This is a genomic window from Thermomonas sp. S9 (genome assembly GCF_024704365.1).
GTDB lineage: Bacteria > Pseudomonadota > Gammaproteobacteria > Xanthomonadales > Xanthomonadaceae > Thermomonas.
The window spans coordinates 1061722-1176505 of sequence record NZ_JAJDFY010000001.1; the positions used below are offsets into that span (position 1 = coordinate 1061722).

Below are 114784 nucleotides of genomic sequence, written 5' to 3' on the forward strand. Positions count from 1 at the left end.
GCAGCAGCAGGACGGCGCCGATGGCGACCGGCGCCATGGTCAGGGCGGCGAGGACTCGGGTTCGGGTCAAGAGGTTCTCCCGCTGCTGGGGCGGCGCACCTGGTCGCTGATCAGGCCGAAGCGGCGCTCGCGGCTGGCATAGTCGGCCAGCGCGCGATCCAGCACTGCGGCGTCGATGTCGGGCCACAGGGTATCGGTGAACCACAGTTCGGTGTAGGCCAGCTGCCACAGCAGGAAGTTGCTGATGCGCAGCTCGCCGCCGGTGCGGATGAACAGGTCCGGCGCGGGCAGATCGGCCAGCGCCACGCGCGCGCCCAGCCGGTCTGCGTCGATCTGCTGCGGGCGCAGGCGCCCGGCGGCCACGTCCTCGGCCAGCGTGCGCGCCGCATGGGCGATGTCCTGGCGGCCGCCGTAGCTGGCGGCGATGGTCAGGGCCAGCCGTGCGTTGCCGGCGGTCAGCGTCTCGGCGGCCTGCATCCGTGCCTGCAGGGTCGCCTCGAAGCGTTCGCGCTCGCCGATGAAGCCCAGGCGCACGCCCAGCCGGTGCAGTTCGTCCACCTCGCGCTCCAGCGCGCCGAGGAACAGTTTCATCAGGCCGCCGACCTCCTCGGCCGGCCGCCCCCAGTTCTCGCTGGAGAAGGCAAACAGGGTCAGCGCCGCGATCCCGCGCTGCAGGCAGAACTCCACGCAGCGCTTGACCGCGCGCGCGCCGGCACGGTGCCCGACCAGGCGTGGGCGATGGCGCTGCTGCGCCCAGCGGCCATTGCCATCCATGATGATGGCCAGATGGCGGGGCACCGGGGCGGGCTGGGCGCTCACGTGGCGGGCACGGGCATGTGCGGCGAGGGCATTGGTGGCAAGGGCATCGGCGGGCGGTCCGGCGTGGCCGCTCAGACCGCCATCAGCTCGGCTTCCTTGGCCTTCACCACCTCGTCCACGTCCTTGATCGCCGCGTCGGTGATCTTCTGGATCTCGGCCTCGGTGCGCGCACTCGTCCTCGGTGATCTGCTTGTCTTTCAACAGCTCCTTCACCTGGTGGTTGGCGTCGCGGCGGATGTTGCGGATCGCCACCTTGGCGTCCTCGCCCTCGCCATGCACCACCTTGGTCAGGTCGCGGCGGCGCTCCTCGGTCAGCGCCGGCAGGTTCAGGCGGATGGTGGTGCCGGCGGTGTTCGGAGTCAGGCCGAGGTCGGAGGCGAGGATCGCCTTCTCCACTGCGCCCACCACGGTCTTGTCCCACGGCGTGATCACCAGCGAGCGGGCATCGGCCACCGCCACGCTGGCCACCTGCGACAGCGGCACTTCGCTGCCGTAGGCCACCACCTTGATGGAATCGACCAGCCCGGTGGAGGCGCGCCCGGTGCGCACCTTGACCAGGTTGTGGCGCAGCGCCTCGATGCTCTTGGCCATGCGGGCCTGGGCGTCCTTTTGATCTCGTTCAACATGGCGGCGTGGCTCCGTGAGGGGGGATGTCCTGCGAACCGGCGATTATATGGCGCGGCCCGGCGCGCTTGGGCGCCGCCGGCCGCGCCGGCGCTCAGGCGCGGGCGTGGACCAGGGTGCCCAGCGGCTCGCCGCGCAGGATCCGCAGCAGTACCCCGGGCTGGGCCATGTCGAAGATGCGCAGTGGCAGGCCGGCGTCGCGGCACAGCGCGAATGCGGCGGTATCCATCACCTGCAGGTTGCGGGCGATCACCTCGTCGTAGGTCAGATCGTCCAGCTTGACCGCGTCCGCGTGCCTGTTCGGGTCCTTGTCGTACACCCCGTCCACCTTGGTCGCCTTCAGCAGCAGGTCGGCGCCGATCTCGATCGCGCGCAGGGCGGCGCCGGAATCGGTGGTGAAGAACGGGTTGCCGGTGCCGGCGGCGAAGATGGTGATGCGGCCCTTCTCGAGGTGGCGCACGGCGCGGCGGCGGATGTAGTCCTCGCACACGTCGTTGATCTTGATCGCGCTCATCACCCGGCACTTGGCGCCCAGCTTCTCCAGCGCATCCTGCATCGCCAGCGCGTTGATCACGGTGGCCAGCATGCCCATGTGGTCGCCGGTGACCCGGTCCATGCCGTTGGCGGCCAGTCCCGCGCCGCGGAAGATGTTGCCGCCGCCGATCACCAGCGCGACTTCGGCGCCGGCCTCGCGCGCCTCGATCACCTCGCGCGCGATCCGGGTCAGCACCTTCGGGTCGATGCCGTAGTCCTCGTCCCCATCAGCGCCTCGCCCGAAAGCTTCAGCAGGATGCGGCGATGGGCGAGTTCGGACATGGCGGGCCTCGGGCGTTGGAAAAATCCCGGGGATTCTAGCGGAAAGCGCGCGCCGGGCCGCCGCCAGGCGCCGCGGCGGGTTCATCCGCGATGCAGATGCACGCGGTTGCGGCCGCCGCGCTTGGCCGCGTACAGCGCGCCGTCGGCGGCCTGCAGCATCGCCAGCACGCTGTCGAAGCGGGTATGGCCGCCGTTCTGCACGGCGACCCCGGCGGAGAAGGTGACGTGGATGGGCTGGCCTTCCACCACCGCCATCGGCCGCCGCGCCACCTCGGCCAGCAGGCGCTGCAGCACCACGACGGCGGCATCCTCGTCGGAATAGGGCAGCACCAGCAGGAACTCCTCGCCGCCATAGCGCGCCAGCAGGTCGCTGGCGCGCAGGCTGCCCTGCAGGCTGAGCGCGAACTGGCGCAGCACCTGGTCGCCTACCAGATGGCCGTGGCTGTCATTGATCTGCTTGAAGTCGTCGAGGTCGATCAGTGCCAGCGCCAGCGGCGAGTGGTGGCCGGCGATGGCGAACGCCCGATCCAGCGACTCCTCCATGTGCAGGCGATTGTGCACGCCGGTCAGCGGGTCGCGGCGCGATTGTTCGGTGAGCTGGCGCATGCGCTCCTCGACCGCGTGCGCCTCGTCGCGCGCCTGCGCCATCTCCTGGATCTGGCGCAGGTTGCGCAGGATGAGAAGTTCGCGCGCGTGTTCGCCGATCGAGCGCAGATGCGCCGGGTTGTCGATGTGCACGTCGAACACCGTGGCGATCTCGGGCACGGAGGCGGCGATCTCGGGCAGCAGCGCGTCCAGGCCGAGGCCGCCCTCGCCGGTGCAGGCGGCGACGCGTGCCTGCGCAAACTCGACCAGCGCGTCCGCCGGCCGTTCGCCTGCCAGCCACAGGTCGGCGATCGCGCCGGAGGCCTGCACGCAGCGCTGCAGCAGGTCCTGCGCGGGGCTCTCGTCCTCGCTGTGGGCGATGGCGTCCACCAGGTAGCCCGGCAGGCTCCAGCGCGCCGCCAGCCACGCGCCGATGCTGGCGTGGTCGCTGCCGTAGTGGGCGCGCTCCAGCGCCAGCAGCGCGTCGTTGCCGTTGGCCTTGGCGCTGAGCGCGGCATAGCCTTCGGTCAGCGCCTGCAGCAGCGCCAGCCGGCCCATGTCCTGCAGCAGGCCGGCCAGCATCAGGGTGTCGGTGCGGGTGACGCCCGCATGATGCCCGAGGCTGCGGGCTGCCAGCCCGGCCAGCACGCTGCGCCGCCAGAGGTGCTCTTGCAGCTCCGCGCTGCCATGGCGGCCGCGCAGGCCCTGCATCAGCAAGAATCCCAGCGCCAGGCTGAGGGTGGCGTTCACCCCCAGGGTGGTCATCGCCTGCGCCAGGGTACCGGCGCGGCGCCGGGTGGCGTACAGCGGTGAATTGGCCATCCGCAGCAGGCGCACGCTCAGGGCCGGATCCATACCCACGATGTGGGCCACGTCGGCCAGGGTCGCATTCGGATTCTGGGCAAGCTCGATGATCTGCAGCGCCACCCCGGGCGGTGAAGGCAGGTTGCGGCAGTGCAGCAGGGTGCTTTCGAGTTCGGGTCGCATCCGGCGGGTTGGCTTTAATCCTGAACGGCTAGTATGCGACGGCAACGCGAAAAGCGGGCATTGACGGCACGAAAAACCCGCCTTGCGGCGGGTTTTTCGTGACTGCGGCCAAAGTTTTCCGGCCAGGGAATCAGACCTGCATCGCCTTGGCGACTTCGGCCAGGTAGTCCTCCTGCACCTTCTCGATGCCTTCGCCGACCACCAGGCGCTGGAAGCCGACCACGTCGGCGCCGGCGGCCTTGACCACGGCCTCGACGGTCTTGTCGCCGTCCAGCACGTAGGGCTGGCCATACAGGGTGACCTCGTTGACGATCTTGTTGAGCTTGCCGCTGATGATCTTCTCGAGGATGTCGGCCGGCTTGGCCTTGTCCTTCTCGCTCATCTTGGCCAGCTCGATTTCCTTCTCCTTGGCCACGAACTCGGCCGGCACGTCGGCGGCCTTGTTGTAGGGCGGGTTCATCGCCGCCACGTGCATGGCCAGGCCGCGCGCCAGCTCGGCGTCGCCGCCGGCCAGTTCGACCAGCACGCCGATCTTGCCGCCGTGGACGTAGGCGGCCACGTGGTTGGCGGTGTCCATGCGCACCATGCGGCGCACCTGGATGTTCTCGCCCAGCTTGGCGACGGCGGCGGCGCGGGCGTCCTCGACGGTCTCGCCGGAGGCCAGCTTGGCGGCCTTCAGGGCTTCCACGTCGGCGCTGCCGGAGGTCAGCGCGGCCTGGGCCACGGCCTCGCACAGGGCGACGAAGTTGCTGTCCTTGGCCACGAAATCGGTCTCGGAGTTGACCTCGACCAGCACGGCCTTGCCGCCGTCCTGGGCCGCGGCGATGCGGCCTTCGGCGGCCACGCGGCTGGCCTTCTTGTCGGCCTTGGCCAGGCCAGACTTGCGCAGCCACTCGGCGGCGGCGTCGATGTCGCCGTTGTTTTCGGTGAGCGCCTTCTTGCACTCCATCATGCCGGCGCCGGTGCGCTCGCGCAGTTCCTTCACGAGGGAAGCGGTGATTTCAGCTCATTGGGGGTTACCTCCAGATGTTTGGAAACGCCATCCCCGCGCAAGCGGGGATCCAGCCGTTCGATCCCGTTCGATCCAATGGGCGCTGGCAAAACTGGATTCCCGCTGGCGCGGGAATGACGGACGAATGCAAATGCGGACGGCAGCCGCGCAGCATGGCGCGGCTGCATGACCGGGCGATTACTCGCCCTTCTTGCCGTTGCGGCGGGCCGGCTTGGCGGGTTCTTCATCCTCGACCGCGACGGCGAAATCCTCTTCGCGCACCACGGCCGCGTTCGGCGCGGCGGCCTTGCCTTCCAGCACCGCGTCGGCGGCGGCGCGGGCGTACAGCTGGACGGCGCGGATGGCGTCGTCGTTGCCCGGGATGGCGTAGTCCACCAGCGCCGGGTCGTAGTTGGTGTCCACCACCGCCACCACCGGGATACCCAGCTTCTTGGCTTCCTTGATGGCGATGTCCTCGTGGCCGATGTCGATCACGAACAGCGCGTCGGGCAGGCGGTTCATGTCCTTGATGCCGCCCAGGCTGGCTTCCAGCTTCTCGCGCTCGCGGCGCAGCGCCATCACTTCGTGCTTCACCAGCTTCTGGAAGGTGCCATCGGTCTCGGCGGCTTCCAGCTCCTTCAGGCGGGCGACCGACTTCTTCACGGTGGCGAAGTTGGTCAGGGTGCCGCCCAGCCAGCGCTGGGTCATGTACGGCATGCCGCAGCGCTCGGCTTCTTCCTTGATCGCCTCGCGCGCGCTGCGCTTGGTGCCGACGAACAGGACGATGCCGCGCTTCTGGGCCACGCCGCTGATGAAGTTCATCGCATCGTTGAACAGCGGGACGGTCTTCTCGAGATTGATGATGTGGATCTTGCCGCGGGCGCCGAAGATGTACGGGCCCATCTTGGGGTTCCAGTAGCGGGTCTGGTGGCCGAAGTGGACGCCGGCTTCCAGCATCTGGCGCATGGTGATCTGGGGCATTGCCAAAAACTCCGATGTGGTGGAATCCGCGCCGGGAAAGGGTGGCGCTGCGCCCTGCCGCACACGGCGGGCGCTGGATCCCGGGTTGGGCCTCCCCATCGTCACTGCTGCCGAACCCGCTCGCGCGGGCACCCCGGAGCAGGGGTTGCCGATGGGTGTGGATTCGCCGGTGACGCCCGGCGTGGCGGCTTTGCAGCCGGCGGAGTATAGGCCGCGGCGCGCGCTAGGGGCAAATGCGCGATAATCCCGCCATGAGCATCCATCTGAAGACCCCCGCCGAGATCGAGAAGATGCGCGAGGCCGGCCGCCTGGCCGCCGAAGTGCTGCAGGTGGTCGCCCCGTTCGTGAAGCCGGGCGTCACCACCGAGGAACTCGACCGCATCTGCTTTGATCACATCGTCAACGTGCAGGGCGCGATCCCGGCCAACGTGGGCTACCGCGGTTATCCCAAGACCGTGTGCACCTCGGTCAACAACGTCATCTGCCACGGCATCCCCAGCGAGGCCAAGGTCCTGAAGGACGGCGACATCGTCAACATCGACGTCACCGTCATCAAGGACGGCTGGCATGGCGACACCAGCCGCATGTACTTCGTGGGCACGCCCTCGGTGATGGCCAGGCGTCTGGTGGAGGCCACCCGCGAGGCGATGTTCCGCGGCATCCGCGCGGTGCGTCCGGGCGCGACCCTGGGCGATATCGGCCATGCGATCCAGGAATACGCCGAAGGCCAGCGCTTCAGCGTGGTGCGCGAGTACTGCGGCCACGGCATCGGCAAGGTCTACCACGACGACCCGCAGGTGCTGCATTACGGCCGTCCGGGCGAGGGCCTGGTGCTGCAGGAAGGCATGACCTTCACCATCGAGCCCATGATCAACGAGGGCAGCCGCCACACCCGCCTGCTGCCGGACGGCTGGACGGTGGTGACCAAGGACCGCAAGCTGTCGGCGCAGTGGGAACATACGGTGGCCGTCACCCGCGACGGGGTGGAGATCCTCACCCGGCTTCCGGGCGACGACAACGACCTGTGAATATGGCGGCGGTGGACGACGCCGGCTGGTCTTCCGCGGCCAAGGCCGTGCTGGCCCGCGCGGATGCCCGTCTGGCCCGCCGCTACGACGCCGGATTCCCCGCCGACCGCCTGGTGCTGCTGCGCGCGCGCGCGGTCGATGCGCAGGTACGCGCGACTTGGCGGCGCTGCTTTGCGGATGATGCGCCGCTGGCGCTGCTGGCAGTCGGCGGCTATGGGCGCGGCGAGCTGTTCCCCTATTCCGACATCGACCTGCTGGTGCTGGCCGAGCCCGACGCGCAGCGCGCGCATGAGGCGGATATCGCGCGGTTCTTCGCGCTGCTGTGGGATGCCGGGCTGGAGGCCAGCCATGCGGTGCGTTCACTGGCGCAGTGCACGCAAGCCGCGGCCGACCTGAGCGTGGTGACCGCATTGATGGAGGCGCGGCCGCTGCATGCCAATGCGGATGCCACCGTTGCACTGGCCGAGGCGATCGCGCCGGCGCGGGGTGTGGCCTGCGGATGCCTATTTCCAGGCCAAGCTCGAGGAGCTGAGGCAGCGTCATGCGCGCTTCGGCGATACCTCCGACAACCTCGAGCCGAACCTGAAGGACGGCCCGGGCGGCCTGCGCGACCTGCACATGCTGGGCTGGCTGGCCCGGCGCAGCTTCGGCGTGCATGCGCTGGACCGGCTGGTCGCGCTCGGCCGGCTGGGCTGGGACGAGGCGGCGGCGCTGGAGCGCGAGCGGCGCGCGCTGTGCCGGCTGCGCTACGGTCTGCATCTGGTCGCCGGGCGTCGCGAGGAGCGGCTGCGCTTCGATTACCAGAAGCTGCTGGCCGAGCGGCTGGGCTACGTGGACGACGGCAAGGCGCTGGCGGTCGAGCAGATGATGCAGGGCTTCTACCGCAGCGCCGCGGTGGTGCGCCGGATCGGCGACCGCCTGTTGCAGCGCTTCGAGGAGCATTTCGCCGGGGTCGCGGTGCCGGAGCCGATCGATGCGCACTTCGAGCGTCGTGGCGGCTACCTGGCGACGCGCGTCCCGGGCTGGCTGGGCCAGGACCCGGCGCACGTGTTCGCCCTGTTCGCGGCCTGGGCGGCCGATCCGGCCCTGCGCGGGCTGCATTCGCAGGCGGCGCGCGAGCTGGCGCAGGAGTTGCCGCAGATCCCTGCCTACGAAGGGGCTTCGCCGTCGCTGCGCGCCGCGTTCATGGCCCTGCTGCGCGGCCCGCAGCCGGTGCGCACGCTGGAGCGGATGGCGCGCGCGGGTGTGCTCGGGCGCTGGATCCCGGCGTTCCAGCGGGTGTCCGGGCGCATGCAGTTCGACCTGTTCCACGTGTTCACCGTGGACCAGCACACGCTGGCGGTGCTGCGCAACCTGGAGGGTTTCGCCAGTGGCCGGCCGGATCCGCGCTTTTCCACCGCCCACCAGGTCTGGCCGTCGCTGCGCAAGCCCGAGCTGCTGCTGCTGGCCGGGCTGTTCCACGACATCGGCAAGGGCCGCGGCGGCGATCATTCCGAACTCGGTGCGGTGGATGCGCGCGCCTTCTGTGAAGCACACGGTCTGTCCGAGATCGACACCGCGCTGGTGGAGTGGCTGGTGCGCAGGCATCTGCTGATGTCGGTGACCGCGCAGAAGCAGGACATTACCGACCCGGAGGTGATCCACCGTTTCGCCGTCGAGGTGGCGGATCGCCAGCGCCTGGATGCGCTGTACCTGTTGACCTGCGCCGACATCGCCGGCACCTCGCCCAAGCTCTGGAACAGCTGGAAGGACCGCTTGCTGGCCGACCTGCACGCGGCCACCCGGCTGGCGCTGCGGCGCGGGCTGGGGCAGCCGGTGGCGGTGGCGGAGCGGATCGCCGAGAACCGCGAGGCGGGCGCGCGCTGCTGCTGGCAGAGGGACACGACGAGGCGGTCATCCACGCGATGTTCGCGCGCATGCCGGAGGAAAACTTCCTGCGCAGCCGCGCCGACCAGATCGCCTGGCAGGCGAATGCGCTGCGCAGGGCCGCGCCCGGGCATCCGGTGGTGGCGGCGCGCGCGATGCCGGGCCGCGACGGCTGCGACGGACTGGACGTGCTGGTACACATGCCCGACCGCGATGGCCTGTTCGCCGCGATCGTCATCACCCTCGACCGCCTGGGCATGAGCGTGCTGCAGGCGCGCGCGCTGGACGGCCCGGACGGCACCATCTTCGATACCTTCCACGTGCTGCCGGCGGAGCAGCGGCAGGCACCGGAGCCGGCCTTGCTGGAGCAGGCGCTGACGCGCGCGCTGGCCGGCGACCTCGGCCGTCTGCGTCCGGCGCGGCGTCGCCAGCCGCAGCATCTGCGCCATTTCCGGGTAAAACCTCAGCTGGACTTCACCGACATGGCGCAGGGCACCCGCATCGAATTGATCTGCACCGACCGCCCCGGGCTGCTGGCCGATGTCGCCCATGTCCTGCGCGAACATGGCCTGCGCGTGCACGATGCGCGCATCGCCACCTTCGGCGAGCGCGCCGAGGACCTGCTGCTGGTCAGCGATGCCCACAATCACCCATTGCCGCCGGAGTGGCGTGATGCCCTGCGCGTCGCGCTGCTGGCCACCCTCGACGGAGACAAACGATGAGCCTGCCCGATACCGGCGCCCTGCACGCCATCCTCGACGACGCCTGGGAGCGGCGCGCCGGGCTGAGCGCCGACGAGATCGCCGCGCGTGTGCGCCCGGCGGTGGAGCAGGCCATCGCCGGCCTGGAGCGCGGCCAGCTGCGCGTGGCCGAGCCGGACGGCAGCGGCGGCTGGCGGGTCAACGAGTGGCTGAAGAAAGCGGTGCTGCTGTACTTCCGCACCCAGGACATGGCGGTGATCGACGCCATGCCCGCGCCGTTCTGGGACAAGGTGCCGGCGCGCTTCGCCGGTTTCGATGCGGCCGCGTTCCGCCAGCTGGGCGCGCGCGTGGTGCCGGGCGCGGTGGTGCGCGCGGGCAGCTCATATCGGCCGTGACGTAGTGCTGATGCCGAGTTTCGTCAACATCGGTGCCTACGTGGGCGAGGGGACGATGGTGGACACCTGGGCCACGGTCGGCAGCTGCGCGCAGATCGGCCAGGGCTGCCACCCTGTCCGGCGGGGGTGGGCATCGGCGGTGTGCTGGAACCGCTGCAGGCCAGCCCCACCATCATCGAGGACCACTGCTTCATCGGTGCGCGCTCCGAGGTGGTGGAGGGCGTCGTGGTCGGCCACCACAGCGTGATCGGCATGGGCGTGTTCCTCGGCCAGAGCACGCGCATCTACAACCGCATGACCGGCGAAATCAGCCTACGGCCGCGTGCCGCCCTGCAGCGTGGTGGTCTCCGGCGCGCTGCCGGCGGCGGACGGCAGCCATTCGCTGTACTGCGCGGTGATCGTCAAGCAGGTCGATGAAAAGACCCGCAGCAAGACCAGCGTGAATGAATTGCTGCGCGGGCTGGCGGATTGAGGCCGTGACCGTCGGCAGTGGCCGCCGCAGCCGGGCTGTGGCATACCGGCCGCCAGCATCCGCGGATCGAGGGGAATGGCAATGAAGAAGACGACCTTGCTCACGCTGGCCCTGACCGCTGCGGTCGCGGTGGCCGCGGCCCACGCCGGGCAAGATCTCGCGCGCTATGGCGACGATGGGCTGCGTGCGGAGTTGGCCGACATCGCGGATGCCGACATCGCCGTGCTGGTGCCGATGCGCGACGGCGTCGGGCTGTCCACCAATATCTGGCGGCCGAAGGGCGCCACCGGTCCGCTGCCCACCATCCTGTGGAAGACGCCGTACAACGAGCACGTGCCGCGCGGCAGCACCGCCCGCTTCGCGGTGGAGGCGGTGCGCAACGGTTATGCCTTCATCGTGCAGAACGAGCGCGGCCGCTACTTCAGCTTCAGGGCAAGTACGAGATCCTCGGCTACCCGCAGACCGACGGCTACGACATGCTCAGCTGGATTGCCAGGCAACCCTGGTCGAACGGCAAGGTCGGCACGCTGGGCTGCTCGTCGTCGGCCGAATGGCAGCTGGCGCTGGCGGCGATGAACCACCCGGCGCACGCGGCGATGGTGCCGATGGCGGCGGGCGCGGGCATCGGCAAGGTCGGCCCGTTCTGGGAGCAGGGCAACTTCTACACCGGCGGCGTGCCGCGCACCCTGTTCGCGGTGTGGATGTACGGCGTGGACAACCCGCTGCGCGCGCAGATCCCGGATTCCGTCACCGGCCCGCTGCGCGCGCGTATCGCCCAGGTACAACGACCTCGATGCGAAAAAGCCCGAGGTGGACTGGAAGAGGCACATCTGGCACCTGCCATACGCCAGCCTGCTGGCCTCGCTGGGCGAGCCGCCGGGCACGTTCGAGCAGCAGGTCGCGCGCACCCCGGGCGATCCGGCCTGGAAGCGCGGCGGCCTGTACGACGATTCGATGGGTTGGGGCGTGCCGGCGCTGTGGTTCAACAGCTGGTACGACGTGTCGATCGGCCCGAACATGGCGCTCTTCAACCACGCGCGCAGCGTCAACAGCGATCCTGAGGCCAGCGCCCACCAGTACGTGGTGGTGGGGCCGAACCCGCACTGCCAGTTCGCGCGCCTGGGCAAGGATTACAAGCTGGGCGACCGCGCGATGGGCGACGCCAGCTTCCCGGTGGACCAGCAGATCTGGGCCTTCTTCGACCGCTGGCTGAAGAACCAGCCCAAGGCCTTCCCGGACAGCACGCCACACGTGCGCTACTTCACCATGGGCGCCAACCGCTGGCAGTCCGGTGCGCAGTGGCCGCCGAAGGCGGCGCAGCCGGTGCGCATGTACCTGCGCTCGAACGGGTGCGCCAATTCGCTGGATGGCGACGGCGTGCTGAGCTTCGAGGCCCCGCGCGGCGCGGAGCCGGCCGACCGCTACCGCTACGACCCGGCCAACCCGGTGCCCACCATCGGCGGCGGCGACTGCTGCAACGGCGGGCTGGTGGTGCCCGGCGCGTTCGACCAGCGCCCGGTGGAGGCGCGCAATGACGTACTGGTGTACACCAGCGCGCCGCTGGAGCAGCCTATGGAAGTGACCGGCTTCGTGCAGCCGGTGCTGCACGTGGCCTCCAGCGCCAAGGACACCGATTTCGCGGTGAAGCTGGTGGACGTGGCGCCCGACGGCACCGCCTGGATCATCGGCGACACCATCCTGCGCGCGCGCTACCGCGACGGCTACCTCGAGCCGGAGCCGATGCAGCCCGGCCAGGTGTACGCGCTCAGGCCGACCCCGATCACCACCTCGATCCAGTTCGGCAAGGGCCACCGCATCCGGGTGGAAATCACCAGCTCCAACTTCCCCAAGTTCGCGCGCAACCTCAATACCGGCGGGCCGAACGAGACCGAGAGTACGATGCTGGTGGCGGACAACGCGGTGCATCATTCTGCCGCTGCGCCCAGCCTACCTCGAACTGCCGGTGGTGAGGCACTGACATGGCCGCGACCCTGTACGGACTGAGGACCTGCGACACCTGCAAGAAGGCGCTCAACTGGCTGAAGCGCTTCGACGTGCCGCACGCGTTCGTGGACTACCGCGAGCAGCCGCAGCCGCCGGAGACCCTGCTGGCATGGCGGGATGCGGTGGGCGGCTGGGATGCGCTCGTCAACAAGTCCTCCACCACCTGGCGCCAGCTGCCTGCCCACCGCAAGGCGCCGGGCAGCGACGCCGAATGGAAGCTGCTGCTGCGCGAATACCCGCAGCTGGTCCGGCGGCCGCTGGTGGTGCTGGACGACGGCACCATCGCGCAGGGTTTTTCCGACAACGGCTTCAAGAAGCTGTTCGGGGTCGGCTGATGGAGGCGCTGCGCATGCTCGCGGCGGGGATGTTGGGCGCCTGTGCGGGCCCAGTGGTGGGCTTTTCCCTGGCCCTGACCGGCGGCGAATGGCTGTTCGGCTGGCATGACAACATCGGCCCGGAGCTGCGGGTCGCCTTTTTCGGGGCGTTGATTGGCGCCGTGCTCGCGGCGGGTTGGCAACAGGCCCGCAACGAGAAGCGGCGTGAGCGCCCGGTGGCGGATGGAAGGCACCATGAGTGACGTTCTCGCACTGACCTGCGACCTCATCGCCCGGCCGTCGGTGACGCCGGAGGATGCCGGCTGCCAGGCATTGATCGCGCAGCGCCTGCAGGCCGCAGGCTTCGCCGTCGAACACCTGCGCTTCGGGGCGGTGGACAACCTCTGGGCCAGCCACGGCCGCGGCGGGCCGGTGCTGTTGCTCCTGGGCCACACCGACGTGGTGCCGCCCGGCCCGCGCGCGACCTGGGCCAGCGACCCGTTCGTGCCCGAAGTGCGCGACGGCCTGCTGTACGGGCGCGGCGCCGCCGACATGAAGGGCAGCGTGGCGGCGTTCGTGGTGGCGCTGGAGCGCTTCGTCGCCGCGCATCCGGCGCATCCGGGCACGGTGGCGCTGCTGTTGACCTCGGATGAAGAAGGCGAGGCCATCGACGGCGTTCGCAGGGTCGCGCAGGTGCTGCGCGCGCGCGGCCAGCGCATCGACTGGTGCATCACCGGTGAGCCTTCGTCGAAGGGAACGCTGGGCGACCTGCTGCGCGTCGGCCGGCGCGGCACGCTCTCGGCCACGCTGACCGTGCGCGGCATCCAGGGCCACGTGGCCTATCCGGAGAAGGCGCGCAACCCGATCCACCAGGCGCTGCCGGCGCTGGCGGAACTGGCCGCCCGGCGCTGGGACGACGGCTATGAATCGTTCCCGCCGACCAGCCTGCAGATCAGCAACGTGCATGCCGGCACCGGCGCCAACAACGTGATCCCGGGCGAGCTTTCGGCGCTGTTCAACCTGCGCTACAACCCGCGCTGGCGGGCGGAGCAGCTGGAAGCCGAGTGCGAGGCCGTGCTGCGCGCGCACGGGCTGGACTATGCCCTCCACTGGCACCGTGGCGGTGAGCCGTTCCATACCCCGGAAGGCCGCCTGCGCGAGATCGCGCGCGCGGTGCTCGCCGGGTTCGCCGGCCACCCGCCGGAGGAGAGCACCGGCGGCGGTACTTCGGACGCGCGCTTCATCGCCCCGCTGGGCGCGCAGTGCATCGAAATCGGCCCGGTCAACGCCAGCATTCACAAGGTGGACGAGCACGTGCGGGTTGCCGACCTCGAGCCGCCTGCCCGCGCTGTACGAGGCGCTGATGGAGCGGTTGCTGGGCAGTTGATTCGCCGCATGCGCGCATCGCGGCACCTCCGCTTGCGCCGCCGCGACGCCGCGTGCCATAGTCGGCCCATGCGCTTCACCCCCGCCACCAACGCCAATAATCGCAACCGCAACAATCTCGGCACGAACCATCGTGCGCGGCTGCGGGCCCGCGCATAGGCGAAGCAAGAGCAAGCCGGAATCACCCAAAGCCCGCATCGAGAGATGCGGGCTTTTCGTTGCACGCCTGCCCACCACCCCACGACAAGGACCTCCCCCCATGTGCGCCATCTTCGGGATCTTCGGGCTGCAGCCCGGTGACGACCTCCACGCCCTGCGGCGCGAAGCGCTCGACCGCTCGCGCCGCCAGCGCCACCGCGGGCCAGACTGGAATGGCGTCCATGTCGACGACGCGGCCATCCTCGTGCACGAGCGCCTGGCCATCGTCGATCCGGCCGGAGGCGCCCAGCCGCTGCTGTCGGCCGATGGCGTGCTTGTGCTGGCGGTCAACGGCGAGATCTACAACCACGTCGTGCTGAAGGACGCGCTGCGCGAGCCGTATGCATTCCAGACCGCCTCCGATTGCGAGGTGATCAACGCGCTGTACCGCGAGGACGACCCGGCGGCGTTCCTGAATCGCCTCAACGGCATCTTCGCGTTCGCGCTGTGGGACCGCGCGAACGGGCGCGCCCTCATCGCCCGCGACCCCATCGGAGTCGTACCGCTGTACTGGGGCCACGACGCGGAAGGCCGCCTGCGCGTGGCGTCGGAGATGAAGGCGCTGGTGGACGATTGCGCCGACGTGGCGGCGTTTCCGCCCGGCCACTGGTATGACGGCGCGACCGGCGAACTGGTGAAGTACTACGCGCCGGCATGGCGTCACTACGAGGCGGTGGAAGGCGTGGATGTGCCGCTGGCGGAACTGCGCGCGGCGTTCGAGGCCGCGGTGCGGCGGCAGCTGATGACCGACGTGCCCTACGGAGTGCTGCTGTCCGGCGGGCTGGATTCCTCGCTGGTGGCGGCGGTGGCCGCACGCTACGCACGCCACCGCATCGAGGACGGCGACCGGTCCGAGGCGTGGTGGCCGCGTCTGCACAGCTTCGCGATCGGGCTGAAGGGTTCGCCGGACCTTGCGGCCGCCGAGGTCGCCGCGCGCGCACTGGGCACCGTGCATCACGGCTTCGAATACACCTTCGAGGAGGGCCTGGACGCGGTGCCGGAGGTGATCCGCCACGTCGAGACCTACGACGTCACCACCATCCGCGCGTCCACCCCGATGTTCCTGCTGGCGCGCCGGATCAAGGCAATGGGGGTGAAGATGGTGCTGTCGGGCGAGGGCAGCGACGAGCTGTTCGGCGGCTACCTCTACTTCCACAAGGCGCCGGATGCGCGCGCCTTCCACGATGAGCTGGTGCGCAAGCTGGAGGCCTTACACCAGTTCGACTGCCTGCGTGCGAACAAAGCGATGATGGCCTGGGGCGTGGAAGCGCGGGTGCCGTTCCTGGACGTCGAGTTCATCGAGGTGGCGATGCGCATGGACGCCGCGTTCAAGATGGTGCGCAAGGGCGATCCCGGGCCGCAGCGGATGGAGAAGGGCGTGCTGCGCGCTGCGTTCGCCGGGTATCTGCCGGACGAGATCCTGTGGCGACAGAAGGAGCAGTTCAGCGACGGCGTGGGCTACGGCTGGATCGACGGCCTCAAGGCGCATGCCGAGGCGCAGGTCTCCAACCGCGTGCTGGCGGCCGCGACCGCGCGCTTCCCGGTCAATCCGCCGCAGGGCAAGGAGGCGTACTGGTACCGCCACCTGTTCGAGCAGTTCTTCCCCGGGCAGACGGCGGCGCAGACGGTGCCGGGTGGGAAATCGATCGCCTGTTCCTCGCCGGCGGCGATCGCCTGGGATGCCGCGTTCGCGGCGATGGCCGATCCGTCCGGGCGCGCGGTGGCGGGCGTGCACCACGCTGCGCCGCCCGTCGCCACGCGCTGACTCAGCGCGGCTCCAAGCCGCGCAGCTGGTTGCGTCCGCCGGCCTTGGCCAGGTACAGGTGGCGGTCGGCTTCGCCGAGCAGCTTGTGCAGGTTGGGGCATTGCGCATCGCGCTGGCAGGCGCCGATGCTGATGGTGATGCGCAGCGGGCGGCCGTCGATGTCGAGTTCGATCGCCTGCACCGCCTCGCGCAGGGCCTCCAGGTGGCGCGCCGCAGCCTCGCGGTCGAGGCCATGGATCAGCATGCAGAACTCCTCACCGCCGAAGCGCCCGCTGAAATCGTTGGCGCGGGTGTGCTGCTGCAGCACCTGCGCCATCGCGCGCAGGGCCTGGTCGCCGGCCTCGTGGCCGTAGCTGTCGTTGACGTGCTTGAAATGGTCGATGTCGATCATCGCCACCGTCACCGCGTCCGCCGACGGCTGCGCCAGCAGGCGCTCGCTGTGCTCGAGGAAGCTGCGGCGGTTGGGCAGGCCGGTCAGGAAGTCGCGGGTGGCCAGGTCCTGCAGGGTGCCGATCAGCTCCAGCTGGTCGATGTTCTGCGAGACCCGGCAGAAGAATTCCTCGCGCGAGAAGGGTTTGTGCAGGACGTCGTTGGCGCCGCCCTTCAGGAAGCGCGGGATCAGCGAGGCATCGGTGCTGCCGGATACGCCGATCACCGCCATGCGGTCGCGCGCGCGCAGCTGGCGCAGGCGGCGGGTCAGCTCGATGCCGTCCATCATCGGCATCTCCTGGTCCACGATGCACAGGCGGATGCCGGGGTCGGCCTCGACCGCGCGCAGGGCAGAGCTGCCGTCGGCCACGTGCGCCACCTGGTAGCCCTGCGCCGCCAGCAGCGAGGCGATGAACGAGCGCGACGCCAGCGAGTCGTCCACCACCAGCGCGCCGATCCGGCGGTTGCGTTCCAGCCGGCGCACCAGCTCACACCAGGTAGTCCAGGCTGTCCGGCGTGCTTTTCAGCACATAGTCGATGATCTGCTGCTGCAGGGCGCGCTGGCGCAGTTCCTCGTCGTACACGCCGCTGACCACGATGGTGGGCAGGCCACGGACGGCGAAGAACTCCAGGATCTGGTCGCGGTCGCCGTCGGCCAGCACCATCCCGGTCAGCGCCAGGAACCAGTCGTCCCGGGCGTCCAGCAGGCGGGCGGCATCGGCCAGGGTGGCCGCCACCTCCACCGGCAGCTCCAGCTGCTGCTCGATCGCCGCGCGCAGCATCGAGGTGTAGGCCCGGGAGTTCTCCACCACCAGCACGCGCTGGGGCAGGGGCGGGTGCGCATGCCCGGCAGGCGGCAGGGCGGTGGCGGTCGGCATCAACGGTGGTTCCGGGCTGGGTGGCGGCAGGACGTGTGCATGGGTGGGGGATACGTGTTTTTACCATGAAGGGCGGCCGCGATTGCGCCCGCCTGTGGGCATGAACGAAGTTTCACGCTGTGGTCATTGCGGCGCAGCGCGGGCAGGCGCAGGCTGCCATCGCCCGTCCGGGCGCCACCATTCGGGAGAGTCCGCATGAACACCATTCTGCAGTCCATCGCGCTGGCCACCACCCTGCTGTTCGCCACCAGTGCCTTTGCCATGCCCCAGGCGGGCGCCACCGCCGCCAAACCCGCCAAACAGGCCTGCCGCGACGGCAAGGGCAAGTTCATCAAGTGCGAGGCCGCCAAGCCCGCCAAACAGACCTGTCGCGACGACAAGGGCAAGTTCACCAAGTGCCCGGCGGCGCCGGCGGGCACAGCAGCGAAGAAATAGGAAGCGCTGTGGGCTGGGCGTCGCGGCAGGCCTGCGGCGCTCAGCCCGGCGGCAGGCTGCGGCAGCCCAGCGCGCCCAGCAGGCCGTGCAGGGCCGGGGCCTGCATCAGCTCAGGGCGCGGCCACGGTGAGCAGGCCGGAGGCGATCACCAGCCCGGCGGCGGCATTCCGGAACGGGCCGCGCTGCAGGCGCTGGCCGAAGCGCGCGCCGGCCCAGGTCAGCGGCACCATCACCGGCAGGGTGCCGAGCCCGAAGGCCGCCATCGTCAACGCGCCGTGCACGGCGCTGGCGCTGAGCCAGGCGGCGGCGAGCAGGGTGGTGGAGAGGCCGCACGGCATCCAGCCCCAGAGTGCGCCCAGCAGCAGGCGCTTGCCGGCGGTGTCGGCCGGCAGCAACCGCCGCTGCAGGGGACGCAGCGCCTGCCACAGGCGGCTGCCGGGCCCGCCGGAAAAACGCGGCAGGCGGCCGCGGCGGTCCAGCATGCGCAGTCCGGCCAAGATCAACACCAGGCCGACCAGCGCGCGCATCGCGATGCCCAGCTGCGGCATGCGGGCGACCCCGAGCAGGCCGCCGCCGAGGCCGCCCACCAGCGCACCAGCCAGCACGTAGCCGGCCACCCGTCCCAGGTTCGGCTGCAGCGCCGCGAACCAGCCGCGCGAATGCACCGAGAAGCCGGTGGCGATGCCGCCGCACATCGCCACGCAGTGGGCGCCGCCCAGCAGTCCCGCCAGCAGCGCGGCGCCCAGCACCAGCAGGTCAATCGGCATCGCGTTCTTCCGCGGTCGAAGGCGCGGCGGCCCTGGTGAGCTGCCGGCGGCTTTTCATCGCGCAGGATGTCCAGCGCCGGGGTGTCGAGATCCTCGAACTGCCCGCTGCGCACGGCCCACACGAACACCAGCACGGCGATGCCGAGCAGGATCAGGCTGATCGGGATGAGGAACAGCAGGATGGTCATGGCGCGGGCCTGCGGGTCAGGCGCAGGGCGTTGAGCGTGACGAGCAGCGAGGATAGCGCCATTCCCAGCGCAGCCAGCTCAGGGCGTCACATGGCCGCTGGCGGCCAGCGGCAGGGCCAACAGGTTGTAGATGATCGCCCAGGCGAGATTCTGGCGGATGATGCGGCGGGTGCGGCGCGCCAGGGCGATGGCCTGCGGAACTGCGCACAGCGAGCGCGCCGACAGCACCAGGTCGGCACTGCGCTGGGCCAGCGCGGCGCCCTCGCCGATCGCGAGCGAGACATCCGCGCCCGCCAGCACCGGCGCGTCGTTCAGGCCATCGCCCACCATCGCCACCCCCCGGCCCGCCTGCTGCAACGCGCGGACCCGCGCCAGCTTGGCTTCCGGCGATTGCCTGGCATGGGCGTCGGCGATGCCGAGCGTGGCGGCCAGACGTGCGACCGCGGCGGCTGCATCGCCGCTGGCCAGATGCAGCGTCAGGCCCTGTGCGCGCAGGTGCTCGAGCGCCGGCTGCGCATCCTCGCGCAGGCCTTCGGCCACGAGCAGGCGGGCGCGCTGGCCGTGTTCGCCGCCCAGCCAGATGGCGCCGTCGTCTTCGCCGCCGGTGGCGAACGGAGCGCTTCCGATGCGCCAGTGCGCGCCGGCGATGCGTCCTTCCACGCCCTGGCCGGGAATCACCCGGACCGACTCGGCGACGGGCGCATCCTGCACGTCGGCAAATGCCGCCGCCAGCGGATGCCGGCTGTCGCGCTCCAGCGCGGCGGCGATGCGCAGCGCGGTCGCTGGCTCCAGCCCGGCGCAACGCTCGATGCCGAGCAGGCGCGGCTTGCCATCGCCCAGCGTGCCGGTCTTGTCGAAGACCACGTCGGTGACCCGCGCCAGGCGATCCAGCGCCTCCGGGCGCACCGCCAGCACGCCGATCTTCGCCAGCGCGCCGTGCGCGGCGGCCAGCGCGGCCGGGACCGCCAGCGACAGCGCGCACGGGCAGCTGATCACCAGCAGGGCGAGGGTCACCTCGAAGGCGCGCGCCGGATCGTGCGCGCGCCACCACAGGTAGACCCCGCCGGCGATCAGCGCGAGCGTGGCCACAAAGCCGGTGGCGATGCGTTCGGTGATACGGGTAAGCGCCGGACGATGCGCCTGCGCGGCTTCCACCAGCCGGGTCAGCTCGGCCAGGCGGGTGTCGGCACCGACGCGGGCAAGACGGATGCGCGCGGGCTGCTCGCGGCAGGCGGTACCGGCATAGACCGGATCACCGGCGTGGCGCACGACGGGCGTGGACTCGCCGGTGAGCAGGGATTCCTCGAAGCGGGCTTCGCGGTCCAGCAGCACGCCGTCGGCCGGCACCGGCTCGCCGGCCGCCACGTGCACGACATCGCCTACCGCCAGTGTTTCCAGCGGCACCGATTCGCGCCGCCCGGCGGCGTCTTCGCGGGTGACGAACGCGGGACGTGCCCGCGCCAGCGCATCCACCTGCGCGCTGGCAATTCCGCGCGCGCGCTGCTCCAGCTGGCGCGCCACCAGCAACAGGAAGACGAACATCACGGCCGCATCGAACCAGACGTGGACGCCGCCGCGCACGGTTTCGAAGGTGCTGGCCGCCCATGCCAGCAGGGTCGAGCCGGCGATCAGCACGTCCATGCCCAGCCGGCGCCCGCGCAGCTCGTGCCAGGCGCCGACGATGAACGGCCAGCCGGCCCAGAACACCACCGGCGTGGACACCAGGAAGGTGATCCAGCGGAAGAAGTCGCGGGTCGCCAGCGGCATTTCGCCGCGGGTGTCGAGGTACAGCGCCTCGGCGAACATCATCGCCTGCATCGCGCCCAGGCCGGCCAGCCCGATCCGCAGCAGGTCGCGGTTGCGTTCGCGCCGCCGCGCCGCCTCGCGCGCCTCGCCCGTGGCCAGGTACGGCCGGTAGCCGAGCGATGCCAGCCGCGCCAGCGGCTTCGACAGCGCGGTGCGCGCCGGATCCCAGACGATGCGAATCCGTCCGGTGACGGCATTGGCGCAAGTTTCCAGCACGCCGTCCTCGCGCGCGAGCGCATGGTCGATCAGCCAGGCGCAGGCGGCGCAGCGCATGCCGTCGGTGAGCACGGTGATCTCGCGGCCGCCCTCGACGTCGCGGGCGTGGCCGGCCAGCAGCTCCTCGCGGTCCCACGCGGCCAGCGCGGGTGCGTCGGCATCCACCCGTCCGCCCGGCGCGCTGCGCAGGCGGTAGTAGTCGTCCAGGTGGGCGTCCAGGATCCAGCGCGCGGCGGCCGCAATGGCCATCGCAACAGAACGCCTGCGCCTCGCCGTCGAGCACGGCGCGCACCGGCGGCTGCGGCAGCGGTTCGCCGCAGTGGTGGCAGGCCCCGGCCATGGCGTTCACCGCGCTACGGCTGCCCGTCGTCCAGTGACGGCCGCAGATGGGCTGCAAGCTGACCTTTCGGCATCCGCCCGCGCAGGCGCCAGGCCTCGCCGGCGACGGGTTCCAGCTGGATCAGCCAGTCGTGGTCGCCGGCAGGCGTGGCATCCGCGCGCCAGCCGGTCTCGGTGGCGGCCAGCGTCATCGACAGGTCCTGCTCGGCGCGGGTGGGGTGGTGCAGGCGCAGCTTCAACGCCGCGGTGCGGTCGAAATCGCCGCTCACCGGCAGGACTTCCATGAAGCCGTGCTCGGCATCGATGCGCACGATCGCGCCCAGCTTGCGCTGCGCTGCGGCGGCATCCGGCCCGAGGTCGGTCTGCTGGGCCTGGCCGGTGCGCTGTACCTCGTCCGGCACCGCGTCGATGCTGTCGCCGTTGCCGGCGACCTTGAGCAGCCAGATGCTGCCGGCGATGGCCGCGCCGACCAGTGCCATCATCAGCCAGACGATGGGCTGCCGCCACGGCGACGATTCGCGTTCCATTCGCTATCTCCTGGTGCCTGGCCGCAAGCCGCCACGGGAAATGCGGCGGCTTGCGACGATGAGGGTTACATGGGGCCGAAGAACGTGCTGTCAACGCGCGCCTTGGCGCTGCCGTCGTCGGCCTCGATCACGAAGGTCAATGCGTGGCGACCGCGCAGGGTGGCGGGCGCTGCCACCTCGACCGCCTGCGACACCACTTCGCCGGCCGGTACCCGCACGTCCAGCGGGGCGTCCGTGAGCGACAGCGATGCGGCGTCGGCCGACTCGATCCGCACCCGGTAGCTGCGATCCGCGTCGGTCTTGTTGACCAGTTTCAGGGTGTAGCCGTTGGCGGTGCGGTCGCCCTGCTGCTGGTACAGCGCATTGCGGTCGCGCAGCACGTCGGCGATCAGTGGGCTGCGGTTGAACACGCCCCAGGTCCACACCGCCACCAGCGTGGTGAGCAGGAAGCCATAGACGAAGATGCGCGGGCGCAGCACCCGCCCGGGCTGGCCGTCCAGCGCATGCTGGGTGGTATAGCGGATCAGCCCGTGCGGCATCCCCATCTTGTCCATCACGTCGTCGCAGGCGTCGATGCAGGCTCCGCAGGCGATGCACTCGTACTGCAGGCCGTTGCGGATGTCGATGCCGACCGGGCACACCTGCACGCACATGGTGCAGTCGATGCAGTCGCCCAGCTCCTCGGGCTCGAACTTCGGCAGCGGCGCGGCCTCCACGGCTACGCCCTCCAGCATCACCGTGCCGCCGGCGTGCAGCCGCGAGGCGGCGGCGCTGGGGTGGCGGCTGGCGCGGAACACGTAGTCGTAGGCGGTGCGCGGGTCGAGCAGGCCGCGCGCGCGCTGCAGCACGCTGGCCAAGCCCTTCTTGCGCGGCCCGCGCGGCTCGCCGCGCATCGGATCGTAGGCGATGATCAGGGTGTCGCGGTCGAACATCGCGCTCTGGAAGCGCGCGTACGGACACATGTACTTGCACACCTGCTCGCGCAGGAAGCCGGCGTTGCCCCAAGTGGCCAGCGCATAGAACAGCACCCAGAACGTCTCCCAGCCGCCCCACTGGAACGGCCAGGCGCGCGCGGCGAGATCGCGGATGGGGGTGAAGAAGCCGACGAAGGTGAAGCCGGTCCACAGTGCGAACAGCAGCCAGACCAGATGCTTGGCGCCCTTGCGCAGCAGCTTCTCGCGCGTCCATGGGCCGGCGTCCAGCTTCATGCGCTTGGCGCGGTCGCCTTCGGCCCAGCGCTCCATCCACAAAAACACTTCGGTCCACACCGTCTGTGGGCAGGCGTATCCGCACCACAGGCGACCGGCCAGGGCGGTGGTGAAGAACAGGGTGAACGCCAGGATCATCAGCAGCAGCGCCAGCAGGCTGAAATCCTGCGGCCAGAAGGTCAGCCCGAACACGTGGAACTTGCGCGCCGGCAGGTCGAACAGCACGGCCTGGCGGCCATCCCATTCCGCCACGGGAACAGGTAGTACATGCCCAGCAACCAGAACACCGCCATCTTGCGCAGGCGGTCGAAGCGCCCGGACACGTCGCGCGGATAGACCTTCCGCTCGCTCACATAGACGGAATCGCTGCCGGAATCCAGCAGGTCGATGTCGATGCGTTTGCTCACTGCACTGTTACCTGGTGCTGGGTCCGTTGAAGCGGCTGGAAGGCCGCAGCAGGATCCAGGTGAAAAGGCTGGACGACGCCGTCGCCAGCCAGAAAGTGAAGAAGCCGATGGTGTAGCCCAGTCCGCGGGTGATGGCGATGTGCGGGAAGGTCAGGTCGCGCAGTTCCAGCGGATCGATGAAGGCGAAGAACACCATCGTGGCCACCCCGGCCGCGAAGAAGCTTGGCCACAGAATGGCTCCGATTCGCTGCACCAGCGGGCGCGGCGGGTGGTCGAACGAGGGACTGGTGAAGTCGGCCATGTGCGGTCAATGCGATGGGCGTTGAGCCGCACCGGCCGGATGCGACAGCGACCATACATACGCTGCCACCAGCCGGGAGCGGGTGTCGCCCAGCACTTTACCCCAGGCCGGCATCACCCCGTGGCGGCCGTTGCCGATGGTCTCGCGCAGGGCCTCGCGGCTGTCGCCATACAGCCAGTAGCCGTCGGTGAGGTCGGGCGCGCCCATCGCCGGATTGCCCTTGCCTTCCGGGCCATGGCAGGCCACGCACAGGCCGTCGTAGAGCGCCTTGCCGCGCGCGGCAGCATAGTCGGACGGATTCCCACCCTGCGGGTCGCCCAGCTGGCGCACGTAGGCGATCACGTAGTCCACCGCGTCCGGGCCGCCCATGCCTTCCAGCACCTTGCCCCAGGGCGGCATCATGCCCTCGCGGCCGTTCAGTACCGTTTCCAGGATCTGCTCCGGGCTGCCGCCCCAGTGCCAGATGTCGTCGGTCAGGTTGGGGTAGCCCACCGCGCCCTTGCCGGCCGAACCGTGGCAGGTGGCGCAGTTGTTGCCGAAGATCGATTTGCCGAGCTTGAGTGCCTGCGGGTCGCGCGCCAGCGCGTCGATGGCCTGGCCCTTGTACGGGGCGAAGGTCTTTTCCAGCCGCGCGTTGGCGACCGCGGCCTGGCGGTCGTGTTCGCCCTGCGAGCTCCACTTGCCGAAGCCCTGGTAGGTGCCGAAACCGCCGTACCAGAACAGGTAGCCGAAGCTAAACACGATAGCGATGTAGAAGCCGTTGATCCACCAGCGCGGCATCGGCTTGTTGTACTCGGTGATGTCGCCGTCCCAGTAGTGGCTGGTGTCCTCCGGCTTGGGATCGCCGGGGCGGCGCTTGGCGGTCCACCACAGCAGCCAGGTCACCCCCAAGAGGTTGAACAGCACCAGGATGATGACGTACCAGTTCCATGCGGTGGTCATGCATTCGTCCTCCCGTTGTCGCCGGCCAGGGCTTCGCCCGCCGGCACGTCGTCATCCACCGCAAGCCGGGCGGCGGCGTCGAAGCCGCTGCGCAGGCGCGGCTGCCAGGCCCATGCCCACAGGCCGACGAACAGCAGCAACAGCAGCGTTGTCACGATTCCGGAAATCATCTGCTCAGTTCCCCCGCGGCGCGTGCTTGCCGAGGCCCTGCAAGTAGGCCACCAGCGCATCCAGTTCGGTCTTGCCGTCGACGGCCGCGGGCGCGGCCGCGATCTCGGCGTCGGTGTAGGGATCGCCCAGCCGCTTGAGCGCGCGCATGTGCGACTGCACGGTGGCGCCGTCCAGGGTGTTCTTCTGCAACCACGGGAACGATGGCATGTTCGATTCCGGCACCACGTCGCGCGGATTGATCAGGTGCACGCGGTGCCAGTCGTCGGAATAGCGGCCGCCGACGCGGGCCAGGTCTGGCCCGGTGCGCTTGCTGCCCCACTGGAACGGGCGGTCGTAGACCGATTCGCCGGCCAGCGAGTAGTGGCCGTAGCGCTCGGTCTCGAAGCGCAGCGTGCGCACCATCTGCGAGTGGCAGTTGTAGCAGCCCTCGCGGATGTAGACGTCGCGGCCGGCGAGTTCCAGCGCCGGGTAGGGCTTGACCCCGGGCAGTGGCTTGATCGCCTCGGCCTGGAACATCAGCGGGACGATCTCGGCCAGGCCGCCGATGGAGACGGCGACGGCCACCAGCACGGCCAGCAGGCCGACGTTCTTCTCGAGTTTCTCGTGTGCGATTCCCATGTCTCGTCCTCAGGCCTTCGCTTCGGCGAAGTCGGGGGCCAGGACCGGATGCTCGGCCACGCCGCGCGCCATCTTCCAGGTCTTCCACATGTGCCAGCCCATCAGGCACATGCCGGACAGGACCAGCAGGCCGCCCAGCAGGCGCCCCAGGTAGTAGGGGTAGGTGGCGACCAGCGACTCCACGAAGCTGTAGGTCAGCGTGCCGTCGGCGTTGGTGGCGCGCCACATCAGGCCCTGGGTGATGCCGGCGATCCACATCGAGACGATGTAGAACACGACGCCTATCGTGTGCATCCAGAAGTGGGTGTCGATCAGCCTGGTCGAGTACATCCCCGGCAGGCCCAGCAGGCGCGGATAGAGCGCGTACAGCGAGCCGATCGAGATCATCGCCACCCAGCCCAGGGTGCCGGCGTGCACGTGGCCCACGGTCCAGTCGGTGTAGTGCGACAGCGAGTTGACCGTCTTGATCGACAGCATCGGGCCTTCGAAGGTGGCGATCATGTAGAAGCTGATCGCCACGATCAGGAACTTCAGGATCGGGTCGGTGCGCAGCTTGTGCCACACGCCGGACAGCGTGAGGATGCCGTTCATCGCGCCGCCCCAGCTGGGCGCCAGCAGGATCACCGAGAACACCATGCCCACCGACTGCGCCCAGTCCGGCAGTGCGGTGTAGTGCAGATGGTGCGGGCCGGCCCACATGTAGATCGAGATCAGCGCCCAGAAGTGCACGATCGACAGCCGGTAGGAGTAGATCGGGCGCTGCGCCTGCTTGGGCACGAAGTAGTACATCATCGCCAGGTAGCCGACGGTGAGCAGGAACGCCACGCCGTTGTGGCCGTACCACCACTGCGCCATCGCGTCGACCGCGCCGCTGTAGACCGAGTACGACTTCCACAACCCGGCCGGCATCACGATGTTGTTGACGATGTGCAGCAGCGCCACCGCGATCACGTAGGCGCCGTAGAACCAGTTGGCCACGTAGATGTGCTTGACCCGGCGCTTGACGATGGTGCCGAAGAACAGCTCAGCCGTAGGCCACCCAGACCACCGCGATCAGCAGGTCCAGCGGCCATTCCAGCTCGGCGTATTCCTTGCTCTGGGTGATGCCCAGCGGGAGGGTGATGGCTGCGCCGAGCATCGCCACCTGCCAGCCCCAGAACACGAAACTGGCCAGCCTGTCGGAGATCAGCCGCACGTGGCAGGTGCGCTGCACCACGTACAGCGACGTGGCGAACAGCACCGAGCCGCCGAATGCGAAGATCATGCCGTTGGTGTGCAGCGGCCTGATCCGGCTGTAGGTCAGCCAGGGGATGTCGAAGTTGAGGGCCGGCCAGTACAGCTGGGCGGCGCAGAGGACGCCGACGGCCATGCCGACGATGCCCCAGAACACGGTCGCGACCGCGAACTGGTGCACCACCTTGTCGTTGTAGGTGGCAGGAATGGCGTGCATGTGGGTCTCCAGGTAATGCGCGGAAATGCTAAGGGGATGGTTGCACCTGAAACTTGATCTAGATCAAACAGCCCCGTTGGCGCGCAACTTACGGGATAATCGACACGTCGATCGATCACCCAAGGCGCCGCATATGAATCAACCGGTCCCGCTCGATCTGGCCAGGCTGCGCCGCAGCTGTTCCGAATGTTCGCTGCGCGTACTTTGCCTGCCGGCCGGCGTGGATGCGGATGACATGCGCCGCCTGGAAGCGGTCGTACAGCGGCGCAAGCCGCTGGCACGAGGGAGCGTGCTGTTCCGGGTCGGGGATCCGCTGGGCGCGGTGTATGTGGCCAGCGAGGGCAGCTTCAAGACGGTGGTGGTGAATCCGGCCGGCGAGGAGCATGTGCTGGGCTTCCACCTGCCGGGCGAGCTGTTCGGGCTGGACGCGGTGGGCAGCGGCCAGCACCGCTGCGAGGCGGTGGCGCTGGGCGACGCGCGCGTGTGCGAGCTGCCGTTCAACCAGCTGGCCGCGGTCGCGGCGCGGCTGCCCAGCCTGCAGCGGCAGCTGCTGCGGATCATGGGGCAGAGCGCGGATCTCGACCACGACCACGTAGAAGTGCTGGCCCGGCGCCAGGCCAGCGAGCGGATCGCGCTGTTTCTGCACGGGCTGGGTGAACGCCTGCGCCGGATCGGCCGCCCGGCCGACGAGTTCCTGCTGCCGATGAGCCGCGACGAGATCGCCCGCTATCTCGGGCTGGCGCTGGAAACCGTGAGCCGCGGTTTCACCCGGCTGCAGGAGGATGGGGTGATCGAGGTGCGCGGGCGCCGCGTGCGCATCCTCGATGCACGCGGCTTGCAGGCCGCGGCCTCCGGCTGCGAGGGCGGTGACCTGCCGCCGCAGAGCCGGCGCAGCCAGGCTTGAGTCGCGACGCTGAATCGCCGGCTCTGAATCACCGGGTCTAGATGGCGCCGATCAGCCGCCGGTGGCCTTGCGCACCGCGGCCACGAACTCGGGATCGGGCGGGCCGCCGATCTTTTCGGTGCGTGCGACGATGCGTCCCTCGGGGTCCACCAGGATCAGCGCACTGCTGTGGTTGAAGCCGCCGTCGGCCAGCTGTCGGTAGCGGATGCCCAGCACCCCGGCCACTGCGCGGACGTCGTCCGCCCGCGGCGTGGCCAGCGTCCAGCGTGCCGCGTCCAGCCTGCGTTGCGCGATGACCTTGCGCAGTGCGGCCGGATCGTCGCGCGCGGGGTCCATGCTGATCGGTACCACGCCCAGACGCTTTTGTTGGGCGCGTGTGAGCTCGCGCTCCACCGCCTTGCCCGATTCCACGATCAGCGGGCAGATGTACTGGCACGAGGTGTAGAACATCGCCAGCAGCCGCGGCTTGCCGCGCAGGCTGCGCCAGTCGCGGGTCTGGCCGTTGCTGTCGGTCAGCGGCAGCGGCAGCTGGTAGATCGAATCGCCCGGCAGAGCGGATGCTGCCGGTTGGGCGGCGCCCGCGGCGGTGGCCAGGCCGAGCAGGACCAGGGCGGCCAGGCCGCGCAGCAGGCGTCGGATCGATGGTGTGTTCATGGCGCGCTCCTCGCACAGCGGAATCCCAGATTGGCAGTGGTATCGCGGCCTTCCAGCGAGGACAGCATGGCCACCCGCATCAGCACTGCGTAGTTTTCGCGATCGTCCATCGACAGCGCGCCGGCGCCGCAGAACTTGCCCTTGTCGGGGTCGCCCTGGGTGCGGTTGTCGCTGTCCACCATCAGTGAGGACGCGTCCTCGACCCATTCCCACACCAGCCCGTGCAGGTCCTGCACGCCATAGACGTTCGGCGCCTGCAGGCTGACGCGCGGCAGCGGCGCGTGCGAAGGGCGCGCATACCAGCGCAGGATGCGCTCGCGCCAGGCCGGGTCGCGGCGGGCGTCAACGCGGGTTTCGTCGGCGGCCGCGGCGTATTCCCATTCGTTCCAGGTCGGCAACCGTGCGCCCAGCGACTTGCAGTAGGCCTCGGCCGCGAACCAGCTCACCCACACCACCGGGCGGTCGGGCAGGGCGTCCGGGCCGAGCGTGGTCGGCCCGGACCAGTGCGAGAGGTAGCGATCCTCGGCGAACACCCGGCTTACGCGGTCGCGCCGCCATTCGGGGTGGCGCGCGACGAAGGCCAGGAACTCGCCGTTGGTGACCGGCTTGCGCATCAGCGCGAAGGTGCGGATGTCGACGCCGTTCTTCGCGTCCTCGTAGCCGAGCACCGACTTGAACCGGCCGCCCGGGATCCCGGCGTAGCGCCCCGCCACTGCGGCGGCCGCAAGGCCGGCGAGTGGCAGGGCGGCGAGGCCGAGCGCCAAGAGCGTGGCGGCCAGAGGCTTGCGCATGGCGTCAGTGTCCAGCCGAGGCGTTGCCGGGCTTGGCGGTGCGGGCGGCGGCGGCCTGTTCCTTGCTGATCTGCCCGCCCGGGTTGCCCCAGCTGTTGAGCACGTAAGTGGCGATGTTGGCGACTTCATCGTCGGTGAGCTGGCTCATCGGCGGCATTACCGAGTTGTACTCCTTGCCGTTCACCGTGATCTTGCCGGTCAGACCATGCAGGATGATCCCGGGCACGCGGCCGGGGTTGGCCTTGATGAAATCGGAACCGGCCAGCGGCGGGAATACGCCCTCCAGACCCTTGCCGTCGGGCTGATGGCAGGTGGAGCAGGTGCCGGCGAACAGCACCTTGCCGGCCGCGATCTGCTCCTCGCGGGTCAGCCTGCCGGCCTTGGCCGAGGCAGCGGCCACCGCCACCGGCGCGCGGCTGGTGCCGGCGGCCTGGTCGCCGAGATACACCGCATCCACTTCCTTGCCGGAATAGATGTCCTTGCGCTCGGGCCCGTCCGCCTTGAGGATCGCCAGCGCGCCCTTGTTGAAGGCGCGGAAGATGCTGTGATCGACCAGCACATAGCTGCCCGGCACTTCCATGTGGAACTCCATCATCGCCGCACCGCCGGCCGGGATCAGCGTGGTCTGCACGTTCTCCTGGAAGCGGGTGCCGCCTTCGAACCAGACCTTGTCGAAGATCTCGCCGATCACGTGGAAGCTGGACACCAGGTTCGGGCCGCCGTTGCCGACGTACAGGCGCACTTTCTCGCCGGTCTTGGCGGTCAGCGCCTTGTCGCCGGTCAGCGCGCCTTCCATGCCGTTGAACAGCACATAGGTCGGATGCTCGTCGATGGCCTTCTCCATGTCGAAACCCTGGTGGCCCTTCTCGCGGTACTTGCCGGTGGTGTAGAAGTCGCCCTGCATCACGTAGTACTCGCGGTCCACCTTGGGCAGCCCTTCCGGTGGCTCGACCAGGATCAAGCCGTACATGCCGTTGGCGATGTGCATGCCCACCGGCGCGGTGGCGCAGTGGTAGACGTACAGGCCGGCGTTCAGCGCCTTGAAGGTGAACCGGCTTTCATGCCCGGGTGCGGTGAAGCTGGAGGCCGCGCCGCCGCCCGGGCCGGTGACGCCGTGCAGGTCGATGTTGTGGGGCATCTTGCTGTCCGGCATGTTGCGCAGGTGGAACTCGACGGTGTCGCCCTGGCGCACGCGGATGAAGCTGCCCGGCACGGTGCCGCCGAAGGTCCAGAAGGTGTAGGTGACGCCTTCCGAGATCGGCATCTCCTTCTCGACCACGTCCAAGGTGACGATCACTTTGGCCGGATGGCTGCGCCCGGTCGGCGGCGGCACGTTCGGCGGGGAGGTCAGCACCGCCTCGACCGGTGCACCCTGCGGCGGCCCGAAATCGCCTTTGGCCGAGCCGCCGGTGTCGTCCTGATGGACGGCGCCGCTCGGCGCCGGACTGGGTTGTTCGATGCGGCAGGCGGGCAGGCTCAGGCTGGTGGCGACGGCCAGCGCCAGGGCGGCATGCCGGAACACGGGGTTCATATGGGCTTCCCTCGATGGATGGTGGACATGTTCGGTTCGGGACCAGCATCCCGCCCGCCGCTGGGAGCGGCGTTGACTTGAATCAAACGCCGCGCCCGGTGGCCGCCCCGAAATGCGGGCGTTTGATTCAAGTCAACGAGCCTCCGTCCCGGTTCGCCCACCCTTGCCGGCACCAACATCCGTCAGAAGCACGCACCATGCCCACCAGCATTCGATGGGGTTCCCTGCTCGTACTCGCCGGTCTTGCCGCCGCGCCGCTGCGAGCCGCGGATACACCGCGTTCCGCGCTCGAGTGGGATCTGCGGGTCCGCCACGAGCAGGTGGACGATGCGGGTTTCACGCACGACGCCCATGCCACCACCGCGCGGTTGCGCGCGGGGGTGCGGCTGCGCCAGCCACCGGCTGGATGCTGCTGCTGGAGGGCGAGGGTGTGGCCGGAGCCGGGAATTACAACAGTGGCGCCAACGGCAAGGTGACGTACCCGACCGTGCTCGATCCCGCCAGCGCCGAGCTCAACCAGGCCTGGATCGGCTGGAACAACGATCGGGGCGGAGTGACGCTGGGCCGCCAGCGCATCGCGCTGGACAACCAGCGCTGGGTTGGCAACGTCGGCTGGCGCCAGAACGAACAGACCTTCGATGCCATCGGGCTGCTGTGGCGTCCCACGCCTGCGCTGACCCTGCGCTACGACTGGCTGGGCAAGGTGTATCGCGTGGCCAGCGATCGGGCGTTGAATCCATTGGCGCGCGCGCGCGATCTCGACACCCATCTGCTGAATGTCGCCTGGAAGCGGGGCGGCCAGCAGTGGGTCGGATATGCCTATCTGCACGACGATCGCGACGTCGCCAGTGCGTCCACCGCCACCTACGGCCTGCGCTGGACCGGCAGCGCCGCGCGCGAGGGCCGCGGCTTCGGCTGGAGCGCGGAGTTTGCGCGCCAGCGCAACCATGCGCACAACCCGCTGCATTACGGCCATGACTACTGGCTGCTGGAGCCCAGCTGGACCCAGGCCGGCGTCACCCTGCGCGCGGGCTGGGAGCATCTCGGCGGAGACGGGGTGACGGCCGTACAGACGCCGCTGGCGACCCTGCATGCCTTCAACGGCTGGGATGACCAGTTCCTGGTGACGCCGGCGAAGGGGCTGGATGACCGCTACCTCGGCGCCGGCGGCAAGTTCGGCCGCGGCCGTCTCGACGGCAAGCTGGCCTGGGCGCTGGCCTGGCACGATTACCGCGCCGATGTCGGCGGCGTGCGCTACGGCCGCGAGTGGAATGCCTCGCTTGGCTTTCCGCTGCCCGGTGGCCTGGTCGGCCTGGTGAAATTGGCCGACTACCGCGCCGATGGATTCTCGCGCGACAACCGCAAGCTGTGGCTGCAGGTGGAGTGGCGCGGCACACGGGCACTGGCGCCATGAACCGCCTGGATCTACGTGCGCTGCCGGCGCCGGAGCCGCTGCTGCTGGCACTGGCCGCCGCCGATGCGCTGCAGCCGGGGCAGGCGGTGGAAGTGTTGACGCCGCAGTTGCCGGTACCGTTGCTGGAGGCACTGGAAGCACGCGGTCTGCACTGGCGCAGCGAACCGTGTGCGGATCACGGCACCTGGGTGGGGATCCTGCGGCCCGTCGATTGAGGGGGATGCGATGACCAGGCTGGCCATGCAGCAGGCGCCGGCACCGGCGACGCCGCGGCGGTTCCTGCGGTGGGCGTCGCTGTGGGGGATGGCGGCCGGCTTGCTGCTGGCCGTCGATGGCGACATCGCGCTGGCCTCGCGTTGGGGGGGCGCCACGCTGGCGCTGGTGCATGCGCTGGCGCTGGGGGTGCTGGGCAACGCGATGTTCGGCAGCCTGCTGCAGTTTCTGCCGGTGGCCGCCGCTGTGCGGGTGCGCGGCGGCCGCGGCGCGGCGCTGCTGCTGCACGCACTGCTGAACCTCGGCGCGTTGCTGTTGGTACTGGCGCTGCGCCGGACCGCTCCGCTGTCGCCGTACTGGGGTGGCCTGCTGCTGCTGGCTGCGTTCGCGCTGCTGGCGGTGCTGCTGCTGCCGGGGCTGATCCGCGCTGGCGGGCAGACGCTGCTGCGCTGGGGGGTGGGCTGCGCGGTGGCCGGCGGACTGGTGGCGGCACTGCTCGGGTTGGTGCTGGCACTGACCGTGGCGGGCATATGGCGATTGCCGCTGCAGCCGCTGACCGATGCACATGCCGGCTGGGGCGTGCTGGGATGGGTGCTGGCCCTGCTGGTGGCGGTGGCGCGGGTGGTGATGCCGATGTTCCAGGGCGTGGCCGCGGTGCCTGCGCGCTTGCAGGCGGGTTGGCAGTTGGCGCTGTACGCACTGCTGTTGATCGCGCTGGTGCTGGCGCTGCGTGGCGCCTCGGCCCCGGCGCTGCGGGTGGGCGCCGGGCTGCTGGTGCTGGCCGCCGCATTGGGTGGCCTGCTGCTGCAATCGCGTGCACCGCGGCTGCGGCGCACGCCGCTGACGTATTCCTGGATGGTGGGCTTTGCCGCGCTGGCCGCGGCGGCCTGCGCGCTGCTGGCCGGGGGCGCTGCCAACCTGCTGCTGGCGGGCATGCTCTCGCTGGCGATCGGGCTGCCGCTGCTGGTCGGCGGGATGCAGCTGGAGATCTTTGCCTTTCTCGGCTGGATCGACCTGCAGCGACGCTGCGGGCGTGGGGTGCACCTGCCCGGCGTGCAGCTGCTGCTGCCGGCGCGCGACAAATTCATCGTGCTGGCGCTGCACGGGCTGTCCGCGGCGGCGCTGCTTGCCGCCACGGCGCAGCCTGCGCTGGCGCGGCTGGCCGGCGGTGCGCTGCTGCTGGCGCATGCGGCGGGATTTGCTGCGCAGTGCGGCGTCAGCTGGCGCTGCAACCGTTTTCTTGGCGCCGTGGAGGATCGACGATGAGCAGGGTACTGCCGCTGGTGTATGCGTGTTCTGGCTGTTCGAGTGCCGCACAGATGGCCAATCATCTGGCGCTGCGGCTGGATCGTGCCGGCGCGGCCGAAATGTCCTGTATCGCCGGGGTCGGCGGTGGCGTTGCCGGGCTGGTGCGCACGGCGCGCAGCGGGCGGCCGATCCTGGCGCTGGACGGCTGCGTGTTGCATTGCGTAAAGGCGTGTCTGGATCGTGCCGGCGTGGCGGCGGATGTCCACCTCGTGCTTTCCAGATATGGCGTCAAGAAGCGGAAGCACGCGGATTTCGACCCGGCGGAGGCCGACGCTTTATACGGGAAGCATGTGCTTCCGGCAGCGTGCGCATTGCATGGGGGTGTGAATCCGTGAGTGGCCATCCATCCCTGCTGGCTCCGCTGCGCCTGGCCATCGACGGTCTGGACGATGGGCTGCTGCTCTTGCTGGCGACGCGCACGCATCTGGCGCGCGCAGCCGGTGCATTGAAATCGCGTTCTGGAGTGCAGGGTCGGGATGCCAGGCGGGAGGTGGAAGTACTGAGGCGTGGGCAGGGGCTGGCGCGCCGACTCGGGATGGCGCCGCAGACGGCGCATGGCGTTCTCCGGTTGGCCATCGGGGAGGCCTGTCGTGCCCAGGGGCTGGGCTCTGATCTGGATCAAAGCACGGCAGCCGGCGCCGCCGGCATCATGCCAGCCCACGTGTCGAACGATGGTTTCAGCGCCATGCATGGACTTCCCGTTTCCCTGCTGAGGCTGGTGCCGCCCCCAGCGGCTGGCGCCATTGGCGCGCCTGATTCCCGAAGGGAGCAGGGCGCGCGTGCTTGAGAAGATGATGGCCAGGGTGCTGGCTGCACCGGTCGAGAATGGCGACCTCGATTTCATGGCCGGTCGCCGTATCGGAATCGAGGTCGGCGACCTCGATTTGCGCTGGGTCGTGACCCTGCAGGGAAAACACTTGACCGTGGTGCGCCAGCCTGCAGAAGCGACGGTGCGCGGCACCGCCACCGACCTGCTGCTGCTGGCCGGCCGGCTGGAAGATGCCGACACCCTGTTCTTCCAGCGCCGGCTGGTGCTGACCGGCGATGTCGAGCTGGGCCTGACCGCGCGCAACCTGCTGGACCGGTTGCCATGGGAAAAGGTCCCGCTGGGCCTGCGCATCGTCCTCAACCGCGGTGCCCGCTTCGCTCGCGCCGCACGTAGCGCCTATCGCGCGAAAGCCTGAGCGTCACTTCCACGCCATGCCTGCGCGGTGGCCGCGCGGGCTTGCCTGTCCCGATCCGAAGAGCCCATGAACGCATCCGCCGCGCCGTCCTGGCATCCCGCACTCGAAGCGCGCTACGCGCCGCTGGTCGAAAAGCTCGAACGCCTGATCCCGTGCATGGAGGTGCCGCTGCATCTGCCGTGGATCGACGCGATCCTCGAACTCAAGCGTCGCCGCGGCGCGTTGATCATGGCGCACAGCTACCAGGCGCCGGAGATCTTCCACGGCGTGGCCGACGTCACCGGCGATTCGCTGGCGCTGGCGCAGGCAGCGGCCGACTGCGACAGCAACCTGATCGTGCTGTGCGGCGTCCACTTCATGGCCGAGAGCGCCAAGCTCCTGGCCCCGGACAAGACCGTGCTGATCCCGGACCTGGACGCCGGCTGTTCGCTGGCGTCCTCGATCACCGCCGCCGACGTGCGCGCGCTGCGCGCGCAGCATCCGGGTGCGCCGGTGGTCAGCTACGTCAACACCAGCGCGGCGGTGAAAGCCGAGTCCGACGCCTGCTGCACCTCTGCCAACGCGGTGCAGGTGGTGGATGCCATCGCCGCCGAGTTCGGCGTGGACAAGGTGATCTTCCTGCCTGACCGCTACCTCGGTGCATGGGTGGCGCAGCAGACCGGCATCGAACTGGTGCTGTGGAACGGCGTGTGCGAGGTGCACGAAACCTTCACCGCGCAGCAGGCCAGGCATGCGCGTGAGCGCTTCGACGCCAGGATCGTGGCGCACCCGGAGTGCGCCCCGGAGGTGCTGGCCGAGGCCGATTTCGTGGGCTCCACCAGCGCCATGGGGCAGTGGCTGGCGAAGGAAAAGCCGACGCGGGTGGCGATGATCACCGAGTGCTCGATGGCCGACAACCTGCGCAACCAGTTCCCGCAGGTGGAGTTCATCAAGCCGTGCAACCTGTGCCCGCACATGAAGCGGATCACCCTGCCCAACATCCACGCCTGCCTGCGCGATTTGAAGCACGAAGTGACCGTGCCCGGGGACGAGGCGGCAGCCGCGCGGCGTGCGCTGGCACGGATGCTGGCGGTGGGGCGTCGCGACCGGGTGTGAGCACGTCCCTGCCCGTCATCATCGTTGGCGGCGGCATTGCCGGGCTGTCGGCGGCGCTGGCCGCCGCGCCGGCGCCGGTGCTGTTGCTGGCGCGCGCCTCCGGCACCCGCGGCGCCGCCAGCGCGCTTGCGCAGGGCGGTATCGCTGCGGCCATCGGTCCCGGCGACAGCCCGCAGGCGCACGCGCATGACACCTGTGCCGCGGGGAGCTTCCACAACGAGACAGCGATCGTCGATCTGCTGACGCGCGAAGCTGCGCCTGCGATCCAGTGGCTGCAGGATTTTGGCGTGGCGTTCGACCGCGATGACGGTGGCCAACTGCAGCTCGCGCGCGAAGGAGGTCATGGCTGCCATCGCATCGTCCATGCCGGCGGCGATGCCACCGGCGCGAGGGTGATGGAGACGCTGGTGTCGGCGGCGCGGCGGTCGGTCCATATCACGCGCTGGAGCGGGGTGGATGTGGATGGATTGGTGCTGCGCGGAGATCACGTCCACGGTGTATGCATTACGCGTGAGGACGGCAGACGCGAGGCGCTGCACGGGCGCGCGGTGGTGCTGGCGACCGGCGGCATCGGCGGGCTGTTCGCGCACACCAGCAACCCGGCCGATGCCGATGGCAGTGGGCTGGCGCTGGCAATGGCCGCGGGTGCGCGGGCGCGCGACCTCGAGTTCGTGCAGTTCCATCCCACCGCGCTGGCGCTGCCGGGCCTGCACAGCCTGCCGCTGGTCACCGAGGCACTGCGCGGCGCCGGCGCGCGCCTGCACGACATGCGTGGCGCAGCGCTGATGGATGGCGTGCACCCGCTGGCCGACCTGGCGCCGCGCGACGTCGTGGCGCGCCGGGTCTGGCAGGCCTGTCGCGATGGCGGCGCACTGCTGGATGCACGCACGGTCGGCGCCGCGTTCCCGCAGCGCTTTCCCACCGTGTTCAAGGTCTGCATGGACCACGGCATCGACCCGCGCGTGCAGCCGATCCCGGTGGCCGTGGCGGCGCATTTCCACATGGGCGGGATTGCGGTCGACGCCGACGGCCGCAGCTCGCTGCCGGGTCTTTTCGCAGTGGGCGAGGTGGCCTGCAATGGCGTGCACGGCGCGAACCGGCTGGCCAGCAACTCGCTGCTGGAGGGCGTGGTGTTCGGCCGCCGGCTGGGCGCACTGCTGCGCACGCTGCCCGATGGTGGACAGCCGCCGGGATGTTTCCGGATCGTACGGCGCAGGCCATCGCTGGATGCGGCGCAGCTCGACTGGCTGCGCGCGCTGATGATGCAGGCGATGGGGCCGCTGCGCACGGGCGCGGCCCTGCAGGCGGCGCTGCGGCACTGTGCGGTGTTGGCCGCGTCCGGCTGGCAGGGCGCGCTGGCGCAGGGGATGCTGGAGGCCGCGCTGCGGCGAACCGCGAGCCTGGGGGCGCATTACCGCAGCGATGCGCTACCGCCAGGCTGATACCGCCGGGAAAACGGGCACGTCCCTGTGCCCCGAAACCCGCCGCCGCTCAGACTGCCGGCATCCGCATTCCCGGTTCGCCGTGCCAGTAGCCGTTGCGTTCGCCGAGCTGCACCGGCGCCTCGCTGGCGGTGCGGGCGGCGTCGAAATGCCGCACCACCGCCTCCATGCCTTCGGCCTGCGGGTACAGGCGCAGGATGTCCACGCCCAGCGCGCGCAGCTCCGGCAGCTCCGGGCCCAGGTCGGTGATCTCCTCGCCCTGCACCGAGATGCCGTTGATGCGCAGGAACGGGCGGCCTTCGCGGGTGGCCAGTGGCAGACCGTCGGGATAGTCGATGCAGCGGAAGCCGCACTGGTCCTTGGGCACGTCGAGCGCGCGCGCGGTGAAGCAGCGCGCCGAGAACGACAGCGGCAGCCGGCCCCAGGCGATCACCTCCAGCTCCGGCATCGCGGCGCCGTCGGCAATGAAGGCCTCCTTCAGCTCGCCGATCAGGGTGCGGCCCTGCTCGACGCCCGGCACCCAGCGGCGCAGGCCGTCTTCCACCAGCATTTCCAGTGCGCGGTGGTTGTACACGTTGAGCGTCGGCCCGGCCACGAACGGGCGGCCCTTTTCCCTGCACAGCTGCACCGCGGACAGGTCGTTGGCCTCGATCCAGAAGCCGCCGTGGGAAATCTGCCGGTCCAGCACGCTGAGTTCGGATTCGGCCTCGATCAGCGCCAGCGTGGACAGCACGATCTGCTTGCCGGAGGCGGCGAGTTCTTCCGCCAGCGCCAGCCAGTCGGCGGTGCGCAGTTCGCGGCGCTTGCTGCACACGGTTTCGCCGAGATAGACGATGTCGACCGGCCAGTGGATGGCCTCGCGGTAGAACGCCAGCGTGCGCTCGCGCGGCCAGAAATACTGCAGCGGGCCCAGGCTCAGTTTCATCGGTATTCCTTCAGTGCCAGGCGCGGTGGTACGGGCCCAGGGTGGTCTGGTGGCCTTCGGCATGGCGCGCCAGCCCGGCCTGCCATTCGGGCCGGGCCTGCCAATGCGCCGCGTCGGCGATGACCTGATCGATTGCATTGCGCCAGATGCGGGTGACCGAGCTGACGTAGGCCACGCCGCGCTGGCGGCCTTCGATTTTCAGCGCAGCCACGCCGATCTGCTTCAGTCGCGGCAGCAGTTCCAGCGTGTTGAGGCTGGTCGGCTCTTCCAGCGCGTGGAAGACCTCGTTGCCGACTTCAAAGCGGCCTTTGCAGACGGTGGGATAGCCGGCCGGCTCTTCTGGCCTGAATTCGTCGATCAGCACGCCGTTCAGACGCACGCTGCGGCTGCCGTCGCCCTGCTCGCCCCAGCGCACGAATTTGGCCGGCGAGCACACGCCGTGGCGGTTGGGCGAGGCGCCGGTGACGTAGCTGGACAGCTGACAGCGCCCTTCCACCATGATGCACAGACTGCCGAAGGCGAATACTTCCAGCGCGACCGGCGATTTCTCGCACAGCCGTTCCACCTGCTGCAACGAAAGCACCCGCGGCAGCACCGCGCGGCTGATGCCGAAGCGCTCGAAGGCATAGCGCAACGCGGGAGCGGTAGTGGCACTGCCTTGCACGGAAAGATGGCGCGGCAGGTTGGGGTGGGTGCGCGCGGCATAGTCCAGCACTGCCACCTCGGCCGCAATGATGGCATTGGCACCGAGCGCGGCAGCCTTGTCCACGGCAGCGTACCAATCCTGCAGGCGCGCGCTGTCGGGATAGGTGTTGAGCGCCAGATAGACTTTGGCGTTGCGGGCATGTGCATAGCGGATGCCGGCGCGCAGTTCCTCGTCGCTGAAGTTCAGGCCAGGAAAGGCGCGCGCATTGGTCTGGTCGCGGAAGCCGGCATAGACTGCATCGGCGCCTGCGTCTATGGCGGCTTGCAAAGCCGGCAGGTTGCCGGCAGGACAGACCAGTTGCATGGGGGGCTCCTCGATGGCGCGCGTGCATGGTCTGGTTCAGGTGCTTCGGCGTCATTGACGTGGGTCAATCGCGTCTGGCGATACCGGTGATGCCGGGATTGATGCGGGTCATGGCGCCCCACGCGTGCGGGTGCGAAGGTGGTGCCGGACGCGGGCATGGGCCCGTGCACTGGAGAACACCATGCTGCCCAGGACGATCCTGCCACTGTCCGCGCTGGCGCTGGCCGGCGCGCTGTCAATAACTCCCGCGGCGGCGCAGTCGGCCGCCCATCACGACCATGCCGCGCACACCGGGCATGCCGTCAGGCCGCAGATCCCGGCGCAGCGCTGGGCCACGGACGCGCCGCTGCGCGCCGGCATGCGCGATCTGCGCGAGGCGACCGCGGCGCTCCATCATTACGCGATGGGCCATCTCGACGATGTCCAGCGCGACCATGCGGTGGAACAGATCGACGCTGCGATCAACAACATGATCGCCCACTGCAAAGCTCGAGCCGGAAGCCGACGCCGCCCTGCACGGGCTGCTGGCAACGTTCATCGCCGGCGCCAACGCCGCGCGCGCAGGAACGTTCGGCAAGACCGAACTGGCGCCGATGCAGGATGCGCTTGCGCAGTACCCGCGGATGTTCGACGACCCCGGCTGGAGCGATGCGAACCGCTGAGCAGGCCGCCTTCCGGGCTCCGCCAGTGTCGCTGGCTGGCGCGGCTAGCGCTGCCGTCGATGCGCTTCCTGCGCGTCCAGCACGCCGCGCCAGAGCGCATCCACCCGCTTCTCCACCGCGGCGTCCAGCTGGATCGGCCTGCTCCAGGCACGCGTGGTTTCTCCCGGCCATTTGTTGGTGGCGTCCAGCCCCAGCTTCGATCCGAGGTTTGGGGTGGGGCTGGAGAAGTCGAGGTAGTCGATCGGGGTCCTGTCGATCAGCACGCTGTCGCGCGCCGGATCGACGCGGGTGGAGATCGCCCAGATCACCTGCGACCAGTCGCGCACGTCGATGTCCTCGTCGGTGACGATCACGAACTTGGTGTAGGTGAACTGGCGCAGGTAGGACCAGATGCCCATCATGATCCGGCGCGCGTGGCCAGGGTACTGCTTGCGGATGGATACCACCGCGATGCGGTAGGAGCAGGCTTCCGGCGGCAGGTAGAAATCCACGATCTCCGGAAAGACCTTGCGCAGCAGCGGCACGAACACGTCGTTCAGCGCCATCGCCATTACCGAGGGTTCGTCGAACGGCGCCCGCCCCATGTAGCTGCCCTGGTAGATCGCGCCCTTGCGCAGATGCATGCGCTGGATGGTCATCACCGGGAAATGGTCCTGCGCGTTGTAGTAGCCGGTGTGGTCGCCGAACGGGCCTTCCAGCGCGGTTTCCTCCGGATCGATGAAGCCTTCCAGCAGGATCTCGCAGCCCGCCGGCGCATCCAGTCCGGTCAATGTGCTGGGCCAGACGCGGGTGCGCTGGCCGCGCAGCAGGCCGGCGAATTCGTACTCGGACAGGGTGTCGGGAATCGGCGCCACCGCCGCCAGCAGGGTGCCGGGATCGGCGCCGATCGCCACCAGCACCGGGAATGGCTTGCCGGGATGGGTCGCCTTCCAGTCGGCGAAGTCCAGCGCGCCGCCGCGGTGTGGCAGCCAGCGCATGATGACTTTGTTGCGCGCGATGACTTGCTGGCGGTAGATCGCGACGTTCTGGCGGGGTTTGCGGGTGCCGCGGGTGACCACCAGGCCAAGGGTGATGAGCCTGGCCGCATCCTGCGGCCAGCAGCGCTGGATCGGCAGGCGCGACAGGTCCACCTCTCCGCCGTCCAGCGTCTCGTACTGGAACGCGGCTTCGCGCACTTTTTGCGGTGCCACGTGCGCCAGCTGCGCCAGCTCCGGCCAGCAGTCGAGCGCCGCGCGCAGGCTGGAGGGCCAGCGCGGCTCGCGGATCGCCGCCAGCAGCTCGCCGAGCTCGCGTAGGGACGCCAGCGGGCGTCCGGCCAGCGCCGCCTCGATGCGGTCGCGATGGCCGTAGAGATTGCCGAGGTAGGCGTGGTCGCTGCCGACCGGATGCTCCATCAGCAGCGCGGGCCCGCCTTCGCGCAGTGCGCGCAGGCTGAGCGAGGTGGTTTCGAGTTCGGGATCGACCGGCGCGCCGACGCGCAGCAGCTGTCCGCGGCGTTCGAGGGCATCGATGAAGGTGCGCAGATCGTGGAAGCTCATGCGGATGCGTGGGGTGGCGTGAGTCTTCCTGCAGCGAGCGTGGCGCCGAGGGCTTGCTGCCAGGGCGCGGCGTCGATGCCGTGTGCGGCGCGCCAACCAGGATCGAACAGGGTCTGCTGGTAGCGGCTGCCGCGATCACACAAGAGCATCACGATGCTGCCGGTTTCGCCGCGCTCGCGCATGGCGACGGCCAACTGCAGGCAGGCGACGAAGTGGGTGCCGGAGGAGCCGCCGTAGCGGGCGCCGAGCAGGTCTTCCAGCAGCAGGGCGGCAGCGATCGAGGCGGCATCCTCGACGTCGATCACCGCATCCACCACCTCGAACAGGACGCCTGGCTCCACGCGCGGGCGGCCGATCCCTTCGATCAGGGTCGGCTGGCTGGCGACGGCATCGCGGTTGCGCGTGCGCCAACCGTGCACATAGGCGCTACCGGCGGGTTCGGCCACGCACAGGCGGGTCTCCAGGCGGCGATAACGCAGATAGCGGCCGATGGTGGCGGACGTGCCGCCGGTGCCCACGCCGCAGACGATCCAGGCCGGCACCGGCTGCGGTTCGCGGCGCAGCTGGCCGAGGATGGATTCGGCGATGTTGTTGTTGCCGCGCCAATCGGTGGCGCGCTCGGCCAGGCCGAACTGGTCGAGATGGCAGGCGCCGTTGGCGGCGTGTTCGGCGGCGCGCGCATGCACGGCCAGCGGGTCTTCGACCAGGTCGCAGACGCCGCCGAGGGCCTGCACGGCGGCGATCTTCTGCGGCGCGGTGCAGGCCGGCATCACGGCGATGAACGGCAGGCCCAGCAGCCGCGCGAACCAGGCTTCGGAAATCGCGGTGCTGCCGGAGGAGGCATCCACCACGGTCTGGCCCCGGCCCAGGCGGCCATTGCACAGCGCATACAGGAACAGCGAGCGCGCCAGCCGGTGTTTCAGGCTGCCGGTCGGATGGCTGGCCTCGTCCTTGAGATAGAACGGGATCCCGGGAAATCCCGGGAAGTCCAGGCGCAGCAGGTGGGTGTCGGCGGAGCGGGTGGCCTCCTGCTCCAGCAGGGCGATGGCATCGTGCACCCAGGCGCGCGCATGCGTAAGCGGCGCGCCGTCCATCCGCCCATCATGTTGCGGACACGGCACGGGCTCGATCGGTGGCGGCGCCGCGTTCATGGGGTGAGCATCGCGCGGATTCTGGAGCCCAGGTGGTCGAAGTACCTGTCGATGTAGCTGATCCCGTTTTCATGATCGATGAGATAGGGGTTCATCAGGGTGTGGCGCAGGATCAGCAGGCGGTCGCTGCCGTCCCCTCCGAGGCTGGCGATATCCAGCCCGAGCGCCTCGAGGATGCGCCGGGTTTCGTTGGTGCCGAGCGCGTCGGGGCGCAGGGTGGTGACCGAGCCGAAGAACTGCTTGTCCTGCAGCGGGCGGCTGACGTCGCAGCGCAGTTCTTCGTAAAGGCGGCGCAGGAAGGCATTGGCGCGGGCGACATCGCGGTTCCCGGCCGGATTCAGCGCAAGGCAGACCAGATTGCTGTCCGGCTGGAAGGGGATGACGGCGCGCACGCTGGCCTGCATGTCCTCGGCAAAGCGCAGGGCGCGGTCGTGGAAGGCCTCCGCGGCATGCACGGTTTGCGCGGGCAGGCGGCCGAAGTGCGCGTGATCCAGCGGCAATACCCGCTGGGCGACATACACCCCGGCCGCGGCCGCGCCGGATTTGGAGCCTTCCAGGATGAACTGACCGAGGCCGCGGTAGCGGGCCATGTAGTCCTGCGCAGGGCTGCCGTGGAAGACATAGTCGGCCTCTTCGGACAGCAGTGCCGTCGCGCGGTGGTCGCGGCAGATGAACGCGCCGCTTCCGTAGGGAAGATAGCCCAGCTTGTGGGGATCGACCGTGGCCGAGTCGGTCTGCGCCAGCGCTGCGGTTGCGGCATACACCTCTGGCGTAGGAAAGCGTTTGAATTCGGCGGCGACGTCCTCGCGCGGGCGCAGGCTGCCGTCGGCATTGCGCAGCAGCGTGGCCAGATAGCCGCCCCAGGCGGCATCCACATGCACGCAGAAACCCAGGCCTTGCGCCGCGAAGTGTTCACGCGCCGCCACCACGGCGTCGATCGGGTCGATGGTGCCGTATTCGGTTGTTCCCATGACGGCCACCGTCATCAACACCGGCTGCTTCTCGCGCAGGCATCGATTCAGAGTTTCCTGCAGCGCGGCCGCGTCGATCCGCATGCCGCGCTGGGGCAGCAGTTCGAGCTGGGCGCGGCCGAGGCCGAGCAGCTTGCAGCCCTTGCTCCATGAATAGTGGGCGGTGATCGGCGCCAGCACTTTCGGTGGGCGCAGGCTCGGGTGCAGGGCGAAGAAGGCGGCAAGGCCCAGGTGTTCGATGCGCGAGCGCTCGACCTTTTCCCGCCAGCGCCTGCGCATCCCCGCGTCGGCTTCGGCCAGCCAGCGTTGCCAGGCATCGACCAGGGCGATGGATTGGCGGGGATGCAGGTTGAAGGCGTGCCAGGCATCCTCCGGCAGCGGCAGATCGCCGATCCCGGACGCCCACAGCGCGACCGGAAAGGCTTTCAGCGCCAGCGCCAGCCGCAGCGCCTGGTAGTTGGCCAGGGTGCCGCCGGAGGTGAGGTGCCCGAATGCACAATCCGGGCGGCTGGGGTCGTTGGGGTAGCCGAGCATCCCGGCGAGCTGGAGCCCGGCCTTGACCTCGAGATCCACCGTGACCGGCGCGGCATCCTCGGAGACGTTGTTGGGGTTATAGGGTAGGGTCAGGATGTGCGCAACCAGGCCCGGCAGCAGGAGATCGGAGGCCATGTGACCGATATAGCGCGGGCTGTGGAACGGCACCGACTTCTTCAGCGCCGCCGACAGCTGGTGCAGCTCGCGGCGCATGCGCGCTTCGAAGGCCTGGTAGTCGGGGCGTTGTGCCGCCGCCGTGGAGATCGCCGGCGGATCCTCCGGATGGAAGTTGCGGCGCCAGTACACGTGGTCGCGCAGGAACTCGACCAGCAGTTTTTCCAGCAGGGTGTCGTTCTCGCCATAGGGGCCGAGAAAGCAGGCGTCCGGTGCGCGCGCAGGAGCGGGATGGTCTTGCATCGGTCGGGAGCTCTTTGCTAGGGAAGGTCTGAACAACGCCATCCAGGCGTTGTCAGCCCATGCCGAGCCCGGTACAGGCCCGGACTCGGCTCACACGCATCGATCACTTGCATGATGGATGCGTGGCCGGCCCTCCATGGCCGGCGGGAACCTCTGAGTTGATCAGAGGTTCCCTAGTGCATCAGCAGGCGCAGCCATCCGGCCGGATCATGCGCACGCGCGATGCCGTAGATGGTCAGGAACGTGGCCAACGCCGCCAGGTAGAACGCGATGCGCCATCGGCGGGCAAGGCGCTCGCGCATCGCCAGGATGCCCAGCGCGATGTACACCACCACCAGCGCCAGCTTGACGCTGAGCCAGCCATTGGCGAACACCGCCCCTGGCAGCATGGAAAACAGCATCGTGGCCGAGGTCAGCAGGATGGTGTCGATGGTGTAGCTGGCGTATTTCGGCAGCCAGTGCCGCGGCCAGCGCGCGCCCAGCAGCGCGCTGCCGCCGCGCAGCGAGAACAGGGCGCCGCTGCACAGCACCGCATGCACGTGGAGCCATTTCACCTGCGGATAGAACGCCAGCAGGGGCGAGGGGGCGTCCATCGTCATCCGGGGCGGCCGTCGGCGCGCGGGCGCAGGTAGATCGCCAGCGAGCGCAGCACCCAGGGCAGGAATGCCAGCAGCCAGCCGGCGGCGGCAATGGCCTGCCAGGCGTAGGTGTCGGGCGCGATCTCCGCGGCGATCCGGACCAGCGCCACCAGCTGCAGCAGGGCGAAGGCGAACCAGCCGGCGGCCGGCATCGCCAGCGGCCGCCCGGAATGGCCCTGGGTCACCCGCGTCACCATGGCCACCAGCAGGCTGCCGAAGAAGCCGATGAACAGCGCATGCGCCGGGCCGCGTCCGAGGATGTAGACGCCATCGGCGGCGAGCAGCGCGCTCTGCAGCGCATACAGCGCGAACGCCAGCGGCAAGCCAGGCGAAGCCGATGAACAGCACCCACAGCAGGCCCGGCGCCTTGCCGTGCGGCCACCAGCGCCACAGCACGCACGCGCTGCCGAGGGCCAGCAGCGCATCCACCGGCCACAGCCAGGCCTCCGCCTGCAGCAATACGAACGTCAGGTGCGCCAGCAGCAGGCCCCACAGCGCGGCCAGCAGCCACAGCGGCCGCCACGCGCGGTAGCCCGGCACCACGTTGCCGGCGAAGAACGGGAACATCCGGTGCGCCACCGTGGCGTATACCGGCAGCAGCAGGCCGAACGTGCCCAGCTTGATCGATGCCAGCACCGTCCACCCGGGCGCGCCGTGCAGGAACGCGGCCATCAGCAGCACGCCGGAAAATCCCAGCGACAGCGCCGCGAAGCAGGACCAGGCATGCCAGGTCGGCCCGCGCCCGGCGCGGCGCTCGGCCAGCAGCACCCGCAGCAGCTGCACCAGGCCGTAGCCCCAACCCGCCAGGGTCATCAGCACGCCCACGTGCAGCATCGCCGGCTGTCCCAGCAGCAGGCCGCCGACCACCGCCAGCTGCCCGCCCAGCAACCCCAGCCCGACCGGCACGTAGTGCCAGCGCGCCAGCTCCGGCAGTCCCATCCAGCGCGGGAAGGTGGTCATCAGGAAGCCGAACATGAACGGCGGCAGCAGCTGGTACTGCATCACGAAGGCATGCATCCAGCCGCCGAACGGCGTGTTGCCGGGCAAGCCGATCACGTGCCAGCGCGCATCCAGCAGCCATAGCAGCTCACCAGCCCATCGCCAGCAGCACGTTGCTGGCGCCGACGAAGAACAACAGCCGGTGCGGGGCGGCCGCCAGCAGGGCCGGCGAGAGCCGACCGGAAGATGGGGAAACGATCGAATGCATGCGGGGAGTGTTGCGGTAGTGCCGACCGGCTGCCTTGATCCAGGTCAGAAAGCGGCGCCCTGGCCGGAGATGGCGGTGCGGGACGGTATGATCGGCGCGGTTTCCCCCACGAAAATCATCGCGTGAAGTTCCTGCAAACCCGCCTTCCTGGCTGCGTGGCCATCGAGTCAGACGTGCATGGCGATGCGCGTGGATTCTTCTTCGAGGCGTGGAATGCCGCGCGCTTCGCGGCGCACGGGTTGCCGGCGCAGTTCGTGCAGCACAACGTCAGCCGCTCGCAGCGCGGGGTGCTGCGCGGGCTGCACTACCAGTGGCCGGGCCATCCGCAGGGCAAGCTGGTCACGGTGCTGGAAGGCGAGGTGTACGACGTGGCGGTGGACCTGCGCCGGGATTCGCCGACCTTCGGCCAGCACACGGCGGCCATCCTCAGCGCGGAGAACCGGCGCCAGTTCTGGATTCCGGAGGGCTTCGCCCACGGGTTCCTGGTGCTAAGCGAGACCGCGCTGGTCACCTATCTGTGCACCGCGCCCTATGACCGCCCCAGCGAGAACGCGCTGCGTTGGGACGATCCCGTGCTTGCGATCGACTGGCCGCTGGCGGAGGTGCAGCTGTCGGACAAGGATGCGGCCGCGCCGTTCCTCGACGCGATCCCGCCCGGGCGCCTGCCGCGCGGCCTGCCATGAGAGTCCTGCTGCTGGGCGGCAACGGCCAGGTCGGCCGCGAACTGCGGCGAACCCTGCCGGCGCTGGGCGAGGTGACCGTGGCCACCCGCGACGGTGCCGGGGCCGATATGGCGGCCGATTTCGACGCGCCCCCGGCGCTGCAGGCCCTGGTCCAGCGCCTCGCGCCCGACGTGGTGGTGAACGCTGCCGCATACACCGCCGTGGATCGTGCCGAGAGCGAGCCGGAGGCCGCATTCCGCGTGAACGCCGAGGCGCCGGCGGCGCTGGCGCGCGCCTGCGCCGTGACCGGCGCGCTGCTGCTGCATTACTCGACCGACTACGTGTTCGATGGCGGCAATGCGCGGCCGTACCGCGAGGACGACCCCGCCGCGCCGCTGGGCGTGTATGGCGCCAGCAAGTGGGCCGGCGAGGAGGCGATCCGCGCGGGCGGCGCGCGCCACGCGATCCTGCGCACGGCCTGGGTGTACGCCGCGCACGGCCGGAACTTCCTGCGCACCATGCTGCAGCTGGCGGCCGAACGCGAGGAACTGCGGGTGGTGGCCGACCAGATCGGCGCGCCGACCCCGGCGGCGTGGATCGCGGAGGCGACCGCGCACATCCTGCGGCGCGGGGTGCCGGCATCCGGGACCTGGCACCTGACGGCGGCCGGGGGAGACCAGCTGGCACGGGTTCGCCGAGGCGATCATGGCCGAGGCGCTGGCAGCGGGTCTGCTGGCGCGCTGCCCGCGCGTGCTGCCGATTACCAGCGCCGACTACCCAACCCCGGCGCGGCGGCCGGCGTATTCGGTGCTGGACATCGCGAGGCTGCGCGCCGATTTCGGCCTCGCGCCCCCGGACTGGCGCGACGGGCTGCGCGCCACCGTGCGCGAACTGGCCCAGGCGCGCTGAAAGCGCTCAGGCGGGCGTGAAGCGCCAGTGCCAGGGCTCGTACACGATCCCGTGCGGGTTGCCGCGCGGATAGCTCATCGCGAAACCGTGCGCGGGCGCGTGCGCCTGCAGCCAGGCGAACGCCGGCGTGCGTTCGAACGCTTCCTCGGCCGGCGGCGCGTCGGGCGTGCCGATGTCCAGCGCCAGCCCGGAGTGGTGCTCGGAGAATCCCGGCGCGGCGTTGACCGCGAGGATCTCGTCCACGCTCAGCCCGCGCGCCCGCTTGCGTTCGAAGATGCCCAGCTGGTAATCGTGGCTGCGGTAGCCGGAGATCGCTTCCAGCGCGATGCCATCGGCCCAGGCCGCGGCCTGCATCCGGCGCCAGGCATGGGCCGCCTGCGGGTGCAGCCACAGCGGCCGGCGCCAGCGGTCGACGCCGGCCAGCAGCAGCCAGCGGGGCTCCGGCACCAGCACCAGCCCGCTGCGCGCGGCATAGGCGTCCGCATCCAGGCCCAGTGCGTGCAGGCGTTCGTGCAGGCGGTGCAGCGGCAGCGCGCCGGGGTGCTCGAGGCCGTTGCGGGCGTGCAACGGCGGTGCGCGCAGGGCGCACCGGGCGGCCTCCAGCCCCGGTTCGCGCGCCAGCGCGGGCGTCAGCGGATGCAGGCCGCCTTCGAGTTCGGCGGCCAGGTAGCGGCCGTCGCGCTTGCGCCGCAGCACGTGCCGCGCCCGCGCCAGCAGCCGCGCGTGGGCATTGCCGCGCGGGTGCAGCAGCGCGGCCGGCCACAGTTCGATCTCGGCGGTATTGCGCAGGACCGTCTTCAGCGGGATGGCGGGCAGGCGTGGCATGCGTGCAGGGTAGCGCAGCCGCCGCGGTACCGGCATCACGCCGCGCGCAGGGCGTCCAGCAGGGCCTGCGGTTTTTCCGGGCTCACCAGGATCAGGCCGCCGTTGCGTTGCGGCAACAGCAAGGCCTGGGGCTGCGACGTCAGCAAGCAGAACGCCCGGCTGCGGTTCCGCAGCAGGCAGGTGCCCACGGTGAGTCCGGGGAAGTTGAAGCCGAATAGCCGTAGCATCGGCTTGTACTCGGTGTGTTCGTCGAGGTTCAGGATCCGCGCCTTGTCGAGAGCGAGGTCGCTGATCGCAACTTTGCGCGCGAACAGCAAGGCACCTGCGACCAGCAGTCTGTTGTCTTCGATGCTGATCTGCCGATGCGCGAGCATCGACAGCAGCCCGGCCGGCACCAGCGCCGTACCGAACGGCACCACGACCCACCACGGCACGGGATTCGTGGGCGATTGCACGTGCGTTCCGCCGAGGAAAGCGAAAAGCAGCAGCAAGGCCCACAGTCCGAGCAGCGCCGGCCATGTCCACGGCGCCATTGGCGCAAGCGGGAACTCCTGTTTGGAAGCGGCCTGCTTCATCGTCAGTGCGCCTTGACCCAGGCGGCGACGTCATCGACCAGCGTCGGATCGACGTGTCCCGGCTGCTGGTACTCGGCCAGCGTGCCTTCGCCCTCGCCGGGGATGCCGAGGTGGTTGAGCGCGGGATACAGCTTGAAGGCGACCTTGGGATCGCCGTCGAACGCCGCGCGCCAGGCCTGCCAGTCGGCATCCACCACCTGGATGTCGCGCGCGCCCTGCAGCACCAGCATCGGCAGCGCCACCCGCTGCGCTTCGGCCACCGGGTCCACCGCGTCGATGCTGCGCCAGTAGCCGGCCGGCTGGCCCATCACGGTGCGGGTCGCGGCGGGCGTGGCGGGGTCGCGGGTCTGCCGCACCTGCGCGATCAGTGCGTTGATCGCCGCGCGCTCGGCGTCGCTGATCTTGCCGTCGTCGAGCACCGCCATCCGCCGGTTCTGCTCCACCACGATGTCCAGCAGCGGCCGCGCCGGCGCCGCCAGCAGCACCAGCCCCTTGACGTGGCCGGACAGCGCGGCGATCCGCGGCGCCATCATCCCGCCCTGGCTGTGGCCCAGCACGAAGATCCGCTTCGGATCGATGCCTGCGGTCTTGCGCAGTGCGTCCACCGCCAGTACCGCATCGAAGGTGGTTTCGTCGTCCACGCCGAAGTCGCCGCCCGCGAATTCCTCGGGGTGCGCCTTGGTGCGCTTCTCGTAGCGCAGCACCGCGATGCCCTGCGCGGCCAGGCCGCGGGCGAGATCGAGGAAGGGCTTGTTCGGGCCGATGGTCTCGTCGCGGTCGTGCGGGCCGGAGCCGTGCACCAGCACGATGGCGGGGAAGGGGCCGCCGCCCTTGGGCATCGCCAGCGTGGCCGGCAGGGCGCGCGCGCCGTCGCCGATCGCCATCTCGCGCTCGGTGTAGGGCGCATCCGCCGCGACGGCGGGCGCTGGCGCGGGGGCCGCCTGCGCGGGTTGCACCAGGAAGCCGGCGATCCTGCCGTCGGCGTCGATGGCGAACCTGGCGACCAGCTCGGCCTGCTCGAAATGCAGCGGCACCTGCACCACGGCGGCCTCGCCCTGCGCGGCGACCGTGGCGTCGCCGCGCCCGGTGGCCTTGCCCATCTGCGCCGGCAGCGATTCCCACACCGCCTTCAGCCTGCCTGCGGGGACCGCCGCGGCCATGCGCGGCGTGAACAGCGCCTCGACCTGGGCGTAATCGCCGGCATCCATCAGGTCCAGCGCCTGCCGGGCGATGGCGGCCGGATCGGTGCTCTGCGCGTGGGCCGCGCCGGCCAGGGCAAGCGCGCCGGCCAGCAGTGCGCGGCGCAGGCAGCGGCGGGGAAGTGCGGGAATGGTCATTTACGTTCCTCCTCGGAGGGAGCGCGTGGCGGCGGCAGCCGCCCGGCCTTGCGCAGGGCGTCGCGCAGCACGTATTCGATCTGCGCGTTGAGGCTGCGGAGTTCGTCGTCGGCCCAACGCTGCGTTGCCGCCAGAATCTGGGCGTTGATGCGCAGCGGATAGGCTTTCTTCTCGCTCACGGCCTGCTGGCGCCGGATTCAGTACAGCGTGCCGGCATTGACGATCGGCTGGGTGGCGCGTTCGCCGCACAGCACGACCAGCAGGTTGCTGACCATCTGCGCCTTGCGCTCCTCGTCCAGCTCGACCACGCCGTTCTTCTGCAGTTCGGCCAGCGCCATCTCGACCATGCCCACCGCGCCGGCGACGATGCGGGTGCGGGCGGCGATGATCGCGTTTGCCTGCTGGCGCTGCAGCATCGCCTGCGCGATCTCCGGGGCGTAGGCCAGGTGGCTGATGCGCGCGTCCAGCACCTGCACGCCGGCGTCGGCCAGGCGCTCGGAGAGCTCGTCGCGCAGGTGCTGCGAGACTTCCGCAGCGTGGCTGCGCAGGGCGATCTGGCCGTCCTCGTGCTGGTCGTACGGGTAGCTGGTGGCCATCGTGCGCAGCGCGGATTCGGACTGGATGTGCACGAAGCTCTCGTAGTCGTCCACGTTGTAGACCGCCTCCGAGGCGTCCACCACCTGCCACACGATCACCGCGGCGATCTCGATCGGGCTGCCATCCAGCTCGTTCACCTTGAGCTTGCCGGACTCGAAGTTGCGCACCCGCAGCGAGACCTTCTTTTGGCGTAGAAGGGGTTGTTCCAGCGCAGGCCGTTGTCCTTGGCGGTGCCGACGTAACGGCCGAACAGGCTGAGCACCGCCGCCTGGTTGGGTTCGACCATGTATAGCCCGCCCAGGCACAGCAGGGCGCCGCCGGCCAGCAGCGCGCCGGCGATGAATTGCGGCCAGAGCTGGAACTGCAGGGCGGTCACCAGCAGCTCAGGCGCCGCTGCCAGCGGCCAGCAGCAGGAGCAGCAGCACCGGAATGCCGGGCAGGGAACGCAGCGGGATCTCTTTCATGGGCGTGCTCGGTTGGGTGTTCTGAATAATTGATATCAATTTGATATCAAAATCGCAAATGCCGGCCGACGAACGGTTGCCGGAGTTCTGTCAAGGGGCGTGCTCAGGGCTGCTGCGGGGCTAGGTAGTAGATCGGGGCCGGGCGGGATTCGCCGCTGGCGTACAGGCCGGCGCCGCCCGCGCTCCAGCCCAGCGCCTCGGCCTGCGGGATCAGCGGCACGTCGTGGGTTTCCGGCGCGCGGGCCACCGCCGCGGCCCAGTCTTCGCCTTCGTCGCGCCGGTAGAACAGCACGCTGCCGTAGGTCAGCACCGCCAGCGTGCGGCGGTCCGGGGAAATGTCGGCGGCGGTCACCTGCGAGAACAGCGCGGCCAGCGTCGGATCCTCCTTTCGCAGCTGCGGCCCGACCTGCGGCACCCCGGCCAGGCGTCCGATCCGGCGCGCCTCCTGCACCCGCCCGTGCGGGTCGGCCAGCGGCAGGCTGAACAGCTCGGGCGGCGTGCGTTTCTTGGAAATCAGCAGCACCTGGCCCAGCACCGGATCCACCGCCGCCGCCTCGCAGTCGCGCGAGCCGTCCGGCCAGCGCGCGGGGATCGACCAGGCCGGGGCCAGCGTGCCGCTGGTCAGCGTCGCCGGCTCCTCGAACACGTACAGCGTGATGTTGCGGCGGTGTCCGCCGTTGTCGCCGGTATCCGCCAGCAGCAGGTAGTGACGGCCGCGCAGCGTGAAGCTGGCGATGTCCTCCCAATCGATGTTGCGCGCGCCGGCCATGTCGAACCGCGCCAGCAGCTGGCCGCGGGTGCTGATGGCGTACAGGCGCGCCGGGTTGCCGCTGTCGTTGTGCACCCACAGCACGCCCGCGTGCGCGTGCGAGGCGGCCAGCCCGCTGATCTCGTCCAGTTCGGGATCGGTCACCAGCCCGGCCAGGCGCGCGAACGGCAGCGATGGCGGCGTGCAGGCGGCCAGGGCCAGCGACAGCAGGGCCGGCAGCAGCCGGTGGGGGAAAAGGCGCGGCATGGCTACAGGATCGCACGACTCGCCAATCCGGGCGGCGGTGTGCCAGCATGTCGGCATGAACGAATCGAGTGGTTACGCGGTATTCCTGTTTCCGCAAGCGCTGGAGGTGCTGGGCGCGGCGATCAAACCTTACCTGCAGGACGGTCCGGCCGGCCCGTTCGTGCCCTGCCGCGAGGTGGACACCGGCGGCGCGTTCGTGGAGCTGATGCTGGAGGCGCGCGCGCCGGACGGGGGCGCGATCGTGCTTGAACTGATGGTGCCGGGGAGCATGGTGCGGATGATCGTGTCCGCACGCAGCGAGGTGGCGTTCGGTTTCCGCGACCGCACGCCCCGCACGGAACCCGAGGCGGGCGGTGCAGCGGCCGCGCCGCCCGCATCCGCCTGATTCCGCCACTTGTCGTTCATGGCGATCGGGCCACGCCCCGTCCGTGGCCAGCGCACGAGTTCCCGTGCGTGGTGAGCCTGTCCAGCCATGAACGGGAGCCAGCCCGGAGCCGAGCCCGCTACCGCCCTTCGACAGTCTCAGGCTGAACGGCTGCGCGCTCCGCCCCCGGGCATCGTTCGGGGCGGCCTGCAGCGGCTGCCAGCGGCGGCCGTCGAAGGCCTCCAGCGGGTGGAAGCGGCGCTTGTAGTCCATCTTCGGATGGCCGGCGATCCAGTAGCCCAGGTACAGGTAATCGCGCCCACTGCGGTGCGCCCAGTCCAGCTGCTGCAGGATGCCCAGGGTGCCCAGCCCGCGCGCCGTTTCGTCGGGATCGTAGAAGGTGTAAACCGCCGACAGCGCATCCTCGGCCAGGTCGGTGACCGCCACCGCCAGCAGCCGGTGGCGTCGCGCTGGCGCAGCTCCAGGAACCGGCTCTCGTTCCAGCTGCCGATCAGGAACTGCTCGAACTCGTGCGCGCCGTGCCCGTCCATGCCGCCGCCGGGATGGCGGAGCGCGAGGTAGCGCTGGTACAGGCGCAGGTATTCGTCACTGCAGGCCGGGTGCACGATGTGGGCGTCGATGTCGGCATTGCGCGCCAGGGCAGCGGCGCTGGCTGCGGTCCGGCTGGAACGCGGCCACCGGGATCCGCACCGGCACGCAGGCCTGGCAGCTGCCGCAGCTGGGGCGGTACACGATGTCGCCGGAACGGCGGAAGCCCCACTGCAGCGCCATCGGATACAGCGCGGGCAGGCGCGGGTCGCGCGGGTCCAGCACCAGGTCGCGGGCCTGGCGTCCCGGCCAGTAGCCGCAGGGGATGCGGGGTGCTGTGGAACAGCCGCAGGTTGTCGTCGTTGCCGCCCATGCGCGCAGCATAGCGCCGACGTTCAGCCGCGCGCAGGGATGTGCGGTCAACCGCGGCGCGCGCGGGGCGTTTCCACCAGCACCCCGGAACTGGTGCCGGGTGGAGGAGACACGATGAAAAGGTTGCAGCTGCTGGTCCTGGCCCTGGCCACGACCGCCGTATCCGGCCTGGCCCTGGCGCAGAGCGCGCCGCCGCCGCCCGCCTCGCCGATGATGAAGGCCGACGCCAATGGCGACGGCGTGATCACCCGCGAGGAAGCGGCCAAGTACCCGCGCCTGGCGGCCAGGTTCGATGCGCTCGACAAGAACAAGGACGGCAAGCTGAGTGCGGACGAGTTGCCGGCCTGGCGCGGCCGCGGCGCGGAGGGTTCGAAGGGCCCGGGTGACGGCCGCGCGATGGACCCGCAATGGAAGGAAAAGATGGAGAAGATGCGCGCCGAGTGCTTCGACAAGGCCGACGCCAACAAGGATGGCCAGTTGAGCCGCGAGGAGTTCGCGAAGATGGGCGAGGTCTGCCGGCCGATGCACGGCGGCATGCACCGCCCGCCGATGCCGCCGGCCGCGCCGCAGCCGCCGGCACCGCCGGTGAAGAAGTGACGGGGCGATAGCGCCATCGCCCGGTGCGGGCGCGCGCTGGCGGGCCCGGCTAGCGCGCGCCCTGCGCCTTCCCGAGGATGTTCCAGCGGGTGCCGGTGCGTTCCACCGCGAGCACCTGCGCCGGTTGCCCGGCCACGTCGAGGCTGACCTCGCCGCTGCCGCTGCCGTCGGTCATGTAGTCGTGCACCGCGATCGCAAGCCCGTCCTTGCCGGTGCAGGCCGAGGCGGCCAGCACGCGGGTGCGCGGCGGCACGGCCATCGCCTCCAGCACCGCCGGTTTCGGATCGCTCCCGTCCACCGTCAGGCAGGCCAGCGCCGGTTTGTGCTGCTGCAGCACCCGTTCGGTGAGGTGCGCGGCGAGCGCGGTGGGCACGTCGATGCGGAACACCTGCACGTCCGTGATCGCTTCCAGCGGCGGCGGGGCCGGGCGGGTGGCGGCCGTGGCGGCTGCCGCCGGGGCCGCCGTTTGCGGCGGCCTGTGCGTATGCAGCGCCGCCAGCCCGATCACCACCGCGATCAGCGCCAGCAGGCCCAGTTTCAGGCGCTTGCCGAACGCCGGGCGGGCCTTGCCGGGTTCGTCGCCACGGCTAGCCGCGGGCAGGTAGCTCGGCAGCTCCTCGCGCGCGCTTTCCAGCAGGCCGAGTTCGCGCAGGAGCTGGCGCCCGCGCGGCTGGTCCTCGGCGCGCACGATCCAGACCGCGGGGATGTCCTTCGGCGCCTTGCGGGCGTCATAGCTGAAATTGCCGCGCCGGTAGCCGCGGTAGCTGCGGCCGTGCTCGATCTTGACCTCGATCCCGGCCTCGCGCAGCAGCTGCGCCACCGCCTCCACGTTCTCGAGGCGCTGGCTTGAAAACACCTTCCTCACGGCGCGGCCTTGTCCGGCAGTACCCGGATCATGCCTTCCTGCGCCGTGCTCGCCACCAGCCGCCCGCTGCGGTCGAAGATCTGGCCGCGCGCCAGCCCGCGCGCGCCCTGCGCGCTGGGGCTGTCGATCGAGTACAGCAGCCATTCGTCGGCGCGGAAGGGGCGGTGGAACCACAGCGCGTGGTCCAGCGAGGCCATCTGCACGTTCGGCTGGTAGTAGCTGATGCCGTGCGGAAAGGTGGCGGTGCCCAGCAGATGGAAGTCGCTGGCGTAGGCCAGCAGCGCGCGGTGCAGCTCCGGCGCGTCGCCCACCGTTTCGGTCAGGCGGAACCAGACCTGCTGGAACGGCGGGCGCTTGGGCGGGTTCAGCTCGTCGCGCGGATACACGTGGCGGAATTCGAACGGGCCGGCGCGGTCCAGCCAGCGCTGCACCTTGATCGGAAGCAGGGCAAGCTTCTCGGGCGGGATCGCGGGCGCCGGCTCCAGATCCTCTGGCTTGGGTACCTCCGGCATCGACAGCTGGTGCTCCACGCCCGGCTCGGCGTCCTGGAACGAGGCGGCGCAGAAGAAGATCACCTTGCCGTGCTGGATGGCGGTGACCCGGCGCACCGAGAAGCTGCCGCCGTCGCGGGTGCGATCGACGTGATAGACGATCGGCGCCTCGATGTCGCCGGCGCGCAGGAAATAGGCGTGCAGCGAATGCGCCGCGCGCGGCTGGGTGAGGGTGGCCTGCGCGGCCGACAGCGCCTGCCCCAGCACCTGGCCACCGAACACGTATTTGGTGCCGATGTCGCGGCTCTGGCCGCGGAACAGGTCATCCTCCAGGCGTTCCAGCGAAAGGAGCTCGATCAGTTCGGAGACGGGGGAAGTCATGGCGCGAATTATACGGGCGGACCTTGCGCCGCCTCGGCGCATAGGCGGGTCAGGGGAACGGCGGCCAGCACCCGCGGCCAGGGGAATAGCGGGCCGGGATCGCGCTTGCGGCGCACGCGCAGGGCCGGATCGTCGCTGGCGGGGACGGTTTCGTGGTCGAGATCCTCGTGCCCGGCGATCTGCGCCAGTTGCGGCAGCTGCCCGCGCAGCCAGTGCAGCAGGGCGATCAGCGCCTCGACCTGGGCGGTGGTGTAGGGCTCGTCCATCGCCTGCCGGCGCGAGTCCGCCAGTCGGGAAAGCGCCCGGTGTTGACCAGCTCGATGCCCACGCTACGCGCATTCCAGCCGCGGGTGTGGTGGGCGATGCGCGCGGGCGGGACGTATTCCTCGAGGCGGCCGTCGCGGTCGATGTAGTAGTGGCCGCTGTTGCCGGTGCCGGAGGCGTACAGCACGCGCTCGCCGTAGGCGCGCGCGGTCGCGAGGTCGGGCAGCTCGGTGCAGTGGATGACCACGGTGTCCACCGCCTCCAGCGCGCGCTGTTCCAGCAGGCCGACATAGGGCAGGGGATGCGGATGGATCGCGGGGGCGGGCATGCGCCGATGCTAGCATTCGCGCATGAAAGGACATTGCATCCTGTCGCACGGCTTCGAAAGCGGTCCCGATGCGACCAAGGTGACCGCGCTGGCCGAGGTCGCCGAGCGCCTGGGCTGGACCCACGAGCGCCCCGATTACACCGACCTCGACGCCCGCCGCGAGGTGACCCCGCTGGGCGACGTGCCCGCGCGCATCGCCCGCCTGCTCGGGCTGGCGCGGGCGGCCGCCGCGCGCGGCCCGCTGGTGCTGGCCGGCTCCAGCCTGGGGGCCTACATCAGCGGCCACGTGTCGCTCGAGGTGCCGGTGGCCGGGCTGTTCCTGATGGCGCCGCCGGTGGTGATGGAGGGGGCGCCGCCGATGCCGGCGGCGGAGGTGCCGGTCTCCATCCTGCACGGCTGGTGCGACGAGCTGATTCCGGCGCTGCAGGTGGTGGACTGGGCCGCGGCGCGGCGCGCGCGCCTGCTGCTGGTCGATGATGCGCACCGCCTGTCCGGCCACGTGCAGGCCAGCGCCGAGGCGTTCGCCGCGCTGCTGGCGTCGCTGTGACGCCATGAGGTTCTTCGCTTCCTGCGGCAAGGGCCTGGAATACCTGCTGGCCGACGAGCTGGTCGCCCTCGGCTGCGCGCGCGCCACCGCCACGCTGGCCGGCGCCAACGTGGAAGGCACGCTGCTGGATGCCCAGCGCGCGGTGCTGTGGTCGCGCCTGGCCAGCCGCATCCTGTGGCCGATCGCCGAGTTCGAGTGCGCCGACGAGCACGCGCTCTACGCTGGCGCGGCCGCGGTGGACTGGACCGCCCATCTCTCGCCCAGTCACACGTTCGCCATCGACGCGCACGTCTCCGGCAGTGCCCTCACCCATGCGCGCTACGCCGCGCAGCGGGTGAAGGACGCGATTGTCGATACCCTGCGTGCCAATACTGGGCAGCGTCCGAATGTCGATGTCGAAACGCCGGATGTGCGCATCCATTTGGTCGTGCGCAAGGGCCGCGCCACGCTGTCCATCGACCTCTCCGGCGGGCCCATGCACCGGCGCGGCTGGCGGCGCGTGCAGGGCGCGGCGCCGCTGAAGGAAACCGTGGCGGCCGCGGTGCTGCTGCGCGGCGGCTGGCCGCAGGCCTATGCCGGGGGCGGCGACCTGCTCGACCCGATGTGCGGCAGCGGCACGTTGCTGATCGAGGGCGCGCTGATGGCGGCCGACGTGGCGCCGGGGTTGGGCCGTCATGGCGATGCGCCGCCGACCCGCTGGATCGGGTTCGACGATGGCGCATGGGCAAGCCTGCGGGCGGAAGCCATCGCCCGCGCGGCGCGCGGGCGCGCGGCGCTGCGGCCCTGCATCCACGGCAGCGACGTGGATCCGCATGCCATCCACGCCGCCCGCGAGAACGCGCAGGCGGCGGGCGTCGCGGACGCCATCGGCTGGTCCGTGCGCGACATCACCGATCTCCCGCCAATGCAGAACCCGCGCGGTGTGGTGGTCTGCAATCCGCCCTACGACGCGCGCCTGGCGGCCGACCCCGCGCTGTACCGCGCATTGGGCGATGCGCTCAGGCGCGTGGCCCCGCAGTGGCGCGCGGCGCTGTTGTGCGGCGACGGCGAACTGGCCCACGCCACCGGGCTGCGCGCGAAAAAGCGCTACCAGCTGTTCAACGGCGCCATCGAATGCAGCCTGATCGCGGTCGATCCCATCGCCCCGCCGCCGCGCGAGGGCGGGGAGAAGCGCGCGCTGCCGGAAGGCGCCCGGATGGTGGCCAACCGCCTGCGCAAGAACCTCGACCGGCTGGCGCACTGGCGCCAGCAGGAGCAGGTTTCCTGTTTCCGCGCCTACGACGCGGACATCCCCGAATACGCCTGCGCAGTGGACGTGTACACCACGGTGGACGGCGCGACCTGGCTGCACGTGCAGGAGTACGCCGCGCCACCGGAGATTCCCGAGGCCACCACCCGCAGGCGCCTGAGCGATCTGCTGCTGGCGGTGTGCGAGGTGTTCGGCGTGCCGCGCGAGCGGGTGGCGGTGAAGGCCCGCCGCACCGGTAAGGGCGGCAGCAAGTACGGTCGCTTCGATCACCGCGGGCAGTTCCTCACGGTGGAGGAAGGCGCGGCCAGGCTGCAGGTCAACCTGTTCGATTACCTCGACACCGGCCTGTTCCTCGACCATCGCCCGCTGCGGGCGCGGATGGCGCAGGAGGCGCGCGGCAAGCGTTTCCTCAACCTGTTCTGCTATACCGGCGCGGCCACCGTGCAGGCCGCGGTGCAGGGCGCCTTGCTGACCACCAGCGTGGATCTGTCGGCCACCTATCTGGAATGGCTGGCCGACAACCTGCGCGGCAACGGCATTGGCGGCACCCGCCACCGCATCGCGCAGGCCGACGCGCTGAAGTGGCTGCAGGCCGATACCGGCGAGTACGACGTGATCTTCTGCGACCCGCCGACCTTCTCCAATTCCAAGCGCGCCGACGATTTCGACGTGCAGCGCGACCATGTGCGCCTGCTGCGCGCCGCGGTGGCGCGGCTGGCGCCGGGTGGCGTGCTGTACTTCAGCAACAATTTCCGCCGCTTCCGGCTGGACGAGGCGGCGCTGGCCGGCTTCGCGCAGGTGGAGGACATCAGCGCCGCCACCATCCCCCCGGACTTCGCGCGCAATCCGCGCATCCACCGCGCCTGGCGCCTGCAGCGCGCGGGCTGACGCCCGGCGCGGGTTCCGGAAACGAAGCGGGGCGGCTGTCCGCCGCCCCGCTTCGGCGCCATCCGGTGCCGGTCAATCCCGTGCCGGCTGCGGCTTCCGCCACAGGCGCGCGATGAACAGGCCCAGCAGCAGCGCGCCGCTGGCGAAGACCAGATCGCCCGGCATGCGCATCCACACCAGCATGTGGATGATGGGCCGGGTCATGAACTCGGCCGAACGCGCGAACCAGTAGCCGTGTTCGAGTGCGGCATTGAGCTGCAGGACCCCCATCGGCAGCAGGGTCAGCAGCGCCATCAGGCCAAGCCCGATGTTGAAGCACCAGAACGCCGCGCGCAGCAGGCCTTCTGGCCACTGCACCTGCGGGCGCAGCCCACGCACGCAGAACAGCATCAGCCCGATCCCCAGCATCCCGTACACGCCGAACAGCGCGGTATGCCCGTGCAGCGGAGTCAGGTTCAGGCCCTGCATGTAGTACAGCGCGATCGGGGTGTTGATCAGGAACCCGAACAGCCCGGCGCCGACCAGGTTCCAGAAGCTCACTGCCAGGAAGAACATGATCGGCCACTTGTAGCGGGCCATCCACGGGGTCGCGCGGCTGTGGCTCCAGGTCTCGTAGGCCTCCAGCCCGATCAGCGCCAGCGGGACCACTTCCAGCGCCGAGAAGCTGGCGCCCAGCGCGACCGCGGCGGTGGTGGTGCCGGCGAAATACAGGTGGTGGAACATGCCCAGCACGCCGCCGGCCATGTACACGATGGTCGCGAACAGCACGTTGACGGTAGCCGAGCTGCCGCGGATCAGGCCCAGCTTCACGAACAGGAAGCTGATCACCGCCACCGCGAACACCTCGAAGAAGCCTTCCACCCACAGGTGCACCACCCACCAGCGCCAGTATTCGACCACCGAGATGTGGCTGTGTTCGCCCCACATCAGGCCGGCGCCGTAGAACAGGGCGATGGCGACGGTGGACAGGAACAGCAGGCCGACGATCGAGCCCATCTCGTCCTTGCGTTTCAGCGCCGGCCACAGTGCGCGCCCCACCAGCACCAGCCACAGCAGCAGGCCGATGAACAGGAAGGCCTGCCAGAAACGGCCGATATCCACGTATTCCCAGCCCTGGTGGCCGAACCAGAAGTTGTACTTCAGGCCCAGCTTCTGCATCACCGCGAACCACTGCCCGGCGAACGCCCCGACCACGATGATCAGCAGGCAGACGAACAGGAAGTTCACGCCAAGGCGCTGGTACTTCGGCTCATGCCCCGACACCGCGGGGGCTATGTACAGGCCGGTGGCCAGCCAGGCGGTGGCGATCCACAGCACCGCCAGCTGGGTATGCCAGCTGCGGGTCAGGGCGTAAGGCAGGACGTTGGCGATCTGGAACCCATAGGCCTGCTGGCCTTCCACCTGGTAGTGCGCGGTGGTCGCGCCCAGCAGGATCTGCACCAGAAACAGCGCGACGACGACCCAGAAATATTTCGCCGTGGCGCGCATCGAGGGCGTGATGGTCAGTCCTTTCAACGGGTCCTGCGGCGGCGGGACTGGCGCCTGTTCCTTGCTGTGCCAGCCGGCGTAGTGCCAGGCCAGCAGGCCGATGCCGCCGATCAAAAACAGCAGCGAGAATACCGACCAGATGAAGGTGTCCGAGGTCGGCGTGTTGCCGGTCAGCGGCTCGTACGGCCAGTTGTTGGTGTAGGTGCGGTGGGTTTCGCCGGGGCGGTTGGTGCCGGCGGCCCACGCGCTCCAGAAGAAGAATGCGGTCAGCGCGCGGCGGTCCGCCGCATCCGGGATCGTGTTCTCGCGCATGGCGTAATCCACGCGCAGGGAATGGGTGGCCGGATCATTCGAGAACAGGCTTTCATAGTGCGCGGCGACCGCGCTGATCGCGCGTGCGCGCTGGTCGCTGACCACGATGTCGTTCTTGCCGGGGTCGTAGGTGTTGGCGCGCATCAGCGGTTTGACCGTGGCCTGCGCCCTGGCCTGCTCGCCCGGATCCAGGCTGGCGTATGACTGCCCGGTGTCGGCGCGCGCCTGCAGTTCCAGCATGGCCTCGGTTTCGCGGTGCGCCAGTCGGCCGACCAGTCGGGCGCGACCAGCGCGCCGTGGCCCCAGATCGAGCCGAGCTGCTGGCCGCCGATGCTCTGCCAGACCTGGCGGCCGCGCTCGATGTCGGCCCGGGTGTACAGCGTCTGGCCGCTGGTGGTGATCACACGGTCGGGAATGGGCGGGGCGGTGTGGAACAGGTCCACGCCCAGCCACAGCATGACGGCGAAGCTGGTGGCCAGCAGCGCGCCAAGCCCCAGCTCACAGCCTTTTGGTGACGGACATTGCGACTCTCCTGCGGTGGGATGATCGCGGCCATGCTCGAACGGCCGCGGCCGCCGCTCCATGACATGGGTCAACCGCAGGTCATCTGCGCGCCGCGGCGCGCACTCAGTCGCGCAGGATCGGCGCCGCCAGCGCTTCCAGCCGATGCGGGTCCAGCAGTTCCACCTCGCGCCGGTCCACCGCCAGCAGGCCCTCGTCCTGCATCCGGCGCAGCACCCGGCTCACCGTCTCCGGGGCCAGCCGCAGGTAGTTGGCGATGTCGGTGCGCGCCATCGTCAGCTGGAAGCGGGTCGCGGAGAAGCCGCGCGCGGCGAGCCGGCGTGCCATCCCCACCAGGAACGCGGCCATCCGCTGGTCGGCGCTCCAGTCGCCGGCGAGCAGGGCGGCGCGGCCGATGTCGCGGCTGAGCAGCCGGAACAGTTCGCGCTGCAGACCGGGCACCCTGGCCGCCAGCAGGGACATCTTCGGGAACGAGAACCGGCACAGCATCACCGTGTCCAGCGCGATCGCGTCGCACGGATAGCGGTGGCCATCGATCGCGTTCAGGCCGATCACCTCGCCCGGGAAATGGAAGCCCAGCACGTGCTCGCGGCCGTCGCGGTCGGTGACGCAGGTCTTGACGCAGCCGGCGCGCACCGCGGCGATCGCGTCGAACGGATCGCCCTCGCGGAACAGCACCTCGCCGGCATGGAACGGGCCGACATGCTCGACCAGCACGTGCAGTTCCTTGAGCGCGCTCTTGTCCATGCCCTGAGACAGGCAGGCGTGCGAGAACGCGCAGGTCGAGCAGAATTGCAGTTCGTCGCCGTCGTCGGACAGCACCTGCGGAGTCAGGCGCGGAAACGGCAGGCTGCTCATCGCGGCCTCTGATGGGTGTGCAGCATGGCCAGGGCGCGCGTCAGATCGCCCGCGAGTAGCGCGGCCGGGCGTCGGGGTTGGGCTGGGTGAGATAGCGGTCGAAGCACATGGCAATATTACGCAGCAACAGGCGCCCGTGCGCGGTGGCCTGGATGCGGTCGGGCAGCACCCGCGCCAGGCCGTCGTGGATCAGCGGCCGCAGGCGCTCGATGTCCGCGTCGAAATAGCGGCGGAAATCGATTCCGTAGCGGCGTTCCAGGGCGGCGATCGGGATTTCGCCCTGGCACATCAGCGACTGGATCAGGTCGGCGCGCAGTTCGTCGTCCTCGCTCAGGCGCATGCCGCGGAACACCGGCAGGCGGCCATCGTCGATCGCCGCCTCCCAGCCGGGCAGGTCGCGCGGATTCTGGCTGAAGCTGCTGCCGATATGGCTGATGGCCGACACCCCCAGACCCACCAGGTCGCTGTCGGCATGGGTGGTATAGCCCATGAAGTTGCGGTGCAACCCGCCGCGCTGCTGCGCGCGCGCCAGTTCGTCGTCGGGCAGCGCGAAGTGGTCCATGCCGATGTACACATAGCCGGCGGCGGTGAGCTTTTCCACCGCCAGCTGCAGCAGCGCCAGCTTGGCCTCGCCATCCAGCAGCAGGGTCTCGTCGATCTGCTTCTGCGGCTTGAACAGATGCGGCAGATGCGCATAGCTGTACACCGCGAGCCGGTCCGGCTGCAGCGCGATCACCGTGTCCAGGGTGCGCGCGAAGCCGTCCAGGGTCTGCGCCGGCAGGCCGTAGATCAGGTCGATGTTGACCGACCGCATCCCGGCCCGGCGCGCGGACTCGATCACCGCGCGGGTCTCGGCCACGCCCTGCACCCGGTTCACCGCCTGCTGCACGGCCGGGTCGAAGTCCTGCACGCCCAGGCTGGCGCGGTTGAAGCCGATCTTCGCCAACTCCGGCAGCCAGCCGGGCTCGCAGAAGCGCGGGTCGATCTCGATCGAGATGTCGCGGTCGCCGGCCTCGGCGAAATGGAACTGGCGGCGCAGGGCATCCACCACGTCACCCAGCTGCCGCGGGTTCAGGAAGTTGGGCGTGCCGCCGCCGAAGTGCAGCTGGATCACCTCGCGGTCGCGGTCGAACAGCGGCGCGATGAGCGCGATCTCGCGGTGCAGCCGCGCCAGATACGCCTCGCCGCGCGCGGCGTCGCGGGTGATCACGCGGTTGCAGCCGCAGTAGAAGCAGGGGCTGAAGCAGAACGGCACGTGCACATACAGCGACAGCCGGCGCGGGATCGGTTCCTCGTTGCTGGCCTGGATCACCGCGCGCAGCTGCGCTTCGCCGAAGTCGGTATTGAACTGCGGCGCGGTCGGGTACGAGGTATAGCGCGGGCCGGGCCGGTCGTAGCGGCGCAGCAGATCGGCATCGAAGGTGACGTGCTGGGAATGCATGCCCGCAGCTTAGGCAGCCGCGGGCGGGGGCGACTTGATCCTGGTCAACGATTCCGGCCGATCCCGGCGGGTGCGGTCCAGCGGCGATCCAGCCGGTACACGTGGGTGTCCAGGCGCGAGACGCCGGCGATGAAGCCGGGGCTGCCGGGCGGGATCGGCCGCTGCTCCAGCGGCTGCAGCTGCCAGCCATCGGCATACAGCGCCTCGACTTCCGGCAGCTCCACGCTGAACGGCGGGCCGTCGCGTTCGGCCTGCGGATATTCCAGGGTGATCAGCAGGCCGCGGCAGCCCTGCGGCAGGCGCGCATACAGCTCGCCCGCGTAGCGCCGGCGCATCGGCGGTGGCAGTGCGATCAGCGCGGCGCGGTCGAATACCGCCGCGCACGGCGCCAGCAATCCGGCGTCCAGCGCGAACGCATCGCCACAGATGATTTCGATGCCGCCGGCGCGGTGGTGCAGGCCGTAGCGGGTCCGTTCCACCTCGGGTACCAGCCCATGCTCGGCGAAGAACGCGTCCACCGCGATCTGCGACAGCTCCACGCCCAGCACGCGGTGGCCCAGGCCGGCCAGCCAGGCCAGGTCCAGCGACTTTCCACACAGCGGTACGAACACCTGCGCCCCTGCCGGCACCGCCAGCGCCGGCCAGTGCTTGAGCAGCAGCGGCGTCGGCGTGGCCTGGTGGAAGCCGATCTGCTGTTCGGCCCAGCGCTGGTGCCAGAACTGCGGGTTCATGCCTCCACCACCAGCGCGTCCACCTTCTGCCAGCCGCGCGGGAGCAGGCCGCCGCGGCTGCCGCGCGCGCCGAGGTAGGCCTCCAGGTCCTTGAACGCCAGGGTCATGGTGCGCGCACCGGAGGCAACCAGCAGCTTGCCGCCGGCGGGCACCACCGCCACCGCCACCACCTGTTCGGTGCCGCGCTTGGCCTTGGGGATCTCGATCAGCTTGTTGCCCTTGCCCTTGTCGAGTTCCGGCAGTTCCGCCACCGGGAACGCCAGCACATGGCCGGCGCTGGTGACCACGACGATGCGGTCGGCCGCGGGGTCCGCCACCGGCGCCGGCTGTAGCACCTGCCCGCCCTCGGGCAGCGCCAGCAGCGCCTTGCCCGCCTTCTGCCGGCTGATCAGGCTCTCGAAGCGGGTGACGAAGCCATAGCCGTGGCTGGAGGCGAGCACCAGACGGTCCTCGCTGCCGGCGCTGGCCAGCGCCTGGAAGCTGGCGCCCGGCGGTGGGCTGAAGCGGCCGGTCAGTGGTTCGCCATTGCCGCGCGCCGAGGGCAGGGTGTGCACGGCGGTGGAGTAGCTGCGCCCGGTGGAGTCCAGGAACGCGACCTGCTGGTTGCTGCGCGTGCGCACCGCCGCCAGCAAGCCGTCGCCTTCGCGATAGGACAGACCGGCGGCGTCGATGTCGTGGCCCTTGGCCGCGCGCACCCAGCCCTTCTCGCTCAGCACCACGGTCACCGGCTCGCTGGCGACCAGCTCGGTCTCGTCCAGCGCCTGCGCGGCCTGGCGCGCCACCAGCGGGCTGCGGCGGGCGTCGCCGAACGTCTTGGCGTCGGCCAGCAGCTCGTCCTTGATCAGCTTCTTCAGCCTGGCCTTGCTTTCCAGCGTGGCGATGAGGGTTTTGCGTTCGGCGGCGAGCGCGTCCTGTTCGCCGCGGATCTTCATTTCCTCCAGCCGCGCCAGCTGCCTCAGCTTGGTGTCGAGGATGTAGTCGGCCTGCTCTTCGGACAGCGCGAAGCGCGCCATCAGCACGGGCTTGGGCGCGTCCTCGCTGCGGATGATGCGGATCACCTCGTCGAGGTTGAGGAAGGCCACCAGCAGGCCGTCCAGCAGGTGCAGGCGGCGCTCGACCTTGTCCAGCCGGTGCCTGAGGCGGCGGGTGACGGTGTCCTGGCGGAACGCGAGCCACTCGGTCAGCAGCAGCTTCAGGCTCTTCACCTGCGGGCGCCCGTCCAGGCCGATCACATTGAGATTGACCCGATAGCTCTTCTCCAGATCGGTGGTGGCGAACAGGTGGCCCATCAGCTGCTCGGCGTCCACCCGGTTGCTGCGCGGTACCAGCACGATGCGGGTGGGATTGGCGTGGTCGGACTCGTCGCGGATGTCCTCCAGCCACGGCAGTTTCTTGGCGCGCATCTGCTGGGCGATCTGCTCGATCACCTTGCCCGGGCTGACCTGGTAGGGCAGCTCGGTGATGACGATATTGGCCTGCTCGCGCACGTACACGCCGCGCGCGCGGATCGAGCCGCTGCCGGTTTCGTACATCGCCTGCAGGTCCGCGGCGGGGGTGATGATCTCGGCGGCGGTGGGGTAGTCAGGGCCGCGCACGTGCTCGCACAGGTCCCGCACCGTGGCGTCGGGATCGTCCAGCAGCCGCACGCAGGCGCTGACGATCTCGCCCAGGTTGTGCGGCGGCACGTCGGTGGCCATGCCCACGGCAATGCCGGTGGTGCCGTTGAGCAGCAGGTGCGGCAGCCGCGCCGGCAGCCAGGTGGGTTCTTCCAGCGTGCCGTCGAAGTTCGGCGTCCAGTCCACCGTGCCTTGGCCCAGCTCGCCCAGCAGGACCTCGGCGATCGGCGACAGCTTGGATTCGGTGTAGCGCATCGCCGCGAACGACTTCGGGTCGTCGCTGGAGCCGAAGTTGCCCTGGCCGTCGATCAGTGGGTAGCGGTACGAGAACGGCTGCGCCATCAGCACCAGCGCCTCGTAGCAGGCCGAATCGCCGTGCGGGTGGTACTTGCCGATCACGTCGCCCACGGTGCGCGCGGATTTCTTGGGCTTGGCGGCAGCATTCAGGCCCAGCTCGCTCATCGCGTACACGATGCGGCGCTGGACCGGCTTGAGGCCGTCGCCGATGAACGGCAGGGCGCGGTCGAGCACCACGTACATCGAGTAATCGAGGTAGGCGCGCTCGGCGTACTCGCGCAGCGGGATCTGTTCGAAGCCGTGGAAGCTGGGGCGGGGGAGTTGGTCGCTCATCCCCGCATTTTACGGGGACGGCCGCGCCGCGTGCCGGGCCAGCGCCCAGGCCACGTGCTCGCGCACCAGCGGCGAGGGGTGGTCGCGACGGCTGGCCAGCGCGGCCAGCACGGCCGGCGTGGTCGGCGCGTTGCCCAGCGCGATCGCGAGGTTGCGCAGCCAGCGTTCGTAGCCGCTGCGGCGGATCGCACTGCCTTCGGTGCGGCGCAGGAACTCGTCCTCCTCCCACGCGAACAGCTCGGCCAGGGTGGCGCGGTCCAGCCCGTTGCGGGCGCGGAAGTCGGGCTCGTCGGTGCGGCGCGCGAACTTGTTCCACGGGCATACCAGCTGGCAGTCGTCGCAGCCGAAGATGCGGTTGCCGATCAGCGGACGCAGTTCCTCGTCGATCGGGCCGTCGTGCTCGATGGTCAGGTAAGAAATGCAGCGGCGGGCGTCCAGCCGGTAGGGCGCGGTGATCGCGCGGGTCGGGCAAATCTCGATGCAGCGCACGCAGGTGCCGCAGTGCGCGCTGGCCGGCGGGTCCACCGGCAGCGGCAGGTCCACGAACAGCTCGCCGAGGAAGAACCAGCTGCCGCCGTCTTTGTCGATCAGGCAGGTGTGCTTGCCGATCCAGCCCAGCCCGGCGTTGCGCGCCAGCGCGCGTTCCAGCACCGGCGCGGAATCGGTGAAGGCGCGGTAGCCGAACGGGCCGATTTCCGCCTGCACCTGCTCGGCGAGCTTTTGCAGGCGGTTGCGCAGCAGCTTGTGGTAGTCGCGGCCCAGCGCGTAGCGGGCCACATACGCACGCTCGCCGTCCCGAAGCGTCTGCCAGGCCACGTCGGGGTCCTGGCCGTAGTCCAGCCCGACCGAAACCACCCGCAGCGTGCCCGGCAGCAATTCCGCCGGACGCGCGCGCAGGGCACCGTGGCGGGCCATCCAGTCCATCGAGCCGTACAGGCCCTGCGCCAGCCAGTCGCGCAGGTGGGCTTCGTCCTCGCGCAGGTCGATGCCGGAAATGCCCACGCGCTGGAAGCCCGCCGCGTGCGCCAGCGCGCGGATGCAGTCGGCCAGCGCGGCGGGATCGGGCGTCGTCATCCGCACAAGTATAGAAGCGGCCGCATCCGGGCCGGTCTAGAATGGCGCATGCCCGCGCCGCTGCCCCTGTTCGACACTGCCGCGCTGCGCGCACTGGAAGCGCGCGGGATCGCGATGTGTGGCGGCGATGCGTTTGCGCTGATGGCGCGCGCCGGGCAGGCCGCCTGGCGCTGCGTGCTCCGGCACTGGCCCGCGGTGCGGCGAATCGTGGTGGTATGCGGGCCGGGCAACAACGGCGGCGACGGCTACGTGCTGGCGCGTTGCGCCCACGAGGCCGGGCGCGCGGTGCGCGTGCTGCGGCTGGCCGAACCGGCGAGCGCACTCGCGCGGCGCGCCTGCGCGGACTATCTGGCGGCCGGTGGCGAAATCGACGACGCCCTCGGCGAGTGCGACCTGATCGTCGATGCGCTGTTCGGGATCGGCCTGTCGCGCGCGCCGGACGGGCCGGCGGCGGCGCTGATCGCCGCCATCAACGCGCATCCGGCGCCGGTGCTGGCGCTGGATGTGCCCAGCGGGCTGGAGGCCGATCGCGGCAGCGCACCGGGCCCGGCGGTGATCGCCACGCGCACGCTGCAGTTCCTCGCCCGCCATCGCGGGCTGCGCACCGGCGCGGCGCTGGATCACTGTGGCGAGCTGGAGCTGGCCACGCTGGCGCTTCCAGTAACCGTGTTCGACGGCATCGCGCCCGCGGCCATGGCCTGCCGCGCCGATGCACTGGCGGGCTTTTTCCGCTGCGCCCGCGCGATGCCCACAAGGGCCGCAACGGCCACGTGCTGTGCGTTGGCGGCGAGGCCGGCAGCGGCGGCGCGGTGCTGCTGGCGGCGCAGGCTGCGTTGCGCTGCGGGGCGGGGCTGGTCAGCGTGGCGACCCGCGCCGCGCACGTGCCGGCGCTGCTGGCGCGCTGCCCGGAAGCGATGGCGCACGCGGTCGAGGACGTCGCGCAGCTGGATGCCTTGCTGGCGCGCGCGGATGTCGTGGCCATCGGCCCCGGGCTGGGGCAGAGCGCGTGGGGGGCGGGCGCTGTTCGAGCGCGTGCTGGCCTGCGACAAACCGCGCGTGTTCGACGCCGAGGCGCTGTCGCTGCTGGCGGCATCCGGCGCAATGCTGCGTCCCGACGACGTGATCACCCCGCACCCGGGCGAGGCGGCGCGCCTGCTCGGCGCCACCACCGCCGAAGTCCAGCGCGACCGTTTCGCCGCCGCCGCCGCGCTGCAGGCCCGCTGCGGTGCGGTGGTGGTGCTGAAGGGGGCGGGCACGCTGGTACAGACCGAAGGCATCGCCCCGCGCCTGATCTGCGCCGGCAACCCGGGCATGGCCACCGGCGGCATGGGGGATCTGCTCACCGGGGTGATCGCCGCGCTGCGCGGGCAGGGCTTCACCGCGCCCGATGCGGCGGTGGCCGGTGCGCTGCTGCATGCCGCCGCCGGCGATGCCGCCGCGCGCGAGGACGGCGAGCGCGGCCTGCTGCCCTCCGACCTGCTGCCGTGGCTGCGCCGGCTGGCCAATCCGATGCGACGATAGGCGGATGTCCGGGCTTTTCCTTCCCGATGCCGCCGCCACCGAGGCCCTTGGCCTGCGCCTGGCGCAGGCGCTGCCCGCGCGCGCCGTGGCCTACCTGCGCGGCGATCTCGGCGCCGGCAAATCCAGCCTCGCGCGCGCGCTGCTGCGCGGGCTGGGCGTGACCGGCACCATCCGCAGCCCGACCTACACCCTGGTCGAGCAATATCCACTGACGCAGGGCGCGCTGGCCCTGCATCTGGACCTGTACCGGATCGGCGATCCGGGCGAGCTGGAGTTCCTCGGGCTGGACCCCGATGCGGCCCGGCTGTGGCTGGTGGAATGGCCGCAGCGCGGGCGCGGCGCGCTGCCGCCGCCAGACCTGGACATCCACCTGGCGCTGCAGGGTGCGGGGCGCGCCTGCACGCTGGAAGCGCAGACCCCGACCGGGCGCGCGTGGCTGGATCTGGCGGGGCTCGGATGAGTCAGCCTGCAAGTTGCATCGATATTTGCGTGCCCTGATTGAGGAAAATCTCGCAGGTACTGGATTATTCAGGGAAAAGTGCTTGCGCTTCTGACCGGAAAGTGGTTCACTCCGGGCCATGCGCCTGAAGGGGAGCCAGCGCCAGCCAGCCGTCGCGGCCGCCATCGGTCTGGTCGCGCTCGCGCTGCTTCCGGTAAAAGCGTCTGAAATCAGGCAGTTGCGAATCGAGTCGGGGCCGACCGGCACGCGCGCCGAGCTGCACCTGGACAAGATGGGCGAGTATCGCCTGATCCCGTTGTCGAATCCCGAGCGGCTGGCGGTGGACTTCCCCGACAGCCATCTGGCGCGCGGGCTGACCCTGCCGGGCGCGGCCGGGATGGTGAAGGCCGTGCGCACCGGGCAGCCGGCGCCGGGCACGCTGCGGGTGGTGTTCGATCTGGCCGGCAAGGTGAAGGCGATCCCGACCACCCTGGACGGCGCCGCCAGCGGTGCCGTGCTGGTGCTGGAATGGCCGGGCGATGGCCCCGCCCCGGCGCAGGCCGTCGCCTCGGCGCCCGCGCCGGCTGCGCCGTCGGGCAGCGCGCCGAGCGCCGCACCGGGCGCCGCCCCGAGCGATCCGATCGCGGCCTTCGCGCAGCATCCGCTGCCGGCGTCCGTCAATCCCGGCCCGGCTTCGGCGGCTCCCGCCCTCGCCGCGCCGGCGCCCGCCGTGGTCGAAAGTGTTCCGACGCCGGCCGACCCGCCATTGCCGCCGCCCCCGCGTCCGGCGCTGCAGGCGGGAATGCGCCCGCTGGTGGTGGCCATCGATGCCGGCCACGGCGGGCAGGACCCCGGCGCCCGCGGCCCCGGCGGCACCCGCGAGAAGGACGTCACCCTGGCGATCGCGCGCGAGCTGGCGCGCCAGGTGAATGCCACCCCGGGACTGAAGGCCTACCTCACCCGCGACAGCGACGTGTTCATCCCGCTGGAATATCGCGCCCGCCGCGCCAGCGCCAACAAGGCCGACATCTTCATCTCGATCCACGCCGATGCCGCCGAGAACCGCGGTGCGCGCGGATCGTCGGTGTACATCCTGTCCACCCGCGGCGCGTCCTCGCAGCGCGCGCGCTGGCTGGCCGACAAGGAAAACGCGGCCGACGTGATCGGCGGCGCGCGCGTGCGGGTGGCCGACAGTACCCTGACCTCGGTGCTGCTGGACCTCACCCAGAGCGGCAACATGAAGGCCTCGGAGGACGCGGCCCAGCATGTGTTGGGCGGGCTGAAGCGGGTCGGCAACAACCACAAGCCGGACATCGAGCGCGCCAACTTCGCGGTGCTGCGCACCTCCGACAAGATGCCGGCGATGCTGGTGGAAACCGCCTTCATCTCCAATCCGGAGGAAGAAAAGCGGCTTACCGACCCGGCGTTCCAGCGCACCCTGGCGCGCGCCATCCTGGACGGCGTGGATACCTATTTCTCGCGCCAGCCGCCGCCGGGCACGCTGTACGCCGCCCGCGCGCAGGCCGCGCAGTCGGCGCAGGCGATGGATGTCCCGCGCAGCGGCATCGGCAGCCGCTGAGCGCCAGCGGCTACACTGGGCGGGTGAGTACCCGCCAATGACGATCCGCCAGCTTCCCGACACCCTCATCAACCAGATCGCCGCCGGCGAGGTCGTCGAGCGCCCGGCCTCGGTGGTGAAAGAGCTGGTGGAAAACGCGCTCGATGCCGGCGCGCGCCGCATCGACATCGACCTGGAAGACGGCGGCATCCGCCTGATCCGCATCCGCGACGACGGCGGCGGGATCGCACCGGAGGAGCTGCCGCTGGCGGTCAGCCGCCACGCCACCAGCAAGATCGCCTCGATCGACGATCTGGAAGCGGTGGCCACGCTGGGCTTCCGCGGCGAGGCGCTGCCGTCGGTCGCCTCGGTCAGCCGCTTCCGGCTGGTCTCGCGCCGGCCGGATGCCGGCCACGGCGCCGAGCTGCGCATCGACGGCGGACGTGTGGGCGAGGTGGTGCCGCAGGCGCATCCGCCCGGCACCACGGTGGAAGTGCGCGACCTGTTCTTCAACGTCCCCGCGCGACGCAAGTTTCTGCGCGCCGAGCGCACCGAGCTGTCGCACATCGAGGACTGGCTGCGCACGCTGGCGCTGGCGCGGCCCGACGTGGAGATCCGGGTCAGCCACAACGGCAAACCGTCGCGGCGCTGGAAGGGTGAAGGCCACCTGCTCAGCGACGTACGCCTGCACGAAGCGCTGGGCGAGGAGTTCGCCCGCAACGCATTACGCGTGGACCATGCGGGTGCCGGCATGCGCCTGCACGGCTGGATCGCGCAGCCGGCCTACAACCGTGCCAGCGCCGACCAGCAGTACCTCTACGTCAACGGCCGTAGCGTGCGCGACCGCAACGTTGCCCACGCGGTGCGGCAGGCCTATCAGGACGTGCTGTTCCACGGCCGCCACCCGGCCTACGTGCTGTTCCTCGAACTCGATCCGCGCGGGGTGGATGTCAACGTGCACCCGGCCAAGCACGAGGTGCGCTTCCGCGAATCCCGCCTGGTGCACGATTTCGTCTATCGCACGCTGCACGCCGCGCTGGCCGAAACCCGCGCCGGTGCCGCGCCTGCGTCGCTCTCCGCGGGCACGCCCGGAGCGGTTCCGGGAGCGCTGCCTGCGCATGCGTCGGTGGCGGGCGGCGGCGGGCATGTCTCATACGCGGCGCCGGCATTCGCGCCACAGCAGCAGGCGATCGGCCTGCGCGTGGCCGATGCGCCCGCGGCCTACGCGGCCCTGTATGCGTCGCGTGACCAGGCTGCGCAGACGGCATTCGCACCTGCGGCCGCGATGCCGGAGACCGCGCCGGACGGCATGCCGCCGCTCGGCTTCGCCATCGCCCAGCTGCACGGCATCTACATCCTGGCCGAGAATGCCGACGGCCTGATCGTGGTCGACATGCACGCCGCACACGAGCGCATCGTCTATGAGCGCCTCAAGGCCGCGCACGATGGCGAAGGCCTGCGCACGCAGCCGCTGCTGGTGCCCGCCAGCCTGGCGGTGTCCGAGCGCGAGGCGGACATCGCCGAACGCGAGGCCGGGATGCTGGCGCAGCTTGGCTTCGAGGTGCAGCGCAGCGGCCCGCAGTCGCTCGCTGCTGCGCAGCGTGCCGGCGCTGCTGGCGCAGGGCGACGTGGAGGCGCTGCTGCGCGACGTGCTGGCCGACCTGCGCGAGCACGGCAGCACCCGCCGCGTGGCCGAGACCCGCGACGAACTGCTGGCGACGATGGCCTGCCACGGTGCGGTGCGCGCCCATCGCAAGCTCACGATTCCCGAGATGAACGCCCTGCTGCGCGAGATGGAAGCCACCGAGCGCTCCGGGCAGTGCAATCACGGGCGGCCCACCTGGACCCGCTTCTCGCTGGCGGAGATCGACAAATGGTTCCTGCGCGGACGTTGAGCCTGCTGCTGGTGGCGCTGCTGGCCGCCTGCAATCGCGATACCGGCCCGAGCGCGGCGGCGCTGGCCGCCAGGGCGAAAGCCCAGGCCGCCTTCGAGGCCTCCGAGCAGGCCTGGCGACGAGCAGCGGCAGGCCGGGCTGACCAAGCCCGACGGCTGGACCAGCCTGGTCGGGCTGCACTGGCTGGATCCGGGCGCGCATCGGGTCGGCAGCGGCACCGACAACGGCATCCGCCTGGCGCTGGGGCCGGCGCATCTGGGCGTGTTCACGGTGCGCGCCGGCAAGGTGCGTTTCGTGGCGGACACCGACGTGACCATCGACGGCACGCCCGCCCGCGGCGGCGAGCTGCGCAGCGATGCCGATCCCGGAGGCGCCAGCCTCATCGGCTTCGACGACGGCAAGGGCCAGGCGCTGGTGATCGCGCGCGGCGGCCGGCTGGCGCTGCGGGTGAAGCATGCCGACGCCCCCAGCCGTGTGCACTTCAGCGGTCTGGACTATTGGCCCGGCGGCCCGCAGTGGCGGCTGCCGGCGCGCTTCATCCCGCATCCGCCGGGCAAGACGCTGCCGGTGGTGAATATCATCGGCATCACCGAGAACATTCCCAACCCCGGCGCGCTGGAGTTCACCCGCAACGGCACCCGCTACCGGCTGGAGGCGCTGGCCGAAGGCGAGGGCACCCTGCTGGTGGTGTTCGCCGACCGCACCAGCGGCCACGGCAGCTATGGCGCCGGCCGCTTCCTGGACGCGCCGCTGCCGGATGCGCAGGGCCGCGTGCTGCTGGACTTCAACCGCGCCTACAACCCGCCGTGCGCGTTCACCCTGTTCGCCACCTGCCCGCTGCCGCCGCCGCAAAACCGCCTGAACCTGCGGGTGGAAGCCGGCGAGAAGGCCTATCGCAAGCCGGTTGAACGGCCCGTTTCCGGGAGCCCTGCCGCATGAGCCTGCACCGCCTGTTCCTGCTGCTGTGCCTGGTCCTGCTGGTTCCGTTCGCACAGGCCGACGCCCCCGCCTATCGCCCGCTGCTGTGGAAGGTGTCGGACGCCGACAGCGCGGTGTACCTGCTGGGCGCATTCCACCTGCTCGAGGCCGATGACTATCCGCTGCCGGCGGAGGTGGAGCGCGCGTTCGACGACAGCGCCATGCTGCTGTTCGAAGTCGATCCCGCCGCGATGACCGCGCCCGGGACCGTGGCGGCGATGCGTCAATACATGGCCTACGAGGATGGCAAGACGCTCAGCGCCGTGCTGCCCAAGGCGACGCTGGACAGACTGGGCGTGCTGGTGGCGGCCAGCGGCGGCAGTCTGCAGGCGCTGGAACACAGCGAGCCGTGGGCGGTCAATCTCAGTCTGACCTTGGGCATCACCCAGGCGCTGGGCCTGCGCGCGGACCTCGGCCTGGACCGTGTTCTCATGCAGCGCGCCGCGCAGGCCGGCAAGCCCGTAGCCGGGCTGGAGACCGTCGAGGCCCAGCTGCAGGCGATGGACAGCGTGCCGTATGCCGAGCAGGTGCAGGGGCTGGATGAATTCCTGGCCGACCCGCAGAAAGCCGCGCGCCAGTTGCAGCAGCTTCATGACGGGTGGCGCGCAGGCGATGCGGACAGACTCGATGTGGAAATGCGCGCCGAGATGGCGCGCAAGACCCCGCAGAGCTACCGCCTGCTGGACGTGGACCGCAACCAGGCGTGGCTGCCGCAGATCGAAAAGCGGCTGGCCGATTCGCACCGGGACAATACCCTGGTAGTGGTGGGCGCGCTGCACCTGCTGGGGCCGGACGGGCTGGTGGAGCAGCTGCGCGCCAGGGGCTATACGGTGGAGCGCATTTGCGATACCTGCGCGCCGCAGGCGCAGGCAGCGCATTGAGGCGCGGCGACCGACGGTGGCGCCGCGGTCTGATCCGCTTCAGGCGGGCGCGACGGTGATGATGCAGTCCACCGGGCAGGCGGGAATGCACAGGTCGCAGCCGGTGCACAGTGGCTCCAGCACGCTGTGCATGTGCTTGGGGCCGCCGACGATGGCATCCACCGGGCAGGCCTGGATGCACTTGGTGCAGCCGATGCAGTCGGCCTCGACGATCCGCACCGCGTGCGCCGGCGCCTGCACGCCGCGGGCGCGGTCGTAGCGCACCGCGGCCACGTCGGGCCGGCCAAGCACGTGCGCCAGCGCGCGCGCGCCGGCATCACCGCCCGGCGGGCAGCGCCCGGCCCGGCCTCGCCGCGCGCCATCGCCTCCGCATACGGCCGGCAGCCGGCGAAGCCGCACTGCCCGCACTGGGTCTGCGGCAGCAGGCGGTCGAGGCGCTCGATGAGCTCGGAGAGCCGGCTATCGGTCATGGCCGGGATTCGCAGCCGGGGACGCCGCGTTCGCTTCCGCGCATGCCCCGATGCCGGCCGCCGGCCGGCATCTCTTCCTGAGTTCGCTGCAGCGAACGCGGCATCCTCGTGTGGTCGCATCGCGCGCGCACCGGGGCGCCCTCAGCGCACCGGCATCCCGGGCTGCGCGCCGGCATCGGCATCCAGCAGGAACAGGCCGCCGCCGTCGAACCCGGCCGAAAGGATCATCCCCTCGCTCACGCCGAAGCGCATCTTGCGCGGGGCGAGGTTGGCGATGAACACCACGCTGCGGCCGACGAGCTTCTCCGGTTCCCCGTAACTGGCGCGGATGCCGGAGAAGATCTGGCGCTGGCCAAGCTCACCGGCATCCAGCAAAAAGCGCAGCAGCTTGTCGCTGCCCTCGACGAAGCCGCACTCGGACACCTTGCCGATGCGCAGGTCGAGCCTGGCGAAGTCGTCGATGCCGATAGTCGCAGCGGCGGCAGATGCGGCGGGCTTGTCCCCGCCGGGCGCGGTGGTGGCCGCGGGCGCGGCGAGGGTGTCCCTGGAAGCCTCGATCATGGCGTCGATCTGCTTGGGGTCGATGCGGGTGAACAGTGGGGTGTAGGGCTGGATGGCGCGCGCCAGCAGCGGCGCCTCGAGATCGCTCCAGGCCAGCACCGGGGCGCCGAGGAAGGCGGCGGCCTGCGCGCTGGTGCGCGGCAGGATCGGCGCCAGCGCGGCGGCCAGCACGCGGAACAGGTTCAGGCCCTGGGTGCAGACCGCCTGCAGTTCGGCCTCGCGCGCGGCGTCCTTGGCGATCACCCACGGCTTGACGTCGTCGATGTACTTGTTGGCCTCGTCCGCCAGCGCCATCACCTGGCGGATGGCGCTGGCCGGGTCGTTGCGGCGCGTAGGCCTCGCGCACCGGCTCCAGCGCGGCGAGGAAATGGGCGTACTGGCCGGCATCCGGCAGCGCCGCGGCCAGCTGGCCGGCGAAGCGTTTTTCGATGAAGCCGGCGCAGCGGCTGGCCAGGTTCACGAACTTGCCGACCAGGTCGCTGTTCACGCGCGCTGAAGTCGGCCAGGTTGAGATCGAGGTCATCCACCCCGCCCGAGGACTTGGCCGCGAAGTAGTAGCGCAGCGCCTCCGGGTCCAGCCCGGCGTCGAGATAGGTGCGCGCCAGGATGAAGGTGCCGCGCGACTTGCTCATCTTCGCGCCGTCCACCGTCAAATAGCCGTTGACGTGCAGGCGGGTCGGCGCGCGCAGGCCGGCGCCGTGCAGCACCGCCGGCCAGAACAGGCCGTGGAAGTTGACGATGTCCTTGCCCAGGAAGTGGTGCAGCTCGGTGCCGGCCTCCGCCCCGGCGCGCACGAAAGCGTCGAAGTCGATTCCGGCGCGCTGGCACAGGGTCTGGAAGCTGGACAGGTAGCCGATCGGCGCGTCCAGCCAGACATAGAAGAACTTGCCGGGCTGGCCGGGGATGGCGAAGCCGAAGTAGGGCGCGTCGCGCGAGATGTCCCAGGCGCGCAGGCCGCCTTCGGCGTCCGCTCATTCCATCAGCTTGGCCTTGACCCCGGGCGCCGCGACATCGCCCGCCAGCTCACTGGCGCAGGAACGCGGCGAAGTCCGCCAGCTCGAAGAAGAAGTGCTCGGACTCGCGCAGCTCCGGGGTGGCACCGGAGACCGCGGATTTCGGGTCCTTGAGGTCGGTCGGCGCGTAGGTGGCGCCGCAGACCTCGCAGTTGTCGCCGTATTGGTCGGACGCGCCGCAATTCGGACAGGTGCCCTTGACGTAGCGGTCGGGCAGGAACATCCCTTTGACCGGGTCATACAGCTGCGCCACGTGGCGCCGGCGGATGTGGCCGCCGGCCTCCAGCGCGGCATAGATCGCCTCGGTCAGCGCGCGGTTGGCGGGGGAATGGGTGGAGTCGTAATGGTCGAACGCCACCCCGAACGCGGCGAAGTCGCGCTCGTGCCCGGCCTGGATCGCGGCGATGAAGGCCTCCGGCGTGGTGCCGGCCTTTTCCGCCGCCAGCATGATCGGCGTGCCGTGGGTGTCGTCGGCGCAGACGTAGTGCACCGTGTCGCCGCGCATGCGCCGCGCCCGCACCCAGATGTCGGCCTGGATGTAGCCGACCAGATGGCCCAGGTGCAGCGGGCCGTTGGCATAGGGCAGAGCGTTGGTGACGAGCGCAGCGCGGGGCATGGGCGTGACGGTACGGAAGGGGGCGCGATTATCGCATGCGCGCGCCTTGCGCCCAGAACGCGAAAACCCCGGCATGACCGGGGTTTTCTGGCAAGGCGAGACGGTGGCGGATGCTCACTCTACCCGGACCCAGGTCGCCGTGCGGCAGATGAAGGCCACGCAGCCTTTGACATCCAGCTTCTTGCCGCCGTCGATCAGCTTGACGGACTTGGCCTTGAAGCTGCGATCCTCGGAGGGCTTGTAGCCGTTGCCATCGCCCCAGCTGCCGTCGTTCTGCGGCTTGAGGTTCCACAGGGTGACGATGCCGACGAACGGCTTGCCCTTGTACTGGCCGCTGCATTCCTCGCAGGTGGCCGGCAGCCCGAGGTTCTCCACGATCTTCGCGGCCAGCGTACCGTTCTTGGCTTCGTAGATTTCGGTGATGGTCATCGGCTTGCCGGTCTTGTCATCCAGCGTCTTCCACTTGCCAACCGGCGACGCCGGGTTGTGCTGGGCGGCCGCCGACAGCGACAGCGAAGCCAGCAGGCTCAGCAGGATCATCTTGCTCTTGCGCATCTGGTAGTCCCTCCCGAGGATCAGCGGAACGCGGCGCGTCCCGGCAGCGTTTTATACCCCATCCGCGGGGGTATGGGGTGGAAGTCGAGGCGTGAAGGTTTGCTGCATTGCTGCCGGTGGCGATGACATTGGGGCGGGATTGCGGGAGTGGAGGTTTTGCCGGATCAGCCGGCTTTTCCACTGTCTAGTAAGGAACGGCGCATGCCCCGTCCTCTCAGGTGACGGACTTTACTCAGCTTCTCGTGGTACGGCTCAGTGGGGGCAGGTCAGCATGCCGCCGCATCGTGGCTCCGCAAGAGATGACGAGCGCTGGGTGAGCAAAAAAGAGCGCCCGAATCCGGAGCGCTCTGCGTGGCCCGGTGCAACCAGACTGTCCCACACGGTCTGATTGCGCCCGGTCATTGCCCAGGATTGTTCAGAACTTGAAGCTCACCTGGGTATAGAACGTCCTGCCGAGCAGGTCGTACTGGGTGGCGAACGCCGGGACATTGCCATAGCGGGTCGCAACCCCGCTGGAAACGGTCGGCGGGGCCTTGTCGGTGACGTTCTGGATGCCGAAGAGCGCCGACCACTTGGGCTGGTCGTACCGCACCGAGAGAGTGTGGTAGAGACGCGATTCGGCGACGATGTCCCGCACCGCGTTGGTCCAGCCGAAGTAGGTGAATGTGGGCTGTAGGGTCAGCGACTTGGTCCGGCCGACGTAATTCATATACCAGGTCCAGCTCCAATCGCCACGCTTGAGCGTAGTGCGGAGATTGCCGACCACCTTGGGGCGCCCGATCGCGCCGTTGCGGTTGGAGGTTGAGAATCCGCTGGCTGCCGAGGTGCTGAAGAACTCTTCGAAGTCCTCCATCATGTAGGTCGCCTGACCTTCCACTTCGAGCTTGCCGAAGCTGAAGTCGCCGTCGTAGCGGCCCAGCAAGTCATACCCGCGGACTTTCTGCCGGTTCACGTTGACGTACTTCTGGTACACGGTTTCGATCTTGTTTGGCGCAGTCGGGTGATTGGGCGGATTGCGTACGAACAGCGAGCAGAACTGGTTCGGATACACCTGGGCGCCATAGCAGCCTCCGAGAATGGTGGCGGCGGTGAGCTGGGCGATCTGGTTGCGCACGGTGTACTCGAAGTAATCCACCGCCATGCTGAACGGGAACGACGTGGGGGTGAATACGATACCCGCCGTCTTCGCGCTGGAGGTTTCCGGTTTGAGCACACCGGCACCGCCCTGCGAGATTACCGTGGCGGAAGAGGTGCCACCCGGGAAATTGTCCGGGACCCCCGCCGCAGCGCAATTGGCTCGAATGAAGTCGTTGGTGCTTTGTCCCCAATTGATGCACGGATCGATCGAAGTCTGCGATACGAAGCTGGACAGGTTGCCGAGGTAGAGTTCGTACAGGCCCGGCGCGCGATAGGAAGTGCCCTTGGTGGCGCGCAGACGCACAGCCGGGATGATCTGCCAACCCAGGCCCAGCTTCCAGACCGAATCGGACTTGTTGACCGAAGCGTAATCGAAGGCGCGCGCCGACATGTTCAGGGTCAGCGACTCGAACGCCGGCAGCCCCTTCAACAATGGCACTTCGACCTCAGTGAAAATTTCCTTCACGTGATCGCGCCCCTTGGTGACCACTGCCGAGCTCTGGCCCCACAGGTCGCCGCTGCGCTCCTGCTGGCTGGGCTGGTCATTGATGCCGAAATTGCGGTATTCGGCGCCGATCGCCATGTTCACCGCGCCTGCCGGCAGGTTGAACACTTCACCAGTCGCTACGGCATTGATCAGGTACTGGTCGTACACGGTATTGCCGGTATGCCAGGCCCCGACTGCTGCCACCAGCTGTTCCATGCACTGGCCGCTGAGATAGCAGGGATCGAAGTAGTTGACGCTGGGCGAGCGCCCGCCCGTCCACGGGCGCAGGTTAGGATCGACGTCCCCAGACTTGGACTTGAGGATCGACAGCACCGAGTAGTCACCGTCCGAACGCGTGTAGGACAGGTTGGTCGTCCAGCTCCAGGTATCGGTGCCGCCGATCAGCCCGTCCAGGCCGGTGCGGAGGTAGTAATAGTTGATCCGGATCTTCTGGTCTGAGGGGAAAGGCATCACCGGCTGGGCGATGCCGCTCGGCACCGGGCTGGCGAAACTGGAGCCGTCGGTATACCTGTAAGCCGGAATTATCGCTGTCGTGCCGCCAGTGAGCGGGAAGAACTGGCGCCAGCGGTGGGTGTCGGTGCCGCGACGATTGAACAGGAAGTCGGTCGTCCAGTTGACCGCCCCCAGGTTGAAGTCGGAGGTGGCGAAGACGCTGAAACGTTCCTGGCGATCGATCAGCTGCTGCTCGCCGAAGCGATCGAAGTTGAGAACATCCTCGAAATAGGCCTGGCCGGTATTGCCGGGGCCGTAGTTGGCATTCGTACGGGGGCGGTAGCCAGGAATCAGGCCAATGGTCACGCCATCTGGCGACGGGATGTAGCGCCTACCGTAGACCGCATCGATGACGGTGTTGATGTAGAGATTGCCGCCGGAGCAGCCGCCGAGCGGGGTGCCGGCGAGGATCGAGCGATCCTGGCGGTCGATGCGATTGCCGTTCTGGTCCCACACCAGATCCTGTGCGCAGCGCAGGAAGTCGCGGTCGCCGAAGCGCAGCGGCTCCTGCAGGTAATACTCGGCTGCGGCCGCGATGCTGCCCTTGCCGAAGTTCCAGCCATTGGCGACGGAGAAGCTGACCGTTTCCGCCCCCCCTTCTGCGGAGACCGGGCGGTGAAGGTGACTTCGGGTCCGTTGAAGTTCTTGCGGGTGATCAGGTTGACCACGCCCGCCAGTGCGTCCGAGCCGTAGATCGAGGATGAGCCATCCTTCACGATTTCCGCGCGTTGCAGGATCGACTGCGGGATCACGTTCAGATCGAACGCCAGCACCTGGCCGCGGGTGCCGGCCGGGCCGGGGCGCTGACCGTTGAGCAGCACGGCGGTGCGCTGGGCGCCCAGGCCGCGAAGGTTGATGGTCTGTACGCCGGTACCGCCTTCCACGACGAAGCCGGCGAACTGGTTGCTGATCTGGGTGGAGCCGGCAGCGACGCTGGACTTCTGCAGGAATTCGGCGGTGTTGATCTGGCCGACGTCAACGCTCACGTCGGCGGAGATCACCTGCACGGGGGAGATCGTGTCGTACTCGAGGCGCTTGATCAGTGAGCCGGTGACGGTGACTTTCTCCAGCTCCTTCGGCTCATCCTTTTTCTTGGCATCTTCCTGCTTGGCAGCAGAGTCCTGCTTCTGATCTCCCGCTTCCTGCGCCAGTACCGGCGCACCGTACAGGCAGCCGAGGACGGCGAGGAACAGCGGCAGCTTGCGCAGCTGCGCCACTTGAGCGTGCTTCTTCATCTGTTTCCCCCATGAATGAGCGCCGGAGGCCCATCCTCCTGGCGTAGCTCATGAACGAAAATTAATGTTTTTTTCATGTAATGGCAACCCAATGCGGGCATGCCAATTGGCATGAAAAGCGCGATCCAAGTCACATTTCATGGCTTGCTGCAGCCTGACTGCAGGCGGATGGCGTGCGGATGCGCCGCGTGGTGCGCGGCATGTGGCGATGGGAAGCCGCTTGCGTGACGGCCTGGCTTTAGCCTTTGCGGTTGCAGTCGTGCTCCAGGAATGCCTCGATCAACCCCAGAGTCTGCAGCTGCTGGCGCGGATACCACGGCATGCTGTGCGGCATATCGGGGACCAGCGCGAATTTTGCCGGAACCTTGTCCTTCACCGCTTTATAGAAGCCTTCGGCGTGGAAGGCGGGGGTACGCACGTCGCGGTCGCCCACGAACAGCAGCACCGGGATGCTGGCCTTTTCGGTGTTCTGCATGGGGTCCATGCCCTTCACAGTGCGGCCCTGAAGGATTCGCTGCAGGCGATTCTCGCTCCAGGACCAGCCGAGCTTGGCGAGATCCGTCACCGGCGCGCCCGCGATGGCGCACTGGAAGGGGCCGTTCGGGCGCACGACCGCCGCGGCGGCGGCGAAGCCGCCATAGGAGTAGCCGAAGATGGCTTCGCGCCTGGTATCTGCGATGCCCTGCTGGACCAGCCAGGTGGCGCCGTCATCGAGATCGTCCTGCATCTTCTGGCCCCATTCCGCATCCCCCCGCCAGCCACAGCGCACGGCCCAGTCCGGTGGAGCCGCGGTATTGCGGGCGCAGCACGGCATAGCCACGCGAGGTCAGGAACGGCACCCAGCCGGAAACGTCCCAGCCCATGTAGTCACGCGACCAGGGGCCGCCATGCGGATGCACGATGGCGGGCAGTGGCCCCTGCGCTGGGGTCCAGCCGGCAGGCAGGTCAAGGATCGCAGGGATGGTCATCCCGTCGCGGGCGCGGTACTCCACCCAGCGCTGTTCACCCACCCATTCCGGCTTGAAAGAGGGGAGCCTGCTGCCGAGGCTGACGATCCGCTTGCGGTCCAGCAACAGATGATAGGCGGGCGGGTCGCGATGGCTGGAGGTGGTGAACAGCACCTTGCCGAGCCCGTCGTCATAGCCGGTGATCATGACCGACTGGGCCGGGAAATTTTTCTCCAGCAGGGCCTGGATGGCCTGCATCCTTGGGTCGATATAGGTGACTTCGACCTGCGGGCCATCCACTGCGAAACCGAGAATCCGGCCGAAATCGCTCGGCTGGCGCCCGAAGATCAGGCGCGAGATCGAGTATTTCGGATGCGCCAGCAGCGGCTCGTCCTCGAACGTGCGGGTGGCGGGGTCGTACAGCCATGCCTGCACCTTGTCGGAGAACAGGTCGGTGAGGACGTAGAACTTGCCGCTGCGCTCGTCGCGGCCGACGATGTCCACGGTGTAGCGTTCACTGAGCTTGCGGGTCAGGTTGGGGTGAACCACGAACTGATTGCTCTCGGGGTCGCGGATCAGCACCTGCTGTTCGTATTCGCCGCCGCCGACCGGTTCCAGCTGGGTACGCGTCAGCAACTCGCCAGTGCGCGGATCGAACAGGCCGGGCTCGGAGCGGCCGCCACCCTTGAACAGCAGCCTGCTCTCACCGCTGCGCAGGTTGTAAAGCAGGTAGTTGCTTACCATCGAGCCGGGATCGAGCTGGCGGATGATCACGTTGTCCGGATCCAGCGGAAGCGGATTGACCAGCGATGCCGTGCCCGCAAGCTCCAGGCAGCGGCGCATGTCCTCGGGCATGTCGATCTTGCTCGACTTCGCCGCGAAGGCCTCGTCGAATTTCTTGTGGCTGCCGTCGGTCAGGTAGGTCTTGAAGACGAAGGTCTTGGTTGCCCCGGTTCGCTTGCCCTCGCCGCAGCTCACCGAGTTGGCCGGTCCATTCCTGGCGGGCGATCACGAGGATGCGGTCCGCCTTCAGCGCGCTTGCGGCCACGAACTTCATGCGGTCGCCGGAGGGCGTGATGCGGCTGCCGGCATCGATATGGTCGAGGTCCCAGCTCGCGAGCGCGGTATCCCCGTCTTTGCTGCCGGGGGCGACCACCAGCGTGACCAGGTTCTTGCCATCGGTGCTCATCGAGACCGACTGGATCGCCGGCGTCCGGGCCAGCACCTCGGCCGGGATGGGTTGCCCGGCGGTCGCGGCCAGGCTCGAGAAGGCAAAGCATGCCGCCAGCAACCGAATGTGGACACGTGAGTGCATCATGTCGTTCCCCTGAAGAGTCGTTCCCCGGGGGAATCCTAGCAGCCCGCGCTACCATTCGCGGATGGAAACCCCTCCGCAAATCTATGCGCGAGCAGTGGACGCGCTCAACCGCGGCGACTGGGCCCGGGCATCTGCGCTGGCAGAATCGCTGTTGCCGAAGATCCCGCCGCACGCCGGTGTTTACTTCGTTGCGGGCGTGGCGGCACTGCAGATGCAGCGCCTGCGGGAAGGCATCCGCCACCTGCAGCGCGCGGTCCACCACAATCCCGGTCGGCCTGACTATGCCGCGCAGTTCGCGCGCGGTTTGGCGATGGCCCGTCTGACCCGCGAATCGGTGGTGGCCGCGGATGCTGCGCTGGCGATGGGTCCGCAGGATGCGGCGACGCTGGACACGCTCGCCGTGGTCTACACCCAGGCCAATGAACATGCCAAGGCCGCGCGGCTGTTCGAGCTCGCGGTGCAGCGGGTGCCGGGCAGGGCGGTCAGTCATTTCAACCTGGCCACGTCGCTGATGTTCATCGGCCAGATGGAGCGGGCCGGGCACGAGTACGAGGCATGCATTGCAGCCGACCCGACGTTCTGGAAGGCGCACCTGGCCCTGGCCCAACTGTGCAAGGCCACCCCGGAGCACAACCACTTGGACCGCCTGCGCGGATTGCTGGAGCGGGCGGATGGTGGCGAGGCGCGGATGTATCTGAATCTGGCCCTGGCCAAGGAGCTGGAGGATCTCGGCGACTATCCGTGCGCGTTTTCCCATCTGGCGGCCGGCAAGGCCGCAGGCGGCGAGGCGCGAGGCTATTCCAGTGCACGTGATGCTGCTTTGTTCGATACGCTCCGTGGCCTTTTCCCGGCACCGGGCGATAGTGGCGGTGGTGATCCCGATCCGTCGCCGATTTTCGTGGTCGGCATGCCGCGTAGCGGCACCACGCTGGTGGACCGCATCCTGTCCAGCCATCCGCAGGTGCACTCGGCGGGCGAACTGCAGAATTTCGGCGTGGTGCTGAAGCGGCTGTCGGGCAGCCCTACGCCCGAGCTGCTGGATGCCGAAACCCTGCGCCGCGGGGCCGCGGTCGAGCCGCGCAGACTGGGCGAGACCTACGTGGCGAGCACCCGGCCGGGGACCGCCGTGCGGCCGCGCTTCGTGGACAAGCTGCCGCATAACTTCCTTTATCTCGGCCACATCGCGCGTGCTCTGCCCAATGCCAGGATCGTCTGCCTGCGACGCAATCCGATGGACACCTGCCTGGGCAACTTCCGCCAGCTGTTCGCGCAGACCAGCCCCTATTACGACTATTCCTTCGATCTGCTGGACACGGGCCGCTATTACCTCCAGTTCGATGCGCTGATGCGGCATTGGCAGCAGGTGCTTCCCGGGCGCGTGCTGGAGATGCACTACGAGGCGCTGGTGGACGACCAGGAAGGCCAGACCCGGCACCTGCTGGCGCACTGCGGGCTGGAGTGGGACCCGGCCTGCCTGCGTTTTGCAGACAATGCCGCGCCGGTGGCGACCGCCAGCGCGGTGCAGGTGCGCGAACCATTGCACAGGCAGGCGTTGGCGCGCTGGAAACGCTACGGATCGGCGCTGGATGACTTGCGTGCCCTGCTTGAGGACGGGGGCGTGCATATCGAATGATCGTCGCGATGCGTGCCTTCACAGGCAGGCATCGTGGCGTTGGCACCAGGGCGCGCGCAAAGAAACCCCGCCATGTGGCGGGGTTTCTCGTTCATCGCACCGGCGATTACTTGGACTTGCCGAAGCTCCATTTGGCTTCCAGGTAGTACGCACGGCCCAGCACATCGAAGTTGCTGCTGTTGTACGGCGCGCCACTGCTGCCCGGATAGGAATGCACGTCCATGTTCGGCATCCGGTTGGCCAGGTTGTTGACCAGCAGCGACAGCTTCAGGTCTTCGGTGACGTCGAAGTTGACGCTGGCGTTGAGGGTCGTGTACGAACCGAGGCGACCGGCGCCGGCATACCCGTAGCCAGCCGGGGTCAGGGTGGCGCGGTAGTTCGGGGTCGGGCCGAGGTAGTTGGCGTACACCGTGGTGGTCCAGCGGCCCAGGTTCCAGCCCGCCGAGGCGCTGGCCTTGTACTTCGGATCGGTGCTCCAGTACGGGTCGCTCAGCAGGTCGATGGTGGGATCGCCCGGATACTGCTGGAACTCGTGCTTGAGGTTGCGGGTCCAGTTGCCGGACAGGTTCAGCTCGCCCCAGGCACCCAGGTCCTGGCGGTAGTTGACGCCGAGGGCCACCGCGTTCAGCGACTCGCTGGCGATGTTGACCTTCTTGACATCAATCGACTGCACGGTGCCGGCGGCACCGCGATGAACCTGGCTCAGCGCAGCCTGGCAGGTGCCGGAGTTGATGTCCAGCGTGCCCAGGCGGCAGTTCGCCTCGTCGCGCATCAGCTGGTCGACATTCTGCAGCGCCACTTCATCCTTGATGTTCCAGTGGTAGTAGTCGGCGCTGACCGAGAACCTGGCGGTCGGTGCCCACACCACGCCATAGCTCCACACCTTGGCATTGATCGGCTTCAGATCCGGGTTGCCGGACTGCTGGCCGAAGTACTGGAGATTGGAGTAACGGGCCGGGCACTGGTCCACGTTGCCGGCATCGAAGCCGAGCAGGGCGCAGTTGTAGTAGTCGACGGTGGAACTATAGAAGCCACTGACGCCCTGGAACTGGTCGGCCAGGGTCGGCGCCTTGAACGCGGTGCCGTACTTGCCGCGCACCAGCAGCGACTCGAACGGGCGGTATTCCAGGCCGAGGCTGTAGGTGGGCTTGTCGATGGTGCGGCCGGCGGCGCGGAAGGCGTCGTAGCGGGCCGAGGCAGCGAGCGTCAGTTTGTCCCACACCGGCAGGCGCATCTCGCCGGTGACGGCATAGCGCGAGCGGCTGCCATTACCGCTGACCGCGGTGGTGCCCCAGATCTTGCCGTCCAGCAGCAGCGGGTCGGGGTTGTAGGACCAGCCTTCGGTGCCGGCTTCCACCGCGATCGCTACGCCGGCATCACCGCCGGGCAGCGAGAACAGTGCGCCGTTGGTGAACTGGGCGCGCAGCAGATTGTCGTAGGTGCTGCTGCGCGAGACGGTCTTGCCCATGAAGCTGTAGAAATCCGCCGGCGACATCAGGGTGTAGAACGCCGCGTAGTTCGGGGTGAACACCGGGTATGCGTCGTAGTACGGGTCCAGGCCCAGCTGCGGGCCCAGCACGTGCTGCTGGAAGTAATCGTTGATCGGATCCGCCAGGCGGGCCAGGCTGATCTCGTCGAGCTTGTAGTGGGTGCGGCTGATGCTGACGTCGTAATCCCAGTTGGAATTGCCGCCGACGGTGCCGTTCACGCCGACCGTCACCGCGTAGGACGTGCTCTTGTTCTCGTCCATGGTGTTCTTCCAGCCGCCCATGTCCTCGGGCGTGAACGCACGCTGCAGGTTCAGGAAGTCATCCAGGTTCGGGTCGTAGTAGTAGCCCCACTTCACGCTGGTGCCCCACCAGACGTAGTTCGAACCGATGTGGTACTTCACCTTTTCCTGGTTCAGCAGCACGTCGGCATACAGCTGCGCATCGCTGGTCAGGTCGAAGGTGGAGTGCACGTACAGCTGCGCGCTTTCCTTCTGGTTCTTCAGGGTGCGGTAGCCAGGGGTGTAGAACGAACCGCAGTAGTGGGTGTCGCCGAAGCCTGGGCGGGTCTGCAGGTCCACCGTGCCGCCGAAGCCGGCCTTCACGTTCGCGCAGTTGTTCGGATCCATGAAGTTGTAGCTGGTGAACGGGCTGTACACCAGCCAGTCGCGGCTGGCCAGCGGCGCCGCGCCGTTGTAGGCGTTCAGGTTGAACTGCTTGGTCAGGTCGCGCTGGTAGGCCCACACCGGATCCACCTTCTCGACCTGTACGCCCAGCAGGGTGTTCCAGCGGCCATCCTTGCTGGCGAAGCTGTCGGCGTAGCTCAGACGCCCGCTGCGGCCGCCACCCTCGTCATAACCACCGACGCGGCCGCTGAGCACGGCGCTATCGATGTTCTTCTTCAGGATGATGTTGACCACACCGGCGATGGCATCGGAACCGTACAGGGAGGACTGCCCACCGGGCAGGATCTCGATGCGGTCCACCAGGTCCACCGGGATGCCGCTGATGTTGTTGAACACGTCGGTGCCGTTGTACAGCGCCGGGTAGTTGGCCATCGGGCGGCCGTCGATCAGGTACTTGACGTAGCTCGGCGACAGGCCGAACAGGCTGAGGGTTTCGGCGCCCTGGGTGAACGAGGCCGAGCTCTGGTTGTTCTGCACGCCGCCGGTGGCGAACGAGCTCTTCTGCAGCACCTCTGCCACGTTGTTGAAGCCGCGGGCCTGGATGTCCTCGGCGGAAATGATGGTGACCGGGACGAAAGTCTCGACCTGGGTCTGCGGGATCAGCGAGCCGGTGACCACGACCTTGTCCAGGTCCTTGGCCTTGCCTTCGGTCTTGGCAGCAGGCTTCTGGTCCTGGGTGGACTGTGCGTTCTGGTCCTGGGCCATGGCGGCGGCGGGCAGCAGCAGGGCGGCCAGCGCGAGTGCCAGCGGGCGACGAGGGAGGGTGGAGCGGCGATGAACTGCCATGGTGGGAGTCCTTATTTTTAGGGGAAAGAAAATGCGCCCAGAGTCAAGCGGTTGAGCACGCCCCGATTGTTCCGGGATCGTGAACCCTACATCAATTTAACGAATTTCCCCCATGACAAAAGGCATGGGCGACTGTTCAGGAATGTCAAGGGCGCACGATATCGGGGCTCTGGGTGCCAACCCGCGCGTAAAATCCGCTGGTGTCCCGCAGAGCGCTTCGCCCATGCCCCGCCTCCCCGCCCATGCCGTCCAGGGCGAGCTCAAGCCGCTCGCCAATGTCCGCAACATCATCGCCGTCGGCTCCGGCAAGGGCGGGGTGGGCAAGTCCACGGTGGCGGTCAATCTGGCGCTGGCGCTGGCGGGCGAGGGGCTGCGGGTGGGGGTGCTGGATGCCGACATCTACGGGCCCAGCGTGCCGCTGATGCTGGGGCTGTCGGGCCGGCCCGAGAGCCCCGACGGCAAGACCATCCTCCCGCCACGCGCGCACGGGGTGCAGGCGGTTTCGATCGGGCTCTTGGTGGATCAGGACGCGCCGATGATCTGGCGCGGGCCGATGGTGACCCAGGCGCTGACGCAGCTGCTGCAGCAGACGGCCTGGGACGATCTGGACGTGCTGGTGGTGGACCTGCCGCCCGGCACCGGCGACATCCAGCTCACCCTGGCGCAGAAGATCCCGGTGGCCGGCGCGGTGATCGTCACCACCCCGCAGGAGGTGGCCACGCTGGATGCCCGGCGCGCGCTGATGATGTTCCGCAAGGTCGGCATCGCGGTCCTCGGGCTGGTGGAGAACATGGCCATCCACGTGTGCTCGCAGTGCGGGCATGCCGAGCACGTGTTCGGCGCGGGCGGCGGCGAGCGCATGGCGGCGCAGTACGAGGTGCCGCTGCTGGGCGCGCTGCCGCTGGCGGCGGCGATCCGCGAGCAGGGCGATGCCGGGGTGCCGATCGTCGCCGCGCAGCCGCAGTCGCAGCCCGCGCAGGCCTACCGCGCGGCGGCGCGGGCGCTGCTGGAGCAGCTGGCGCAGCGGCCGGTGGTGCGCAGCGGGATCCTGGCTTCGCTGCTGGGCTGAGCGGCCGGGCCGAGGGTCGCGTCTGCCGGCCGGTGCCCCGATTGGCTTACACTCGCCGGCCACTCCCGGCATCCGCATTCCCTGCATGAGCATCAAGAGCGACCGCTGGATCCGCCGCATGGCCGAGCAGCACGGCATGATCGAGCCGTTCGCGCCCGATCAGGTCAAGACCGCCGCCGACGGCCACCGCATCGTCAGCTACGGCACATCGAGCTACGGCTACGACGTGCGCTGCGCGCGCGAGTTCAAGGTGTTCACCAACATCAACTCGACCATCGTCGATCCCAAGCACTTCGACCCCAAGAGCTTCGTGGACGTGGTGGACGATGTGTGCATCATTCCGCCCAATTCCTTCGCGCTGGCGCGCACGGTGGAGTATTTCCGCATCCCGCGCGACGTGCTGGTGGTGTGCCTGGGCAAGAGCACCTATGCCCGCTGCGGGATCATCGTCAACGTCACCCCGCTGGAGCCGGAGTGGGAAGGGCACGTCACCCTGGAGTTTTCCAACACCACCCCGCTGCCGGCGCGGATCTACGCGGGGGAGGGGGTGGCGCAGATGCTGTTCTTCCAGGCGGATGCCGACGACGTGTGCCAGACCAGCTACAGGGACCGCGGCGGCAAGTACCAGGGCCAGACCGGCGTCACCCTGCCGCGCACCTGAGCGCGCTTGGGTCAGCCCTGGCCGGCGCCCAGCGCGGCGCGCAGCGCGGTCACCCGCTGCACCAGCTCTTCCGGCGCGTACGGGCGCGCATTCGCCGCCCCCCAGACCGGGCGCGGCCAGGCGATGTCGTCGCGGAAGCGGGCGATCACGTGCACGTGCAGCTGCGGCACCTGGTTGCCGAGCGCAGCAACATTGAGCTTGTCGGGCTTGAACAGCGCCTTGAGCGCGCGCGCGGCGAGGTCGATCTCCGCGCTCAGGCGCGTGCGCTGGGCCGGGTCGAGGTCGATGATCTCCACCGCCTCCGGCACCCGTGGCACCAGGATCGCTTCACGGATGGTTGGCATCGTCCATCAGGCGCACCTCGCACAGCGGCAGGTCGATGACCGGCGCAGTATCGTCGGCCAGGCGCGGGTCCAGGTGCCAGGTGTTCATCGCAGGTGCTCCGTGAAAAACGCCAGGGTGCGCTGCCACGCCAGCGCGGCGGCCTCGGGCTGGTAGGGCGGGTCGGGCGCGCGCGCGAAGGCGTGGTCGGCCTGCGGATACACGAACACCTGCGCCTGCGGCTGCTTGCGCCGGTGCGCCTCCACCGCCTCGGGCGGGATGTGCGGGTCCAGCGCGCCGAAATGGAACATCAGCGGCGCCCGTGCCGGCGCGTCCAGATACGGTACGTTGCGCGCGCCGTAGTAGCTCACCGCCGGCAGGCCGAGGCGGGTATTGCCCAGCAGCGCCACCGTGCCGCCCCAGCAGAAGCCCACGATGCCCACGGCCAACCCCTGCGCACGCAGCGCCCCGGCGGCGGCCGCGGCGATCGCCACCGCGTCCTCCAGCCCCAGCCGCGCCACCAGCTCGCGGCCGCGGGCGGTGCCTTCGGCGTCATACGGCAGCACGGTGCCGGGTGCGAGGCGGTCGAAGAACGCCGGGGCCAGCGCCACGAACCCGGCCGCCGCCAGCTGCGCGCACACCGCGCGGATATGGTCGGTGACCCCGAAGATTTCCTGCACCACCACCACCGCCCCGCGCGACGGGCCCGCGGGCTCTTCGCGCCAGGCCTCGATCGGGCCGGAGGGAGTGGGAAGCGGCTGCCAGTGACCCATCGCGGGTTCCTCGATGTGTATGGATACGGAGAGTGACGCGGTGCGCCGGCGCGCACGGCCAGGCCGGCGTTGCCGGGTGCGTATAATTTCGCACCTTTTCACGTGGCCGCGGCATGTCCCTGCAGAACGCATCAACCAAAGGCAGCAAAGTCGGCTTCGTCAGCCTCGGCTGCCCCAAGGCGCTGGTCGATTCCGAGCGCATCCTCACCCAGCTGCGGGTGGAAGGCTATGACCTGGTGCAGACCTATGAGGAGGCCGACGTGGTGGTGGTCAACACCTGCGGCTTCATCGATGCGGCAGTGGCCGAGTCGCTGGATGCCATCGGCGAGGCCATGGCCGAGAACGGCAAGGTCATCGTCACCGGCTGCCTGGGCAAGCGCAGCGAGATCATTCGCGAGGCCTACCCCGACGTGCTGGCGATCAGCGGCCCGCAGGACTACGCCAGCGTGATGGAGGCGGTGCACGCGGCGCTGCCGCCGATGCATGATCCCTTCACCGACCTGCTGCCGGCCCCCCGTCGCCTTGGCGAGGGGGAAATCGAGGGCGTCGGCATCAAGCTCACCCCGAAACACTACGCCTACCTGAAGATTTCCGAAGGCTGCAACCACCGCTGCAGCTTCTGCATCATCCCGTCCATGCGCGGGGACCTGGTGTCGCGCCCGGTGGACGAGGTGCTGCGCGAGGCCGAGAAGCTGGCGCGCGGCGGCGTCAAGGAACTGCTGGTGGTCTCGCAGGACACCAGCGCCTACGGCGTGGACCTGAAATACGCGCCGCGCCCGTGGCGCGATGGCCTGTATGAAACCCGCATGAAGGCGCTGTGCGAAGGTCTGTCGCAGCTCGGCGTGTGGACGCGCCTGCATTACGTGTACCCGTACCCGCACGTGGACGACGTGATCCCGCTGATGGCCGAGGGCAAGCTGCTGCCATACCTCGACATCCCGTTCCAACATGCCAGCCCGCGCATCCTTAGGCTGATGAAACGCCCGGGCGCGGTGGACAAGACCCTGGAGCGCATCCAGCGCTGGCGCGCGATCTGCCCGCAGCTGACGATCCGCAGCACGTTCATCGTCGGCTTCCCCGGCGAGACCGAGGCCGAGTTCGAGGAGCTGCTGGACTTCCTCGACGCAGCGCAGCTGGACCGCGTGGGCGCGTTCGCCTATTCGCCGGTGGATGGCGCCGCGGCCAACGCGCTGCCGGACCCGGTGCCGGAGGACGTGAAGCAGGAGCGCCTGGCCCGCTTCATGGAGCGCCAGGCGGCGATTTCCGAAGCGCGCCTGGCCGCCAAGGTGGGCACGGTGCAGCAGGTGCTGGTGGACGCCATCGACGGCGAGCTGGCCATCGCCCGTTCGATGGCGGACGCGCCGGAGATCGACGGCCTGGTGCAGGTGCAGGACGGTCGCGAGGCCGGCCTGAAGCCCGGCGAGTTCGCGCGGGTGCGGATCATGGGCAGCGACGCGCACGATCTGTACGGCGAAGTCGAGTACGACGCCTGACGCCCTGCGGGCGGCCCACCTGCCGCCCGTCCCCGCCAGGATTCCGCCCGTCGGCTACGGGCTGGATTCCCCACTGCGGCATCATTACGGTCTTCCTGCCGCACTCCGAGGGGATCCCGTGCCACGCCATCCACGCCCGCTTGCCCCCGCCGCCGCCCGCGGCTTCACTTTGGTGGAGCTGATGGTGACGGTGTCTGTCATTGCCATCCTGGCCGTCGTCGCCGTCCCCGGGATGACCGCCCTGATCAACAGCAGCCGCCTCAACGGCCAGTCCGAGGAAATGCTGTCCTCGCTGCAGCTGGCGCGGGCCGAGGCCGTTCGCCGCAACGCGCGGGTGACGGTCTGCCCCAGCACGGATGGCTCGACCTGCACCTCCAGCACGTCCTGGACCCAATGGATCGTGCGCGGGCGCGACAATGTCACGGCGACCGACGATGTGATCCGCAGCAACCGTGCATCCGGCGGCGTGCAGATCAGCGGCCCGGCCGCGGGCATCGTGTTCAAGCCCTCGGGGCTGATCGATGCCCAGCAGGTGGTGACGGTGTGCATGCCCACCAGCAATCCGAGTCAGAACCAGCGTGTGCTGACGGTGATGATCAGCGGCGTGGTGTCGTCTTCCAAGGTCAACGGTGGCGGAGCATGTCCGTGAACGTGAAGCACATTGCAGCAGTCCGCAGTCGCAGGCAGGCCGCGCCCCGGCTGGGGCGGTCGCGCATGCAGGGCATGGGCATGATCGAGGTGCTGGTCTCCGTGCTGGTGCTGGCGGTGGGCCTGCTCGGCATCGCCGCCATGCAGTCGCTGGCCCTGCGCGGGGGGCAAAGCTCGCTGGAAAGCAGCCAGGCGGTGATGGCAGCTCAACTCCATCATCGAGGCCATGCGCGCCAATCCCACCGCCGACTACAACATCGGCAAGACCTGCAGCGCCGCCGCCATCACCGGCGCCGATGTCCGCGCCAACGATCTCACCGCCTGGATCAATGCGATGAAGACCACCATCGGCTCCGGCGCAACCGATACCACCACCTGCGGCGAGATCGTCGGCTGCCCGGCCAACTGCCAGGTGCGGGTGTACTGGGATGACTCGCGTACCGGTACCGACCAGGGCGGCGCGGCGCGCATGGTGGAAACGAGGGCGCGCATATGAAGTTCCGGGAGAATCCAGCCATGCGCAAGACCCAGTCGGGCTTTGGCCTGATCGAGCTGATGATCGCCATGGTGCTGGGGCTGCTGGTGATGGGCGCGGCGTTCGCCGTGTTCCAGTCCAACCAGCGCAGCTTCCAGGCCAACGAAGGGCTGAACCGCATCCAGGAAAGCGCGCGGGTGGCCTACGAGCTGATCTCGCGCGACCTCCGCGCCGCCGGCGGCACTGCCTGCTCCAACCTGGCGCGGCCGGATGCCGAGCACACGCTCAATGCCGAGGAGACGCAGCTGCTCACCAGCCCGGTCGGCGACAACGGTGCGCCGGCCGGCACCGAGCTGGTGGCCGCTTCCGGCGATGACACCGCCTACCGCATCACCGCGGCGACCACCAGCAGCATCACCCTGGACTCCAGCCAGATCGCGGACGCCAACGATGCGTTCAAGACCGGCGACAGGCTCATCCTCTGCAATGCCAACCAGTTCTACGTGGTGACGGCCACCGGCGTCACCACCAATACGGTCAGCTTCACGCCTGCCACCCCGATCGCGATGAACGTGGATCCCATGGCGCCGCCGTCCACGGTGATGATCGCGCGCTTCCGCAACGTGCGCTGGTACCGCAGCGGCAACGGGCTGTATGTCTCGCGCAATGGCGCGGCGGGGCAGCAGGTGGCCGACGGCGTCACCGCGCTCAGCTTCACCTACCGCCAGAACGGCTCCAACACCTATACCGCCACGCCCACCAGCTGGCCGGACGTGGTGGCGGTGCGGGTCAACATGACCCTGACCGGCACCAACCAGGTCGACAACAAGACGGTCACCCGCAACGTGTCCAACGTCATCAGCCTGAGGAGCCGCGCCCTGTGAACAGGCCTGTCGTGAATCGGGTTTCCCGCGCCCATGGTCCCGGCTCGGCGCACCGCCAGCAGGGCATTTCGCTGGTGATCGTGCTGATCCTGCTGATCGTGATGTCGGTGCTGGGCGTGGCCGTGCTGCGCAGCTCGGCCATGCAGGAGCGCATGACCGCCAACCTGCGCGACCGCAACCTGGCTTTCCAGGCGGCCGAGACCGCCCTGCGGGTGGCGCAGGAGGACGTGCTCGGCAATCCGGCCATTTCCGATCTGCAGTACGGCAAGACCCTGGCCGAGATGCGCGCAGACGGCAAGCCGGTGTTCTGCGCCGCCAACGGCATCTGCGATGTCACCACCGGCGAGACGCCGGTCGTCAGGACCGCCCCGGACGGGCGCTCCACCTACACCATCGAATACCTCGGCACCGGCAAGGGCTCGACGCTGCAAGGCGTGTGCGAGACCACCGCCGCCATTTCCAACTACCAGTGCCAGCGCCCGATGTTCCGCATCACCGCCCGCGGCCGCACCGCGGGTTCGGCGGAAGTGGTGCTGCAAGCCAATGTCGTCAGCCGCTGACGCCCGCGATCAGCAAAGAGAGCCTGCCATGAAGCGCAATGCCTCCCCCGCCCGCCGCCACCTGGCCCGCGCCCTTGCCTCCGCGCGCCCGTGGTGGACGCTGCCGGCCGCCTGCCTGGCCACCCTGCTGGCGCTGCCGGTCAATGCCGCCATCGTGTTCCCGGACCAGCCGCTGACCACCGGCAACCGGGTGGCGCCGAACATCCTGTTCATCCTCGACGATTCGGGGTCGATGGCCTGGGCCAACATCAATAACCAGTCGGTGTCGGCGATCACCGGGCCCGGCGGCTTCAGTAGCGAGCCGGATGCGGGAGGCGTGTATTCCGGGACCAGTATCACCACGGAGAGCACCGGCAACGACAAGATGTATATGCAGAGCTATGCCACCAATAGCCTGTACTACAACCCGCTCACGAATTACCAGACGTGGTTGCAGCCGAACGGCAACCGCATGACCGGCGGCACCGGCTTCACCTCCGTTTACAGCGACAACAACTACGTCAACTATTCTCCGGCTGGCATCAGTAGTGGCACCAAGGATCTGTCCGCGAAGACGCAGACCTTCTATGTGCCCAAGGATCCGGCAAACACTTCCGCCAGCTATCTGTCGAATGTCAGCAATTACTATCGCTACCAGATTCCCGCTGGCGGCACCGATGTGGTGCGCTCGGAATATGGCGGGGTGGTGCTGAGCGGGCCGTTCACGCTTTCCGGCTATCCCGTGACCGGACAAAGCCAGAGCAAGAATAACTGGCGCTATTACACGATCACCTTGCCTGCCAATACGGCTTCGTTCAAGGTCGCCAGCAGTGGTGGCAGCGGAAATGCCGATCTATACGTGCGCAAAGGGGGCAACCCTACGACCAGTACTTATACCTGCAGGTCCACGAACAGCGGTAATGCCGAGACGTGCACGATCAATTCGCCGGCCACATCCTCTTTCTATGGTGTCGGCCTGTATGCCAGGAACGCGTTTTCCAATGTCACGCTGACGGTGACCTATACCACCACCAACAGCTGCAGCGGCAGTACCAGCGGCAACGACTGGATCAACTGCACCCCGGCCACGCCGACCGGACGCTCCGTGTCCGCGGAGCTGGCCAACTTCGCCACCTGGTATTCCTACCACCGTACCCGCATCAAGTCCGCGAAAGCCGGCGCGAGCGAGGCGTTCAGCGGGCTGGGCAACAAGGTGCGCGTGGGGTTCCGCACCATCTGGAACCGCAACAATTTCGATATTCCGGTGGGTGACGGCAACGACGGCCGTTTCATCGACAGCGTCAGCCCGGCAACGTCCAGCCGCAGCACCTGGTTCAACCGCCTGTTCATGTCGTACGCCTACAACGGCACCCCGCTGCAGAAGGCGCTCGACAATGCCGGCAAGTATTTCTCCAGCAGCGCGGCCTCGGGGCCGTACGGGCCGGAGTCTGGCTCCGACCAGCTGTCCTGCCGGCAGAATTTCACCATCCTCACCACCGACGGCTACTGGAACAGCGGTACGGCGGGCAGCGGCAACGTCGATGGCGGCAGCGGCAGCCTGATCAAGGGGCCGCAGAGCAAGAGCTATACCTACAGCCCGGCGGTGCCATTCGAGGATGCCTACAGCAACACGCTGGCCGATGTCGCCATGAAGTACTGGATGACGGACCTGCGGACCGAAAGCTACATGGGCAATGCGTCCAATCCGAACAACAACAACGTGCCGACCAGCGATGCCGACCCGGCGTTCTGGCAGCACATGGTGACCTTCACCCTGGCCCTTGGCCTGAAGACCACCAAGGGCTGGGGCAGCGTCGCCGAGGCCACGGCCGCGCTGCAGGGCGGGGATTCCTGGCCGGATCCGGAGACCGCCAGTTTCTCGGATAACCCCAAACGTCTCGACGACCTGCTGCACGCGGCGGTCAACGGCCACGGCGAGTTCACCCCGGCCACCAGCCCTGCGCTGTTCGCGCAGGGCCTGAACAAGGCGCTGGCCACCATCACCCAGCGCACCAGCTCGTTCTCCAACGTCACCGCGAACTCCACCTCGCTCAATACCGGGGCGCAGATCTTCTCGGCCAGCTATGTCTCCGGCGTGTGGACGGGCGCGCTCAAGGCGCAGGCCGTCAGCCGCACCGGCGTGGGCGCGCAGAGCTGGACCGCCACCATTCCCGCCGTCGGCCTGCGCAAGGTGTTCACGGCCAGCGGCACGCCCGGGCAGGCCGGCACGACCGGCGCCGCTTTCCCGACCTCGGCGCAGACCTCCGCGCTGGACAACAGCGGTGTGGGCCCGGCCAACTATGAGGCCACCGGCGCGCAGAATGCCGCCTACATCAAGGGCGACGCCAGCCGCGAGGACCGCAACGGCGTCAGCAACCTGCGCAACCGGCCGACCACGGTGCTGGGCGATATCGTCAACTCGTCCCCGGCCTATGTGCCGGGTGGCGCGCAGGGTGATGGCACCAGCGCCGGCACGGTGTACATCGGCGCCAACGACGGCATGCTGCATGCGTTCGACGCTGCCGACGGGAAGGAATTGTTCGCCTACGTGCCGAACATCCTGAACTTCGCCAACCTCAAGCAGCTCAGCCGCGGCGACTACGACCACAAGTTCTTCGTGGACGGCCCCATCATGGTCAGCCCGCGAACCCTCACCCCGGGCCAGAACATCCTGGTCGGCACGCTGGGGCGCGGCGGCAAGGGCCTGTATGCGCTGGACGTGAGCGCCCCTGCTTCGTTCAATGCCAGCAACTTCAAGTGGGAGCGCAAGGACACGCCCGGCAGCAACATGGGCAACGTGGTCGGCGCGCCGGTCCTGGCCCAGGTGCGCAACGGGTCGCCGACGCCGGCCGTGGTGTTCGGCAATGGCCCCAACAGCACCAATGACAAGGCGGTGTTGGTGGTGATGGATCTGGCCACCGGCAACGTGATCCGCGAGGTTCCCACCGACAACACCACCAACAACGGCCTGATGGCGCCGCTGGGCGTGTATGCGGCCGACGGCAAGACCCTCGTCTATGCCTATGCCGGTGACATGCAGGGCAATATCTGGAAGTTCGACCTGCGCTCCAGCACGCCCTCGGCCTGGAGTGCGACCAGGATCTTCCATGCCGAAAAGACGTCGGGCACACCGCAGCCGATCACCGGCGGGCTGGCCTCGGCCATCGACCTGAAGACCAACAAGCGCTGGATCTTCTTCGGCACCGGTCGCTTCATGACCAGCACCGATGCCGATGACAAGACCACCTATGCCCAGAGCATGTACGGCGTCATGGACGACGGCGGCTCCTATACCCGCGCCAATCTGACCGCGCGCAGCATCACGGTCGCCGGCGACTACCGCTACTTCGAGGACAAGGCCGCGCTGCCGTCCGCGTCCAAGGGCTGGTACGTGGACCTGCCGGGCAAGGGCGAGCGCGTCGTGCAGGACGTGCAGATCGACAACGACTTCATGGTCGCGGCGAGCATGATCCCCGAAGGCGATGCCTGCGATGCCTCCGGCAGCGGCTTCCTCAATGCCATCGATGCCTTCACCGGCACCAGCGGGGGGCAAGTCCTACTTCGATCTGGACATGAGCGGCAGCACCGACGACACCGGCGCCGGCGGCCACCCGATCGGCTCGGTGAATCTGGGGGTCGGCATGCCCACCCGCCCGGTCCTGCTGCCTGGCGTCGGCGTGGTGGACGGCAGCGCCGGCGTCGGCGCGAGCAGCTTCGGCAAGCAGATGATGACCTGGCAGCGCGTGTCCTGGCGCGAGATCCGCAACGACTGATGACCATCTTCGAGGAGCGTTCCATGCGCGTCACGCAAGCATCCCGCGCCAGCGGCTTCAGCCTGATCGAGCTGATGGTGGTGGTGGCCATCGTGGGCATCCTGGCCTCGATCGCGCTGCCGTCCTACAACGAGCACCAGCGCAAGACCCGCCGCGCCGCCGGCGAGGCCTGCCTGGTGGCGGTGTCGCAGCGGCTGGAGCGGGTGTACACCACCGATCTCAGCTACGCCGGTGCGCCCGCGATTGGCACCCTGACCGCCGCCTGCGAGCCCGACACGCTGAGCTTCTACAACTTCTCGCTCGCCACCGGCGCCAAGACCCTACACCATCTCCGCCGCGCCGACCGGCAAGCAGGCCGGTGACTCCTGCGGCACCTTGAGCCTGGACCAGGCCGGGGTGAAGTCGCCCTCGACTTCCGGCTGCTGGTAAGCCGGCAAGTCGCCCGGAGCACGGACGAAACCCGCCGCAAGGCGGGTTTCTTGTTGCGGTATTTCCGCGCGCAGGCCTGCAAGCAGACGCGCCGGTGCGTTATGGTACGAGCGTGTGCACCTTCCCGGGGAAGGGGGCGGGCGCGCGAGGGGTTTCGAGGGGGGTCAAGACACTTCACGGCGGTGGCCGGCGGGGATGCCGGCGGCCGTTTCCATGTACATGATCATCGGGAGGGGTCGGTCATGCAGTGCATGCGTTTGCAGCCCAAGGGGTTGGCCGTCGCGGTGGTGGCGGCATTGATGGTGGCCGGCGTGGTGCCGGCGGCGGCGCAGGACGCCGCGACGAAGTCCAACGTGAAGTCCGATACGAAGCCCGGCGAGAAGCTGGAAGCCAAGACGCTGGACACCCTGGTGGTGACCGCGCAGAAGCGCGAGGAACTCCTGCAGGACGTGCCGGTCACGGTGACCGCGCTGTCGCAGCAGGCGTTGCAGGATGCCGGCGTGCGCGACATCAAGGACCTGCAGGTGCTGGTGCCCGGGCTGACCGTCACCAGCACCCAGAGCGAGGCGATCACCACCGCGCGCCTGCGCGGCATCGGCACGGTGGGCGACAACATCGGGCTGGAATCCTCGGTCGGCGTGGTCATCGATGGCGTGTACCGCCCGCGCAATTCGGTCGGTTTCGGCGATCTCGGCGAACTCGAGCGGATCGAGGTGCTGAAAGGCCCGCAGGGCACGCTGTTCGGCAAGAACACCTCGGCGGGCGTGATCAACGTCATCACCCGCAGGCCGGATTTCGTGCTGGCCGGCGGCGGCGAGCTGACCCTTGGCGACTACAGTGCGCGCGGCGGTTCGGCCTGGCTGAACGCGCCGCTGGGCGAGACCGCCGCGCTGCGCCTGTATGCCGCACGCCGCGAACGCGATGGCTGGATGACGGTGGTGACCGGCGCGGGCCCGCGCAGCGAACGCCGCGATTACGACCAGAACTTCGACACCTTCCGCGCCAAGCTGCTCTGGCAGGCCAGCGACCGCCTGGAGGTGCTGCTGTCCGCGGATGCCACCCATCGCAACGAGAACTGCTGCACCGCCGTGCAGCTGGTCAGCGGCAGCAGCGCGCCGCTGATCAACGCGCTGGGCGGCGGCAATGCCATCGCGATCCCGGCCAACCCGTGGGCGCGGGTGGCCTACAGCAACCGCGATACCACCCAGAAGATCAACGACCAGGGCGTACAGGCCGAGTTGACCTACAGCATGGACGCGCTGGGCGGCGCCACCCCTGACCTCGATCACCGCCAGCCGCGACTGGGATGCGGTGAACGGCCGCGATTTCGACTTCAGCGCCGCCGACCTGATCTACATGAACCCGCAGAAGGACGAGTCCTACAGCCAGTTCAAGACCTTCAGCCAGGAGCTGCGGTTGGCCGGCAGCAGCGAGCGGTTCGACTGGCTGGTGGGCGCGTTCTACAGCGACGAGACCATCCGCCGCACCGAGAGCTACCGGATCGGCGCGGCCTACGAGCCGTACCTGTCGATCGGCCTGCTCTCGCTCATCAACCCGCCCTCGGCCGGCCTGCCGAATGCCGCCACCTTCCTGGCCGATGCCACCGGGCGCCCCTTCGGCACGGTGTTCGCGGGCCTGGGCGCGCTCGACCACTACCGCCAGAAGTCGCGCAGCAGCGCGCTGTTCAGCAACAACACCTGGCATGCCGCGGAGGGGCTGGAGATCACCCTGGGCCTGCGCTACACCCGCGAGACCAAGCGTCTGCAGTCGCTGTACGGCAATCCCAACGGAAGCCCGGGCTGTGCGTCCTACTTCGATGCCAACGGCAATGTCAGCGCCGCGGCGATCGGGCGCATCGCCACCGCGTTGACCGCGCGCGGCGTGCCGTTCGCGCTGCTGCCGGCGGCCACCCAGCAGGCGATCATCGGCAACGTGGTGGCCTTTAGCTGCCTGCCCTGGGCGAACGTGCGGCACAACGGCCGCGTCACCGACCAGTCGCTGGCGGAAAACGAGTGGTCGGGCACGCTCAAGGCCGCCTACCGCTGGAACCCGCACGTGATGACCTACCTGTCGTATGCGCGCGGCTACAAGGCGGGCGGCTTCAATCTGGATCGCGTGCAGTCCAGCAACGGCCTGTCCAGCGGCGGGCCGGGCATCGTCCCGGTCAACGACACCTCGTTCCCGGGCGAGTTCGTCAACAGCTGGGAGCTGGGCGCCAAGACCACCTGGGCCGGCGGCAACCTGCTGCTCAACGGCGCCCTGTTTCATCAGTCCTACCGCGATTTCCAGCTCAACAGCTTCCTCGGCACCAGCTTCGTGGTGCGCTCGATCCCGCGGGTGATATCGAAGGGGCTGGATGCCGAACTGCTGTGGCAGCCGGCGTCCGTGCGCGGGCTGATGCTGCAGGCCGGGGCGATGTGGGCGGACACCCGCTACGGCAAGGTGATCCCGGGCGCGGATTTCGTGTATCCCGGCGCCCTGTACAAATTGCCGGGCGCGCGCATGAGCTTCGCGCCGCGCTTCTCCGGCTCGCTGGCGGTGACCTACGAATGGGACATCGGCGCCAGCCTGCGCGGGCGCTTCAACATCGGCGGCAAGTACATGTCGAGCTACAACACCGGCTCCGACCTCGATGCCGAGAAGCTGCAGAAGGGGTACGGGCTGGTGAACGCGCGCATCGGCCTGGGACGGCGCGATGAGCGCTGGCAGGTGGAGCTGTGGGCCACCAACCTGTTCAACCAGAAATATGTGCAGGTGGGGTTCGACGGGCCGCTGCAGGCGCTGGGCACGCCCGAGCCGGGCAACCCGAAGAACACCTACGACGCCTTCCTGGGCGCGCCGCGCATGGTGGGGGCCACCCTGCGCCTGCGCTTCTGATGCCCCAGCCGTCCCGGAATCGGCAGCCGGCCCGCAGCTGCGGGCCGGTTCCGTTTTGCGCCCGCATGCGCTACAACGCCCGCATTCTTCCCGCAGGCTGCGCGCATGATCGCCCCCGACGACCACGACCTCGACGCGCTGGCGCGCGCCACCGGGCAACGCCTGCTGGCGCAGCGCCAGGTGCTGGTCACCGCCGAAAGCTGCACCGGTGGCTGGATTGCCAAGTGCATGACCGACATCCCCGGCTCCTCGGCCTGGTTCGACTGCGGCATGGTGGCCTACAGCTACGAGGCCAAGCAGGCGCTGCTGGGCGTGCGTCCGCAGACCCTGGAGCAGTTCGGCGCGGTCAGCCGCGAAACCGTGGTGGAGATGGTGTCCGGCGCGCTGGTGCACTCCGGCGCCACGCTCGCGGTGGCCGTCACCGGCATCGCCGGCCCCGGCGGCGGCAGCGAGGACAAGCCGGTCGGCTCGGTCTGGATCGGCTGGAAGCGCCGCGGCGGCTATGCCCGCGCCGAGCTGTTCCATTTCGAGGGCGACCGCGACGCGGTGCGCCGGCAGACCGTGGCGGCCGCGCTGCGCGGCGTCGGCGGTCTTCTGGGCTGACCCGGTGGGCATGCGCATGCGCCGATCGGTGCCCGCCACCGGCCTGCTCCTGGCCATCGTCGCCGCCGGCGCGATCGCCGGCGACCTGCTGTCTGCGGAGGAGCGCTGGCGCTTCCTGCAGGGCGGGGAGCCTGCGGATCGCTACGTCCGCTTCTTGCTGGACCATCCCGACAGCGCCCATGTGGCAGAGGCGCGTGCCTGGCTGGAAGCCCGTGACAACGAGCCGCTCGGGCGCCTGGTGAACCCCGACGCCACCTGCCGGAGCGTGGTGCAGGAGCGCGCGCAGCGTCTCCTCGCGATCGCGCCGCCGCATGAACTGCGCCAGCAGTACGCGCTGTCGCTGCCACCGGACCATTTTCTGGCCGCCTCGCGCTACACCGAGGTCCCGCGCGGTGCGGACCCGGCGAGCACGCCGGTGGAGCGGCGGATCACGATCAGCCTGGTCGCGACCCGCGATGGCGGCTGCACCGTGTTCCAGCGGTGGGGAATCGGCAGCGGGCTGGGCGATGCCTGCCGCTGCGAACCCGTGGAAGCCGGATACCGGTTCCGCTCCCGGCTGGCGGACAGCGTGTTGACGGATGTGGCCCGCATGCGCGCCGGCGATGCGGTCTGCGGGGCTGGCCAGCAGGAGGCGATCGCCGCCTTCCTGTCCGAGGCGGTGGCGTCCAGGAAGGACCGGGCGCAACGCCTTCGCGGGCATCGCGATGCCGGCAAGGTCCTGTATCCCGCCGAGGCGCAGGAACTGGACGACATCGACCAGGCATTGCCATTCCTGGAAGCGGGCGAGTCGCCGCCCCTGGTGGAAGCGGCGGAGCGTGCACGCCTCGACGCATTGCTGCCGGCACAGCGGGCTGCCTACTGCGGGCGGGGCCTGGCGGAGGGCATCGCGCGGGCGCGGGCGCGGATCGTCCAGCTGCAACCCACCCAGCCCTGATGGGCCGGGCCGTCGGCGGAAGCCCGGGAGTAGGGCTTGATCCGGAAGATAGTTAGTAGTATTACTACTAACCATGAGCCTGACCGACACCCAACGCGCCATCCACGCCTTCCTCGCCGACCGCATCGAAGCCGATGGCTTCGCCCCCTCGCAGGCGGAAATCGCCCGCGCCTTCGGTTTCAAGGGCGTGCGCGCGGCGCAGTACCACCTCGAGGCGCTGGAAGCCGCCGGGGTCATCGAGCGCAGCCCCGGCCGCGCGCGCAGCCTGCGCCTGCTGCGGCTGCCCGAGGGCACGCGCCAGCGGGAGCTGGCCGCCAACGACGAGGCGTTGCAGCTGCCGGTACTGGGGCAGGTTGCGGCCGGCGTGCCGATCGGCGCCGACATCGGCAGCGACCAGATGCTCCTGCTCGACCGCGCGCTGTTCTCGCCGCGGCCGGACTACCTGCTCAAGGTCAAGGGCGACTCCATGCGCGATGAAGGCATTTTCGACGGCGATTTGATCGGCGTGCACCGCACCTCCGAAGCGCGCACCGGGCAGGTGGTGATCGCCCGCATCGACGACGAAATCACGGTCAAGCTGCTCAGGATCGCGCAGGGGAAAATCCGCCTGCTGCCGCGTAATCCGGACTACGCCCCGATCGAGGTCCAGCCGGGGCAGGACTTCGCCATCGAGGGCCTGTACTGCGGCCTGGTGCGCCCCCATGCGTGATCCGGCTGTCATTCCGGCGCGTACGTGCGGGAAATCCCGAGCCGCCACCCGGTGTTTGCCGATGCCGCGCGCAGGCTCCGCCATGCGACCTTTCCCATCGCGTTCCCGTGTCGCAATCCGTGCGACGCGCCCCGCTTAAGCTGACCCCATTCCAAAGATCACCCACTGAAGGAGCACCACGATGGACGAGAACAAGAAGCGCGCGCTTGCGGCGGCCCTGGGCCAGATCGAGCGCCAGTTCGGCAAGGGCTCGGTGATGCGCATGGGCGACCGCACGGTGGAGGCGGTGGAGACCATCGGCACCGGCTCGCTGATGCTGGACATCGCCCTCGGTATCGGCGGCCTGCCCAAGGGCCGGGTGGTGGAAATCTACGGGCCGGAGTCCTCGGGCAAGACCACCTTGACCCTGCAGGCCATCGCCCAGTGCCAGAAGGCCGGCGGCACCTGCGCCTTCATCGACGCCGAGCACGCGCTGGACCCGGTGTACGCACAGAAGCTGGGCGTCAACCTGGATGACCTGCTGCTGTCGCAGCCGGACACCGGCGAGCAGGCGCTGGAAATCGCCGACATGCTGGTGCGCTCCAACGCCATCGACATGGTGGTGGTGGATTCGGTGGCCGCGCTCACCCCCAAGGCCGAGATCGAGGGCGAAATGGGCGACCAGCTGCCCGGCCTGCAGGCCCGTCTGATGAGCCAGGCCCTGCGCAAGCTGACCGGCAACATCAAGCGCAGCAACTGCCTGGTGATCTTCATCAACCAGCTGCGCATGAAGATCGGCGTGATGATGCCGGGCCAGAGCCCGGAAACCACCACCGGCGGCAACGCGCTCAAGTTCTACGCCTCGGTACGCCTGGACATCCGCCGCATCGGTAGCATCAAGAAGGGCGAGGAGATCATCGGCAACCAGACCCGCATCAAGGTCGTGAAGAACAAGCTGGCCCCCCGTTCAAGCAGGTCGTCACCGAGATCCTGTACGGCGAGGGCATCTCGCGCGAGGGCGAGCTGATCGACATGGGCGTGGACGCCAAGCTGGTCGAGAAGGCCGGCGCCTGGTACAGCTACGACGGCGAGCGTATCGGCCAGGGCAAGGAGAATGCCCGCCAGTACCTCAAGGAAAACCCGGCCGCGGCGCAGAAGCTGGAAGCGGCGCTGCGTGAAAAGTTCGTGCCCGAGGACGCCGCGCGCGAGGAAGGCGACGCCGGCGACGAAGAGTGAGCCATTCCGGCGGCGGCGACGAGGCGGCGTCCTCGTCAGCGTCGGGGCGTCGCCGCCGCCCGGAACCCACGCCCGTGCAGCGGGCGCTCGGCCTGCTGACCCGGCGCGAACATTCCCGCCACGAGCTGGTCCGCAAGCTCAAGCAGCGCGGGGTGGACGCCGATGCCGCCGCCGCTGCGATCGACCGCCTGGCCGAAGCCGGCTGGCAGGACGATGCCCGCTTCGCAGAGGCGCTGGTGCGCAATCGCGCCGGCAGCGGCTACGGGCCGGCCTACATCCGCGCCGAGCTGGGCACCCACGGCCTGCCGGCCGACCTCGTCGAGGCCGCGCTGGAGGCGTACGACGGCGACTGGATCGACAACGCCCGCCAGCTGCTCCGGCGGCGCCACCCGCAGGCGCTGGACGGCGACCGCGAGGCCCGCCGCAAGGCCGCGGACTTCCTGCTGCGGCGCGGGTTCGGGATGGACGCGGCGCGTGCGGCGCTGGCGGGCCGGGACTGACGGCGGCAGGGGCGCGGGGCTGCGCTCGATCAGGGCGGGCGATCGGCACGATCGAATGATCCGATCGCGCGGGCGCCGGCCAAGCCCCGGCGCGGCCTGTAAACTGGCGGCATTGGGTTGCCAACTCGAGTCCGCGGCCGCATCGTGATCGGCCTGCGGGTGCGTGGCTGCCCGCCACCCTCCGATGCCCGCATGAATACGCCCGTCAAGACCACCTCCGACATCCGCCGCGACTTCCTGGAGTTCTTCGCCTCCAAGGGCCATACCATCGTGCCGTCCGCGCCCCTGGTGCCCGGCAACGACCCGACCCTGCTGTTCACCAACTCCGGCATGGTCCAGTTCAAGGACGTGTTCCTGGGCGCGGAGAAGCGCAGCTACGTGCGCGCGGCCGACGTGCAGCGCTGCCTGCGCGCCGGCGGCAAGCACAACGACCTCGATTCGGTCGGTTATACCGCGCGCCACCACACCTTCTTCGAGATGCTGGGCAACTGGTCGTTCGGTGACTACTTCAAAAAAGAAGCCATCGCCTGGGCCTGGGAGCTGCTGACCGAGGTCTGGAAGCTGCCGAAGGAGCGCCTGCTGGCCACCGTCTACCACACCGACGACGAGGCCTACGCCATCTGGCGCGACGACATCGGCCTGCCGGAAGACCGCATCATCCGCATTGGCGACAACAAGGGCGCGCCGTACGCCTCCGACAACTTCTGGCAGATGGCCGACACCGGCCCCTGCGGCCCCTGCACCGAGATCTTCTACGACCACGGGCCGGGCCACTTCGGTGGCCCCCCGGGCTCGCCGGACGAGGACGGCGACCGCTACATCGAGATCTGGAACAACGTCTTCATGCAGTTCGACCGCGCCGCGGACGGCACCCTGATGCCGCTGCCCGCGCCCTGCGTCGATACCGGCATGGGGCTGGAGCGCATCACCGCGATCCTGCAGGGCGTGCATTCCAACTACGAGATCGACCTGTTCCAGACGCTGATCAAGCGCGCGGCCGAGCTGACCGGAACGGCCGACCTGGAGAACAAGTCGCTGCGGGTGATCGCCGACCATATCCGCGCCTGCGCCTTCCTGATCGTCGATGGCGTGTTGCCGTCCAACGAAGGGCGCGGCTACGTGCTGCGCCGGATCATCCGCCGCGCCCTCCGCCACGGCTGGATGCTGGGCGTGCGCCAGCCGTTCTTCCACAAGCTGGTCGCCACGCTCGATAGCCTCATGGGCGAGGCGTATCCGATCCTGCGCGAAGGCCGCGGTACCGCCGAGCGCGCGCTGCTGGCCGAGGAGGAGCGCTTCGCCGAAACGCTCGATGCCGGCATGCGCATCTTCGACGACGTGGCGGCCAGGGTGGCCGATGGGGTGATTCCCGGCAGCGACGCCTTCCGCCTGTACGACACCTACGGCTTCCCGCTCGACCTCACCCAGGACATGGCGCGCGAGCGTGGGATGACGGTGGACGTGGCCGGCTTCGACGCCGCGATGGCGCAGCAGAAGGAAACCGCGCGCGCGGCCGGCAAGTTCGGCGGTGGCGTGCAGCTGCCGGCCGAGCTGGCGGCGCGGCTGGCGCCCACCCGTTTCCTCGGCTACGACACGCTCCAGGCCGGTGGCCTGGCGGTGCTGGCGCTGCTGAAGGACGGCAAGCCGGTGGAGGTGGTGGAGGCGGGCGAGGACGCCATCGCGATCCTCGACGCCACCCCGTTCTATGCCGAGTCCGGCGGCCAGGTGGGTGACACCGGCGAGCTGGACGGGGTCGAGAGCCGCTTCACGGTGCATGACACCCTCAAACTCGCCGGCCAGTTCCACGGCCACGTCGGGCGCGTGCAGTTCGGCCGCCTGCGGGTGGGCGATCACGTTCACGCCGCGGTCGATGCGGCCCGCCGCGGCGCGACCGTGCTCAACCACAGCGCCACCCACCTGCTGCACGCCGCATTGCGCGAGGTGCTGGGCACCCACGTGCAGCAGAAAGGCTCGCTGGTCGCGCCGGACCGGCTGCGCTTCGATTTCTCGCACTTCCAGCCGCTGACCACGGCCGAGCTGGCCGAGATCGAGCGTCGGGTCAACGCGCAGATCCGCGCCAACCACGCCGGCGAGATCCGTCACATGGGGATGCAGGAGGCGCTGGACTTCGGCGCCATCGCGCTGTTCGGCGAGAAGTACGGCGAGCGCGTGCGCGTGCTGCGCTTCGGCGAGGCGTCCACCGAGCTGTGCGGCGGCACCCACGTCGGCCGCACCGGCGACATCGGTCTGTTCAAGATCGTCAGCGAGGGCGGCGTGTCCGCCGGCGTGCGCCGGATCGAGGCCGTCACCGGGCAGGGCGCGCTGGATTACGTGGCGTCCGAGGAGCACCGCCTGCACGAGGCCCGCGCAGCTGCTGGGCGGCAATGCGGGCGATGTGGCCGACAGGCTGCGCGCGCTGCTGGAACGCCAGAAGAAGCTCGAGCCGTGAACTGGAGCGGCTCAAGGCCAAGGCGGCCGCGGGCGCGACCAGCGACCTGGCCGGCCAGGCGCGTGAGGTGGCGGGCATCAAGGTGCTGGCCGCGCGGCTGGAAGGGGTCGACGCCAAGGCCCTGCGCGAGGCCATGGATCGCCTCAAGCAGCAGCTGGGCGATGCGGTGGTGGTGCTGGCCGGGGCCGAGGGCGGCAAGGCCGCGCTGGTAGCCGGCGTCTCCGGTACTGCCTTGGGCAAGATCAAGGCCGGCGAAGTGCTGGGTGAGGTCGCGCGTCAGGCCAACGGCAAGGGCGGCGGACGCCCGGACATGGCCCAGGGCGGTGGCGAGGATGGCCCGGCGCTGGTCGCCGCGCTGGCCGGCGTGCCGGACTGGGTGCGGCAGCGGGTGTGAGCCGCGCATCCACGGAACAGGCGGTGCTCGGCTTGTCGAAGCGGAAGCCGGGCCAGTATGATCGGATGGACTGGATGTCTGCGCGGCCGTATCCCCGGGCGCGCAAGAGCGCCAGCGACAGGGGAGTTGCGCGATGTTGATCTTGACCAGACGGGTAGGCGAGACCTTGATGATCGGCGATGCGATCACCGTCACCGTGCTCGGCGTAAAGGGCAACCAGGTGCGGATCGGTATCACCGCGCCCAAGGACGTGGCCGTGCACCGGGAAGAGATCTACCAGCGCATCCAGAGCGGCGAAGACGGCAAGGGCGAACAGAAGTCGTCCTGAGGTTTGCCGGAACGCGCTCGAGCCTGTATTCTTGCCGGCTCGCGGATCGCCTCAACGGAGACTTGCCCGAGAGGCCGAAGGGGCTCCCCTGCTAAGGGAGTATAGGGTCAAAAGCTCTATCGAGGGTTCGAATCCCTCAGTCTCCGCCACTTGCGGCGAAACGCGACGATCGGCACGGAAGCGAATTTTTTCGTTGACGTGCAGGCAGGGTTTCCCCATAATCCCGCTTCTTCTTTGCGCCCGTAGCTCAGTTGGATAGAGCACCAGGCTACGAACTTGGGGGTCGGAGGTTCGAATCCTTCCGGGCGCGCCATCCAAGCAATCAAGCCGCTGATTTCAGCGGCTTTTTTTGTGGCTCTTTGCCCATCTGAGAGGCCCGTAGCCAGGGCGTCGGTTTGGCGGCTACGTCGAACCGAACCGACGAGCGGGTTGCTGGTTGACCTTGTCCAGCGGACACGGCGTCGTCTTGTCGCTGACCGTGGTCTTGACCGCCCGGCCGCGGATCACCCCTGCAGGCCGAGCCGCCGCATCAGCCGCTCCACCGTGCAGCGGGCGACATCCAGGCCCTCGCGCCGCAGCTGCTTCCAGACCTTGCGCACGCCGTAGACCTGCCTGTTCTCGTCCCAGGCCCGACGGATCTCGACGCACAGCGCGTCATCTTTCCGGGCCCGGATCCGCCGTGCGGCCCACAAAAGACGAAGGCCGCGACAGTGCGCGGCCTAAGTACATGATGCGTATGGCGCCCGAAGTTGGACTCGAACCAACGACCCCCTGATTAACAGTCAAGTGCTCTAACCGGCTGAGCTATTCGGGCGAGGCCGCGCATTGTATGTGGCCTTTTCGGGAAGGGCAAGCCTCGGGGTGGTGGGTGCGCCGGCCATGGCACGCGGGGTGCGGCGTGGCGGTCACGCCGGGCAGGCGGCGCCCGGGACTGCGCGTTCGCTGCGCGGGCGGCCGACGTTGTTCACGATCACGCGTGCCAGCAGCTGGCCGCGCGGGTTGCAGATCGAGAGGGTGAGATTGCTGCCGGCGCTGCTGCCGTCGGGCAGATAGCGCAGCTGCTGGCGACCGCCACTGCTGGCGATGCGCAGGTGACGGCTGGTGGGCGTCTGCTCGACCCGCAGGATGTCCTCGCCCGCGTCCGGGCGGCGGTTGCCGTCGTCGTCCACGAACAGCATCCAGCCGCCGCTCCAGTCGCTGCCAGACAGGCAGCTGCTGCCGTCCGCGCTCGGGCACAGCACGGTGCGGTGATTGCGACTGACCGCGGCAGCGCGCGCCAGCTGCATTTGGCTGGTCAGCGCAGAAACCGCCGCGTTGGCACGGTGGTGTTCGACCAGGCCGGACAGCGAGGGCAGGGCGGCGCCAGTGGCGATCGCCAGGATCGCGCAGGTGATGATGAGTTCGACCAGGGTGAAGCCGGCAGGGCGGTGCGGCATGGCGGTATTCCGGTTCCGGGGTGCGTACAGGCTGCGCTCCGGCACATCGGGGCGGGATCGGACGGCGCAGGCCGCGGGGGTCGGAAAATGCCCGTGCGTAGCGCCGGGGTTTTCCGCGCAGGCCGCGCGCATGGCGCGGGCGTACACTCAGCGGTTGCCTCCCGACGTGCCTGCCGATGAGCCAGCCTGTTCCCTCCGATCTCGACCTGAGCACCACGTCCGCCGGCTTCCAGCTGGTCGCGCCGTACCAGCCCGCGGGCGACCAGCCGCAGGCGATCGAAAAGCTGGTCGCCGGGTTCGAGAACGGCCTGGCCAAACAGGTGCTGTTGGGCGTCACCGGCTCGGGCAAGACCTACACCATCGCCAACCTGATCCAGCGGGTGCAGAAGCCGACCCTGGTGATGGCGCCCAACAAGACCCTGGCGGCGCAGCTGTACGGCGAGTTCAAGGCGTTCTTCCCGCACAACGCGGTGGAGTATTTCGTCAGCTACTACGACTACTACCAGCCGGAAGCCTACGTGCCGTCCAGCGACACCTACATCGAAAAGGACAGCGCGATCAATGACCACATCGAGCAGATGCGGCTGGCGGCGACCAAGGCGCTGCTGTCGCGCCGCGACACCATCGTGGTGGCGTCGGTGTCGGCGATCTACGGTCTCGGCGCGCCGGAGGACTACCTGGCGATGCGGCTGATCCTGTCGCGCGGCGAGCGCATCGACCAGCGCGAACTGCTGCGCCATCTGACCACCCTGCAGTACACCCGCAACGAGATGGCGCTTGAGCGCGGCACCTTCCGCGTGCGCGGCGAGACGGTGGACGTGTTCCCGGCCGAATCCGACCTGGAAGCGCTGCGGATCGAGCTGTTCGACGGCGAGATCGAGCAGCTGTCGATGTTCGACCCGCTGACCGGCGAGATCTTGCGCCGGCTGCCGCGCTACGTGGTCTATCCCAAGACCCACTACGCCACCCCCGCGCGAGCGCACTCTGGCGGCGGTGGAGAGCATCAAGCAGGAGCTGCGCGAGCGGCTGGAATATCTGTACGCGCAGAACAAGCTGGTCGAGGCGCAGCGCCTGCAGCAGCGCACCCAGTTCGACCTCGAGATGATGGCCGAGGTCGGCTACTGCAACGGCATCGAGAACTACTCCCGCCACCTGACCGGGCGCGCGCCCGGCGAGCCGCCGCCGACCCTGTTCGACTATCTGCCGGGGGACGCGCTGCTGGTGATCGACGAGTCGCACGTGACCATTCCGCAGATCGGCGCGATGTTCAAGGGCGACCGCTCGCGCAAGGAGACGCTGGTGGAATTCGGCTTCCGGCTGCCGTCGGCGCTGGACAACCGCCCGCTGCGCTTCGAGGAATGGGAGGCGCGCGCGCCGCGCAGCGTGTATGTCTCGGCCACGCCCGGGCCATACGAGCTGCGCGAGGCCGGCGGCGAGATCGTGGAGCTGGTGGTGCGGCCGACTGGGCTGGTCGATCCCGAGGTGGAGATCCGCCCGGTGGCGACCCAGGTGGACGACCTGCTGTCGGAAATCCATGCGCGGGTGGCACTAGGTGACCGTGTGCTGGTGACCACGCTCACCAAGCGCATGGCCGAGAACCTCACCGACTACCTGTCGGAACACGGGGTCAAGGTGCGCTACCTGCATTCCGACGTGGACACGGTGGAGCGGGTCGAGATCATCCGCGACCTGCGCCTGGGGGTGTTCGATGTGCTCGTGGGCATCAACCTGCTGCGCGAGGGCCTGGACATGCCCGAGGTGTCGCTGGTGGCGATTCTGGATGCCGACAAGGAAGGCTTCCTGCGCAGCACCGGGTCGTTGATCCAGACCATCGGTCGCGCCGCCCGCAACCTGCGCGGCAAGGCCATCCTGTACGCCGACCGGATCACCAACTCGATGCGCGCTGCGCTGGACGAGACCGGTCGCCGCCGCAACCGCCAGCTGGAATACAACGCCGCGCACGGGATCACCCCGCAATCCGTGCAGCGCGCCGTGCGCGACGTGATGGAGGGCGCGCGCGCCGAGCCGGGCGAGCTGAAGGGGCGCGGCAAGGCCAGGCGTGTCGCCGAGCCGGAGCTCGAGTACCTGCGGATGAGCCCGGCCCAGCAGGCCGCGCGGCTCAAGGAGCTGGAGCAGAAAATGCACCAGCACGCCCGCGACCTGGCGTTCGAGGAGGCCGCGCGCGTGCGCGACCAGATCCGCAAGCTGCGCGAGGCCAGCCTGTAGGAACTTGTCGGCGGCCGCGTTCCCGGGCTACAATCCGCGCCCCCGCACTGCGGGGATCACGGGCGGTTAGCTCAGCGGTAGAGCACTACCTTGACATGGTAGGGGTCACAGGTTCGAACCCTGTACCGCCCACCACGCGGATGCCGCGTGGCAACGAATCCGGAGAAGGTGGCCCGCGGAAACGCCGGCCGAGCGTGCGACATGGACACTACCCGCATCCCGCGCTGACCCCGCCGACGCATTCGTGCCATCCCGCTTGAGTGGATCATCGAAAGGCGCCTCGGCGCCTTTCTGCGTTTCCGGCTCCGTCCTTCCCGCTTCGTCCGTCCCCGATCCCACGCGCCCGGTCGCCCTTGCCCGGCCTTCCCCACAGAGCAGCTCCCATGATCTCGATCACGCTTCCCGACGGCTCCCAGCGCCAGTTCGATGCCCCGGTGACGGTCCAGGAGGTGGCGGCCTCGATCGGCGCCGGTCTGGCCAAGGCCACCCTGGCCGGCAAGGTCGATGGCCGCCTGGTCGATGCCAGCTACCGCATCGACCACGACGCCAGCCTGGCCATCGTCACCGACAAGTCGCCAGAAGCGCTCGACATCCTGCGCCATTCCACCGCGCACCTGCTGGCGCAGGCCGTGCAGCGCCTGTTCCCGGGCGCGCAGGTCACCATCGGGCCGGTGATCGACAACGGCTTCTACTATGACTTCGCCTACGAGCGCCCGTTCACCCCCGAGGACCTGCCGGCGATCGAGGCGGAGATGCACAAGATCGTCAAGGAGGCGCTGCCGGTCAGTCGCCACGTGAAGTCGCGCGATGAGGCGATTGCCTTCTTCAGGGGCCTGGGCGAGCACTACAAGGCCGAGATCATCGAATCGATTCCGGCCGACGAGGAGCTGTCGCTGTATACCCAGGGCGAGTTCACCGACCTCTGCCGCGGCCCGCACGTGCCGGGCACCGACAGGCTGCGCGCGTTCAAGCTCATGAAGGTCGCGGGCGCCTATTGGCGCGGCGACCACAACAACCAGATGCTCAGCCGCATCTACGGCACCGCCTGGCTGAGCGAGAAAGATCTCAAGGTCTATCTGCACCAGCTGGAGGAAGCCGAGAAGCGCGACCACCGCAAGATCGCCAAGGCGCAGGACCTGTTCCACCTGCAGGAAGAGGGCCCGGGCCTGGTGTTCTGGCACC

Annotated in this window: 88 protein-coding genes, 4 tRNA genes and 27 pseudogenes (2 of these 119 running past the window's edge); 58 read left to right on the forward strand and 61 right to left on the reverse strand. The window is 69.3% G+C overall.

Annotation, left to right across the window (positions count from 1 at the left end; genetic code table 11):
- From LJB71_RS05250 to rpsB, 7 genes and pseudogenes are all read right to left on the reverse strand, one after another.
- Window positions 1-70, reverse strand: a pseudogene (locus LJB71_RS05250) (phosphatidate cytidylyltransferase) (it extends 785 nt beyond the left edge of the window).
- A complete protein-coding gene (gene uppS / locus LJB71_RS05255; protein ID WP_259303359.1) occupies window positions 67-819 on the reverse strand; it encodes a polyprenyl diphosphate synthase in 753 nt (250 codons plus the stop codon). Before uppS ends, LJB71_RS05250 begins: the two are co-directional and overlap by 4 nt.
- A gap of 71 nt (window positions 820-890) precedes the next feature.
- Window positions 891-1410 (reverse strand): annotated as a pseudogene (frr, locus tag LJB71_RS05260) (ribosome recycling factor).
- 127 nt (window positions 1411-1537) lie between these two features.
- Window positions 1538-2259: pseudogene (gene pyrH / locus LJB71_RS05265) on the reverse strand (UMP kinase).
- 81 nt (window positions 2260-2340) lie between these two features.
- Window positions 2341-3831 (reverse strand): GGDEF domain-containing protein, encoded by a 1491-nt coding sequence (locus LJB71_RS05270; protein WP_259303360.1) that lies wholly within the window; start codon window positions 3829-3831, stop codon window positions 2341-2343.
- Window positions 3832-3961: 130 nt separating this feature from the next.
- Window positions 3962-4831 carry a translation elongation factor Ts gene (gene tsf, locus LJB71_RS05275; RefSeq protein WP_259304743.1) on the reverse strand — a complete coding sequence of 290 codons (870 nt, stop codon included), beginning with the start codon at window positions 4829-4831 and terminating at the stop codon, window positions 3962-3964.
- A gap of 189 nt (window positions 4832-5020) precedes the next feature.
- Window positions 5021-5803, reverse strand: a complete 783-nt coding sequence (gene rpsB, locus LJB71_RS05280) for a 30S ribosomal protein S2 (RefSeq protein ID WP_259303361.1) — start codon at window positions 5801-5803, stop codon at window positions 5021-5023.
- Between the two features lie 251 nt (window positions 5804-6054).
- Here rpsB and map point away from each other — a divergent pair, with 251 nt between their 5' ends.
- From map to asnB, 10 genes and pseudogenes are all read left to right on the forward strand, one after another.
- Complete coding sequence (gene map / locus LJB71_RS05285; RefSeq protein ID WP_259303362.1) at window positions 6055-6831, forward strand: type I methionyl aminopeptidase; 777 nt, start codon at window positions 6055-6057, stop codon at window positions 6829-6831.
- Between the two features lie 2 nt (window positions 6832-6833).
- Window positions 6834-9419: pseudogene (gene glnD, locus LJB71_RS05295) on the forward strand ([protein-PII] uridylyltransferase).
- Between the two features lie 32 nt (window positions 9420-9451).
- Window positions 9452-10265, forward strand: a pseudogene (gene dapD, locus LJB71_RS05305) (2,3,4,5-tetrahydropyridine-2,6-dicarboxylate N-succinyltransferase); the annotation flags it as partial.
- Between the two features lie 234 nt (window positions 10266-10499).
- A pseudogene (locus tag LJB71_RS14630) lies at window positions 10500-10628 on the forward strand (CocE/NonD family hydrolase); the annotation flags it as partial.
- Between the two features lie 113 nt (window positions 10629-10741).
- Window positions 10742-10906: pseudogene (locus tag LJB71_RS05315) on the forward strand (CocE/NonD family hydrolase); the annotation flags it as partial.
- Window positions 10907-11075: 169 nt separating this feature from the next.
- On the forward strand, window positions 11076-12269 hold the full coding sequence (locus tag LJB71_RS05320; RefSeq protein ID WP_259303365.1) for a CocE/NonD family hydrolase: 1194 nt from the start codon (window positions 11076-11078) through the stop codon (window positions 12267-12269).
- On the forward strand, window positions 12245-12604 hold the full coding sequence (locus LJB71_RS05325; RefSeq protein WP_259303366.1) for a Spx/MgsR family RNA polymerase-binding regulatory protein: 360 nt from the start codon (window positions 12245-12247) through the stop codon (window positions 12602-12604). Before LJB71_RS05320 ends, LJB71_RS05325 begins: the two co-directional genes overlap by 25 nt.
- On the forward strand, window positions 12604-12846 hold the full coding sequence (locus tag LJB71_RS05330; RefSeq protein ID WP_259303367.1) for a hypothetical protein: 243 nt from the start codon (window positions 12604-12606) through the stop codon (window positions 12844-12846). The genes LJB71_RS05325 and LJB71_RS05330 overlap by 1 nt, the downstream gene beginning before the upstream one ends.
- Window positions 12839-13970, forward strand: a pseudogene (dapE, locus tag LJB71_RS05335) (succinyl-diaminopimelate desuccinylase). The gene LJB71_RS05330 and the pseudogene dapE overlap by 8 nt, the downstream one beginning before the upstream one ends.
- Before the next feature lie 258 nt (window positions 13971-14228).
- Entirely contained in the window at window positions 14229-15932 is a 1704-nt protein-coding gene (gene asnB, locus LJB71_RS05340; RefSeq protein ID WP_259303368.1) for an asparagine synthase B, read from the forward strand.
- Between the two features lies 1 nt (window position 15933).
- Here asnB and LJB71_RS05345 read toward each other — a convergent pair.
- Window positions 15934-17239: pseudogene (locus LJB71_RS05345) on the reverse strand (diguanylate cyclase).
- Between the two features lie 195 nt (window positions 17240-17434).
- Here LJB71_RS05345 and LJB71_RS05350 point away from each other — a divergent pair.
- Window positions 17435-17674: a hypothetical protein gene (locus LJB71_RS05350; protein WP_259303369.1), complete on the forward strand. Its 240-nt coding sequence runs from the start codon at window positions 17435-17437 to the stop codon at window positions 17672-17674.
- Between the two features lie 110 nt (window positions 17675-17784).
- On the opposite strand, the gene LJB71_RS05355 is transcribed toward LJB71_RS05350, so the two are convergent.
- From LJB71_RS05355 to ccoN, 11 genes and pseudogenes are all read right to left on the reverse strand, one after another.
- Window positions 17785-18441 carry a sulfite exporter TauE/SafE family protein gene (locus tag LJB71_RS05355; RefSeq protein WP_259303370.1) on the reverse strand — a complete coding sequence of 219 codons (657 nt, stop codon included), beginning with the start codon at window positions 18439-18441 and terminating at the stop codon, window positions 17785-17787.
- A 110-nt stretch (window positions 18442-18551) separates the two neighbouring features.
- Window positions 18552-18629: pseudogene (ccoS, locus tag LJB71_RS05360) on the reverse strand (cbb3-type cytochrome oxidase assembly protein CcoS); the annotation flags it as partial.
- A 78-nt stretch (window positions 18630-18707) separates the two neighbouring features.
- The gene (locus LJB71_RS05365; RefSeq protein ID WP_259303371.1) at window positions 18708-20900 is read right to left on the reverse strand and encodes a cation-translocating P-type ATPase; all 2193 of its coding nucleotides are present in this window, start codon (window positions 20898-20900) and stop codon (window positions 18708-18710) included.
- Window positions 20901-21004: 104 nt separating this feature from the next.
- Window positions 21005-21517, reverse strand: coding sequence for a FixH family protein (locus LJB71_RS05370; RefSeq protein ID WP_259303372.1), 513 nt, complete (start codon window positions 21515-21517; stop codon window positions 21005-21007).
- A gap of 65 nt (window positions 21518-21582) precedes the next feature.
- Complete coding sequence (locus LJB71_RS05375) at window positions 21583-22977, reverse strand: 4Fe-4S dicluster domain-containing protein (RefSeq protein ID WP_259303373.1); 1395 nt, start codon at window positions 22975-22977, stop codon at window positions 21583-21585.
- Window positions 22905-23132: a hypothetical protein gene (locus tag LJB71_RS05380; RefSeq protein ID WP_259303374.1), complete on the reverse strand. Its 228-nt coding sequence runs from the start codon at window positions 23130-23132 to the stop codon at window positions 22905-22907. Before LJB71_RS05380 ends, LJB71_RS05375 begins: the two co-directional genes overlap by 73 nt.
- Window positions 23133-23139: 7 nt before the next feature.
- Window positions 23140-23433, reverse strand: a complete 294-nt coding sequence (locus tag LJB71_RS05385) for a hypothetical protein (protein ID WP_259303375.1) — start codon at window positions 23431-23433, stop codon at window positions 23140-23142.
- A 6-nt stretch (window positions 23434-23439) separates the two neighbouring features.
- The gene (ccoP, locus tag LJB71_RS05390) at window positions 23440-24375 is read right to left on the reverse strand and encodes a cytochrome-c oxidase, cbb3-type subunit III (RefSeq protein ID WP_259303376.1); all 936 of its coding nucleotides are present in this window, start codon (window positions 24373-24375) and stop codon (window positions 23440-23442) included.
- Window positions 24372-24530 (reverse strand): cbb3-type cytochrome c oxidase subunit 3, encoded by a 159-nt coding sequence (locus LJB71_RS05395; protein ID WP_259303377.1) that lies wholly within the window; start codon window positions 24528-24530, stop codon window positions 24372-24374. The genes ccoP and LJB71_RS05395 overlap by 4 nt, the downstream gene beginning before the upstream one ends.
- Before the next feature lie 19 nt (window positions 24531-24549).
- Window positions 24550-25164, reverse strand: coding sequence for a cytochrome-c oxidase, cbb3-type subunit II (gene ccoO / locus LJB71_RS05400; RefSeq protein WP_259303378.1), 615 nt, complete (start codon window positions 25162-25164; stop codon window positions 24550-24552).
- 9 nt (window positions 25165-25173) lie between these two features.
- Window positions 25174-26614 (reverse strand): annotated as a pseudogene (gene ccoN / locus LJB71_RS05405) (cytochrome-c oxidase, cbb3-type subunit I).
- Between the two features lie 133 nt (window positions 26615-26747).
- On the opposite strand from ccoN, the gene LJB71_RS05410 reads away from it, so the two are divergent.
- A complete protein-coding gene (locus LJB71_RS05410) occupies window positions 26748-27518 on the forward strand; it encodes a helix-turn-helix domain-containing protein (protein WP_259303379.1) in 771 nt (256 codons plus the stop codon).
- Between the two features lie 51 nt (window positions 27519-27569).
- Here LJB71_RS05410 and LJB71_RS05415 read toward each other — a convergent pair whose 3' ends face one another.
- The 3 genes from LJB71_RS05415 to nirK are packed head-to-tail and all read right to left on the reverse strand — an operon-like array spanning window position 27570 to window position 30494.
- Window positions 27570-28172 (reverse strand): SCO family protein, encoded by a 603-nt coding sequence (locus LJB71_RS05415; RefSeq protein WP_259303380.1) that lies wholly within the window; start codon window positions 28170-28172, stop codon window positions 27570-27572.
- Window positions 28169-28963 carry a formylglycine-generating enzyme family protein gene (locus LJB71_RS05420; RefSeq protein WP_259303381.1) on the reverse strand — a complete coding sequence of 265 codons (795 nt, stop codon included), beginning with the start codon at window positions 28961-28963 and terminating at the stop codon, window positions 28169-28171. The genes LJB71_RS05415 and LJB71_RS05420 overlap by 4 nt, the downstream gene beginning before the upstream one ends.
- A gap of 4 nt (window positions 28964-28967) precedes the next feature.
- The gene (gene nirK, locus LJB71_RS05425; RefSeq protein ID WP_259303382.1) at window positions 28968-30494 is read right to left on the reverse strand and encodes a copper-containing nitrite reductase; all 1527 of its coding nucleotides are present in this window, start codon (window positions 30492-30494) and stop codon (window positions 28968-28970) included.
- A 406-nt stretch (window positions 30495-30900) separates the two neighbouring features.
- Between nirK and LJB71_RS05430 the strand changes: the two genes are divergently transcribed.
- The 8 genes from LJB71_RS05430 (at window position 30901) to LJB71_RS05465 (ending at window position 37150) form a co-directional block, all read left to right on the forward strand.
- Window positions 30901-31908 (forward strand): alginate export family protein, encoded by a 1008-nt coding sequence (locus tag LJB71_RS05430; RefSeq protein ID WP_259303383.1) that lies wholly within the window; start codon window positions 30901-30903, stop codon window positions 31906-31908.
- The gene (locus LJB71_RS05435) at window positions 31905-32123 is read left to right on the forward strand and encodes a DUF2249 domain-containing protein (RefSeq protein ID WP_259303384.1); all 219 of its coding nucleotides are present in this window, start codon (window positions 31905-31907) and stop codon (window positions 32121-32123) included. Before LJB71_RS05430 ends, LJB71_RS05435 begins: the two co-directional genes overlap by 4 nt.
- 10 nt (window positions 32124-32133) lie before the next feature.
- Entirely contained in the window at window positions 32134-33387 is a 1254-nt protein-coding gene (locus LJB71_RS05440) for a hypothetical protein (protein ID WP_259303385.1), read from the forward strand.
- Window positions 33384-33764: a putative zinc-binding protein gene (locus LJB71_RS05445; protein WP_259303386.1), complete on the forward strand. Its 381-nt coding sequence runs from the start codon at window positions 33384-33386 to the stop codon at window positions 33762-33764. The genes LJB71_RS05440 and LJB71_RS05445 overlap by 4 nt, the downstream gene beginning before the upstream one ends.
- Complete coding sequence (locus tag LJB71_RS05450; protein WP_259303387.1) at window positions 33761-34216, forward strand: chorismate mutase; 456 nt, start codon at window positions 33761-33763, stop codon at window positions 34214-34216. Before LJB71_RS05445 ends, LJB71_RS05450 begins: the two co-directional genes overlap by 4 nt.
- Window positions 34209-34613: an SCP2 sterol-binding domain-containing protein gene (locus LJB71_RS05455; protein WP_259303388.1), complete on the forward strand. Its 405-nt coding sequence runs from the start codon at window positions 34209-34211 to the stop codon at window positions 34611-34613. Before LJB71_RS05450 ends, LJB71_RS05455 begins: the two co-directional genes overlap by 8 nt.
- Window positions 34614-34679: 66 nt before the next feature.
- Complete coding sequence (gene nadA / locus LJB71_RS05460) at window positions 34680-35708, forward strand: quinolinate synthase NadA (protein ID WP_259303389.1); 1029 nt, start codon at window positions 34680-34682, stop codon at window positions 35706-35708.
- Window positions 35705-37150 carry an FAD-dependent oxidoreductase gene (locus LJB71_RS05465; protein WP_259303390.1) on the forward strand — a complete coding sequence of 482 codons (1446 nt, stop codon included), beginning with the start codon at window positions 35705-35707 and terminating at the stop codon, window positions 37148-37150. Before nadA ends, LJB71_RS05465 begins: the two co-directional genes overlap by 4 nt.
- A gap of 49 nt (window positions 37151-37199) precedes the next feature.
- Here LJB71_RS05465 and LJB71_RS05470 read toward each other — a convergent pair whose 3' ends face one another.
- The 9 genes and pseudogenes from LJB71_RS05470 to LJB71_RS14530 all read right to left on the reverse strand — a co-directional run.
- Window positions 37200-38075: a U32 family peptidase gene (locus LJB71_RS05470; protein ID WP_259303391.1), complete on the reverse strand. Its 876-nt coding sequence runs from the start codon at window positions 38073-38075 to the stop codon at window positions 37200-37202.
- A gap of 10 nt (window positions 38076-38085) precedes the next feature.
- On the reverse strand, window positions 38086-39084 hold the full coding sequence (locus LJB71_RS05475; protein ID WP_259303392.1) for a peptidase U32 family protein: 999 nt from the start codon (window positions 39082-39084) through the stop codon (window positions 38086-38088).
- A 235-nt stretch (window positions 39085-39319) separates the two neighbouring features.
- On the reverse strand, window positions 39320-39622 hold the full coding sequence (locus tag LJB71_RS05480) for a hypothetical protein (RefSeq protein WP_259303393.1): 303 nt from the start codon (window positions 39620-39622) through the stop codon (window positions 39320-39322).
- A 168-nt stretch (window positions 39623-39790) separates the two neighbouring features.
- Window positions 39791-41284, reverse strand: coding sequence for a UbiD family decarboxylase (locus LJB71_RS05485; RefSeq protein ID WP_259303394.1), 1494 nt, complete (start codon window positions 41282-41284; stop codon window positions 39791-39793).
- On the reverse strand, window positions 41281-42378 hold the full coding sequence (locus LJB71_RS05490; RefSeq protein WP_259303395.1) for a pyridoxal-phosphate dependent enzyme: 1098 nt from the start codon (window positions 42376-42378) through the stop codon (window positions 41281-41283). Before LJB71_RS05490 ends, LJB71_RS05485 begins: the two co-directional genes overlap by 4 nt.
- Window positions 42379-42431: 53 nt before the next feature.
- A complete protein-coding gene (locus LJB71_RS05495; protein ID WP_259303396.1) occupies window positions 42432-44357 on the reverse strand; it encodes a pyridoxal-dependent decarboxylase in 1926 nt (641 codons plus the stop codon).
- A 173-nt stretch (window positions 44358-44530) separates the two neighbouring features.
- Window positions 44531-44956 (reverse strand): SirB2 family protein, encoded by a 426-nt coding sequence (locus tag LJB71_RS05500; protein WP_310649435.1) that lies wholly within the window; start codon window positions 44954-44956, stop codon window positions 44531-44533.
- Window positions 44953-45420, reverse strand: coding sequence for an NnrS family protein (locus LJB71_RS14525; RefSeq protein ID WP_310649436.1), 468 nt, complete (start codon window positions 45418-45420; stop codon window positions 44953-44955). Before LJB71_RS14525 ends, LJB71_RS05500 begins: the two co-directional genes overlap by 4 nt.
- Window positions 45344-46051: pseudogene (locus tag LJB71_RS14530) on the reverse strand (NnrS family protein); the annotation flags it as partial. The gene LJB71_RS14525 and the pseudogene LJB71_RS14530, both read right to left, overlap by 77 nt.
- 273 nt (window positions 46052-46324) lie before the next feature.
- Here LJB71_RS14530 and rfbC point away from each other — a divergent pair.
- Entirely contained in the window at window positions 46325-46885 is a 561-nt protein-coding gene (gene rfbC, locus LJB71_RS05510; protein ID WP_259303398.1) for a dTDP-4-dehydrorhamnose 3,5-epimerase, read from the forward strand.
- Window positions 46882-47773, forward strand: a pseudogene (gene rfbD / locus LJB71_RS05515) (dTDP-4-dehydrorhamnose reductase). The gene rfbC and the pseudogene rfbD overlap by 4 nt, the downstream one beginning before the upstream one ends.
- 6 nt (window positions 47774-47779) lie before the next feature.
- Here the strand turns inward: rfbD and LJB71_RS05520 are convergent.
- The 6 genes and pseudogenes from LJB71_RS05520 to LJB71_RS05545 all read right to left on the reverse strand — a co-directional run bounded on the left by LJB71_RS05520 (window position 47780) and on the right by LJB71_RS05545 (window position 52586).
- Complete coding sequence (locus LJB71_RS05520) at window positions 47780-48598, reverse strand: M15 family metallopeptidase (protein WP_259303399.1); 819 nt, start codon at window positions 48596-48598, stop codon at window positions 47780-47782.
- 35 nt (window positions 48599-48633) lie between these two features.
- Complete coding sequence (locus tag LJB71_RS05525) at window positions 48634-49173, reverse strand: PH domain-containing protein (RefSeq protein ID WP_259303400.1); 540 nt, start codon at window positions 49171-49173, stop codon at window positions 48634-48636.
- Window positions 49174-49175: 2 nt separating this feature from the next.
- Window positions 49176-50510, reverse strand: a complete 1335-nt coding sequence (locus tag LJB71_RS05530) for an alpha/beta fold hydrolase (protein ID WP_259303401.1) — start codon at window positions 50508-50510, stop codon at window positions 49176-49178.
- A complete protein-coding gene (locus LJB71_RS05535) occupies window positions 50507-50689 on the reverse strand; it encodes an Arc family DNA binding domain-containing protein (RefSeq protein ID WP_259303402.1) in 183 nt (60 codons plus the stop codon). Before LJB71_RS05535 ends, LJB71_RS05530 begins: the two co-directional genes overlap by 4 nt.
- Before the next feature lie 18 nt (window positions 50690-50707).
- A pseudogene (locus tag LJB71_RS05540) lies at window positions 50708-51402 on the reverse strand (SPFH domain-containing protein); the annotation flags it as partial.
- A gap of 272 nt (window positions 51403-51674) precedes the next feature.
- The gene (locus tag LJB71_RS05545; RefSeq protein WP_259303403.1) at window positions 51675-52586 is read right to left on the reverse strand and encodes a hypothetical protein; all 912 of its coding nucleotides are present in this window, start codon (window positions 52584-52586) and stop codon (window positions 51675-51677) included.
- A 55-nt stretch (window positions 52587-52641) separates the two neighbouring features.
- Here LJB71_RS05545 and LJB71_RS05550 point away from each other — a divergent pair, with 55 nt between their 5' ends.
- Window positions 52642-52971, forward strand: coding sequence for a hypothetical protein (locus tag LJB71_RS05550; protein WP_259303404.1), 330 nt, complete (start codon window positions 52642-52644; stop codon window positions 52969-52971).
- 183 nt (window positions 52972-53154) lie between these two features.
- On the opposite strand, the pseudogene LJB71_RS05555 reads toward LJB71_RS05550, so the two are convergent.
- Window positions 53155-53872, reverse strand: a pseudogene (locus tag LJB71_RS05555) (arginyltransferase); the annotation flags it as partial.
- 113 nt (window positions 53873-53985) lie between these two features.
- On the opposite strand from LJB71_RS05555, the gene LJB71_RS05560 reads away from it, so the two are divergent.
- A complete protein-coding gene (locus tag LJB71_RS05560; protein ID WP_259303405.1) occupies window positions 53986-54468 on the forward strand; it encodes an EF-hand domain-containing protein in 483 nt (160 codons plus the stop codon).
- A 49-nt stretch (window positions 54469-54517) separates the two neighbouring features.
- Here LJB71_RS05560 and LJB71_RS05565 read toward each other — a convergent pair whose 3' ends face one another.
- The 3 genes and pseudogenes from LJB71_RS05565 to LJB71_RS05575 all read right to left on the reverse strand — a co-directional run bounded on the left by LJB71_RS05565 (window position 54518) and on the right by LJB71_RS05575 (window position 56797).
- Window positions 54518-55333: a hypothetical protein gene (locus tag LJB71_RS05565; RefSeq protein ID WP_259303406.1), complete on the reverse strand. Its 816-nt coding sequence runs from the start codon at window positions 55331-55333 to the stop codon at window positions 54518-54520.
- The gene (gene tesB, locus LJB71_RS05570) at window positions 55330-56205 is read right to left on the reverse strand and encodes an acyl-CoA thioesterase II (protein WP_259303407.1); all 876 of its coding nucleotides are present in this window, start codon (window positions 56203-56205) and stop codon (window positions 55330-55332) included. Before tesB ends, LJB71_RS05565 begins: the two co-directional genes overlap by 4 nt.
- Window positions 56206-56213: 8 nt before the next feature.
- A pseudogene (locus LJB71_RS05575) lies at window positions 56214-56797 on the reverse strand (N-acetylmuramoyl-L-alanine amidase).
- 22 nt (window positions 56798-56819) lie between these two features.
- Between LJB71_RS05575 and LJB71_RS05580 the strand changes: the two are divergent.
- Both LJB71_RS05580 and rlmKL read left to right on the forward strand, forming a co-directional pair.
- The gene (locus tag LJB71_RS05580) at window positions 56820-57344 is read left to right on the forward strand and encodes a hypothetical protein (protein ID WP_259303408.1); all 525 of its coding nucleotides are present in this window, start codon (window positions 56820-56822) and stop codon (window positions 57342-57344) included.
- Window positions 57345-57348: 4 nt separating this feature from the next.
- Entirely contained in the window at window positions 57349-59481 is a 2133-nt protein-coding gene (gene rlmKL / locus LJB71_RS05585; RefSeq protein WP_259303409.1) for a bifunctional 23S rRNA (guanine(2069)-N(7))-methyltransferase RlmK/23S rRNA (guanine(2445)-N(2))-methyltransferase RlmL, read from the forward strand.
- Between the two features lie 72 nt (window positions 59482-59553).
- Here the strand turns inward: rlmKL and LJB71_RS05590 are convergent, their stop codons facing one another.
- The 7 genes from LJB71_RS05590 to queG are packed head-to-tail and all read right to left on the reverse strand — an operon-like array spanning window position 59554 to window position 68153.
- Complete coding sequence (locus LJB71_RS05590; RefSeq protein WP_310649390.1) at window positions 59554-61521, reverse strand: nitric-oxide reductase large subunit; 1968 nt, start codon at window positions 61519-61521, stop codon at window positions 59554-59556.
- Window positions 61425-61877 (reverse strand): hypothetical protein, encoded by a 453-nt coding sequence (locus LJB71_RS14535; protein ID WP_310649391.1) that lies wholly within the window; start codon window positions 61875-61877, stop codon window positions 61425-61427. The genes LJB71_RS05590 and LJB71_RS14535 overlap by 97 nt, the downstream gene beginning before the upstream one ends.
- A 31-nt stretch (window positions 61878-61908) precedes the next feature.
- Window positions 61909-62661 carry a helix-turn-helix domain-containing protein gene (locus LJB71_RS05595; protein ID WP_259303410.1) on the reverse strand — a complete coding sequence of 251 codons (753 nt, stop codon included), beginning with the start codon at window positions 62659-62661 and terminating at the stop codon, window positions 61909-61911.
- Window positions 62662-62701: 40 nt separating this feature from the next.
- Window positions 62702-64102 carry an oxygen-independent coproporphyrinogen III oxidase gene (gene hemN / locus LJB71_RS05600; RefSeq protein WP_259303411.1) on the reverse strand — a complete coding sequence of 467 codons (1401 nt, stop codon included), beginning with the start codon at window positions 64100-64102 and terminating at the stop codon, window positions 62702-62704.
- A 44-nt stretch (window positions 64103-64146) separates the two neighbouring features.
- Window positions 64147-64833 (reverse strand): thiopurine S-methyltransferase, encoded by a 687-nt coding sequence (locus tag LJB71_RS05605; RefSeq protein WP_259303412.1) that lies wholly within the window; start codon window positions 64831-64833, stop codon window positions 64147-64149.
- On the reverse strand, window positions 64830-67079 hold the full coding sequence (gene parC / locus LJB71_RS05610; RefSeq protein WP_259303413.1) for a DNA topoisomerase IV subunit A: 2250 nt from the start codon (window positions 67077-67079) through the stop codon (window positions 64830-64832). The genes LJB71_RS05605 and parC overlap by 4 nt, the downstream gene beginning before the upstream one ends.
- Before the next feature lie 9 nt (window positions 67080-67088).
- Window positions 67089-68153 (reverse strand): tRNA epoxyqueuosine(34) reductase QueG, encoded by a 1065-nt coding sequence (gene queG / locus LJB71_RS05615; protein ID WP_259303414.1) that lies wholly within the window; start codon window positions 68151-68153, stop codon window positions 67089-67091.
- A 114-nt stretch (window positions 68154-68267) separates the two neighbouring features.
- Here queG and LJB71_RS05620 point away from each other — a divergent pair.
- The 8 genes and pseudogenes from LJB71_RS05620 to LJB71_RS05655 form a co-directional block, all read left to right on the forward strand.
- Window positions 68268-68801: pseudogene (locus LJB71_RS05620) on the forward strand (NAD(P)H-hydrate epimerase); the annotation flags it as partial.
- A gap of 161 nt (window positions 68802-68962) precedes the next feature.
- Window positions 68963-69079 (forward strand): annotated as a pseudogene (locus tag LJB71_RS05625) (NAD(P)H-hydrate dehydratase); the annotation flags it as partial.
- 43 nt (window positions 69080-69122) lie between these two features.
- Window positions 69123-69674, forward strand: coding sequence for an NAD(P)H-hydrate dehydratase (locus LJB71_RS05630; RefSeq protein ID WP_259304744.1), 552 nt, complete (start codon window positions 69123-69125; stop codon window positions 69672-69674).
- Window positions 69675-69678: 4 nt separating this feature from the next.
- A complete protein-coding gene (tsaE, locus tag LJB71_RS05635; protein ID WP_259303415.1) occupies window positions 69679-70134 on the forward strand; it encodes a tRNA (adenosine(37)-N6)-threonylcarbamoyltransferase complex ATPase subunit type 1 TsaE in 456 nt (151 codons plus the stop codon).
- Between the two features lie 118 nt (window positions 70135-70252).
- The gene (locus LJB71_RS05640; protein ID WP_259303416.1) at window positions 70253-71692 is read left to right on the forward strand and encodes an N-acetylmuramoyl-L-alanine amidase; all 1440 of its coding nucleotides are present in this window, start codon (window positions 70253-70255) and stop codon (window positions 71690-71692) included.
- A 37-nt stretch (window positions 71693-71729) separates the two neighbouring features.
- Window positions 71730-73566: pseudogene (mutL, locus tag LJB71_RS05645) on the forward strand (DNA mismatch repair endonuclease MutL).
- A 261-nt stretch (window positions 73567-73827) separates the two neighbouring features.
- The gene (locus LJB71_RS05650; protein WP_259303417.1) at window positions 73828-74505 is read left to right on the forward strand and encodes a DUF1684 domain-containing protein; all 678 of its coding nucleotides are present in this window, start codon (window positions 73828-73830) and stop codon (window positions 74503-74505) included.
- On the forward strand, window positions 74502-75425 hold the full coding sequence (locus tag LJB71_RS05655; RefSeq protein WP_259303418.1) for a TraB/GumN family protein: 924 nt from the start codon (window positions 74502-74504) through the stop codon (window positions 75423-75425). The genes LJB71_RS05650 and LJB71_RS05655 overlap by 4 nt, the downstream gene beginning before the upstream one ends.
- 39 nt (window positions 75426-75464) lie before the next feature.
- On the opposite strand, the pseudogene rnfB reads toward LJB71_RS05655, so the two are convergent.
- From rnfB to LJB71_RS14545, 7 genes and pseudogenes are all read right to left on the reverse strand, one after another.
- Window positions 75465-75895 (reverse strand): annotated as a pseudogene (rnfB, locus tag LJB71_RS05660) (Rnf electron transport complex subunit RnfB).
- A gap of 141 nt (window positions 75896-76036) precedes the next feature.
- A pseudogene (gene metG, locus LJB71_RS05665) lies at window positions 76037-78085 on the reverse strand (methionine--tRNA ligase).
- A 114-nt stretch (window positions 78086-78199) separates the two neighbouring features.
- Window positions 78200-78640, reverse strand: coding sequence for a DUF2147 domain-containing protein (locus LJB71_RS05670; RefSeq protein WP_259303419.1), 441 nt, complete (start codon window positions 78638-78640; stop codon window positions 78200-78202).
- Between the two features lie 415 nt (window positions 78641-79055).
- Window positions 79056-81083, reverse strand: coding sequence for a TonB-dependent receptor (locus LJB71_RS05675; protein ID WP_310649437.1), 2028 nt, complete (start codon window positions 81081-81083; stop codon window positions 79056-79058).
- Complete coding sequence (locus LJB71_RS05680) at window positions 81080-82012, reverse strand: TonB-dependent receptor plug domain-containing protein (protein WP_259303420.1); 933 nt, start codon at window positions 82010-82012, stop codon at window positions 81080-81082. The genes LJB71_RS05675 and LJB71_RS05680 overlap by 4 nt, the downstream gene beginning before the upstream one ends.
- 238 nt (window positions 82013-82250) lie before the next feature.
- On the reverse strand, window positions 82251-82739 hold the full coding sequence (locus LJB71_RS14540; protein WP_310649392.1) for a prolyl oligopeptidase family serine peptidase: 489 nt from the start codon (window positions 82737-82739) through the stop codon (window positions 82251-82253).
- Window positions 82720-83937 (reverse strand): hypothetical protein, encoded by a 1218-nt coding sequence (locus LJB71_RS14545; protein WP_310649394.1) that lies wholly within the window; start codon window positions 83935-83937, stop codon window positions 82720-82722. The genes LJB71_RS14540 and LJB71_RS14545 overlap by 20 nt, the downstream gene beginning before the upstream one ends.
- A gap of 38 nt (window positions 83938-83975) precedes the next feature.
- On the opposite strand from LJB71_RS14545, the gene LJB71_RS14550 reads away from it, so the two are divergent.
- On the forward strand, window positions 83976-84290 hold the full coding sequence (locus tag LJB71_RS14550) for a hypothetical protein (protein ID WP_310649395.1): 315 nt from the start codon (window positions 83976-83978) through the stop codon (window positions 84288-84290).
- Between the two features lie 48 nt (window positions 84291-84338).
- On the forward strand, window positions 84339-85910 hold the full coding sequence (locus LJB71_RS05690) for a tetratricopeptide repeat-containing sulfotransferase family protein (protein WP_259303421.1): 1572 nt from the start codon (window positions 84339-84341) through the stop codon (window positions 85908-85910).
- Window positions 85911-86016: 106 nt separating this feature from the next.
- Here the strand turns inward: LJB71_RS05690 and LJB71_RS05695 are convergent, their stop codons facing one another.
- Entirely contained in the window at window positions 86017-88869 is a 2853-nt protein-coding gene (locus LJB71_RS05695) for a TonB-dependent receptor (protein WP_259303422.1), read from the reverse strand.
- 223 nt (window positions 88870-89092) lie between these two features.
- Here LJB71_RS05695 and apbC point away from each other — a divergent pair, with 223 nt between their 5' ends.
- The gene (apbC, locus tag LJB71_RS05700) at window positions 89093-89938 is read left to right on the forward strand and encodes an iron-sulfur cluster carrier protein ApbC (RefSeq protein WP_259303423.1); all 846 of its coding nucleotides are present in this window, start codon (window positions 89093-89095) and stop codon (window positions 89936-89938) included.
- Between the two features lie 85 nt (window positions 89939-90023).
- Complete coding sequence (gene dcd / locus LJB71_RS05705; RefSeq protein WP_259303424.1) at window positions 90024-90599, forward strand: dCTP deaminase; 576 nt, start codon at window positions 90024-90026, stop codon at window positions 90597-90599.
- An 11-nt stretch (window positions 90600-90610) separates the two neighbouring features.
- On the opposite strand, the pseudogene LJB71_RS05710 reads toward dcd, so the two are convergent.
- Both LJB71_RS05710 and LJB71_RS05715 read right to left on the reverse strand, forming a co-directional pair.
- A pseudogene (locus tag LJB71_RS05710) lies at window positions 90611-91031 on the reverse strand (HIT family protein).
- On the reverse strand, window positions 91028-91693 hold the full coding sequence (locus LJB71_RS05715) for a dienelactone hydrolase family protein (RefSeq protein WP_259303426.1): 666 nt from the start codon (window positions 91691-91693) through the stop codon (window positions 91028-91030). Before LJB71_RS05715 ends, LJB71_RS05710 begins: the two are co-directional and overlap by 4 nt.
- A 113-nt stretch (window positions 91694-91806) precedes the next feature.
- Here LJB71_RS05715 and rimO point away from each other — a divergent pair, with 113 nt between their 5' ends.
- The 17 genes and pseudogenes from rimO to LJB71_RS05805 all read left to right on the forward strand — a co-directional run bounded on the left by rimO (window position 91807) and on the right by LJB71_RS05805 (window position 110253).
- On the forward strand, window positions 91807-93186 hold the full coding sequence (gene rimO / locus LJB71_RS05720) for a 30S ribosomal protein S12 methylthiotransferase RimO (protein WP_259303427.1): 1380 nt from the start codon (window positions 91807-91809) through the stop codon (window positions 93184-93186).
- Between the two features lie 118 nt (window positions 93187-93304).
- Complete coding sequence (locus tag LJB71_RS05725; protein ID WP_259303428.1) at window positions 93305-93835, forward strand: GspH/FimT family pseudopilin; 531 nt, start codon at window positions 93305-93307, stop codon at window positions 93833-93835.
- Window positions 93836-94060: 225 nt separating this feature from the next.
- Window positions 94061-94330, forward strand: coding sequence for a hypothetical protein (locus tag LJB71_RS05730; protein ID WP_259303429.1), 270 nt, complete (start codon window positions 94061-94063; stop codon window positions 94328-94330).
- A gap of 20 nt (window positions 94331-94350) precedes the next feature.
- Window positions 94351-95193, forward strand: coding sequence for a prepilin-type N-terminal cleavage/methylation domain-containing protein (locus LJB71_RS05735; protein WP_259303430.1), 843 nt, complete (start codon window positions 94351-94353; stop codon window positions 95191-95193).
- A gap of 11 nt (window positions 95194-95204) precedes the next feature.
- Window positions 95205-95753, forward strand: a complete 549-nt coding sequence (locus LJB71_RS05740) for a PilX N-terminal domain-containing pilus assembly protein (RefSeq protein WP_259303431.1) — start codon at window positions 95205-95207, stop codon at window positions 95751-95753.
- 28 nt (window positions 95754-95781) lie between these two features.
- Window positions 95782-99867, forward strand: coding sequence for a PilC/PilY family type IV pilus protein (locus LJB71_RS05745; RefSeq protein ID WP_310649396.1), 4086 nt, complete (start codon window positions 95782-95784; stop codon window positions 99865-99867).
- A 366-nt stretch (window positions 99868-100233) separates the two neighbouring features.
- Window positions 100234-100641 (forward strand): annotated as a pseudogene (locus LJB71_RS05755) (TonB-dependent receptor plug domain-containing protein); the annotation flags it as partial.
- Window positions 100642-101245: 604 nt separating this feature from the next.
- Window positions 101246-102811, forward strand: a complete 1566-nt coding sequence (locus LJB71_RS05760; protein WP_259303432.1) for a TonB-dependent receptor — start codon at window positions 101246-101248, stop codon at window positions 102809-102811.
- Between the two features lie 105 nt (window positions 102812-102916).
- Window positions 102917-103414: a CinA family protein gene (locus LJB71_RS05765; protein ID WP_259303433.1), complete on the forward strand. Its 498-nt coding sequence runs from the start codon at window positions 102917-102919 to the stop codon at window positions 103412-103414.
- A gap of 10 nt (window positions 103415-103424) precedes the next feature.
- Window positions 103425-104348: a hypothetical protein gene (locus LJB71_RS05770; RefSeq protein WP_259303434.1), complete on the forward strand. Its 924-nt coding sequence runs from the start codon at window positions 103425-103427 to the stop codon at window positions 104346-104348.
- 73 nt (window positions 104349-104421) lie between these two features.
- The gene (gene lexA, locus LJB71_RS05775; protein WP_259303435.1) at window positions 104422-105057 is read left to right on the forward strand and encodes a transcriptional repressor LexA; all 636 of its coding nucleotides are present in this window, start codon (window positions 104422-104424) and stop codon (window positions 105055-105057) included.
- 181 nt (window positions 105058-105238) lie between these two features.
- A pseudogene (gene recA / locus LJB71_RS05780) lies at window positions 105239-106272 on the forward strand (recombinase RecA).
- Window positions 106269-106772, forward strand: coding sequence for a recombination regulator RecX (gene recX / locus LJB71_RS05785; RefSeq protein WP_259303436.1), 504 nt, complete (start codon window positions 106269-106271; stop codon window positions 106770-106772). The pseudogene recA and the gene recX overlap by 4 nt, the downstream one beginning before the upstream one ends.
- Before the next feature lie 192 nt (window positions 106773-106964).
- A pseudogene (alaS, locus tag LJB71_RS05790) lies at window positions 106965-109612 on the forward strand (alanine--tRNA ligase).
- Between the two features lie 133 nt (window positions 109613-109745).
- Window positions 109746-109940 (forward strand): carbon storage regulator CsrA, encoded by a 195-nt coding sequence (csrA, locus tag LJB71_RS05795; RefSeq protein ID WP_259303437.1) that lies wholly within the window; start codon window positions 109746-109748, stop codon window positions 109938-109940.
- A 56-nt stretch (window positions 109941-109996) separates the two neighbouring features.
- A tRNA-Ser gene (locus LJB71_RS05800) sits at window positions 109997-110089 on the forward strand.
- A gap of 87 nt (window positions 110090-110176) precedes the next feature.
- Window positions 110177-110253: transfer RNA gene (locus LJB71_RS05805), tRNA-Arg, on the forward strand.
- A 116-nt stretch (window positions 110254-110369) separates the two neighbouring features.
- Here LJB71_RS05805 and LJB71_RS05810 read toward each other — a convergent pair.
- From LJB71_RS05810 to LJB71_RS05820, 3 genes and pseudogenes are all read right to left on the reverse strand, one after another.
- Window positions 110370-110611, reverse strand: a pseudogene (locus LJB71_RS05810) (IS3 family transposase); the annotation flags it as partial.
- Between the two features lie 66 nt (window positions 110612-110677).
- Window positions 110678-110754, reverse strand: a tRNA-Asn gene (locus tag LJB71_RS05815).
- A gap of 91 nt (window positions 110755-110845) precedes the next feature.
- Window positions 110846-111376 carry a GspH/FimT family pseudopilin gene (locus tag LJB71_RS05820; protein WP_259303438.1) on the reverse strand — a complete coding sequence of 177 codons (531 nt, stop codon included), beginning with the start codon at window positions 111374-111376 and terminating at the stop codon, window positions 110846-110848.
- Between the two features lie 176 nt (window positions 111377-111552).
- Here LJB71_RS05820 and uvrB point away from each other — a divergent pair.
- The 3 genes and pseudogenes from uvrB to thrS all read left to right on the forward strand — a co-directional run.
- Window positions 111553-113602: pseudogene (gene uvrB, locus LJB71_RS05825) on the forward strand (excinuclease ABC subunit UvrB).
- Between the two features lie 60 nt (window positions 113603-113662).
- A tRNA-Val gene (locus LJB71_RS05830) sits at window positions 113663-113737 on the forward strand.
- Window positions 113738-113985: 248 nt separating this feature from the next.
- Window positions 113986-114784 carry the 5' end (the start) of a threonine--tRNA ligase gene (gene thrS / locus LJB71_RS05835; RefSeq protein ID WP_259303439.1) on the forward strand. Its footprint extends 1103 nt past the window's final position, so only the first 799 of its 1902 coding nucleotides appear in the window; the start codon lies at window positions 113986-113988; its stop codon lies off the right edge, out of view.

Excerpts from the sequence above, each read along its gene's own strand:
- LJB71_RS05270 (WP_259303360.1), bottom strand. The coding sequence starts at position 3,831 with ATGCGACCCGAACTCGAAAGCACCCTGCTGCACTGCCGCAACCTGCCT.
- rpsB (WP_259303361.1), bottom strand. The coding sequence starts at position 5,803 with ATGCCCCAGATCACCATGCGCCAGATGCTGGAAGCCGGCGTCCACTTC.
- map (WP_259303362.1), top strand. The coding sequence starts at position 6,055 with ATGAGCATCCATCTGAAGACCCCCGCCGAGATCGAGAAGATGCGCGAG.
- LJB71_RS05325 (WP_259303366.1), top strand. The coding sequence starts at position 12,245 with ATGGCCGCGACCCTGTACGGACTGAGGACCTGCGACACCTGCAAGAAG.
- LJB71_RS05330 (WP_259303367.1), top strand. The coding sequence starts at position 12,604 with ATGGAGGCGCTGCGCATGCTCGCGGCGGGGATGTTGGGCGCCTGTGCG.
- asnB (WP_259303368.1), top strand. The coding sequence starts at position 14,229 with ATGTGCGCCATCTTCGGGATCTTCGGGCTGCAGCCCGGTGACGACCTC.
- LJB71_RS05350 (WP_259303369.1), top strand. The coding sequence starts at position 17,435 with ATGAACACCATTCTGCAGTCCATCGCGCTGGCCACCACCCTGCTGTTC.
- LJB71_RS05355 (WP_259303370.1), bottom strand. The coding sequence starts at position 18,441 with ATGCCGATTGACCTGCTGGTGCTGGGCGCCGCGCTGCTGGCGGGACTG.
- LJB71_RS05365 (WP_259303371.1), bottom strand. The coding sequence starts at position 20,900 with ATGGCCATTGCGGCCGCCGCGCGCTGGATCCTGGACGCCCACCTGGAC.
- LJB71_RS05370 (WP_259303372.1), bottom strand. The coding sequence starts at position 21,517 with ATGGAACGCGAATCGTCGCCGTGGCGGCAGCCCATCGTCTGGCTGATG.
- LJB71_RS05385 (WP_259303375.1), bottom strand. The coding sequence starts at position 23,433 with ATGGCCGACTTCACCAGTCCCTCGTTCGACCACCCGCCGCGCCCGCTG.
- ccoP (WP_259303376.1), bottom strand. The coding sequence starts at position 24,375 with ATGACCACCGCATGGAACTGGTACGTCATCATCCTGGTGCTGTTCAAC.
- ccoO (WP_259303378.1), bottom strand. The coding sequence starts at position 25,164 with ATGGGAATCGCACACGAGAAACTCGAGAAGAACGTCGGCCTGCTGGCC.
- LJB71_RS05410 (WP_259303379.1), top strand. The coding sequence starts at position 26,748 with ATGAATCAACCGGTCCCGCTCGATCTGGCCAGGCTGCGCCGCAGCTGT.
- LJB71_RS05415 (WP_259303380.1), bottom strand. The coding sequence starts at position 28,172 with ATGAACACACCATCGATCCGACGCCTGCTGCGCGGCCTGGCCGCCCTG.
- LJB71_RS05420 (WP_259303381.1), bottom strand. The coding sequence starts at position 28,963 with ATGCGCAAGCCTCTGGCCGCCACGCTCTTGGCGCTCGGCCTCGCCGCC.
- nirK (WP_259303382.1), bottom strand. The coding sequence starts at position 30,494 with ATGAACCCCGTGTTCCGGCATGCCGCCCTGGCGCTGGCCGTCGCCACC.
- LJB71_RS05430 (WP_259303383.1), top strand. The coding sequence starts at position 30,901 with ATGCTGCTGCTGGAGGGCGAGGGTGTGGCCGGAGCCGGGAATTACAAC.
- LJB71_RS05435 (WP_259303384.1), top strand. The coding sequence starts at position 31,905 with ATGAACCGCCTGGATCTACGTGCGCTGCCGGCGCCGGAGCCGCTGCTG.
- LJB71_RS05440 (WP_259303385.1), top strand. The coding sequence starts at position 32,134 with ATGACCAGGCTGGCCATGCAGCAGGCGCCGGCACCGGCGACGCCGCGG.
- LJB71_RS05445 (WP_259303386.1), top strand. The coding sequence starts at position 33,384 with ATGAGCAGGGTACTGCCGCTGGTGTATGCGTGTTCTGGCTGTTCGAGT.
- nadA (WP_259303389.1), top strand. The coding sequence starts at position 34,680 with ATGAACGCATCCGCCGCGCCGTCCTGGCATCCCGCACTCGAAGCGCGC.
- LJB71_RS05470 (WP_259303391.1), bottom strand. The coding sequence starts at position 38,075 with ATGAAACTGAGCCTGGGCCCGCTGCAGTATTTCTGGCCGCGCGAGCGC.
- LJB71_RS05475 (WP_259303392.1), bottom strand. The coding sequence starts at position 39,084 with ATGCAACTGGTCTGTCCTGCCGGCAACCTGCCGGCTTTGCAAGCCGCC.
- LJB71_RS05480 (WP_259303393.1), bottom strand. The coding sequence starts at position 39,622 with ATGAACGTTGCCAGCAGCCCGTGCAGGGCGGCGTCGGCTTCCGGCTCG.
- LJB71_RS05485 (WP_259303394.1), bottom strand. The coding sequence starts at position 41,284 with ATGAGCTTCCACGATCTGCGCACCTTCATCGATGCCCTCGAACGCCGC.
- LJB71_RS05490 (WP_259303395.1), bottom strand. The coding sequence starts at position 42,378 with ATGGACGGCGCGCCGCTTACGCATGCGCGCGCCTGGGTGCACGATGCC.
- LJB71_RS05495 (WP_259303396.1), bottom strand. The coding sequence starts at position 44,357 with ATGCAAGACCATCCCGCTCCTGCGCGCGCACCGGACGCCTGCTTTCTC.
- LJB71_RS05500 (WP_310649435.1), bottom strand. The coding sequence starts at position 44,956 with ATGACGATGGACGCCCCCTCGCCCCTGCTGGCGTTCTATCCGCAGGTG.
- LJB71_RS14525 (WP_310649436.1), bottom strand. The coding sequence starts at position 45,420 with ATGCGCTGCTGGCCCTCGGCAGCGCGTGCGTGCTGTGGCGCTGGTGGC.
- LJB71_RS05520 (WP_259303399.1), bottom strand. The coding sequence starts at position 48,598 with ATGCCACGCCTGCCCGCCATCCCGCTGAAGACGGTCCTGCGCAATACC.
- LJB71_RS05525 (WP_259303400.1), bottom strand. The coding sequence starts at position 49,173 with ATGAAGCAGGCCGCTTCCAAACAGGAGTTCCCGCTTGCGCCAATGGCG.
- LJB71_RS05530 (WP_259303401.1), bottom strand. The coding sequence starts at position 50,510 with ATGACCATTCCCGCACTTCCCCGCCGCTGCCTGCGCCGCGCACTGCTG.
- LJB71_RS05545 (WP_259303403.1), bottom strand. The coding sequence starts at position 52,586 with ATGCCGCGCCTTTTCCCCCACCGGCTGCTGCCGGCCCTGCTGTCGCTG.
- LJB71_RS05550 (WP_259303404.1), top strand. The coding sequence starts at position 52,642 with ATGAACGAATCGAGTGGTTACGCGGTATTCCTGTTTCCGCAAGCGCTG.
- LJB71_RS05560 (WP_259303405.1), top strand. The coding sequence starts at position 53,986 with ATGAAAAGGTTGCAGCTGCTGGTCCTGGCCCTGGCCACGACCGCCGTA.
- tesB (WP_259303407.1), bottom strand. The coding sequence starts at position 56,205 with ATGACTTCCCCCGTCTCCGAACTGATCGAGCTCCTTTCGCTGGAACGC.
- LJB71_RS05580 (WP_259303408.1), top strand. The coding sequence starts at position 56,820 with ATGAAAGGACATTGCATCCTGTCGCACGGCTTCGAAAGCGGTCCCGAT.
- rlmKL (WP_259303409.1), top strand. The coding sequence starts at position 57,349 with ATGAGGTTCTTCGCTTCCTGCGGCAAGGGCCTGGAATACCTGCTGGCC.
- LJB71_RS05590 (WP_310649390.1), bottom strand. The coding sequence starts at position 61,521 with ATGCTGGAACTGCAGGCGCGCGCCGACACCGGGCAGTCATACGCCAGC.
- LJB71_RS05595 (WP_259303410.1), bottom strand. The coding sequence starts at position 62,661 with ATGAGCAGCCTGCCGTTTCCGCGCCTGACTCCGCAGGTGCTGTCCGAC.
- hemN (WP_259303411.1), bottom strand. The coding sequence starts at position 64,102 with ATGCATTCCCAGCACGTCACCTTCGATGCCGATCTGCTGCGCCGCTAC.
- LJB71_RS05605 (WP_259303412.1), bottom strand. The coding sequence starts at position 64,833 with ATGAACCCGCAGTTCTGGCACCAGCGCTGGGCCGAACAGCAGATCGGC.
- parC (WP_259303413.1), bottom strand. The coding sequence starts at position 67,079 with ATGAGCGACCAACTCCCCCGCCCCAGCTTCCACGGCTTCGAACAGATC.
- queG (WP_259303414.1), bottom strand. The coding sequence starts at position 68,153 with ATGACGACGCCCGATCCCGCCGCGCTGGCCGACTGCATCCGCGCGCTG.
- LJB71_RS05630 (WP_259304744.1), top strand. The coding sequence starts at position 69,123 with ATGTCGTGGCCATCGGCCCCGGGCTGGGGCAGAGCGCGTGGGGGGCGG.
- tsaE (WP_259303415.1), top strand. The coding sequence starts at position 69,679 with ATGTCCGGGCTTTTCCTTCCCGATGCCGCCGCCACCGAGGCCCTTGGC.
- LJB71_RS05640 (WP_259303416.1), top strand. The coding sequence starts at position 70,253 with ATGCGCCTGAAGGGGAGCCAGCGCCAGCCAGCCGTCGCGGCCGCCATC.
- LJB71_RS05655 (WP_259303418.1), top strand. The coding sequence starts at position 74,502 with ATGAGCCTGCACCGCCTGTTCCTGCTGCTGTGCCTGGTCCTGCTGGTT.
- LJB71_RS05670 (WP_259303419.1), bottom strand. The coding sequence starts at position 78,640 with ATGCGCAAGAGCAAGATGATCCTGCTGAGCCTGCTGGCTTCGCTGTCG.
- LJB71_RS05680 (WP_259303420.1), bottom strand. The coding sequence starts at position 82,012 with ATGAAGAAGCACGCTCAAGTGGCGCAGCTGCGCAAGCTGCCGCTGTTC.
- LJB71_RS14540 (WP_310649392.1), bottom strand. The coding sequence starts at position 82,739 with ATGCAGGACGATCTCGATGACGGCGCCACCTGGCTGGTCCAGCAGGGC.
- LJB71_RS14550 (WP_310649395.1), top strand. The coding sequence starts at position 83,976 with ATGCGGTCCGCCTTCAGCGCGCTTGCGGCCACGAACTTCATGCGGTCG.
- LJB71_RS05690 (WP_259303421.1), top strand. The coding sequence starts at position 84,339 with ATGGAAACCCCTCCGCAAATCTATGCGCGAGCAGTGGACGCGCTCAAC.
- LJB71_RS05695 (WP_259303422.1), bottom strand. The coding sequence starts at position 88,869 with ATGGCAGTTCATCGCCGCTCCACCCTCCCTCGTCGCCCGCTGGCACTC.
- apbC (WP_259303423.1), top strand. The coding sequence starts at position 89,093 with ATGCCCCGCCTCCCCGCCCATGCCGTCCAGGGCGAGCTCAAGCCGCTC.
- dcd (WP_259303424.1), top strand. The coding sequence starts at position 90,024 with ATGAGCATCAAGAGCGACCGCTGGATCCGCCGCATGGCCGAGCAGCAC.
- LJB71_RS05715 (WP_259303426.1), bottom strand. The coding sequence starts at position 91,693 with ATGGGTCACTGGCAGCCGCTTCCCACTCCCTCCGGCCCGATCGAGGCC.
- rimO (WP_259303427.1), top strand. The coding sequence starts at position 91,807 with ATGTCCCTGCAGAACGCATCAACCAAAGGCAGCAAAGTCGGCTTCGTC.
- LJB71_RS05730 (WP_259303429.1), top strand. The coding sequence starts at position 94,061 with ATGCGCGCCAATCCCACCGCCGACTACAACATCGGCAAGACCTGCAGC.
- LJB71_RS05735 (WP_259303430.1), top strand. The coding sequence starts at position 94,351 with ATGCGCAAGACCCAGTCGGGCTTTGGCCTGATCGAGCTGATGATCGCC.
- LJB71_RS05745 (WP_310649396.1), top strand. The coding sequence starts at position 95,782 with ATGAAGCGCAATGCCTCCCCCGCCCGCCGCCACCTGGCCCGCGCCCTT.
- LJB71_RS05765 (WP_259303433.1), top strand. The coding sequence starts at position 102,917 with ATGATCGCCCCCGACGACCACGACCTCGACGCGCTGGCGCGCGCCACC.
- LJB71_RS05770 (WP_259303434.1), top strand. The coding sequence starts at position 103,425 with ATGCGCATGCGCCGATCGGTGCCCGCCACCGGCCTGCTCCTGGCCATC.
- lexA (WP_259303435.1), top strand. The coding sequence starts at position 104,422 with ATGAGCCTGACCGACACCCAACGCGCCATCCACGCCTTCCTCGCCGAC.
- csrA (WP_259303437.1), top strand. The coding sequence starts at position 109,746 with ATGTTGATCTTGACCAGACGGGTAGGCGAGACCTTGATGATCGGCGAT.
- LJB71_RS05820 (WP_259303438.1), bottom strand. The coding sequence starts at position 111,376 with ATGCCGCACCGCCCTGCCGGCTTCACCCTGGTCGAACTCATCATCACC.